Origin of the sequence: Bacillus cereus, from assembly GCF_002567495.1 — a bacterium.
In the GTDB taxonomy this organism is placed as follows: Bacteria; Bacillota; Bacilli; order Bacillales; family Bacillaceae_G; genus Bacillus_A; species Bacillus_A cereus_AQ.
In genome coordinates, this window is the sequence record NZ_NVAP01000005.1 from 230,687 (window position 1) to 312,624 (window position 81,938).

Here is an 81,938-nt window from a genome sequence, read left to right on the forward strand (position 1 = left end):
GTAAATAAGTGCTCAATATAATCGAGCGTTGTCGGTCGTTCTGCATGACGAGCAATTTGCACACGGTCCCATACTTTCATATTACCGTATATATCTTCCTCTAAATTTTCTAGCTTGTCTTCCAAAATACGAATCTCCTCACTGAAGTCCATCTGGCTGTTTTTCGTATAGTCTTTCAGTTCACGAATCTTATTTCTTAGCTCAACAACTGGTTTCTCAAATTCTAGCTCTGCCATACAGCCATTTCCCCTCCTTGATGAACTTCTAAAATCTTGCGAAGTGATTCTCTCATATCATCACGATGCACCACCGCATCTAATTGACCATGTTCTAGTAAGAATTCTGCCGTTTGGAAATCTTCAGGTAGCTTCTCACGCACTGTTTGTTCAATTACACGTCTACCAGCAAATCCGATAAGTGCTCCTGGTTCTGCAAGATTATAATCACCAAGTGAAGCGAAACTCGCTGAAACCCCGCCCGTCGTTGGGTGAGTCATAACAGAAATAAATAATCCTCCTGCATTACTATGCTTTTTCAAAGCTACGCTTGTTTTTGCCATTTGCATTAAACTTAATATACCTTCTTGCATACGGGCACCACCCGAAGCAGTAAAGATAATAAATGGAACTTGTAAGTCGTATGCCTTTTCAACCGCACGGGCAATTTTTTCTCCTACTACAGAGCCCATGCTCCCCATTCGAAAACGAGAATCCATTACTGCAACAACAACAAGCATGTCATCAATTGTTCCTTCACCAGTTACAACCGCTTCGTTCAATTCAGTCTTCTTACGATCGCTCTCTAGTTTCTCTTCATAACCTGGAAACTCGAGTGGATTTAATGAAACCATTTCTTTGTCATACTCACGGAATGACCCTTCGTCCAATATACTATCAAGACGTTCCCATGCATTCATAGGATGATGATATCCACAATTCACACATACTTTTAAATTTTTTAGAAGTTCTTTCGTATACATGATTTTTTTACATTCCGGACATTTTGTCATAACGCCATCTGGTACATCTCTTCGTACTTGTTCTGAAGGTATTGCAGCGTACTTTTTCTTTTTCACGAATAAATCTCTTAGCACAATTTGACCCCCTTCGTTGAGAGCTAAGGTTAGCGCAAGAAGAAAATGGGGCTAACACCAAAGTTTGATGTTAGCCTTATCTTCTCAATCTGTCTAATAACCTCACTCTTTACGTTTAACTTTAACCGCTAAGCGGTAGAATGTTTGTCATAACGTGTCATGGTCATTTCGACAAATTTTATACATTACGAGTGAAACTGTATATTTTCTACTAATTCATCGTAAATTTTTAGTGCATCATTTTCTTGTTTTTCTTCCAAAGCAACATAAAGTTTTCTATACATATCGATAGAATCTCCTGAAACTTTACAAGAAAGAGTTGCTACGTAATCATTTACGATCATCCAAATGCGATATAGTAAATAATTATCGACTTGTTCAATAAGTGTTTTAAAGAACGTTTGATGAAGCGTTGGAATTGAGCTTTCATTTTCTTCAAGTACTTGATGTAATCTACTCAGTACTTTAGAAAACGTTTCTTTCGGTAAATTACATACAATCCGAATCATATCTTTCTCAAGCAATCGTTTCGTTTGTAATAAATCACGAATTGTTTTCTCATCTTGCAGTAAGAACGGAGCGATCAATTGGACAAGACCGTTATCGTAAAAGTTTCGAATAAACGTCCCTTCACCACGTCTCGTTTCAATCAATCCTACCAGTTCTAAAGCACGCAATGCTTCTCTTACAGAGGAACGTCCTACGTTTAAGCGTGAACTTAACTCACGCTCAGACGGCAAACGATCCCCCGCTACCAATCCATCCTCTTCCATAATGGAACGGATTTTCTTTACAATTTCGAGATATACTTTTGTATTTGATGATGTCAATGGAAATTCCTCGCTTATTCTTTACCAATCAGCGCTAATTGTTTTGTTTTTTCAGCGATCTCATTTGGATCTACTTGACGGCGAGCTACTCCTGTCTCCATTGCTGCTTTCGCAACGTAAGCCGCTACTTGAGGCGCTACACGCGCGTCAAATGGTGCCGGAATGATATAGTCTGCATTTAACTCATCTTCTGCTACAAGCTCAGCAATAGCCTGTACAGCTGCCATCTTCATTTCTTCGTTAATTTGTGTCGCATGTACGTCAAGTGCACCGCGGAAAATACCAGGGAACGCCAGTACATTATTTACTTGGTTCGGGAAGTCAGAACGACCTGTTCCAACAACAGCTGCGCCCGCTGCTTTTGCCAATTCTGGCATAATTTCTGGAACCGGATTCGCCATTGCAAAAATAATCGCAGCGTCATTCATAGTACGAACCATCTCTTCTGTTAATGCACCTTCTGCAGATACACCAATAAATACGTCCGCACCTTGTACAACATCAGCTAAAGAACCTTCTATACGATTCTTATTTGTATATTTTGCAACTTCATCCTTCACCGGATTCATACCCGTAGGACGACCATCATAGATTGCCCCTTTACGGTCACACATAATAATGTCGCGTACACCATAGCGATATAAAAGTTTAATAATTGCAATACCTGCTGCACCTGCGCCATTTGCGACAACTTTAATGTCAGACATTTTCTTTCCAACTAATTTCAGTGCATTTACAAGACCTGCTACTGTTACGATAGCTGTTCCGTGTTGATCATCATGGAAGATAGGAATATTTGTTTCTTTTTTCAAACGCTCTTCAATAATGAAGCAGTTTGGTGCTGCGATATCTTCTAAGTTAACGCCGCCAAAAGTTGGCTCCATTAATTTTACAGTTTCAACAATTTTATCTACATCGTTTGTATTTAAGGCAATCGGGAATGCATCTACACCAGCAAAGCTCTTGAATAATACAGCTTTACCTTCCATTACTGGAAGAGATGCTTCAGGTCCAATGTTACCAAGACCAAGTACAGCTGTTCCGTCTGTCACAACTGCTACCATATTTCCCTTCATTGTATATTCATATACCTTACTTTTATCGTCATAAATTTCTTTACAAGGTTCTGCAACCCCTGGAGAATATGCAAGACTTAAATCTTTTGCATTTTCTACTTTTACTTTTGATACAGTTTCTAATTTTCCTTGATGCACTTTATGCATGTGAAGTGCTTCTTCACGAAGTGTTGACAAACTATCCACTCTCCTCAAATTATTCTAGCTGATATCAATTTCTCCAAGTGGTCTGACCACGAACACTACTACTATAATAATCGAAGTGTAGGGAAATTGTCCATTATATTTTCACAACTACATTTTCTTCCCCGACAATTTCACGAAGTGCTCCTAAACATTCTTCACTTGGATGAATCGATAAACTTCGAGATAATTGTACCATTTTATGTTCCTTTTCATAATAAATTAGTACTTTCGCAAAACCTGAATAGTCGAACAATATTTTTGTAACCTGATTTAAAAGCTTTTTCTCATACTGAGACGGCAATTTCACGTAAACAGATGCGTCTTTCTTTTCTTCATAAACATCCATTTCCTCTAGCGGATATAGTCCATTTACAATCCATTGTAGCTTATGATTTCTTAGCTCAATCGTACCGTCAACTAAAACAATTGCGCCTTCTTGTAACTTATCCGAGAAATGTATATACGTTTCCGGGAAGAGGACCGCTTCCATTTCATCATTTTGATCACAGAATGTAATAAACGCCATCTTTTGAAACTTCTTCGTACGAATCACTCTCACACTTGTTATATACACAATAGCTCTTTGTACTTTTTTCTTATGTCGCATCGCCTGCGCGAGAGATGGAATTTCTAATTCTTTTGCTAACTTCACATACTGCGCTGTCGGATAACTTGATAAATAAAAGCCAAGTGCTTCCTTCTCCTTATTTAGTTGTTCAATAAAAGATAGCTCTTCTCCTTGTACGTATTTTGATTTTGGAACAGCATCTCCTAAATCACGTGCGAGATTTGCGTACTCTAACGCCCCTTTAAGACTTTTCCATAAATTCGTTCTCGAAACACCAAAATCATCAAAACATCCCGACCAGACGAAAGCTTCTAAATTGCGCTCTGTTACAAACTTTGACGGCATACGGAGACAAAATTCAAATAAATCTTCAAACATTTTTTTCTCTCGTTCTTCGAGTAACGCCGTCACTGTAGCCATTCCAATATTTCGAATTGAAAGTAAGCTGTAACGTATCGCATTCCCTTCTATTTGGAAATTGTAACCACTTCTCTGGAGAGACGGCGGCAAAACGTGAAAACCTTTCCGCTTCGTTTCTCGTATATACTGTACAATTTTATCTTCATTTCCAATTGCACTTGATAATAGTGCCGTCATAAATTCCAGCGTATAGTTCGATTTCAAATAGGCAAGCTGATATCCGATCATACTGTAAGCTACAGCGTGACTTCGGTTAAAACCGTAATTCGCAAATCTTACAATTAAATCGTAAATTTTCTCGGCAGATGTCTCATCATAACCATTTTGCAAACACCCTTGTACAAAATGCTTACGTTCCTGATCTAAAATATCACGATTTTTTTTACTCACTGCACGGCGCAGTAAATCTGCTTCTCCGAGCGAAAACCCTGCTAACTTCGATGCAATTTGCATAATTTGTTCTTGGTATACAATTACACCGTATGTTCTTTCTAAAATTGGCTTTAAATCCGGATGTAAATATTCAATTTTTCTTTTTCCATGTTTCGATTCAATAAAGGTCGGTATCTGTTCCATCGGCCCCGGTCTGTATAACGAGTTAACAGCTACAATATCTTCAAACTCATTCGGTTTTAACCCGCGAAGTACATTTCGCATACCACCTGACTCAAGCTGGAATACACCTGTTGTATCCCCTCTCCCTAATAATTGGAACGTCTTTTCATCTTGAAGAGGTAAGTTTCTTATATCGATTTCTTTCCCTGTTTTGTTCGCGATAAATTTTATAATGTTTTCAAGTAACGTTAAATTACGTAATCCTAAAAAGTCCATCTTAAGCAACCCAAGTTCTTCTAATGCATCGGCTGGGTATTGCGTAACATAAACATCGTTATGTCCTTCTTGAATTGCTACACTGCCTGTTAACGGTTCTTGGCTCATAATAACGCCAGCTGCATGAATAGACGTATGACGTGGTAAACCTTCTACACGTTTTGCAATTTCAAACACACGCTCATGCAGAAGATTCCCTTGTATAAACTCACGAAGTGATTGTGATTCTTCATATGCATCTTTTAACGTTATACCGAGCTTCGATGGAATAAGTTTTGAAAATATATCAATGTCTCGCGGCGGAAGCCCCATTACACGAGCAATGTCTCTAATTGCTGCTTTTGCTGCAAGCGTACCAAACGTTACAATTTGTGCAACACGGAGCTGACCATATTTATCTTTCACATAGCGAATCATCTCATCACGTCTTACGTCTGGAAAATCAATATCGATATCGGGAAGCGTCACACGTTCAGGATTTAAAAACCTTTCAAATAATAGATCGTATTCAATCGGATCAATATCTGTAATTTCTAATACGTATGAGACGAGTGAACCAGCTGCCGATCCACGACCTGGTCCTGTTAAAATGTGATTTTCATGTGCATACTTCATAAAATCCCATACGATGAGGAAATAATCACTAAACCCCATACGAGAAATAACATTTAACTCATGATCCAAACGCTTTATATGCACTTCTTTCGGCGCATCATATCGTTTCCGCAAACCTTCTTCACAAACACGACGCAAGTACATATCACTCGTTTCATTAGACGGAACAGGAAACTTCGGAAGTTGATTTACATGGAACGGTATTTCTACTTGGCAACGCTCGGCGATTTTTATTGTATTTTGGATCGCTTCCGGTGCATGGGAAAATAGTGCTTCCATTTCATCCGATGACTTTAAATAATATTGATCTGTTTTCAGCCTCGGCCTATCTGGATCAGTCATTTTCGTTCCACTTTCAACAGATAGTAAACATTCATGAACAAGCGCGTCACTTTGATTGATATAGCGCACATCGTTTGTTGCAACGACTGGAATATTAAACCTACTAATAAATTCAGGTAGTTTCTCTTGTAAAAGCAACTCGTCTTGAATCGCATGATGCTGCAAACTCATATAAAAATGGCCGAACATATTTTGATATGTGCGAGCTACTTCTTCAGCCTGACTCTCTTTGTCTTCTAGTAATAATTGTTCAATTTCGCCATCTTTACCTGGTGAAATAGCAATTAACCCTTTCGCATAATGTGCAAGCCACTTCTTAGGAATACCATCTTTGGACTTTGTCATAATGCTACTAGAAATCTTTAATAAATTTTGGTAGCCTATTTCATTCTCAGCAAGTAATACAAGTGGATAAGACCTTTCCTCTTCTTCACTAAAAATAGAAGCGGTTAATCCAATAATAGGCTGTATACCATATTTCTTACATGCTTTATAAAACGGAATAACTCCATACATAACATTTTCATCCGTAATAGCCAGCGATGAAAAACCGAGTTCTTTCGCCCTGACTACAAGCTCATCAATTTTACAAGCACTTTTTAATAAACTAAAAACGGTTTGACATTGTAAATGCACAAACTTCACTGTTGTACCCTCTCTTTACCTATTTGACTACTTTTATTATAGGTGATGAGGAAAGCGGAAATCAAAACATACTTCTTATACTTTGTCCATATATATGAAGAAGAAAGGGGAATGACGATGGATGTAAGAGAACATACTTTTTTCTCTCTGCTTATTATTAGTTATTTTATTGCCTTTGGGGTTATACTTGGCGGTTCATTAATTGGTGGATTTGGTGCGTTTCTTATTGGAAAACCAGCTCTAACTTACATTAATCAATTCGCTCAAAATTTAAGAATTTGGGCACTCGTTGCAGCAATCGGCGGAACATTCGATACCTTTTATAGCTTTGAAAGAAGTTTCTTTGGCGGAGATATGAAAGATATCGTAAAACAAATTCTCCTTATTTTTTTCGCAACTGGTGGTATGCAAACAGGTCTCATTATTATTAAATGGCTAACACAGGAACATGTATGAGGGTACCAAGTGCCAATACAGCAAAAAGATGGTACTTAGTTTTAGCTGGTGCTGCTGTTGGAGGCGTGTTGAGCTGGTTTATTTTTTTGTACATATACGGTGTTTTTCAACAAGAACAAGCTAGTAAAATAGCACAGCAACGAGAAATTATAGAAAAACAAGAAGCAAAACTCCACGTCCTTCTCGAAGATCAGGAAAAATTAAACACAGAAAATAAAAGACTCTTAACCATTCAAGAAATTAAAATAAAAATTATCAATCGAGATAAATATGATTTAGACAACCTTACACTCGAAAATATGACCACTTCTATTCATAACGACCTCCAGCACCTTTTAACGAAAAACATTCAAAGTATCGCAAAAAATAAAGACCTCCTCAAAAAGGCAATCGAAAACAAAACGTACAAACATTACGATCGTATATATCGTTTTAAAGTCGATACAATTTCTTTTGATACTGTGCTTGAAATTAGTATTGCTATAGAAAAAGAAAAATAAAGAAGGAGGGCTCTAAACGCCACTCCTTCTTTATTTTTAACATATAACCCTTACTTACAAATTTCACGTAAATCAGCAAAAAGACGATCCGCTTCTTCCCAAGAAGATGCCTTCGCACCAGAAGCCATAGGATGTCCTCCGCCATTATATTGCATTGCTAATTTGTTTATAACTGGCCCCTTTGAACGAAGACGAACACGAATTACGTCGTCTTCCTCTAAAAATAGAACCCACGCCTTTAATCCGTCAATATTACCAAGCGCTCCAACAACACCAGATGCTTCAGAAGGAAGTATATCAAACTTTTCTAATACTTCTTTTGTTAATTTAATGTAAGCTGCTCCTTCTTCTACCATCGTAAAATTTTGTAAAATATAACCGTTTAAACGAGCAATTTTTTCTTTCGTCTTATACATTTCATTGTATAAATCCGTGAACTTCACACCCATATCAACAAGCTCACTTACGTAACGAAGTGTTTTTGCTGTTGTATTCGGGAATAAGAAACGACCTGTGTCCCCAACAATTCCAGCTAAAATAAGACGAGCTGCTTCTTTTGTTATTTTTAATCCTTTATCTTTTCCATACGTATAAAACTCATAAATCATTTCACTTGTAGAACTCGCTGTCGTATCTACCCATGTAATATCTCCATATGGATCTTCATTTGGATGATGATCAATTTTAATTAACATCTTCCCTTTTGTATAGCGTTGATCATCAACACGTTCTTGGTTCGCAGTATCACAAACGATAACAAGCGCATTTTCGTATACACTATCTTCAATATCATCCATTACTCGTAAGTACGCTAATGACGGTTCATTGTACCCAACCGTATAAATATTTTTCTCTGGAAACGATTCTTGTAGAATTGTACCAAGGCCACCCTGTGAACCTAATGCATCTGGGTCCGGACGCACATGACGATGAATAATAATTGTATCAAACTCTTTAATTGCTCCTAAAATTTGCTCATGCATATGTATAATCTCCTTTTTAATCAACTTCTCACTTTATCCCGCATTAACGTGCAGTAAAAGCCCGATTGATGAGGGCTAATAATTCTTGTGGGGAAATATCCCCTACACGAATTAAAGTTTCACTTTATCCTCCATTATAACGGAAAGTATTTCATACATGCGAACAATTGCTTTATAATAAAAGTTAGAAAGTTTAGATATTTCTTTTTTCTTGTCTATTATTTTTCACAAAGCGATGGGAGTGTTCATTATGCCAGTATTAGTCTTCTGTATTATCGTCTCATTTATGTTGTACCTCTTTTACAAAACAAAATACTTTCGTACAAACCGCCCAATGGAAAAAGGTTGGCTTTCAGGAAAATCCGCAATGGCACTCGGTTCATTCGTTTTATTTTTCGGGTTAAACCAATTCTTTTTAGATCTTTCAACCGCTCGTATTATTGTTGGTGTTTTATTCGTTCTATTTGGTAGTGCAAGTGTATTTAATGGGTTTCGCCAATACAAACATTTCTTACCATTAGCAGTTAAAGAAGCCGAAGTCTATGAAGCAACATAAAAAAAGCATCAATATTGTGATGCTTTTTTACGTCCCTTAACTTTCAAAATCATATATGCAACAAACGCAGATGGTATATTAAATGGGTTACCTTGTACGTGAAAATGTAATTGTTCTTCTCCAAAAGACATTTTTTCATATAGCTCTCGCTGAGATAATCCTGTCTTTTCCTTTTTTTCATGTAAACCTTGTAAATATAAATATTGGATCGGTATCATTACAAGAAAGTAAAATAGTGCGATACTACCAAAAAAGAGTACTGCCGATGACATAATGCATACCACCTTCCTAGATTCCATTTTATTACAATACAATCATAACATAATATACATCCTAAATGAATTACTATTCTGTCTTTTCTTACATTACTTTCCCACTAGCTTTTCCACGCCATCTAAAATCACGCCTTCCAAATTTAAAGCAACAAAAAAGATGGAACAAATCAAAACGATTTGTTCCATCTTTTTATTTATCGATTAACTGAACCATAAGTAATGCTTTTCCAACGACATTACCATCATGATGCACCTCTACATCGACCTTACCAAATTTACGTCCAATTTCTAATACTTTCGGATGAACGGATACAACATTATCAATTTGAACCGGCTTTACGAAATAAATCGTTAAGTTTTCAACAATTAAATCGCTCTTCTTTTGCGCACGAATGACGCGATTTGTCGCTTCTGTCACAATTGTTGCAAATACACCGTACGATAACGTTCCGATTGAGTTCGTCATTTGCGGCGTCACTGAAAATTGATATAGATGCTCATTCTTCGCTTCTTTTGGCGTCATAAATTGATTCGTTACAATATCATCAATTGTTTCTCCAACTTGTGGTTGACGTTGAATCATTTGCAGTGCCTGAAGTACATCTTGACGGCTAATAATACCTTGCAGTTTATTTCCTTCTTCAACGACAGGAAGTAATTCAATTCCTTCCCACACCATCATACGTGCCGCAGCTGCGACAGAAATTTTACCGTTCACTGTAATTGGGTGTTTTGTCATTACTTTATCAATTGGTGTTTCTTTCGCTACACCGATCATATCTTTTGAAGTTACGATTCCTAGCACTTTTTTATTTTCATCGACAATTGGATATCTTCCGTGCATTGTCTCTTCGTTATATGCATGCCATTGCTGTACTGTATCACTCGGCTTTAAATATAATGTTTCTTCAATTGGCGTTAAAATATCTTCAACAAGTACAATTTCTTTCTTAATCAGTTGGTCATAAATTGCACGGTTAATTAACGTTGCAACCGTAAATGTATCGTAGCTACTTGAAATAATCGGCAGCTTTAATTCGTCTGCTAATTTTTTCACATGATCTTCCGTATCAAATCCGCCCGTAATTAATACAGCGGCTCCAGCTTCTAGCGCTAATTGATGTGCGTTCGTACGGTTACCAATAATGAGTAAATTCCCAGCTTCTGTATAGCGCATCATCGCTTCTAATTTCATAGCTCCGATTACGAATTTATTTAATGTTTTATGTAGTCCTTCTCTGCCCCCAAGTACTTGACCGTCGACAATGTTAACGACTTCTGCATATGTCAGTTTTTCGATATTCTCTTTCTTCTTTTGTTCAATTCGAATTGTTCCGACACGTTCAATTGTACTAACATATCCTTTATTTTCTGCATCTTTAATTGCACGGTAAGCTGTCCCTTCACTTACACTCAAGTCTTTCGCAATTTGTCTTACAGAAATTTTATGGCCTACTGGCAGGCTATTAATATGTTCTAAAATTTGGTTATGCTTGGTAGCCAAATGGTTTCACCATACTTTCTTTTCCCTAAATTCTTCATGTGTTGTACTTCCAGTATACTATATTTTCAAAACTGTTACACTCTCTCTTTGCATACCTGTACTATTTTTTTTATAACAAAATGACTCTTACATTCCACCAGTCATTCTATTACAACAATGTAATGCTTTTGTCATCTCATTCGATAGTTCGTCCACTTGATTCCCTATACAATGAAGACAAGAAATAAAACAAAGGAGCGAACACATGATGAAAAAATTTTTAGAGGTTGTAGGTGCTGTATTTTTAGCTTTCGTGGATGGGAAAAAAGTTGCAATGGAATTGAATGAAACACCTGAACAACCACGTACAAAAAGAAAAGAATCAACAAAACAAATACAAACATTAAAAGCTGTCTTACACACGTAAAAAACCCTTCACTTGTCTTTTCAAATGAAGGGTTCCTTTTCTATAGTGTAATACTTTCTCCAGCTTCTAATACTTTCCCTGTACAATTTTGTAGCTTTTCTACAAATTGATATGGATCTTGCTCAATAACTGGGAACGTATTGTAATGCATCGGTACAACCGTTTTCGCATTAATCCATTTTGCTGCTAATACAGCATCTTCTGGTCCCATTGTGAAATTATCACCAATTGGTAAAAATGCTAGATCCACTTTATTCAATTCCCCAATTAACTTCATATCAGAGAATAGTGCCGTATCTCCTGCGTGGTACACTGTTTTCTCTTCTGCTGTAAATAAAATACCTGCTGGCATACCTGTATATGTAATCGTCTTATTTTCTTCGTCAATATAACTAGAGCCGTGGAATGCTTGTGTAAACTTCACTTTTCCAAAGTCAAATTCATGTGAACCACCAATATGCATCGGATGTGTATTTACACCTTGCCAACTTAAAAATGTTGCTAATTCAAATGGCGCTACAACAACTGCATTATTTTTCTTCGCAAGTTCTACTGTATCTCCAACATGATCACCGTGTCCATGCGATAAAAGAATTGCATCCACTTTTACATCTTCAGCTTTTAAATCTGTTTTCGGATTGCCTGTTAAAAACGGGTCAATTAAAATAACTTTTCCATTCGCCTCAATTTTCACAACTGAATGTCCATGATAAGATACTTTCATTATTACATTCCTCCCCTTATTACATTCACACTTTTTATTCTACATGATTTCTTTATTCCCTGTCTTTTCTAACATCTATTTACTTGTCATAACGCTTTCATCCGATGTAAAGTTATACATGTAATTGAAATCTCGGAGGTGCCAATCGATGAATGCTAGATTAGAAAATTTAATGCAATGGCTAAAAGAAAAAAATGTAGAAGCTGCTTTCTTAACTTCTACACCAAACGTTTTCTACATGACGAACTTCCACTGTGAACCGCATGAAAGATTACTTGGTATGTTTGTATTCCAAGAAAAAGAACCTATTTTAATTTGTCCTAAAATGGAAGAAGGTCAAGCACGTAACGCTGGCTGGGCACATGAAATTATCGGATTCACTGATACTGATCGACCATGGGATATGATTGCAAAAGCAATTAAAGATCGTGGTATTGATGCAAATGCAGTTGCAATTGAAAAAGAACATTTAAACGTAGAGCGCTACGAAGAATTAACGAAATTATTCCCAAATGCAGCTTTCAAATCGGCAGAGGAGAAAGTTCGCGAACTTCGTTTAATTAAAGATGAAAAAGAACTTTCTATTTTACGTGAAGCAGCTAAAATGGCAGACTATGCTGTTGAAGTTGGTGTAAATGCAATTAAAGAAAATCGCAGCGAACTAGAAGTATTAGCAATTATTGAGCATGAATTGAAAACAAAGGGCATCCATAAAATGTCATTCGATACGATGGTATTAGCAGGTGCAAACTCTGCTCTTCCACATGGTATTCCGGGTGCAAACAAAATGAAACGCGGCGATTTCGTACTATTTGATTTAGGTGTAATCATTGAAGGTTATTGCTCTGATATTACACGTACAGTAGCATTCGGTGAAATTTCTGAAGAACAAACTCGCATTTACAACACTGTACTTGCTGGACAACTACAAGCAGTTGAAGCATGTAAACCAGGTGTTACACTTGCTGCAATCGATAACGCTGCTCGTTCTGTTATCGCAGATGCAGGTTACGGAGATTTCTTCCCACACCGCCTTGGTCACGGACTTGGAATTAGCGTACACGAATATCCAGATGTAAAAGCTGGTAACGAGTCTCCATTAAAAGAAGGCATGGTCTTCACAATCGAGCCAGGTATTTACGTACCAAACGTAGGTGGCGTTCGTATTGAAGATGATATTTATATTACAAAAGACGGATCAGAAATTTTAACGAAATTCCCGAAAGAATTACAATTTGTAAAATAATAAAAAGGCAGCGTGATTGCTGCCTTTTTCTATTTCTCTACTATTTCAAATTTCTCTACAATCATTTTTGCTGGATAGCTTTCAAGTATTTGAGAAAACCATACTTTTACTTTATCCCCTGTTTTTAACTGTTTATATGCGTCTTTGTCCTTAAAGCTCAAGACTATATGTGATGGATGCTCTTTATTCATTTGTTGTTCTATATAATGTTGCAACTCTACTTTTGTTTCAAACGTTTTATCGTCGGCAAAAAACACCGTGTCATTTCTTACTATGATATACCCTTCTTTAGGCACTTCTTTTACAGTTACTTGCTCTACTGATTTTGTAGTACACGCTGATAATATGACTAGAAATACACTTAAAAACATAACAATTTTCACATGCCTATTCATTTTTAACTCCTCACTCTAGGCTACTTCAAATTTAACACCATCTTCTCCTCATACTTATCATCCCATTTAATTACAACTTCTATCGGTTCGTCTTTAGATAGAGGTGCACAACTTACACAAGAAGATTTCATTTCAATCTTTGCTCCTTTATGACTTTCTGACGTTTCTGTCATTGCACTAAAGGCTCCATGAATAGCAATCTCTAAGTTTTTAAATTCTGTCTTTCCATCCCCGCCCTTATATTGAAACGTAAACATTCCATCTTCACTGTCATCCTTAATATGCCCTTTATATTGTCCAGTCCAACTTTTGCTCTCACTAGAAAAAGTAACATACGAAATGGAACAGCTTCCTAAAAAGAAAATACTAATGAAAAAGAATAATGCTCTCTTCATAATGCCCCCTCCATTCAAAAGCACTTATTTATCCCGCATTAACGGACAGTAAGATCCCCACATCAAAATTCGGTGAAAGCAAAGAAGTTAGGTGGGGAATACCCCCCACTGATTAAAGTTTCACTTTATTGCCTATTTCTTCCTCTTATTATACTATTAAAATACAGAATTTTCTAAAATAGGAGGATTTATATGTTACAACAACAGTTAGAAGAAATTCGTAATAATAATTACATACTGGATAACACACTTAACATTGATTCTTTAAGTTCCAATATGCTTGAGCAAATTGGCGATACTGATAGCTATTTAAGGGACAAACTTATTTACTCTACTTTTTATCATCTCATCAAGAAGGAATACCTTTCACATACACAATTACAGAAACTATTATTAGAAAGCATCGGTGAAAAATATTTATTGTATAAAATTCATTCAGATGATGAAGATGCTGTATTTACCCGTGCATTTACGACATTATTAATTGCGCTCATTATTGACGCTGATACAAAACATAATTTCTTATCACAGACTGATATTTTAAATGTAAAAGATCAATTAATTCTATATATGAACGACGAGCGTGATTTCCGTGGATATGTTCAAAATTACGGCTGGGCACATAGTATCGCTCATGCTTCCGATACATTTGAGGCGCTTGTTCATAGTCCTAAACTAGAAACTTTACATTACGAAGAGATATTAAAAACTTTATTAAACAAAGTTTGTGTCCATTCTATTTACTACAAATATGAAGAAGACGAGCGTCTCGTTTATCCGATTGTCGCAATGCTGCAAAATGGCCTAAAAGAAGAAATACTCATATTAGCCCTTCGTGACTTAGTAGCTCGATTACCCGTCCAAAAACAAGCACTACCTATTGAATCGTACGAGTTTCTATACGGAAATATAAAATCTTTCTTACGTAGCTTATTTTTCAGACTACGCACACTTTCTATATGTAAAGAAACCGAATTTGAAATTGAAAAATTGCTACAAGAGCTTCCAAAATATTATTAAAAAAGAAGGCCACTCAAAAAGTGCCTTCTTCTATTTCACTAATATTTAATTGAAATTTCACGATCCAAACTGAGAAAAGGTGGACAAGAAGCGCAAACGCCATACATGCTCCACTTAAAAAAGTTAGTATAGGATGCGAATACACGTGCCCCAATCCATAGGATATCGCCACGAAAAACATTGTTATGTAAATATAAATTGCTCCATGTATTTGCCTCATATAGACCTCCTTTTCCCATATTATAACACAAGTTTTCTGATTATTCACATTAATTACTTGTAATCAATATTTCTCAACTGTTACACCTCTTACAGCAGCCTTAATATACGGTGACCCTTGTAAACTTTGTAAATCCTCTGTTTTTCCTGTTACGACTACACCGTATATTGGTAGGTCTTTTGGTTTGGTATTTTTTATTTCTTTATAATATTGTTCAAAATAATCACTTGGTATACCTTCACTATTTTTTGCTAAATACTTCATTTGGTACAGAAACTCTTTTGAGTTTCTTGTTAAATCGTTTTTCACATCTTCTTTTACTTTTGCATAACTTCCTTCAAATCCAAAAACATTTCTAGCCATTTCCGCATTTAATATTGCGCCATTTTTAGGATCTTTTAACCCTACATAAGAATCACTTTTCTTTTCATTATATGTATCTACCCAAAACCAAACTGGCTGTACACTTTTCGGAAGCATCTCAGTAATTTGTTCAGCTGTATACGATTTATCAAAAGATAAGGCTACTTCTGCAACTTTATTTTGCAAATCCCCAATATTTTTCAGGTCATCCACATAATTTTTATAAGTGACGAAAGGTAAATAAAACCTCATTTCCCTTTGCATTGTTTGCACATTATAATCTGGTATCGTAACAACCTCTTCACCTCTTTTTTCCTCATCTAGACTAACAAGTTCACCATTGTAATGCTTCATACTATAACTCCATATACCAGATTCGTATATATCATTTACCCATTTCACTGGTTGACCAGCTATATTTTTATAAGAGTTATATATTACTGTACTTCCTGTCATACCAAGACTTAAATACATGCTTCCACTGAAACGGATATTAGGCCCTTGAACCATATGTAGTGCATTCATTTCTCTTTCCATTTTTCTAAATGTTTGCTGTGAAAAGTAAGCTGCACCCAAAAACAAAGTTACTATAACAATAATGGACGCACAAATAGAAATAAGCCAGTTTCTCCAAAGCTGCTTCCTCTTCGCTCTCTTCATCAAAGTCTTCATCTGCTTATCATTCATATTCAAATCAAAGTCCTTCCGACTCATCTTTTCTCCTCCTATACAGTTTTTTAAATTGATTTCTTGCACGGTACAAGCTTGTTTTTACTGTATCTTCTTTCATACTTAATAAAATGGCAATTTCCTTATAAGATAGTTCATACTCATATTTCAACAGTAAAATATGACGATAATCCTCCGTCATCGTCTCCAATATTTCTTGTACTTCTCCTTGTAACTCACTTGTTAAAAGCACTTCATCTAATGACTTTTGCCCAATAAGAACGACTGATTCAATTGCGATTGGATTTAGTCTTTTTTCTTTCCGATGCAAATCTCGGTGCTGATTGATTGCAACTCTAAATAGCCACGGTGCTAAATGTCCTAACGGTATTTCCTCCATAAGCAATAAAGCTTTATACAACGTATCTTGTACAATATCTTCTGCTTCTTTTCTATCTGCTCCAATCTTAATTAAGTATCCAAACACAGCTTTTGATTTCTCTATTAATAACGATTCAAACGTATCATGACTCATTCGGCTCTCCTCTCTATATACTCAACGTTTGAGAGCGTAAAATGTATACAGCTTTTCTAAAAAAAATCCCATAATAAAAAGCACATCCATTTTGATGCGCTTCTCTCTGAAATACTATTCTATTATTTCATCGCTTCCTTCACAACATCTTGAATCATAACAACTTCTGTTTTCATATCAATAGACTGTGCTTCTTCATCGATACATTCATACCAAAATGCTAAGTGCTTTTTATCAATTTCATGATGCGAATTTTCGACAAAAACACCGCCTTCTCCTTGCACAGAATACCAATATAAGTACTCTTCTCCATCTCTTATTTCCCGGAAAATTGTCTCAACGTACATCTTTTCGTCGTTTAATGTCAAAAGTACTTCTTTCATATTGTCATTAAGAAGCTGCATCCATTCATCTACACGATGACTTTTATCAGGCTTCACTTTAAATCTCGTTAATTCTACATTCATTTTTATTCCCCCGTTTTCTTACGTACAAATAAACTATATTCTATTGGATGATAAAAACTTAATTTACTAGCTAATTTTCGCGAAGGAATATTGTCTATATAACAATCCCAGCTCGGTATAATATCATTTTGCATGCAATGTTCAATGAACCGTGTTGCAACAGCTTGAGCTAATCCTTTCCCTTGATGTGCTTCATGTGTTGCAATATCTATTTCAGCAAAACCATTCCCGCTAAATATTGAGACGCATTCAGCTATAATCATCCCATCTTGTTCTATACAAAATCCGAAACCACCGTTCAAAAATAGTTCTTTTGCCCCCCAATATTCTTTATAATACTTCTCTGTAAATTCACTGCTTCGTTCTATATCTCTTCTATCAATACGCTTAACTTCATATGTATTTTTGTTACAATCTCGTTTTTTCTCTTCAAAAGTTGCTCTTTGAAATTTCATTCGTGGAATTTTTCGAAGTACATTGCTAAAACGCTCTTCAATCATCATTTCCCACTCTTCACTAGAAGTGAACAATGTAAATCGTTTCTCTGTTTTTTCAATGGCTGTTTTCATATACAAAAATAAATCTTCATTATCGTTTTGGTCATGAGTATCACCAAATAAATAGTAAATGCCATTAGCAGTGATGATTAGTCCTGCTGTTAACTGCTCGTTTACAAAAACCTCACCGTCTATCATTTGATCACATACCGCATAAGCAAAAGTTGCTGTTCTTGTATTGCCTGCTAAAATCGAAATAACTTTTCTATACTCGGCTACAGATAATTGTTTCATAATTGCTCCACTATGATCGTATCAGCCTCTATATTTTCAAAACAAAGATTTACCGTTCTCTTTAATGCTCTCGTTCTATGAATCGTACATGCTGGAATTAAAATAGAATCATTTGGCTTTAATACCGCTGTTTCTCCATCTTCAAAATCAATAAGTAATTCTCCCTCTAACACAATAAATAATTCATCCGAATTAGAATGATAGTGCCAATCATATTCACCAGTAAATACAGCGATTCGTAAGCAATGACTATTTACATTTGAAACGACGAAGTTTTTATGTTGATCTTGAATGTCCTTTGTTAATTCTATTAAGTTCACAGTTTCCATCTTTCGTCTCATCCTTTCATTAGTCGTTCTTCTGAAAAATTAACTTAATCTCCACCACCTCCGCAATCTCCTCCACCATCACTTGAGTTACTACAATCACTGCTACTGTAGTCACCGAATCCACTTGATGAGCTTGAATAATAAGACGAATTTCTTTTCTTTCTTTGTCCTTTTTCTCCACCATTCTTATTAGTTGATAGTAATGTTCCAAAAACTAAAACATGTACCAAAATAGCTACCATTAAAAAAATAATAAGTACAAATACATGTAAAGATAAATTTGAAACTTGTAACTTAATTAAGTTAATGAAAATGATACCCATTACAATAAAATACATAACATTCGCCGCATCTATTAAACCACTTTCAATTTTAGACCTAGATCTCTTTTTCGTAACTACTAACTCATGTTTACTCCTTATTACTTCTCTTTGTTTTTTGCGCTTCCTCCGCTTACTTTTTCTTCCCAATTCAATCCTCCTTTTCCGAAATTTATATAATTCTAAATTATCATAATTACCACTTGTTAACAGTAATAAAAAACAATTTTTTACCTTGTAAAAAAAGACCCTCCTCATAAAAAGGAAGGTCTCGAATATATTTCTATTATGATAAAGCAGGAGCTTTTTCAAGAAGCTCTTTCGCATCAGCATATTGTAAGCCGTGCGCTTCTGCAACTGCTTCGAATGTTACATAACCATCTAATGTGTTAATACCTTTTAGTAATGCAGTGTTGCCTAGGCAAGCATCTTTATAGCCTTTGTTCGCAATTTGTACTGCATATGGTACTGTTACGTTTGTTAATGCAAGCGTTGATGTACGTGGAACCGCACCTGGCATATTAGCAACTGCATAATGAACAACGCCATGTTTTTCGTAAGTTGGGTTGTCATGAGTTGTAATACGGTCAGTTGTTTCGAAAATACCACCTTGGTCAATCGCGATATCTACAACGACAGAACCTGGTTCCATTGATTGAATCATTTCTTCAGTTACAAGTTTTGGCGCTTTTGCACCTGGAATTAATACTGCACCAATAACAAGGTCAGATTCTTTAACAGCTTCTGCAATGTTGTATGGGTTAGACATTAATGTTTTTACTTGATTACCGAAAATATCATCTAATTGACGAAGACGTTCTGCACTTAAGTCAATGATTGTTACATCTGCACCTAAACCTACTGCAATCTTAGCTGCGTTTGTACCAGCTTGACCACCACCGATAATTGTTACTTTGCCACGTTTTACCCCTGGAACGCCTGCAAGTAAAATACCTTTACCGCCTTTGTTTTTCTCAAGGAATTGTGCACCGATTTGTGCAGACATACGACCCGCTACTTCACTCATAGGTGCAAGTAATGGTAAAGAACGATTGTCTAATTGTACTGTTTCGTATGCGATTGATGCAACTTTGTTATCGATTAATGCTTTCGTTAATTCTGGTTCTGGAGCTAAGTGTAAGTACGTGAATAAAATTAAACCTTCACGGAAATAGCCGTATTCACTTGCAACTGGCTCTTTTACCTTCATAACCATATCTTGATTCCATGCTTCTTCAGCAGTTTCAACAAGTTTCGCACCAGCTTGTACGTATTCTTCATCTGTAAAGCCAGATCCTAAACCTGCTCCTTTTTGAACAAAAACTTCATGACCATTTTGTACTAAATGTACTGCTCCCGCTGGCGTCATTGCCACACGATTTTCATTGTTTTTAATTTCTGTTGGAATACCGATACGCATGATTAGTTCCCCCTTGAGTTATGAAATGACCCCTGAATCATTTTTTAAAGCGCTTTCTACGCTCTTATATTTTAACATAATATCTCAATATTTGACAAAAAATAATGCAAGTTTTCCGATAGATTTAATTTTATATTAAAGGACAGTATTATCCACACCGCTCAGCACAATGGATAAACTGTCCAATTATTCGAAACTTCACCTTATTTTATTCTATCGATGTCTATGAATAACATCAACTGCACCAGTCACTTCAATAATTGTACCGGTAATCATATCGGAATCGTCCTCACATAAAAACGAAATGGTTCTTGCAATATCTTCACCTGTTCCAGATCTACCAATCGGTGTGTTATGCTCTTTCAGCTGACGTGCTTCTTGAATCGTCGCCTCTTTCATATCACCAATAATATCACCAGGACATACCATATTCGCAGTAATACCATATTCCGCTTCTTCGTAAGCAACTGTTTTCGTTAATGAAACAAGTCCTACTTTCGCTGCCGCAAAAGCTGAGCGATAAATCCATCCCGGCGCACTATCTGCCCCTTGGAATCCGTAATTAATAATACGGCCAAAGTTCTGTTTTCTCATAACCGGAACGACAAGTTTTAATAAATGAAATACCGCTGTTAAATTGCCCTGAATCATTTCATTCCATTCGTCTTCTTCATAATCGACTAACTTTTTTCGTTCAAATACATATGGACCAGCATTATTAATTAAGAAATCAATTTTGCCAAAACGGCTTATCGCTTCTTCTACTATTTTATGTAAATCTTCCTTTTTCGTGACATCGGCTTGCACGAATTGTAGACGCTCTTCCACGTTTTTATATGTTTCTTTCATCGCTTCCATAGCTGCTATATCGCTATGGTATGTTACTGTTACTGAATATCCTTTAGCCAATAACTTTTCTGTTACTTGCTTTCCTAAACCTTTCGTACCGGCTGTAATGAGCGCGTGTCTCACAAACATGCCTCCTTTTAAATTGCTATACTTCATATGTAACAAGTTCTCGCTCCAATTACAACTAAAATGAATTAAAACAGAGTTTTCGAAATTCTGTAACGTTTCCGGCAAGCACATTACCAAAATTTGTTTTATAATAAAGTTGTAAACAGTAATAAAAATGATTGGGAGGAATTTACTATGAATAATACATATACAAATATTTTAATCGCGGTGGATGGTTCTAAAGAAGCAGAAAAAGCCTTTAAAAAAGCAATTCAAGTCGCTAAACGAAACAATGCAACATTAACAATTGCTCATATCGTTGATGTAAAAGCATACTCAGCAGTAGAAGCTTATAGCCGTGCAATTGCTGAACGTGCAAATCTATTTGCAGAAGACTTATTAGAAGACTACAAAAAAACTGCGCTTGAAGCTGGTCTTGAAAATATTGAAACTGTATTAGAGTTTGGTAATCCTAAATCAAAAATTTCAAAAGAAATCGCTCCAAACCATAAAGTAGATTTAATTATGTGTGGTGCGACTGGTTTAAATGCTGTTGAACGTTTCCTAATTGGTAGCGTCTCTGAACATATTATTCGCTACGCGAAATGCGATGTCCTTGTTGTTCGTGGTGATGAGGAGCAAGGTGATCTTTAATTTATAGATAAAACACCAAGTCCACATATTTTACCGAAGGATAAGGAAAATTAAGTTTGAGGCTCGAATGAACAATAAACACATGTTGTTAAACAACGATAAGAAAGTAAAAAAGGAGTGGGAAATCCACTCCTTTCTTCACGACATGCCTTTATTTTTATTCATAGAAATAAATCTTCTCTGTTTTTTCTCTACTCTTGTATGGATTTTAAAATCCTAATTTTTCAATTGATTGTTTAACCAAGTTTAAACTGTATTCTACTTAATTCTTTGAGCAATTGGATGATCATCTTTTAGTTGCAACAAATCCCATAAATTCCCGTATAAATCCTTGAATACTGCAACCATTCCATATTCTTGCTCTTTCGGCTCTCTCACAAATTCTATTCCTCTTGAAATCATTTCATTATAATCTCTCCAAAAATCGTCAGTATTTAAGAAAAGAAAAACTCTACCGCCTGACTGGTTACCGATAAAAGAATCTTGCTCAGGTTTGGATGCTCTAGCCAGTAATATTGTGGTGCCGACTGAACCAGGAGGAGATACCACTACCCATCTTTTATTTTGCTCTGGCTGATATATATCTTGGACTAATGTGAAATTTAGTTTCTTTGTATAGAACTCTATTGCCTCATCATAGTCTTTTACTACTAATGCGATATGAACTATTGATTGAACCATTATTATCCCTCCTATTATTACTGAATAAGCAAATTATAGTATAACATTTCTTGCTTCAATCTATCTGTTAGTTTAATAACACAGGATCTTTTTCTGCTAAGTTATATGCTTTATCATTTTTCATCTTATAACAATAAATGGGTGATAAAAAATAGGCGTATTAAGCAAAATGTTGCTAACCTTGAAACTACATTGTTAAACAACATGCAGTGGCGTGTAATATATCTTATATAGCTTGGCTTATTTTAGATTCAGTATTACATATTGGGCTTGGTGTTTTTCATTTCACATATTTCACTATAAATACAAGACAAGCTACGATAACAACGGTAATTGCCAATACATAAGGCGGAAGAAACTTTAAAGACCATAACGCCATCATGATCGTCGCAACCGTTAAGTACGTTTGTTTTGCATCTTCTGTCATTTTTTTGCGAAGTAAGAAAACGTACAAATAGCCAATTGGTGGCGTAATAAAGCAAAGAACGTATATGATTTTTGATTTTAAATACCATTTTTGTTCTCCAAGTTTCTTTATGTCTTCTTCTATTCTCTTGCTCTCTTGTTCTCTCGCTTCTTCTTCAACCGGATTTTCCTCATCTCCCCGCTTTTCTTTCATATAAGGAAGAAAATGCAGAAAAAAATAACATGCGAATATGATTGCCCAAAATTTAACATCTAATCTTTCTAATGGAATATGCTCACTAAAACAAGCAGCAGCAATCACTAAAGAAAAACAATACGTCGTTATCCAAAATGAACGTTTTCTCTTTTTTCGTTCCATTTCTTTTTTATCTTGCACATCTTTTCTTTTCGAAAGCCATATCGAAATACAGCAATCTACTACAAATAGAGAAAAGATAAATAGCGCAACGTGTATTGTTTCTACATTCCCAAATGAAAATACGTTTGGGAATGCAACATGTAATACAATTAGCGTGTACAAAATTAACCCTACAAAATATATACGTCTCATTTTCCATTCCTTTCTCATTTCCTAACATTACGTTAACATACATTTTTTAGAAATAGACGGACAAAATATATATGTTTAAAAAAGGAGGATACTACATGAATGATTCTGAACGTATTATTTTAGACGTGAACGGAAAAGAAATCGAAATGCTAGATACGATTCGTACTCATTTTAAAGAGAAACATGGTGTGGAACTAAGTAATGGTGCATTGCTGCGAGATTTGATGGATATTGAGTATATTCGAATTACAGAAGATCGACATAAGTATGATTAAAAGAAAACGACTGCAGGCGAATGCCGTCAGTCGTTTTCTTTATTTAAGTTCTTGATGCTTTCCGCCCATACCACCTGGCCGATTGCTATCTTGGTGCACAATTAGTTTATTTGTTTTCGCATCTTTCAAAACTCTATATGTATATGATTCATTTGGTTCATCTTTAAATTGTACATTCATACCGTATGAACCAATTTTGCTATAAAAGGCTGGCTTTATGTATGAAATATCACTTTCTTTATATCCTTTCTCTTGCAAATGCCACATCGTTGCGATAATCGCTTCTTCTCGCTTTTCTTTTTCACCAACAAACATATATTTGTCCAAAAGAAATACTTTCACATTTGCAATTAAGCTAATTAACAGTACAACGATCAATACTATTTTTTTCATAGACTTCCCCTAAATTGTTATTTTTCACTATATTGTAACGTAAATACTAGTAAAAAATAAAGTACGCCAAACTTTAACAGACTGGCGTACTTCCCAATTCAATTCTTAATAACTTCTTTCGTTAATCTCTTCGCCTTCTCCAAAGCTTTTTCAATCTGATCAAATCCTGTTCCACCAGCACTATTACGACGCTTTACAGCCGCATATGGTGAAAGAACTTCATACAAATCTTCTTCAAATAAAGAGCTCATTTCTTTATATGTTTCAAGCGGGACATCTAATAAATAAATTCCTTTTTGTGTGCAATGTAGCACTAACTTCCCAACAATTTCATGAGCTTGACGGAATGGTAGTCCTTTGTTTGCTAAGTAGTCGGCAATTTCTGTTGCGTTGGAGAAATCTTGCGTCACAGCTTGCCCCATCTTTTCTTTGTTTACAGTCATCGTTTCAAGCATGCCTGAAATAATATGAAGGCATCCTTCTACTGTTTTGACTGTATCAAACATTCCTTCTTTATCTTCTTGTAAATCTTTATTGTAAGCGAGCGGTAATCCTTTCATTACTGTAAGTAAACTGAATAAACTACCGTATACTCTGCCTGTTTTACCACGAATTAGTTCCGCCATATCCGGATTTTTCTTTTGCGGCATAATGCTGCTACCTGTCGCATATTGATCGCTCATTTCAATAAATTGAAACTCTTGGCTACTCCATAAAATAAGTTCTTCACAAAAACGTGATAAGTGCATCATGAGCATAGATGAATTACTTAAAAACTCCAGTATGAAATCACGATCACTTACCGCATCTAAACTATTTTCATAGATTCCATTAAATCCAAGAAGTTCCGCACTATATTCTCTGTCGATCGGGAATGTCGTCCCAGCGAGCGCTCCTGCTCCTAATGGGGAGATGTTAATACGCTTTAATGAATCTTCATAACGATTCACATCACGCTCTAACATCCAAAAGTAAGCAAGAATATGATGAGCAAATGAAATTGGCTGGGCACGCTGCAAGTGCGTATAGCCAGGCATAATTGTTTCAATATTATTTTCTGCTTGATGAACAAGGACAGCTTGCAATTGTTTTGTAGCTTTTATAATATGTTCTACCTTTTCTTTTAAATACAAATGCATATCTGTCGCCACTTGATCGTTACGACTTCGGCCTGTATGAAGTTTCCCTCCTACTTCGCCAATTTGTTCAATTAACATCTTTTCGATATTTAAATGAATGTCTTCAGCTTCTACTGAGAATTGTAGCTTATTCTCTTTTGCGTCTTTCAATAAATATTGAAGTCCTATCTTTATTTTCTCTGCCTCTTCTTTCGTAACGATACCTTGCTTTGCTAGCATCGTTACGTGTGCAATACTCCCATTTATATCTTGACCTACTAATTGTTGATCAAAGGCGATGGATGCTCCAAACTCTTCAACCCACGCTTCCGCTTCTTCTGTAAAACGTCCGCCCCAAAGTTTGCTCACGCTTCCACCTTCTTTTGATTCACTTGGCTGTATACTTTCGTCGGTAAACCGAATAATGAAATGAATCCAACTGCTGCATCATGATTAAATTCATCCTGGGCAGTATACGTAGCTAATTTCTCATCGTATAAAGAGTATTCAGATTTACGTCCTTCTACAATCGCATGACCTTTAAATAATTTCACACGCACTGTACCTGTTACATGCTTTTGCGTTTCTTGTAAAAATGCATGAAGCGCTTGTTTTAAAGGAGAGAACCATAAGCCATTATAAATAAGTTCTGTTATTTTCTGTTCGATCACTGGTTTAAAGTGCGCTACTTCTTTTACGTGCGTTAAATCTTCCAACTCTTTATGGGCAGTGATTAACGTCATTGCTGCTGGGCATTCGTATACTTCACGCGATTTAATACCGACAAGACGATTTTCTACGTGATCAATACGTCCAACGCCGTGTTTTCCAGCAAGTGCATTTAACGTTTTAATTAATTCTGAAAGTGAATGTGCAGTGCCATTTAAAGTCGTCGGTACGCCTGCTTCAAATCCGATTTCTACAAACTCTGGTTTATTCGGTGTATCTTCTAACGCTAATGTCATTTCATATGCTTCTTCTGGCGGCGCTGCCCATGGATCTTCTAAAATTCCACATTCGTTGCTACGTCCCCACAAGTTTTGATCAATTGAAAATGGGCTATCTAAATGAATCGGAATCGGTACATCATTTTCTTTGGCATATGCAATTTCCTCTTCACGTGACCACTTCCATTCACGTACAGGCGCAATCACTTCTAAGTAAGGATTTAATGCTTGAATAGAAACTTCAAAACGAACTTGATCATTTCCTTTCCCTGTACATCCATGTGCAACTGCAGTTGCGTCTTCCTGTTCTGCTATTTCTACTAATTTTTTCGCAATAAGCGGACGAGATAATGCCGAAACAAGAGGATATTTCCCTTCGTATAACGTGTGTGCTTGCATTGCCATCAATGCATATTCATTCGCAAATTCTTCTTGAACATCCACCATATAGGATTTAATCGCACCAACTGAAAGTGCCTTTTCTTTCACAAATCCTAAGTCTCTGCCTTCCCCTAAATCTAAACAAAGCGCGATAACATCATAATTCTTCTCTTGTAACCATTTAATTGCAACGGAAGTATCAAGACCTCCGGAATATGCTAATACAACTTTTTTCTTCTCCATTTTGCATCCCCCTAAAGAATAAATATTCATTTTCTTTTATAATAATTCACACTTTAACACCTTTTACAAAATGTATCAAGAGTCATTTTCAAATTTTTTCAAACAATTTCGTCGAACTTCTTTCTATTTTTATGTACAATATAAGCAGGAAAATGGGGGTGAACTCATGGAAAAGTATTTCTTATACAATGAACATCTAGGAATTGAAATTCCAGATTTACAAGGAGACTGGGAAGACATCCCCGAAAAAATGCAACATGCTATTTTACTAAAATGGGAACAAGTTCGCGGGAAAATTCCTGATCGTATAAAAGAACTCGAACACTATATTAATACAAAACAACATCATTTAAATCACGAAGAAGACTTCGAAATTTCTTGTAAACTAAATTCAGAAATTGCCGACCTTGCTTCCATCATTAATGACCTTTGGCTTTGGTATCGACTCACTCAAAATGTATCTGAGGGAAAAGCACACCAATGAAAAAAGCATGCCCCTCAATTACTTTGGGTCATGCTTTTTTGTCGTAACACGATTTACAATATATTTCTCTCGCTGTTTTCGCCAAACACACATCAAACGGGCCAACTAATATACTTCTTTCTTTCGGCAACTTCACAAAAGCAACAAGCTCTTCTTCATATTGAATCTTTTTCTGACATGAAACGCATATTAATTCTTTTCTTTTGAACATGTCTTTTAGCATATCTTTCCCTCCCCTTTATCTATCTATATTAATATACTCTCATAATAGTTAGAACTTGTAAAAAAATGACACATTCCGAATCGAATGATTCATATACTATGTACAAAAGGAGGTCTCAAACCTATGCGCGCTTTTGTTATTATCGCTTTAACTTTTTTAAGTGTGATTAGCTGGGATGCATTTTTTAAAGATAAAGGTGATGAGAAGAATACAACTAAATAAAAACTCTTCTTTTCTTACTTATTGGACAAACTAAAAAAACTGTCCGACTTAGCGAAATAACTTAGGCTTTTCTACAAAAATATTTAAACATAACAATTTTTGTAGATTCCCTCCGTTTATTGTCGGTTTCCATCCGCATACATTTTTTGAAAGTATGATATAATAATATAAATCTTGAAGGAAGGGATTTTGATATCATGATCGCTCGAAGGAGCATGTGGCATCGTATTGACGAATCATACACGTAGCGTATTTTTCAGCTCAGATACTTTAGTCTAGCGAAAAAAATACGAGAGTGGGGAAATTATGATTGCCCGAAGGATAATTTGGCAAAAAAAAGACTCTTCTTACACATAGCGTTTTGTTTAGGACTTAATTGTTACTAGCTAAACAAAACAAAGAAGAGCAGGATTGCTAAATAACGAATCCTACTCCACGTTTTGTTTAGTCGTTTTAAGACTTAAACTAAAACGAAGGTAGGGAGAATTGATGGACGAGAGGATTATTCGTTATTTCTTCAGCGACATATAGCGTAGTTAGTTTTTTCGTAAACTAACTGAAAGCTACATGTGAGCTCGTAGTTAGTTTACAACACAAAAAGGACTACTAACTACGGAAAGAAGGAATAACGATGAGGAACATCCAAAGTCGGCAAATTATTAAAGAAATTTTTATGGTTTTAATCGGTTCATTTATTTTAGCAGCAGCGCTATATCACATTCACTTCCAAAACCACTTAACAGAAGGTGGCTTTGTAGGGATTGCACTATTCATTCAAAATTTTTATGATATTTCACCATCTATTTCAACTGTATTAATGGATATCCCAATTATTTTACTGTGCGCTTCATTTTTAGGTAGAAAAATGGTTGGCTATTCATTCCTAGGTTCTATTTCATTCGGAGTATTTTATTCCTTAATGGAAAATTATTCTCCATTTACGGTAGATTTATCAAATAATTTATTTATAGCTGCAATAGTTGGCGGTGCGTTAGCTGGTATTGGACTCGGTTTTATATTGCGATTTGGCGGTGCAACCGGTGGAGACGATATTTTAACAATTGTATTAAGTAAACGAACTCGTTTTACAATTGGGCAAATTTTCTTCGTCTTTGACGCGATTGTTCTTGCGCTTTCATTATATTATTTAAATTGGACAGAAATTGCTTTTACTATTCTTTCTATTGCCGTACAGGCAAAAACATTGGATTTAATTTATTATCCAAAAACAGAAAAAACAGCAGAAAAGCAGCCAGTATCTGTTCCAATGTCCAAAAAACATGCAACAAATTAAAAAAGCGAAAGGCTTCGGCCTCTCGCTTTTTTTACGCTCTTTTTTCTCTCTCAACTATATGGCGCACTTGATAAAATCTATTTGCAAATTCAGTAACATTTCTTGTTAAACGATAGTTCACTGTAGATCCAATTGCCATCCCAATCACCGGAATACCTTGGAATAATTTACGACGAAGAGCATAAATCGAAAATGTTTTCAAAATTTGTTTTAACACAACCTCAGTAGAAGCTGTTTGTAACACTGCTTCGTCTCCTTCATAGAAGAATGAATCTTCTTGCTCCAGCTCTTGCAGTAAATTGTACCATGCGTATTGCTGAAGTCTTCCTGGTAGTAATGACGCATGAAATACCTTTAACGCAAGCATCATTTCATAAGGCTTGTTCACATCATGCCCAAATGATGTTGCAATAAGTTGAACAGCCTTCACATTTAACGCGATCATAACTGGAAAATCAGCCGTTAATAATAATAAACCTCCAGCACCTGTCGCCCCGCCTTGTACAAATGAATATAAACGATGACGAGCTGTTTGCTGCTCTGCTATGTATGTTAACTGGTCAATAGATAATGCTTTCAAATCTTCAAGCTGCTCAATCGATTCATCAAATAATCTCGATGTTCCTAAAATCCGATTACGTGCATCTAACTGTGCTTGTGAACTTTGAATAAATGCATGCAAATGAAAGAGCCATCCATCTGCTTTCGTAAAGAATTCTTTTCGCTTTTTTTCAGGTAATTTCGCAACTGTAGTATGTAACCATTTATCAAACACTTTTTGAAAATCGGTCGCTTCTTGCTCAACTAATTGCGCTTCCCATTCTTTTATATTGTCTAAAATGGCTTGTTCTCGCTTCGATCGCATCGTAACAACCACCTCGTTCGATTTTTTTCTATTGTAACATATTTCTGCTTATTGTTTACAAATATGCTTGTATATCGCTTTTCACATACCCTTTATGAGTGACATAACATAATAGCAAAAAGGATGAGATGCATCACATGAATCTATCCAATCTAAAACAAAATTATAACGCAGTATTCAGCTTAGGACAAAACTGCTGGCCTGCTTGGGCATTATACCAATTAGAATTATCACCATTTTTTGGTGTTATCGATTTTATGCTAAGCCCTTCATTAGAAAAAGTGAATGTATTATTACAAAATCGCTTTGACCGTTTTTTACATTTCGAAAACTTATCCTTCATCTCATTTTGGGATGATGATGCAAAATTAAGATTAAGGGACAACCTTTATGAAATCGACTCCTGTCATGACTTTAAAACAGATGTAAACACACCAACATCTTGGCCTTCTTATACAGAAATTAAGCTAAACTATGAGCATCGAATTAACCGTTTTCTAACTACAATTGAAACGGCAGAATCCATATTGTTTATTCGAACTGGAGGAACATACGAAGAAGCATGTTCCCTAGAACAAATTTTATCTCAAATAGTTACACATAAATTCTCTGTTCTGTTACTAATTCCTACCGATATACCAACTATCACCGAAGTAGATTGGGGATTACAACATATTTGCGTTATGAAATGCCCGATTATGGATGTATACCAATACAATGAAGCATTTTGGAAAGACTTATTTGATGGGATTACAATTAGACCGCACGCTTAAATACAGGATACTTTTATCACACTATACATTATAATCGTCCTTATACAAAAAAATAAGGAGTGATTCTATATGTATCCACGTGCAAAAGCTTTCGGTCTTGCTGTACATCAAGATTACCTTCTCGTACAAGAATATCATACAGAAGGCGAAACATATTATCGTCCTCTTGGCGGTTCAATTGAACTTGGTGAGAAATCCGCAGATACTGTTATTCGGGAGTTTAAAGAAGAACTTCATACGGAGATAGAAATCACCAATTATTTAGGTTGCTTAGAAAATGTCTTTCATCTAGATGGGGACGTTGGTCATGAAATCATTCAACTATATTCTTTACGTTTATTAGACACATCACTATATGAAATGGAAATACTAAATATACAAGATGAGCAAGCAGTAGCGTATGCGAAATGGATTCCTATTACGGCATTCATTCAAAAGGAAAAAGTATTATATCCAAATGGAATTTTAAAATATATAAAAAGAAAGACGAAATCCTATAGGATCTCGTCTTTCTTTTTATATATTAACCAATATCTCCAAGACGTAGTACGTCACGAGCGATCATAACTTCTTCGTCAGTTGGAATTACGATAATTTTTACTGGAGAGTGTGGGAAGCTGATGAATGCTTCTTCACCGAATACGTTATTACGTTTTACGTCGAAGTATACGCCCATGTACTCAAGGCCTTCTAATACGCGCTCACGAATAATTGCACTGTTTTCACCTACACCAGCTGTGAAGATGATTGCGTCTACACCTTTCATACGAGCAGTGTAAGAACCGATGTATTTGTGGATACGGCTTACGAATACATCAAGTGCTACTTTCGCACGGTGGTCGCCTTCTTCTTCTTTCGCAATGATGTCACGTAGGTCACTAGAGTAACCAGTAAGACCTAACATACCACTCTTCTTGTTTAATACGTTAACTACTTCTTCTACTGTTTGGCCTGTTTTTTCCATGATGTATGGAATTAACGCAGGGTCAAGGTTACCAGAACGTGTACCCATTGTTACACCAGCGAGTGGAGTGAAGCCCATAGAAGTATCGATAGATTTACCGCCTTCTACTGCTGCGATACTTGCACCGTTACCTAAGTGACAAGAAAGTAAGCTTAAGCTTTCAAGTGGACGACCTAGTAATTCAGCCGCACGCTCAGTTACGTATTTATGAGAAGTTCCGTGGAAACCGTATTTACGGATGCCAAATTTCTCGTAGTACTCATATGGTAGGCTGTATAGGAATGCAGATTCCGGCATTGTTTGGTGGAATGCTGTATCGAATACTGCTACTGCTGGTACGTTTGGTAATACTTCTTGGAATGCTTTAATACCAACAATGTTTGCTGGGTTGTGAAGTGGTGCTAAATCGCTTAATTCTTCGATATCAGCTAATACTTCATCAGTAATTAGAACAGAGTCAGCAAATTTTTCGCCGCCGTGAACAACACGGTGACCGATACCGCCAATCTCATTTAGAGACTTAACGATTCCGTTTTCAGTTAATTTTTTTAGAAGCATATTAACTGCTACTGCGTGATCTGGAATGTTTGTAATTTCTTTTTGTTTTTCGCCATCTACAGTAATAGTGAAGATACTATCTTCTAAACCGATACGTTCTACTAAACCTTTTGTTAATACTGTTTCACTTGGCATTTCAAATAATTGGAACTTTAAGGAAGAGCTTCCTGCGTTAATCGCGATGATTTTTGACATCTAGTCTTTCGCCCCTTTTTCTCTTGGTAGTTGTGTGGATGTTTCCACAAACCGCTCGATTTTATCTGATCAAATTTACTAAATATGAAAACGTTTCATCATTAGCAAATTTTATACTCACGATTTTAATTTAAACATCGTCCGACATATATTTCAAGTGAAAAAATTGTAACACCAAGAAAAAATATATATTACAGATTTCAAAAAAATTCAGTTAAATCTTGTATATATTTAAAAATATGACATATCATATAAAACTGTACTACATAAATTACTAACCCTGTTACATATATCCTGCTTTATTTATGGGTTGCAAACCAAGTATTTAATTGATCCATAATGTTCTCCATCGCCTTCATGTTAGAGAATTTAGGCAACTCCACTAATAACGCCTGTTTTGGCATTGTTACATTAGAGCCCTTCTTTTGGAGAACAAATATACTTTTTGCATTTTTCTCGTTTTTAAACATGGAAACAGGAAGCTGTAATAACCCTTGAATAAAGCATGTTTCTTTAATAAATGCATGTAATTTTGGCGCCTGATCACTTTCAAAAATGAAGTTTGGTACTAAGAAGAATAAGTACCCGCCTTCTTTCGTATGTTTCACACTTTGTTCAATAAATAAGTGATGGGCATACGACATTCCTTCATCTGCTTTTAATTTATATTCACTTGCACCGATTTCGTTTGGATAGTAACCAATCGGTAAGTCTGAAACGACTGCATCAACTGGATCGATATAAAGTGGTGCTAGTCCATCTTGATGGAAGAATTCGATTGCATGCTTTTGTAAATTTGCATTTACTAAAGCAAGTTTAATTAGCACTTCATCCACTTCTACACCAAATCCACTCATTGTTAGTCCTTCTTTGGCGCTATTAAACACTGTAGTCATTAAGTTGCCTGTTCCAATTGCAGGATCTAAAACTGTAATCTCGTTTTGACCTTGCATAAATTTATGGAATAAATAACTCATGAACATCCCAACTGCATCAGGCGTCATTTCATGATTCGCTTGTACGCCTTCTTTCATTCCTTTTAAGATGGCTAACTGAAATGCTTTACGAATTTCTTCACCTTTATATGTTTCTTCATTAAACGTACTATATTCACGATTCAGCCTTTCAATTGCTGATTCAGATAATTCCTCTTGTAAAATCGCTCCTTCAAACAAGTTATCACCTGTTTCTACAAGCGCCTCTAAATATGTTACATCTAATTCCTTACGTAAAACTACCGCAGAAGAATCAAAAATAGAAAATAATGTTTCCACTGTCTGACTCACGTACATTCCTCCTTCTCTCTTTTACACATAACTTATATCATACCACAAAGTGATTTTTTCCAAAAAGAAAAAGCGACCTCCTGTAAAGAGCTCCCTTTCAAGTTATATATGATATAACGTTTTTTCTCATATATTGATACCATTACGCAACAATATATGAGAAAAAACGACCTCTTTATAAGAGGTCATTTCCTTCATATTACTTTGCAGATTTAGCTGCTTCTAATGCTGCTTCATAGTTTGGATGGCTTGTACCTTCGTTTACGTATTCTACGTAAACGACTTTGTCATTGCTATCTACTACGAATACTGCACGAGCAAGTAAACGAAGTTCTTTCATTACTAAGCCGTAAGCTTCACCGAATGAAAGGTCACGGTGGTCAGAAAGTGTAACAACATTTTCTAAACCGTTTGCTGCACACCAGCGTTTTTGAGCGAATGGTAAATCAGCGCTAATTGTTAATACTTTCGCGTTTTCAATACCTGCTGCATCTTGGTTAAAACGACGTGTTTGTGCATCACACACACCTGTGTCGATTGAAGGTACAACACTAATTAATTTCACTTCACCTTTGTATGTTTCTAAACTTACTGGAGATAAGTCGTTTGCTAATACTTGGAAGTTTGGCGCTTGATCGCCAACTTTAACTTCTGTTCCAACTAAAGTCATTGGATTACCTTTAAAAGTTACGTTTGCCACTTGAAAATCCTCCCTTATTTAAACAAAATATGTACAATGTAAATGATAGTTTGTCCCTATCGATAATGCAAATAAAATCGCTTTATTTACAAAAAAATAAAAGAAGCTAACCTATTGATTAGCTTCTTTATTCGTTAAATTTGAAATTCAGGATCATCTTCTTTTCGTTTATCCATCATTTCTTTCACTTTATCAACAGCTTGTGGCGCTAATTCAATTATTTTATCGATGACATGCGTTTGCTTATCTAAATGTAATACTTTCACACCATCTCCATTTATAACAAGAAAAGCAACAGGATTAATAGAAACTCCTCCACCACTTCCCCCGCCAAATGGATGACGGCCTGAATGTTCTACCTTACCAAATTCACTTCCACCAGCAGCAAATCCGAAACTTACTTTCGAAACTGTAAGAATTACGCTTCCATCTGCCGCTTTAATTGGGTCACCAACAATTGTATTTACATCAGTCATTTGTTTTAAATGCTGCATTGCCGTTGTCATTAAACCTTGAATTGGATGGTCCATTCTATATCCCCCCTATGCTTGAACAGATTTTTCTGTCATACCAGATCTTTGCTTCCTCATAAACACGAGTAATTTCACCGCTGTTTTTACAGTACGGAATATACGAAAAGATGCTGTTAACTCGCATCTCGATGCAAATCCTTTCCCTTGAAAAACAGGAGTAATTTCAAATTCTGGTACGTCGACAATATGCATATATTGTCCGACAACTCCAGCAGCCATTCCTTTTGTCCCCCATGCATATCCAGTGACAATTCCAGTACTAGCTGCGTCGCCTGCTCCAATTTGTGTATGCCATTTCCAACCATTGATTTTCACTCGTTTGAGAAAATCTTTAACGATAGTATGAACGTCTTGAAGCTTTTTTATCAGTTCCCCAATACTGTCAAGTTGCGCCATAATTTTATTATCTAGTCCGCCGTCCTCTTCAGCTTTTTCGATTTTTTGTCCTGTTTTCTTCTGCTGCTTTTCAATTCTTTCCAACACATCAAATGTATATCGAATCATCCATATTTTCACTTGAAATAAACATTGCTTTTCCATTTCTGAATATAAAAATGTCACCTTAAGTGATATTTTCGACAATAGTATAAGCAAAATAAAAAGGAGAAGAATTATTATTCCAATTACGAGCCACTTCATACGTATCATCCTTTCACTCCGTACCCATTATCGACAAGTTTATTCATCATTAAACAGAGTTTCATAAGATTGAATATAAAAATTTTTCTAAAAATAAAAAGGTATTTTGACAATTTGTATCGAAATATATTATTTGAACATATCATCAGGGAACGGACTCTAATGATATGTAGCACGAAAAACAGAAAATTTAACTGCAGTGGAGGGATACATAATGGCAGATCGTCGCAATTTATTTTTCTTTTATGGTGATGACAAAGCAACGCTCGTTGAAAAAATGAAACCAATCTATCGTATTTTAAAAGAGAATGGATTTACCATATTAGATCATTCAAAAAATGCAAACGCTATCGTCAGTGTTGGAGATGATGCAACCTTCTTACAAGCCGTTCGTAAAACTGGTTTTAGAGAAGATTGCTTATACGCAGGGATTTCTACGAAAGATGAAATTTCGTTCTACTGTGATTTCCACATTGATCACATCGATACAGCCCTTCAAGAAATTACAAAAAATGAAATTGAAGTGCGCAAATATCCAACAATTCAGGTAGATGTAGATCACGGTACATCTTTCTATTGTTTAAATGAGTTTTCATTACGTTCTAGCATTATTAAAACATTCGTTGTAGATGTTCACGTTGATGATTTATACTTCGAAACATTTAGAGGGGACGGTTTAGTAGTTTCTACCCCAACAGGAAGTACAGCTTACAACAAATCATTACATGGTGCAGTTGTTGATCCGCTTATCCCGTGCTTCCAAGTAAGCGAACTAGCATCATTAAATAACAACACATACCGTACGCTCGGTTCACCGTTTATTTTAAATCACGAACGTACACTCACTTTAAAACTAAGACCAGACGGTAACGATTATCCTGTTATCGGCATGGATAACGAAGCGCTTAGCATTAAACAAGTGGAAAAAGCTGTTGTACGCTTAAGCGATAAACAAATTAAAACAGTTAAATTAAAAAACAATTCCTTCTGGGAAAAAGTACAAAGAACATTTTTATAGTATTAAAATAACCGTAGAATTATGGGATTCCATAATTCTACGGTTATTTATTTCTCTCGCTATTAGCAGTCATTTTTTTCATTTGTTGTCAGTAAGCCAATATATTTCAAATTACGATCGATATATTCCGAAAATCGCTGATATATTTTCACGCTCCTTTTCTATATACAATTTCCCCATCAATGACGGTCATTTCCGCTTGTACTTCTTTTATTTCTTCTGCCTCAATTTCAAATACATTTCGGTCTAATACTGTAAAGTCTGCTTCATATCCTTTTGTAATTTGCCCCCGCTTCGCTTCTTTTCCAATTGCATAGGCACTTCCTGTTGTAAATACAGAAACAGCCTCATATACCGTTAGCCTTTCCTCAGGCATATAGCATACACCGTCAATAAAACTTCTACGTGTAACAGCGCTATATATGCCTAGAAACGGATTTGCTTGTTCAATAGGAGCATCTGAGCCACCATTACAATGTAGTCCTGCTTCCAGTAATGTCTTCCAAGCATACGCATAACGAAGACGGTGTTCTCCCAGTTTTTCAATGACTGACGGAAAATCTGATGAAAGAAAGACTGGCTGTATATCAATAATGGCTTGCAAGTTTTTCATTCTTTCAATCAACTCTTCACGGGCAAGCTGACAATGAATAATGCGGTCACGTAATCCTTCTGCTGGCGGATATAATTCAAGCGCATCAATGACATATTCAAGCGATAAGTCACCGATAGTATGAATCGCCACTGGCATATGTAAGTCTCGTGCTTTCTTCACTAATTCCGCAAGTTCTTCACGTGAGAAAATTGCAACCCCATTTGTTTCCTTCGCATCTTCATACGGTTCACTTAATAATGCTGTTCTTCCGCCAAAAGAACCGTCCGAAAAAATTTTCATTGCCCCAAATTCAATATAATGCTCATTTTCATATTCTTTTCGTTCATGTGCTACTTCATGGTGAACGAGCAAATGGGCTTTAAATTGCATTTCTTTTATAACGTGAGAAAACGCAGTATACGTTTTTCTAAAACCACCATAGTAATTTAAATCTTCCGTATGCCCGCCAACAAGTCCGTATTGCCAACAATCTTTAATCGCTGTTTGCAAAGCTCTTTGTAAATACGCTTCATCAATTTCAGGCTGAACATGCTTAATTAATTCTTGTCCTTGTTCATATAAAAGCCCTGTTAACTTATTTGATGAATCTCTGCCAATTTTCCCGCCTTTTGGATTTTGCGTCGCTTCTGTTATGCTCGCTTCTTGCAGTATGTATGAATTCACCCATGTAACGTGACGACAAACTCGCTTTAATAAAATGGGATGTTCTTTCGAAATTTCATCTAAATCTTTTACATGAACATCTTTCGTATCTGTAAAGTTATTTTCATTCCATCCTTCTCCAATAATCCAAGATCCCTTTGGAGCTTCTTCCACTCGCCTCTGAACGAGAGTAAGCACTTCTTTGTAAGATGTACAATTTGATAAATCTAGACGGAGTAACCTCTCTCCATGCCCAATAAGATGCATATGGCTATCAACGAGGCCCGGAATCATTGTTTTCCCTTCTAAATCATACAATTTCCCCACCGAATATTGGGCTTCTAACTCTTCCTTACTCCCAATATCAACGATTATGCCGTTTTCAACGTAAATCGCATCCGCTGTTTCAGTTTCTTCCTTCATTGTGTAAATGGTGCCGCCGTACCAAATTTCCCCCATATATTTCATCTCCTTTATTTTATTGTATAGAAAAAAGCACCATTTCAAAACATGGTGCTTTTCTAAAAATTACTTTTGTTCAGTAGTAGACGTTGTAACTTGCCATTCAATATTAAATTTATCTTTTACTTGTCCGTATGCTGGGCTCCAGAACGTTTCTTGAAGTGGCATGATAACCTCTCCACCTTCTTGTAACTTATCGAATACTTCTTTTGCTTTTTCTGCATTACTAATTTGAATTGCGATTGTTACTTGAGATCCGATCGCATGCCCTTGACCTGGGAATGTATCAGAAATCATAAGTTCCGTATTACCAACTTTTAAAGTAGCATGTAAAACGCGCTCTTTCGCTTCAGCTGGAATTGGGTATTCTGGATTTTCAGGCATGTCACCAAAAGTTTGCATGACTTCTACTTTTGCATCTAAAGCCTCTTTATAAAACTGTACAGCTTCTTGCCCACTACCATCTAAAACTAAGTACGGATTAATACCTAAAATCATACGGACACCTCTTTTTTTAGTTTATGAAATCGAACTTATGTTCGTTTTCATACTATCATTGTTTTGCATTTCATTCAACTATTTATTTCACTATTTTCAAAATTATTTTGATGGAATCTCCATCTCTTGTTTTCTAAGTTCAATACGGCGAATTTTTCCAGAAATCGTTTTTGGTAGTTCATCTACAAATTCAATTTTTCGAGGGTATTTATATGGTGCAGTGAGTTCTTTGACGTGTTGTTGGAGTGTTGGAATTAACGTTTCTTCGTTCTTTTCTATATTCTCTCTTAATACGATAAATGCCTTTACGACACTTCCGCGAATTTCATCAGGACTTGCGACAACCGCACATTCTCTTACGTAAGGATGTTTTACAAGTGCATCCTCTACTTCAAACGGCCCGATTGTATAACCAGAGCTAATAATGATATCATCACCGCGTCCTTCAAACCAGAAGTAGCCGTCTTCGTCTTTCTTCGCTTTATCACCTGTAATATAATAATCACCGCGGAATTGCATCGCTGTACGCTCATTGTCTTTATAGTATTGTTTAAAGAGGGCTGGTGTTTCAATATGAACTGCGATATCACCAACTTCTCCTACCTTTACTGGAATACCTTCCTCATTTACGATATCAACATGATTTCCTGGCGTTGGTTTCCCCATTGATCCTGGTCTAATGTCCATCCCTTTCATTACACCAACAAGTAATGTGTTTTCCGTTTGCCCGTAGCCGTCTCTTACTATAATATCAAAGTGCTTTTGGAACGTTTCAATGACTTCTCTATTTAACGGCTCACCTGCGGATACAGCACTATGTAACGCTTCTAAATTGTACTCGCTTAAATCTTCTACCTTTGCCATTAATCTATACTCAGTCGGCGTACAACAAAGCACATTCACCTTATTATCGTCTAATAAATTTAAATACGTTTTCGGTTCAAACTTACCGTTGTATACAAATCCTGTTGCTCCTGAACCTAGAGTTGCTAAAAACGGGCTCCAAATCCATTTTTGCCAGCCTGGACTAGCTGTTGCCCATACAACATCATTCTCTTCAATTCCGAGCCAATTTGGAGCGCTCGTACGTAAATGAGCGTATGCCCACGCATGTGTATGAACGACACCTTTCGGATTTCCTGTCGTCCCTGACGTGTAAGATAAAAAGACCATATCTTCTTTATCTGTTTTCGCCATTTCCAACATGTCACTTTCTGTTTCTAATGCTGTTTTTAAATTGATCCATCCGTCTACTGACTGCTCGCTCAAGACGAATTTTTGAAGAGATTCCATTGCTTCTATATCGTCAAACTGTCCAATGTATGGCTCATAGCTTACTATCGCTTTTACTTCCCCATGTCCAATGCGATATTCGATATCTTTTTTACGCAACATTTCCGAACTCGGAATTACGACAAATCCTGCTTTAATCGCAGCGATATACGTCATGTAAGCTTCAATTAAACGTGGCATCATGATAAGGAGCTTGTCCCCTTTTTGCAAACCACTCTTTATAAAAGCGTTTCCAATTTTATTTGCACCTTGCATTAATTCAACGTATGTAACTTCTCTACGATTCCCTTTATCATCTTGCCAAATTAAGGCTAACTTCTCTTTATCGTCTGTATATTTCTCTATTTCTGAAACTAGATTATAAGATGGTGGCGCCAACAATTCCTCTCTCTTCATAAACATCCTCCTTTTTCTTTATGCCTCCCTTATATAATAAAGAATTTTCAGTAAATTTTGAACCCTCTTCTTTTGACAATTTTTTTATGCTCATGTCGAAATGAATTTATAATGATACGAACAACAAAAAGAAAGAGCGGGGAGAACCCGCTCTTTCTAAGCCATCGTATATGGAATTATTTTTGGAAACCGCCTAATTGTTGCTCAGCTAGTGAAACTAGACGTTTAGTAATTTCGCCACCAACAGAACCGTTAGCGCGAGATGTTGCATCAGCTCCAAGTTGAACACCAAACTCTTGAGCGATTTCGTACTTCATTTGATCTAATGCTGCTTGAGCACCAGACACTGCTAATTTATTTGTGCTTGCCATGTTGTATCACCTCCTTGTGAGTATAGAGTGTGATAAACAACATGACTTCATACATATTTTAGATATGGTAATTTATGGTTTTAGAAAAGTTCTTCGAATTTTTCTTCTTCCGCCACTACTTCAACTGTTTGTAATACCATTGTTTCTTTGTTCGCTACAGCTTCTTCGATTAACGGTGTGAAATCGTATTTCGCTTCAAAACGATTTGCTTTTTCACGCTTCGGCTTCGTTGCTGGGCTAGCTGGTGTGAATACTGTACAACAATCTTCGTATGGACGAATTGAAATATCATACGTGCCGATTTCTTCAGCGATTTTAATAATTTCTAATTTATCCATCGTAATAAGCGGACGAATAACTGGGTAGTTTGTTACTTCGTTAATCGTATGCATGCTATCTAATGTTTGGCTTGCTACTTGTCCAAGACTTTCACCAGTCGTGATTGCAAGTGCATTACGCTCCTCAGCAATACGCTCTGTAATACGCATCATCATACGGCGCATAACCGTCATTGAATAGCTAGATGGGATTTCTTTATTAATCGTTTTTTGCACTTCTGTAAATGGAACAAGGTGCAGCGTTACTCGTTTACAGTATTTCGTTAACTCTTGTGCTAAATCGATTACTTTTTGTTTTGCACGCTCACTTGTGAAAGGTGGGCTATGGAAGTGAACTGCTTCCACAGATACGCCGCGTTTCATCGTTAAGTACGCTGCTACTGGGCTATCAATACCACCAGAAAGAAGTACCATTACTTTTCCGCCAACGCCAACTGGTAAACCGCCAGCTCCCATGTGCTCACCACACATAATATAGCTGTAACCACTGCGAATTTCTACACGCACATTCACATCTGGATTATGGACGTCTACTGTGATATCCTCTGTATTTTCTAAAATGTGCCCACCGATTTCTGGAAGTAACTCCATCGTCTTCATTGGGAAGCGCTTATCAGAACGGTGCACTGTAATTTTAAATGTTTTCACATCATCTTTTACTTGTAAGAAAGCTGCTAATGCACCTTTTTTAATGTCTTCTAATTCTGATGGTACTTTCATCGCTAAGTTAAACTTATGAATACCAAATACGTCTTTCAATCTTTCAGAGATTGCTTCATGATCTTCACCATTTAACTGGATGTACATACGGTCATGCGTTGCATCAATTTTAATATTTGGAAACTTTTTCAGTTTGAACTTCACGTTATCTTTTAATGTGCTTACAAATTTAGAACGGTTTTTACCTTTTGTCGTCATTTCTCCGTAACGCACTAAAATATATTCATATGTCATCATATTTCTTTACCTCATCACTTCATATAATTTTGGCATCGTCTCTTTTACAATACCTTCAAATTGTTTTACTTCTTCCATCGTGTTGTCTGGTGCCAAACTAATACGAATAGCGCTTGCAGCTGCTGCATGCGGCACTCCCATCGACACTAACACTCTGCTTACTTCATTTGCTTTTGAAGAACAAGCTGATTTCGTTGACACATATACACCGTGTTCTTCTAAAGCATGAACGACTACTTCTGGTTTTAAACCAACAAATGATACATTTAAAATGTGCGGTGCTGCATATGCAAGCGATGTATTAATCGTCACATCTTCCATCTCTTTAAAGAAGCTGACAAGCTCTGCTTGTAAACTTTGCAAATGAGCTACCTTTTCTTTCACTTGTTCCATTGTCATGCGAAGTGCTTTCACCATCGCTACAATGCCAGGTAAATTCTCTGTACCAGAGCGATACTTAAGCTCTTGTTGACCACCTGATAAAATCGGATCTAATCTTACGCCATCACGTATATAAAGAAGACCCGTTCCTTTTACACTGTGGAATTTATGTCCAGATATTGAGCAAAGATCAATATGAGAAGCATATAAATCAAGCGGTACTTTTCCTATCCCTTGTACATGATCTACATGGAATCTTATTTTCGGATGATTCGATAATAACGTTCCAATTTCAGCAACGGGCTGAATTGCTCCAGTTTCGTTGTTCACATGAATAATTGATACAAGAATCGTATCTTCACGAAGTGCTCGTTTCACATCTTCTACCGATACAACACCATGCTCGTTAACCGGTAAATATGTTACATCAAATCCGAGTTCTTCTAATTGCTTATATGCCTCAAACACAGACGCGTGTTCAATATTTGTTGTAATGATATGTTTGCCGCGCGAACGATTCCTCATCGCTATCCCTTTAATCGCAAGGTTATTCCCTTCCGTTCCACCTGATGTGAAAATAATCTCAGAAGGTTTAACGTGAAGAAGCTGCGCTGCAATCGTTCTTGATTGTGTTAATAGACGCTCTGCCTCTCCTCCAAGCGAATGAATAGAAGAAGGATTACCAAAATATTTCCCAGCAACCGTCACGTACGATTGAAGAGCTTCTGGATATGGCTTCGTCGTCGCACTATTATCAAAATAGATCATCGTTCTTCCCCTTTCAGCGCTATCACATCATATAATCATATCATACATACGTGTCATTACGCTAAGACTACGCAAAGGTTCCGTTTTATCCCGATTAGTGAATAATAATTAGTGAGATACCCCCACTGATTACAGTTTCACTTTACCCCGCATTAACGGGCAGTAAGACTCTCACCTCAAAGTTCAACTAGAGCAAAGAAGTTAGGTGGGAGATCAACTGCCCGTAAATGCCCGATTGGTTCAACTAGTAATCAGTGGGGATGAATCCCCCCACTGATTACAGTTTCACTTTATTTTGAAACGAATAACCTTACTGTATTCCGCTATTCATTATAGCAACATCGCCTGCAAAATTACACAAAAAAACAAACCCTTTATGAAAGGGTTTGTTCATTGTCTACATATTCAGCTATTTTTTGAACAACGCCAGGCTCAAGTTGCTCTAGTACAGAAGCGGCTTGTTCTAAAGCTGCATCGTATTGATATTCACGGAATAATTTCTCCGCATAATTTAAGCTTTCTGCAAGGCTCTCATCATGACTGCGGTAACGATTACCGTATTGAATTAATTTTTCAACTAAATACGCTTGTCCAATTAACTCTTCTGTCATTTCAGCTACACCGTTTACAGTTGTGTATGCTTCTTCTAAACTGCTATTTACAGCGTTCATATTTAACGGCTTCACTTCTAATTGTTCATATACAGCTTGCATTGCCATTTGCCCTCTTTTTAAATCTTCCATAATACTCTCCGGAAGACCTGGCAAATTCGACTTTTGCATAAAGCGTTTCGTTTCGAAAATGGTATTTCGCATTTCTTGTAACTTCTCACGCGCTTCAAATTCTTCTTTACGCATCGTTTGCAGCATTTCTTTATATTCTGCATGAAGTACTTTTAATGTTTCACATTGCTCATAAACCTCTTCTAGTTCCTCACGAATAATAGAGAAGGCAATATCTTGTTCAGCAACGCGTAATTGTAGCATTTCAAAACGTTTCGTTAAAATGTGCATTTGCTTTTCAATTACTTTTTGGGATTCAATATCCTTATCTTGCAATTGATAGCTTTGTTTCACAAGTTGTGTTTCTGTTTTCGTTTCAATCGTTTCAATACGCATTTCTTCTAAGTCTTCATAAACAGAAAGTGTTTTTTGCTCCACATAATGTCTCGCATGTACCTCTTGCTCAAGTTGATCATAGAAACCATCTAAACGAGTTTTTAAGTCTTCCACTTTTTCAGCCGCTTCTGTTATATGAAGCTCCTGTATATCCATTAAACATGTGTTTAGTTGTGTCGTCATATCGCGAACTTCTTTAGGGATTTCCAAATACTCTAATACATAACCTTGTCTTACCATATCATTATGACCCTGTAATAAATCTTCCAGTTGAACTGGTAGCGTCGCTTGACACTCTACTAATAAATCTGGAATTTGGTGAATAATGATTTCTAAACCTGCTAAACCTTCTTCTAAACTAATAACAATTTCTCTCGCTTTTAAGTAATCACCATTATCTGTTGCTTCTTCAAAGCTTTTAAATTTATTAGATTCAGCGTCTAGCATTTCTTCGATTTTCTGCTCTGCTGCTCCATACATATGTCTATGAGCAAGAACACTCTTTTTCATACTACGATATGTATCACGTAACCCTTCAATTTCCGAGCTATTTTTCTCATGGCTTTCTAACAATTGCTGTAATTCATTTAAAACACCTGTAATACGATTATCAGCATCATCTAAACCACTTATGGATTCATTCATCGCATGCTTTGCTTTTCGGAAGGAGAATTGCGAGGCGAATTTTCGCGCTTGCGCTAAATCTTTGTCAGCTTTCGGAAGGGTTGTTGATACAATTTCATCCCATTCTTCACGCCATTTACCAAACAGTTCTTCTGTTTGACCCGTCATATTTAAATCTTTTACCCGTTTTAGTTCATCTGCCACAGGTTTATCTTTTATCTCTTGTTTCCACTGCTCCAGTGCTTCAATATCTTTATATGAACGATTTCTTATCACAAGCTCTATCATGAGCAGCACTAGAATAGAGCTTACTACAATGATAACGATCGTCAGGATAGAATCCATGCAAAAAAGCCTCCTAGTTATATCTCTTTTTTTGTCCGTTCCGTTTATGAAATGGAAGGCATTATGTATAAAAAGGGAATTCCCCTATATTTAACAACTAACAATGTACTAATCATACCATGTAATGGCTTGTTTTTGACCTAGTTTTTTTTAAAATTTCATGTTTCTTTCAATGCGATTGTAATCTTTCTCAATATTCCGCTTACCTCACTACCTATCCTCAAATGATTGGAATAACAAACAATCTTTCGTATGAGATGCGAAATAAATTTTCCGTATGAGTGGCGGTTCAACAGAAATTACATGTACATTCCCCTGCCTTACAGACTGTTCTACTGCCCTTTCTGGAAGTAACGTAATACCAAGGTCAGCTTTTACCATTGCAAGCATCGGTTCTGCGTAAGATGTTTCCACAGCTATAGTTGGTTTTACACCTATATCATGAAACATGTTCATAATCATTTTCCTTACATCACATATTTCTGGATATACAATTAATTTTTCATTTTGCAACTCTTCTATTTGAATGACCATCTTCTCTTTGTACGGATGATTATTTGAAACGGCACAAACAATTTTCTCTTGTTGCACTTCTTTTATATACGTAGCACCTTCCACTACTGAATCGATGAACATCGCTTCAATCTCCCGCACTTTAAATAACTCTCTTAATACTTCCGTATGCCCGATTTTCCATTCTACTTCGAACTCATCACCTAATATATCTTTACATTCTGATATATAACGCTCCGCTAAACTCGGTAGTATACCAATTGAAAACTTTCGGTTCTCTTGATACCCCCTCATTTCTGTTTTCACTTCATTTATTTGTTCCAAAATCGGTAACATTCTTTTTATAAATAACTCTCCTGCCTCCGTTAACTCCACTCCTTGCGCAGAACGCTTAAGTAAAGTGACCTCTAAATCCGCTTCTAACCTTTGAATTTGTTTACTAAGCGCCGGTTGAGAAATATGTAAAAGCTTACTCGCTTTTGATAAACTTCGCGTATGCTTCACTTCAATAAACGATCGTACTGCCTCCAAATCCATCGTACACACCTCTAACAAAAAGTTATAACCGTTATAAGAAATCGATATTTCCTCCTATAAACAATTACTCTTTATACTTATTTCATCAACTTACTATAACGAAATGCAAAGGGGAAAGATACTCTTGAACAAAAAACAAATGCTACTCGGATCCTTTCTATGCTTACTCGCCGTCACTGCTTGGGGATTTATGTTTCCTGTAATGGCAAATGCCTTGCAATTTATCGATCCGTTCTTCTTCACAACTATCCGATACGGGTCAGCAGCTATTATTTTTCTTATTTTGCTATTAATCACTGAAGGAAAGACTTCGCTCCGCTTAGAAAAAAGAACACTTTCTCTATTCTTTTACGGGACAGTCGGTTTCGCAGGGTATGGTTTTCTTGTTTTCTACGGACAACAACTTGCCGGGCCTTCTGGAGCAATCCATGCAGCGATGATTCAGTCTCTCATGCCACTAATTGCCTTATCATTACAATGGATAACAAAAAACAAGCGCCCACAAAACTACACATTCCTTTGTATGTTCGTTGCATTACTCGGTGTTATGCTTGTCATTTCAAAAGGAAATATTCACTTATTATTTGGAGCTGCAAGTCACTTATCGACAAATATATTAATGCTATGCGGCGTTACTTGCTGGGTCATTTATACAAACGGGGGTGCTCACTTTCAGTCTTGGTCACCACTTCGATATACGACATTAACTTGTCTATTTGGCTCAATTTCACTCATCGTTATTGTCACTTTCTTAACGTACACAAACATAGTTACTATGCCGTCACTGCATACAGTTGTGAGCGTTCGTTTTGAGCTCTTTTATATGTCGATTATCGCAGGTGTTATCGCTGTATTTTGCTGGAATATGGGGAATCGCTATATTTCATCTATTAACGGCATATTATTCATGAATTTAGTTCCTGTCCTTGCACTGATTGGTTCTATCTTTCGAGGTTATACAGTCGATAAAATCGAAATTGCTGGAGCTGCATTAACAATTATCGCGCTATTATGTAACAATTTATGGCAAAGAAAAGCAAACATAAAAATCCCCACCTCAGTTCGTTAGGTGGGGATTCTTCACATATGAACAGCTCTTGGCCATTCATGGTACATATTCGTTTTACATAATGCTTGTTCCATCCATCGCTCAATCTCTTTCGTGTACATTTCTATGAAAAATGTCTCGGATGGGAAAGAATGCAGTACTTCTGATATATATTGTGGATATAAAAACGGCATATTTATCATGCCTTTTAATTGCGTCATAAACATTGTAAATGATACTTTCTGAAACTCTTGTGTCATTTGTCCTTGTCTAATAATTTGCTCTATATAATATCTCTCTTTAGAAAAATAAACGGTCATCACTTCACGAATTAATGTCGTATCAAGCGAAAGCTCTCGGTAGAAGAAACGTGTTAGTTCTCTATTTTCAAATTGATATCGTAAAATCCCGCGCACCATTTGCACCATCACATCTTTAGCCGACAAATACTCTCTCTGTTCAAAGGACGTTTCAATCACATGAATATACCCTTCTAAAAAATCAGTAATAAGCTGCTCTAATAGGCCTTGCTTTCCAGCAAAATAATATGAAATATTCGCTACATTCACATCCGCTCGCTTTGCAATGTCTCGCACCGACGTTCCATCATAACCTTTCGTATTAAACAACGATATTGCCGCATCAATTACTTTTTGTTTCGTCTGTTTCATGCGCTCACTTCCTCTCACTGAACAGCTATAGTTTAAATTTCTTGACTTTTAAGACAAATTCCTTTAATTTTCTATCGACAAAGTCATGTGAAATACACCGTATTTTGCTAATGTTTTACACATCTCGATAAAAAAGGAGCTGTTTCCATGTTTACTAAAGAAAGTTATGCAGGATCTCGCGTGCAGCAATATGAGACAGTAATTAAACAACTGGATGCGTTATTAACTGGCGAATCAAACGTAGTCGCAAACTTATCAAATGCGTCCGCATTATTAAACCAATTTTTAGATCGCGTTAATTGGGTTGGCTTTTACGTAACAGAAGGAAATCAGCTTGTCCTTGGACCGTTCCAAGGAATGCCTGCTTGCGTACGCATTCCATTTGGACGAGGCGTTTGCGGCGTAGCAGCTGAAACGAAAACAACGCAGCTTGTAGCGGACGTTCACCAATTCCCAGGACATATCGCTTGCGATAGTGCTTCTAATTCAGAAATCGTTGTACCGATTGTGAAAGAAGGAGCTGTCATTGGTGTACTTGACATTGATAGTCCTGAAAAGAATCGTTTTGATGAAGTAGATCAGTGCTATTTAGAAAAGTTTGTGGAAACACTCCTAAAACATATGTAAAAGGAAAAGAGCGAGTTATCGATTTAGTACGTCCTGTACAAAACCGATAGCTCACTCTTTTTTTATTGATTAACAGTAGATATTTTCTTTAATGCCTGCTCTAAATCAGAAACGATATCCTCCCACGATTCTAAACCGACCGATAAGCGTATTAAATTATCGAAAATGCCCATTTCTTTTCTTAGTTCAGCCGGAATCGCAGCATGCGTCATCGTTGCTGGATGCTGAATTAACGTTTCTGTATCTCCTAAACTCACCGCAATTGTAATAAAGTGAAGATCATTAATAAACGCTTGCGTCTCTTCTTTTCCACCTTTTACTGAAAAAGAAATAACCCCGCCCCCGCGTTTCATTTGACGAGATGCTAACTCCCCTTCTGGATACCAAACATCTTCTACCACATCATGTTTTCTTAAGAACGATACAATTTTTTCTGCATTATCACAATGACGATCCAGTCTTACTGCTAACGTCTTTAATCCGCGTAATAATAACCACGCATCAAACGGCGCCATAATACCGCCGATATCTTTTCTCATCGGGCGAATTTGTTCAGCTAACGCTTTCGTTTTACAAATCGTTACACCCGCTACAACGTCACCATGGCCACCAATATATTTTGTCGCACTATGCACAACAGCGTCACAGCCAAGCTCAAGCGGTGTTTGTAAATAAGGCGAACAAAACGTATTATCAACGATGACAAGTAAGCCATTTTGCTTCGCAACCTGAATCACTTGTTTTAAATCGATTAATTTCATTGTTGGATTAATCGGTGTTTCAACGAAAATAAGCTTTGTATTCGGACGAATTTTATTTTCAATATCAGCCTCTGTCTCCATGTCACAAAACGAATGCGTAATCATAAATTTTTCTTCTAACACTTCTAAAAAACCGTACGTACACCCATATAATCCATTTGAACAAATAATATGATCTCCAGCCTTTAAAAAACCAATTAAAGTTGCTGAAATAGCTGCCATACCAGATCCGAAGGCAAGTGCTTCTTCTCCTCCTTCTAACACCGCCATACGTTCTTCAAATAATTTCACAGTCGGATTTCCAAGTCGTGAGTAAATATAAGATGGATCCACTCCTGCGAAACTCGCCTCTCCTTGCTGCGCAGTCTCAAATGTAAATGTAGAAGTTTGAAATAAAGGTGGTGTTAAACTTCCTTTATGTTCCTCAGGTGTATAACCGTGATGAATTAACGCTGTCTCCATATGCTTCTTTTTCATAAAAACATCCCCTTTATGTTTTTATCCAGCATATTCACCAGTAAAAACTGATGAACGTTTTTACTACATTTTATGTAAGCGTTTTATTTGTGTTTCTATCTCTTCTTTTATATTGTTTTAAATTCCTTCTTATATTAATTTCCAAAATTTATATGCATAAAACAAAAACGTACTCGCTTGACGAAACTCTGGGTAAAAGATATAATAGCGTTTGTGTAAAATAAAAAGGCAGCCTTGTAATGTGAGTTTATCGTTTGTATTTTGTTCCTCTACGGAGGTGTATCTCGTAACTCCCTGCTGCTGGAGCGAAGGTACATGAAAACAAAATGCCCGTAAATATCGATTACGTCTGTTTTTATTTTACGTAAATAAAAACATTTTTAAAGGAGGAGTCAACTATGGCTCGTTATACAGGTCCAGCTTGGAAACTGTCTCGTCGTCTTGGAATCTCTCTAAGCGGCACAGGAAAAGAATTAGAAAAACGCCCTTACGCACCAGGTCCTCACGGTCCTAACCAACGTAAGAAACTTTCAGAATACGGTTTACAATTACAAGAGAAACAAAAACTTCGTCACATGTACGGCATGACTGAGCGTCAATTCCGTCGCACATTTGACCAAGCAGGTAAAATGCCTGGTAAGCACGGCGAAAACTTCATGATCCTTCTTGAAGCTCGTCTTGACAACTTAGTTTACCGTATGGGCTTAGCTCGCACTCGTCGTGCAGCTCGCCAATTAGTAAACCACGGTCACATCACGGTTGATGGATCTCGCGTAGATATCCCATCTTACCGCGTTAAACCTGGTCAAACTATCAGCGTTCGCGAAAAATCTAACAGCCTTGTTGTTGTTAAAGAAGCGATCGAAGTTAACAACTTCGTACCAGAATACTTAACTTTCGATGCTGATAAGTTAGAAGCTACTTACACTCGTCACGCTGAGCGTTCTGAGTTAGCAGCTGAAATCAACGAAGCATTAATCGTAGAGTTCTACTCTCGTTAATGACAAAAAGCCAATCCTCTGGATTGGCTTTTTTCAATTCCCACCATAATTTTTTTATATCCCACGTAACATAAAGAAACCAATACCCTATACTCCCATCTAAAACAAAAAGAATAACTTCCCTATTTCCATAAAGAACTTCTGTTATATTATGAATTTTCACGGAATAACAATAATATTAAAAACTTTATAACGAGGAGACATTGATATGGAATTCAGAAATGATATAAACAAACTAGCTAACCAAATTTTAGAACGAAAAGAGTACATAACTAATGAAGAAATGACCAAGCAATCATTAATTATTCCTTTTCTTCAAAAGCTAGGTTATGACGTTTTTAACCCTTTAGAAGTTAGACCTGAGTATATTGCAGACTTCGGAACTAAAAAGGGAGAAAAAGTCGATTATGCGGTTTTCAAAAATGGAGTTCCAATTATTTTAATTGAGGCAAAATCTGTAACAGAAAATCTCCTTAAACATGATGCGCAACTATCTAGATATTTCAATGCCTTACCCGATGTCAAAGTAGGGGTACTAACTAATGGTGTAGAATACAAGTTTTATACTGATTTAACAAATGACAATGTGATGGACGAAAAACCTTTCTTCACATTCGGTATGGATAATTTAACTAATGTAGATATTGAAACAATTGAAACTTTCACAAAAGAAAATTTTGAAGCCGAAGGAATCGTAAAATATGCTGAAGAGCTTATTTATATGACCAATTTAAACTCTACAATTAAAGAATTATTTAAAAATCCTTCAGATGACTTCCTTCGTTTTCTAATTAAAGACTTTAGTTCAACTAGAATTACAAATAACGTTTTAGAGCGATTCCGACCAATCGTTAAAAAAGCAATTAATCGAACACTATTAGAAATAATCAGTGATGGTTTAACACCAAAGGAAACAAAAACACCGGAGAAAATAGAAACAAGCCTAGTTGCAGCCGCTTCTACCGAAATATTTGAAGATATTAGCAAAGAAGACAAAACAGATAGAGTTTTTACTACAGAAGATGAACTAACCGCATTTAACATTGTTAAAGAAATTTTAACTGAACATCAAAAAGACATCAGCGACCTTAAATATAAAGATACCATTAGTTATTTTTGTATCATGAATCGCGTGATCACAAAATGGTTTATACGTCTCTTCCTTGATGGAGATGCAAAATCCTTAGTTGTAAGACTCGATCTAGAAGCTACTAAACAGCTATGTCCTAATTTTGTGGTTGAACAAGCTCCAAAATCACAGGGAGTAAGTAGAATTTTTATTGATCATGTTAATGATTTAAAAGATTTGGAACCACTTATTATTTCGTGCTATGATCAAATTTTAGCTAATGTTTAAAAGCGAGAAATGTTCACTCTTTTCCAACAACCTGACAAAAAGCCAATCCAATGGATTGGCTTTTGAAGTTTATATATAAAATAAAGTTATTTATTTTCCTCTTTTTGAACATATACATAAGCATCTTTCTGCTCTTTATGTATATCAACCTTCGAATTCTCTGCAAGCTGACCCGCATTTAGCAAAGAAAAAATAATCAACGCTTCTAGTGACATTTCGTTTTACCACTCCTTTCTAATTGTTATACGTTTATCATACCGCTTACATGTGATTTCCGTATGAACTCGAAAAGGAGATTAAAACAAAAAAGCTTTGAGGAATTTCCTCAAAGCTTTTTATTTATTAGTAACGAATTAAGAAATATTTCTTTTTACCGCGGCGAATGATTGTGAATTTACCTTCGATGCGGTCGTTTTCTGTTACAACGTAGTCTAATGCTTGTGTACGCTCACCGTTTACGTAGATTGCGCCGTTCGTTACATCTTCACGTGCTTGACGTTTTGATGGAGAGATTTTGCTTTCTACAAGTAAGTCGATTAATACTGTATCTTCTGCAGTACGTTCTACAGATGGTACATCTTTGAATCCTTGCTCGATTTCATTTGCAGTAAGTTCTGCAACAGAACCGCTGAATAATGCAGCTGAAATTTTAATTGCTTGCTCTAACGCTTCTTCACCGTGAACAAGTTTTGTCATTTCAGAACCTAATGCTTTTTGTGCTGCACGTTTTTCTGGTGCTTCAGCTACTTGCTTTTCAAGCTCAAGAATTTCTTCATGAGATAAGAATGTGAAGTATTTTAAGTATTTAACAACGTCGCGGTCATCTGTGTTAATCCAGAATTGGTAGAACTCGTAAGGAGTTGTTTTCTCTGGGTCTAACCAAATTGCGCCGCCTTCTGTTTTACCAAATTTCGTACCGTCAGATTTAGTAACAAGTGGAATTGTTAAACCGAATGCTTTCGCATCTTCTTCTGATTTACGGATTAATTCCAGACCAGCTGTAATGTTACCCCATTGGTCACTACCACCGATTTGTAGACGGCAATTATGGTGTTGGTATAAGTTTAAGAAGTCATATGATTGTAAAATCATGTAACTGAACTCAGTGAATGAAATACCAGTCTCTAAACGAGATGCTACTGTATCTTTCGCTAACATATAGTTTAAACCGAAGTTTTTACCGATATCGCGTAAGAATGAAATTACATCTAAGCTACCAAGCCAGTCATAGTTGTTAGCCATCGTTGCTGGGTTGTCCACGTTTTCAAACTCTAAGAAGTTTGAAAGTTGGTTTTTAATGCTTTCTGTATAGTAAGCAACTGTATCTTTCGTATTTAATGTACGCTCTGCTTTTTTACCACTTGGGTCACCGATCATACCAGTACCACCGCCAACAAGTGCGATTGGTTGATGACCAGCTAATTGGAAACGACGTAACATTAATACTGGTAACATATGACCGATGTGCAAGCTATCCGCTGTCGGGTCGAAACCACAGTATAATTTAACGCTTTCTTTTTCTAATAATTGCTCAAGGCCCTCAGCATCTGTTTGCTGATTAATTAGACCGCGAAATTCAAGATCTTGTAAAATACCCATATCCTACATACTCTCCTTTAAGTTCATTACTGGCGTGAAGGTTGAAAACATAAAAAAATCGCCCCTTCAAATAAGGGACGATTTTGATTATCGCGTTACCACCCTAGTTGCAGGCCAAAAAAGCCTACCACCTTATTTACATAACGGCTTAGCACCGTCTTTTCCCTTTTGAATATAATTCAATCGAAAAAAGATGCTCTAGGGGCGTAATTCGCGATCATCTATGTGCTGATTTCCACCGACCATCAGCTCTCTAAAACAGGGAAATGATCACTACTTCTCCCTTTCCACGCTCAATTATTCATATACTTTTCTTTATACCATCATTTATATAGGCGTGTCAAATAGAGGTCGAGTTTCTATTCTTTACAATGTCACAAAGAGTATCGTAATAAGAGAAAGAATTGGAACCCCAACTAATAACGATACGTGAAACACAACCGATAAATCATTCCCAATCGTCGCTTCCACAGGATCTTTCGCCGGGGAACCAAGAAACCCGATTAATCGATCGAATCGACTTACCGTTTTTGGAAAGTCTGGTATTTCTACATGATCACTATCTAAATGTTGCTTTAACTTATATTCACTCTTAAAGGGATTTTCGCTCAATTTCGTCCACCTCCAGCAATTGTTTCAATTTCTTTATTCCATTATGAAGTCTCGATTTCACTGTTCCAATCGGAATGTTTAATATTTCTGCAATTTCTTTTTGCTGCATATCATGATAATAAGAAAGGATTAGGACCGCTCTTTGCTCTTCTGGAACTTTCAAAATTGCTTCTCTTACTGTGAGCCGATCTTCGTGAGAAAATTCTTTTTCCGGAATCGGCAATAAAAATGGCAAAAGCGTACGCCACTTTTTTCTCCTATTTAATTTATTAATCATAAGACGATAACCGATTTGAAATAAATACGTTTTTACTTTACCTTTTTCAGGTTCATACATATGTTTCTTTCGTTCTAAAGTCAAAAACGTATCTTGCACGAGGTCGATACTCAATTGTTCATCTCGATTAAATCGATACAAAAATGTGTATAGCGCTGGTTTGATTAAAACATATAGTTTTTCTCCTGCCTGCTTATCTCCATTTTTGTACGCAAGCATGAGCTCTTCCTCAATCCCAATCTGCGCCATGATTTTTGATCTCCTTTATTCCTTTTAACGTTAATGAAATACGGGAAATTAAATATGCAATCGCAATAAAAATCCACAATTGTGATTGATTTGTAAAAAATTGCACATATGGGTTTTGAATCGTAAATCCCATTGCAACTAAAATATTTAACGCTTGCACACATATGCATGCATACAACGCAAGGCAGACAGAAATAGTATCAAATACATTCCAGCGAAAATACACTTTTGTTTTTGTAAAATCAATTTTATATCCATTTTTCCGTACTATATGTTTTCTATCAAATGGAATAATTATTGAAAACAGAACACCCATTATAACTCCAGCTGTAAGCATTGATACTCTATATCCAATTGGTATCGGTAAGAAAAGACCACAAGAAAATACAACTATAATTCCAATTAAAGCAAAAGCAAGAAGTAATTTATTAGACATATAAAAGCCTCCCTCATCTATTCTTTCATAAATGTATACAGACGAGGAAGGCGCTTCGTTCAAATATTATTTTATTTTTTTAATAATCTTTGCAGGATTCCCGCCAACTACTACATTATCAGGCACATCTTTCGTTACAACGGCGCCAGATGCGATAACCGCATTGTCTCCAATTGTTACACCTGGATTAATAATCGCTCTTCCGCCAATCCATACGTTATCGCCAATTGTAACTGGTTTCCCGTATTCTGATCCGCTTATACGCTCAATTGGATCAAGCGGGTGCGTTGCTGTATAAATGTGAACACCTGGAGCTAACATACAGTTCACTCCGATTGTCACCGGGCATACATCTAAAATCGTACAGTCAAAGTTCGCATAAAAATTTTCGCCGACATGAATGTTATAGCCGTAATCACATCTAAAAGAAGATTCAAGATGAATATTATCTCCTGTCGTTCCGAATAGTTCTTTTACGATTTCGCTACGCTCTTTCAATTGCGCTTCTGGCGTATCATTTAATTTTCTCGTTACTATACGTGCTTGCTCCCTGTCTTGTACTAAAACTGGATCAGCTGGTATGTACATTTCCCCTTCGATCATCTTTTCTTTTTCAGTTTTCATGTTATTACCCCCTTTAACTTATATATACAAGTTCATGATATCATAAAAAAGAAAGGTCTGAACGTTTTTCGTTCAGACCTTTCTTTTTTAATCTTCCATCGTTGATAAGTCACCTGTTGGTAAGTTTAACTCCCATGCTTTTAATACACGGCGCATAATTTTACCACTTCTCGTTTTCGGTAATTTATCTCTAAATTCAATTTGTCTTGGCGCTGCATGAGCTGCTAGGCCTTTCTTTACAAATTGACGAATTTCTTCTTTTAATTCATCAGATGGTTCGTATCCTGCTCGAAGTGCGATAAATGCTTTAATGATTTCGCCGCGCACTGGATCAGGAATACCAATTACACCAGCTTCTGCAACAGCAGCGTGCTCGATTAATTTACTTTCTACTTCAAATGGACCAACGCGCTCACCTGACGTCATAATTACATCATCAATACGTCCTTGGAACCAGAAGTATCCATCTTCGTCCATATATGCAGAGTCACCTGATACGTACCAATCGCCTGGCATGAAGTAAGAATCATATTTTTGCGGGTTATTCCAGATTCTACGCATCATAGCTGGCCAACCTTTACCAATTGCTAAGTTGCCCATTGTGTATGGAGGCACTTCATTTCCTTCATTATCAACAATCGCTGCTTTCACACCTGGAATTGGTTTGCCCATTGAACCTGGACGGATTTCCATACAAGGGTAGTTACAAATAACTTGTCCACCTGTCTCTGTCATCCACCACGTATCATGAATACGAAGTCCAAATGCATTCATACCCCAGCGAATTACTTCTGGATTTAATGGTTCACCAACGCTTAATACGTGGCGCACTTGTGATAAATCATATTTTTTAATTGTGTCTTGCCCAGCTCCCATTAACATACGGAAAGCTGTTGGTGCGCTATACCAAACTGTTACACCGTAATCTTGCAGTGCTTCATACCAAGCTTCTGGACTAAATCGTCCACCTAAAATAACATTTGACGCTCCGACTAACCACGGTGCGAAAATACCGTAAGCAGTTCCAGTTACCCAGCCCGGGTCAGCAGTACACCAATATACATCGTCTTCTTTTAAATCTAATACCCATTTCGCCGTTTGATAGTGCTGAACCATTGCGTTTTGCGCATGAAGCACACCTTTTGGCTTACCAGTAGAACCAGACGTATAGTGAAGAATTAAACCGTCTTCACGGCCTAACCATTCGATATGTAATTCTTTTGAAGCTTGTTCAAATAAAGGATTGAACGCTACCGTTTTACCGCCTTCTTCTACATTATCCCCAACAAGGAAAACTGTTTTTAAAGCAGGTAAATCATTTAATGGTATGCGCTCTAATAACTCAGGCGTTGTAATTAACACCTTTGCTTCACTATCTTCTAAACGATCGCGAACCGCACCTTCCATAAATGCTTCAAATAACGGTCCAACAATTGCTCCTAATTTCACTGCACCTAAAAGTGCGAAATATAATTCTGGAGAACGTGGCATAAAAATAAAAACGCGATCGCCTTTTTCTACATCGCCATAATTTTTTAGGACATTTCCTGCTTTATTAGAAAAATCCTTCATTTCCTTAAATGTATATTTCTCTTTTCGCGATCCATCTTGATAATAAAGGGCTACTTTATTCTTTCGATCGGATTTCGCATGCTTATCAATTGCCTCATACGCCATATTCACTCGGCCTGTTTCATTCCAAGTAAAGTTTTTATTAACCTCTTCCCAGTTAAAATTCGCGTATGCCTCATCATAATTCGGCAAATTATTTTCTCCTTTAATGACAGGAAGCGTTTCTACTTTCATACTTTACATCCCCCTCCTATGTATTCTATTATCTATTATAATGATATTATTTAAAATTTTCAGTATATTTGTTGATTTTTAGACAAATTTTTAATGACAAAATTCGATTCACATCGCATATATTATAAAGTACGATATGAATAGATTCACAAACCCTCAAGGTGGTGAGCAATACATTGATTCATAAAAAAATATACAATGCTAGAAACTTAAAAACAGCGAAAGGCACTTTAATTATTGAAGGCCCTGTCTCTACACATAATCTTGAAATGTATGAATTCCATCCAGATTTAGTTGCGTTTCGTCCTGCTGAACAGCAATATAAAGCAATTGTCGAAATTTCTAAATTACCAGAAGCTCGACTCATTATCGCTAGACATGACCAAATGATTGTTGGATATGTTACATATTTATATCCTGATCCGCTCGAACGATGGTCAGAAGGAAAAATGGAAAATTTAATTGAGCTTGGGGCAATTGAAGTAGTCCCAGCCTTCCGCGGGAGTTCTGTCGGAAAGAACTTACTAGAGGTTTCTATGATGGACGATTATATGGAAGATTACATTATATTGACGACTGAATATTATTGGCACTGGGATTTGAAACAAACAGGATTGAATGTGTGGGAATACCGAAAAGTAATGGAGAAGATGATGAATGCCGGCGGGTTACAATGGATGGCTACAGACGATCCTGAAATTTGTTCACATCCTGCCAACTGTTTAATGGTCCGCATCGGTAAACGCGTGGATACGGATTCTATTCAAGCTTTTGATCGTCTACGTTTTCACAATCGTTTTATGTATTAATAAAGGGGGCAACTGGAATGATTGTAGAAGAAATTATGAATCAAAATGTAGTTACACTACATCCAAACGATACAATCGAAACAGCAATCCGAACGATACGTACGAAAGGCATTCGGCACATTCCAATTGTCGATCAAAATAATCACGTCGTAGGCATTATTTCTGATCGGGATGTAAGAGATGCAAGTCCATCTATTCTAGATGAACAAGTTTCACTCGATATGCTACAGCAACCGCTTGAACTTATTATGAAACATCCTGTTATGACTTGCCATCCTCTCGATTTCGTTGAGGAAATTGCTACTTTATTTTTCGAAAATAAAATTGGCTGTCTTCCTGTTACAAAGGCTGGGAAGTTAGTTGGAATCATCTCTGAATCTACAGTATTACACACGTTAGTAAAATTAACAGGAGCACATCAACCAAGTTCGCAAATTGAAATTCAAGTGAAAAATGAACCTGGTATTCTTGGAAAAGTCGTTGCTATTTTTAGTGATTTACAAATAAATATCGTGAGCGTTCTCGTCTACCCAGCAAAAGATGAGAATGAGAAAGTACTCGTTTTCCGCATTCAAACGATGAATCCTCTAAAAGTGATTGATGCACTTGAAGTAGAAGGCTACCGCGTATTATGGCCGAATATTATGGGGATGCAAGCATGAGTAGCGCGTTTATTTATTCGGATGACTTTCGGGGCTATTCATTTAGCCCTGATCATCCTTTTAACCAACTGCGCGTCACACTTACGTATGATTTATTACAAAAGGGCGGTTTCATCTCTCCTTCCCAAATCATCTCACCACGGATGGCTACAGATGAAGAGATCGCCTACATTCATACAGAGGAGTACATAAATGCGGTAAAACGTGCTGGAGAAGGAAAATTAGAAAAATCAATTGCAATGGCGTATGGACTTGGAACAGAAGATACACCAATGTTTCCAAATATGCACGAAGCAAGCGCATTGCTCGTTGGCGGTACGTTAACAGCTGTCGATGCTGTGCTTTCCGGGAAAGTAAAGCACGCTCTCAATTTAGGCGGCGGCTTACATCATGGCTTTCGCGGCAAAGCATCTGGCTTTTGCATTTATAACGATAGTTCCATCGCAATGAAATATATCCAAAAGAAATACGGTTTACGCGTATTATATATTGATACAGATGCTCATCACGGTGATGGTGTACAATGGTCTTTTTACGACGATCCTAACGTATGCACCATTTCATTACATGAAACGGGACGTTATTTATTCCCTGGAACTGGCGCTGTAAATGAGCGCGGACAAGGTAATGGCTATAGTTATTCTTTTAACGTTCCACTCGATGCTTTTACAGAAGACGAATCGTTCTTAGAGTCATATCGAACTGTTGTAAAAGAAGTTGCAGCATACTTTAAACCGGATATTATTTTAACGCAAAATGGCGCTGACGCACACTATTATGACCCACTTACACACCTTTGTGCGACGATGAATATTTACCGTGAAATACCGAAGCTCGCTCGTGAAATTGCTAATGAATATTGCGACGGTCGCTGGATCGCTGTCGGCGGTGGTGGCTATGATCACTGGCGCGTCGTACCAAGAGCTTGGGCACTCATTTGGCTCGAAATGAACAACATCCAAAACATCTCAGGTTATCTCCCTCCAGAATGGCTTGAAGCTTGGAAAGGACAAGCAGAAACAGAACTTCCCCTCACATGGGAAGATCCAGACAACATGTATAAACCTATCCCCCGAAAACCAGAAATTGAAGAAAAGAACGCATTAACTGTAGCGAAGTCTCTTGAAATTATTCGGAATAATATGACAAAATCTTTGTATTAAACAAAAAGGAGGCTCGTTTTTGAATAGCCTCCTTTTATTTATTCTGTATTAACAGACTGGCCTAACTTTTACGAGAAAAGGTAGTGATATTATGTGGGAACCACAAATGATTCACACAAAGCGTGGCACGTTCGAACTCTTCACAAAAGGAGATGGCGAACCACTTTGCATTACACATCACTATTCACAATTCAATGAATCTGGTGATTACTTTGCAGATGTTTTCACTTCCACACATCGTGTATTCCTCATTAATTTACGAGACGCTGGTAACTCTGTAAAAGCCAAAGTAGAAAACGAATTGAGTATGATCGAAACGATTCACGACTTAGAAGCAATTAAAGAAGCTTTGCAATTTTCTATATGGCATTTCGCCGGCCATTCAACAGGCGGTATGCTTGGACTTTTATACGCGATTACATATCCAAAATCCTTACAATCATTAGTCGTGGCCGGAGCCGCAGCAAGTAACTATATCGAAACACCATTTTGTATTTATCATCCAGCACACCCACAGTTTTATTATATGCAAGAACTTATCCAGAACTTAAACAGCCCCCATCTTACAAATGAAGGACGAAAAGAATTATCTGCTAAACGAACGAAGTTGTCTTTATATAAGCCAGAAAACTATAACTCTTATTTTTGTAAATCCATTGTAAAAATAATGTCCGCTAGCCGGATGAACGCTTTTTCTCATGAATATCCAGCATTTGATTTAAGAGAGTATTTATCTTCTATCAAAACAAAAACACTAATTATGTGCGGAAGACACGATGTTCAGTGTCCGATTCAATATTCTATCGAGATGCATGAGGATATACATAATTCTATTTTTGTGACATTTGAGGAAAGTAACCATTATCCTTTTTTAGAAGAAGCTACTCATTTTACTTCTACTACTCAAACATTTTATAAATCATTACACCAGTACCGTTATTACTAAAGAACTCTAAACAACGACAAGAAGCTCGTAGTCTCTATATGACTATGAGCTTAATTTTCAGAAGAAATATTTCATACTAAAAACAAATAAAAGAATACAAGAAATAACCACTAAACCTACATCAAGTAGTACTGACTTTTTATCTCTATCTTTTAAGCTTACCTTAGAGCTAGAAATACTTTTAATTCCCCAAAAGATTGCTAAAAAGAACCAACCGAAATGATCATTTGTATTATCTTCATCATAAAACATTTGTATCGCACCAATAATTAATAAGATAAGTATGATATTAGTTCCCATCTTTAAAGCCTTGTTTGATTTAATATCTTTTAATGCATCTCCCAAAATGTAGCACGCCCTCTCAAACTCCCCTATGTTTTATTTCTCTTTATATATTAACATAAATTACCTATTTCTCCTTTTTAAATAACATACAAAAAACCTGTCAACACTTTGACAGGTTCCCTACACGTTAAAACGATAACCAGCTCCCCACACTGTTTCAATATATTGTGGGTGTGCAGGATCTCTTTCAATTTTTTCACGTAACTTTCTAATATGAACGACGACAGTAGCTAAATCACCAGCGGAATCTAATCCCCAAATGCGTTCAAATAACTGTTCCTTATTTAATACTTGGTTTGGGTTTGTGACAAAGAATGTTAATAAATCAAATTCCTTTGTGGTAAACGCGACTTCTTCATTGTTTATAAAAACTTTTCTAGCTCGTTGATCGATAGAAATCCCGTGAATATATAACGTATCACGTTGCTTACTTACATTTCCTGATAATCTTTCATAACGGGCAATATGCGCTTTTACTCTTGCGACTAATTCGCTTGGGCTAAACGGTTTTGTTATATAATCATCCGCTCCTAATCCGAGTCCGCGGATTTTATCTATATCTTCTTTTTTTGCTGAAACAAGTAAAATCGGAATATCTTTTACAGCACGTATTTGTTTACAAATTTCGAATCCATTCATTTTCGGAAGCATAATATCTAAAATAATTAAATCATAATCTTCTTGCAAGGCTATTTGTAAACCTATTTCTCCTGAATGCTCTACATCAACTTGAAAATCATTAATTTCTAAATAATCTCGCTGTAATTCTGCAATACTTACTTCATCTTCTATTAGTAAAATTCTTTTCAACTTACTCACCACATTTCTCTACTTTTTCCAATGAGAAGAAAATACTTGTGCCTTTTCCAAGCTCGCTTTCTACCCAAATTTCTCCGCCATGTTCTTCAACAATTTGCTTCGCTATTGCTAAACCAAGTCCACTTCCACCTGTGCTAGAATTCCGTGATTGTTCTGCACGATAAAAGCGTTCAAAGATATATGGTAGCGTATCAGATTCTATACCTGATCCATTGTCCATCACTTTCACAATAACTTTATTGTTTTCACTTGATACTGTTACAGTAATTTTTTTCTCTTCTTTATCCATGTATTTCACACTATTATGAATTAAATTGGATATCACTCTATTTATCTTTTCGCAATCGGCCGTTACATATAATGGCGATGAATGTAACTGTAGACGCACTTCTATACCTTCTTCACTTAAATCCATCTGCATCTCTTCTATTAATTCCTGCATAAACGTATTTAATTCCACCGTTTCAAATTGGAATGGAACTCGATTCAAATCGAGCTTCGAAAACAAAAAGAGTTCATCAATGAGTGTGTCCATATGTTTTGCTTTCGTATGAATTGTCGTTAAATACTTATCCATTTTTTCTGGCGTATTTGCTACCCCGTCCTTTATTCCTTCTACATATCCGATAATAGATGTAATCGGTGTTTTTAAATCATGCGATATGTTTGAAATAAGTTCTTTTCGATTTTCTTCATACTGCGTTTGTACTTCAATCGATTCTTTTAACTTCTTTCTCATTTCCTCAAAGCCTTGATTTAATTGTCCTATTTCATCGTACGATGTAACTGGCATTTGAAATTCTAAATTTCCTTCTTTAATTTTCTCCGTCGCATCTTTCAATACAAAGATTGGTTTTATTATACTTCTTGAAACGAGATAACTTAATAGCCCGATGAGTAAAATGGCCAATAGTAAAAGCGATACGAATAAGATTGGAAATAATTTTTGTGTAAGATCTACAAATGAACTTTGTTTTTTTAGTACAAATATACTCCCTTCTTCTTTTTGTGAAAAATAAAAATCAAATTTTACATATCGATAAAATGTATCGCCTAGTTCCGTTGTACCACGACTATTAATATTTGCTGATTCAAATTTCGGAAGTGCTTCTGTTAAAGTCGAACTTTCAAAACCCTTTGTAGCATAAGAAATGTTTTCTCCCTTTCTTACAATTATTTTTACACCTTCTTTTTCAATTGATGAGACGAACGATTCATCTAATAATTGAGATTGATGTTGCTTTGCCGCTAATTTTAATTCAAGATAGGCGTTCTCTTCTTCTGGTGTAAGCGGCTTTTGAATGTAAGAACTTTTATAGAAATTTTTCACTGCTTCTAAATCACCTGTTATCGAAAATACAATTAAAAATCCCGCGACTAATATGAGCGTAATAGAAACGAGAATTACAGCAATATAAGAAAATAAAAACCTTGTTTTAATAGACATCATCTACACCCTCACTTTACTCTGCCTTCATATTTATAAGCATAAAAATATATGTTCAATTACTCAAGTGATTTTATAGTAATTTTAGCGTCAGTTTATAAAAATTTAATGTTCCTATCTTACAGTTGAAATTAGGAGGTTGAAATTCCATGTTCAAAAAAACATTAAGCATGATATGTTGTGTGATTTTTTTACAAGGATGCTCGCAAAAACAAGAAGTAAAAAAGGAGATGACAAACATGGAGACTGCACTACTAGCAGCTACTGAAAAAAATGAAACGAATACTGTTATATCTTTACTAAAACAAGGTGCAAATATAAATGCGACGGATAATCAAGGACGCACTCCACTTATGATTGCTACATACAAAAATGATGTAAAGACCGCAAGAGCCTTGATCACTGCTGGCGCCGATGTAAATATCCAAGATACTATGAAAAACAATCCGTTTCTATACGCCGGTGCCGAAGGTTACTTAGACATTTTAAAACTAACAATTGATGCTGGTGCAGATCCAGCGATTACAAATCGTTACGGCGGAACAGCTCTTATCCCAGCTTCAGAACATGGCTATATTGACGTTATAAAAGAACTCCTCACTCGAACAAATATTGATGTAAACCATGTGAATAACCTCGGATGGACAGCTTTAATGGAGGCCATCGTACTAAGTAACGGAAACGAAACACAACAACAAGTCATTCGCCTTCTTATTGAACACGGTGCAGATGTAAATATTTCAGACAACGATGGTGTTACCCCGCTAGAGCATGCGCGCGCTCATAACTTTGCAGAGATAGAGAAGATTTTGTTAGAGGGACATAAGTAAAAAGCTAACTTTTGCCTTCCTCCCCCGCCCTATGCTACATTTAACCCGTTACATCAATATTAATAGGGTGGGAATAAACATGAACAAACCTAAAATTGGGATGATTGGACTTGGAAGTATCGCACAAAAAGCCTACCTTCCAACACTTACAAAAGAAACAGATTGGAACTTTATCGGAGCGTTTACACCTAACACAGAAAAAAGGAAACAACTTTGCCAGCAATACCGTATTCAAGACTTCCATTCTATTGGAACATTAGCTTCGGAATGTGATGCAATTTTCGTTCACAGTTCAACTGCTACTCATTATGAAATCGTTGCTGAGCTTTTGAAAAAAGGAATCGACGTTTATGTTGATAAGCCGTTAGCAGCTACTGTGGAACAAGCTGAAAAACTAGTCGAATTAAGCGAAAAGTATAATCGGAAGTTAATGGTCGGATTTAACCGTCGCTTCGTTCCTATGTACGTTGCTGCAAAAGAACAAGCTAATGATATTTCATGGATTCGAATTGAAAAACATCGTACAAATAAAGTGGGGCCATACACATATGACTTTACTATGCTAGATGATTATTTACACATTGTAGATACTGCCCGCTGGTTAGCTAATGATGACCTTAACGTCGTTCACAATATGATGCAAATCAATGAAAAAAATGAACTTCTTTACGGGCATCATACATACACAACTTCAAATGGGCTGTTACTTTCTACAGCGATGCACCGTCATGCTGGTACAAACTTAGAACAAATTGAACTTGTAACGACAGGAAAAATCATTCGAGTAAAAAATATGAATACATTTGAAATCGAACAGGAGAACTCTGTTTCACAAAGCGGTGCTCCATCATGGGATACGACGTTAAAACAGCGCGGTTTTGAAGATGCTGTTCATCATTTTATTGAATGTGTACGCGGAGATACGAAGCCAATTGTAGATGGGTTAGAAGGATTAAAAACGCAGCAAATGCTACAATCTTTACTAGATGATGTAAACAAAAATTAAAACGGATACATTTTTCAGAATTTACTTTCATTCCCATTTCCCCTTTATTTCTCTCGCAAATTTCTATAGAATATGTTGATAGGAATTATAAATTTCATAATGAATCGTGGAAAGGATGGGATTAACACATGTGGAACGAGTTTAAAAAATTCGCATTCAAAGGGAATGTAATCGATTTAGCTGTCGGGGTTGTAATCGGTGCTGCATTCGGTAAAATCGTTAGTTCTTTAGTAAAAGATATTATCACACCATTACTTGGTATGGTATTAGGCGGCGTTAACTTTACAGATTTACATTTTGGATATGGTAAATCTGCTGTTATGTATGGTAACTTCATCCAAACTATTTTTGATTTCTTAATTATTGCAGCTTCTATCTTTATGTTCATTAAAGTATTCAACAAATTAACATCTAAAAGAGAAGAAGAAGAAAAAGAAGAACTTCCAGAACCAACAAAAGAAGAAGAACTTCTTAGCGAAATTCGCGACTTATTAAAACAACAAAACTCTTCTAAAGATAGAGCATAATTGAACGGATAAAAAGGCATGCCCCTCTCGGGACATGCCTTTTTTATATACTATAACGTTTCCGAATTCATATGAATAAACAAAATAATACCAGCAACCATAAGTACCATAATGCTACCTGCAAATAGTGTAACACCGATAAACATTAAACTTGTGCTCATATCCACTGATACACTTTCAATAAAAATAGAAATTACATACGTGATAAGGGCAATTCCTGCAAGAATACTTCCTGGAACAAATCGCTTTAAGCCATTTTGTTTTAAAGTCATATATGCAAAAATAGCAGTCATACAAAGCGTAATTATCCAAAGAACGATCATCTCTTCTCCCCCCTCACAAGCCTTTTCTTTCTATTATACATGACATTGCCCTATAATAGTTAAATTTGCACTTATGTGACATATAACAAGGAATAATACAATCTATAAAGAAGTCTTCCAATAAATAAGCTACATACTAGGGAGGATTTCAATTGGAAGATGATATTGTAGGATTTTTTAAACAAGTAGAGCGATTTGATTATATTACAATTGACTTAGACAGCAAGTTTTTTTATATCGAAGTTGTACAACTAGAAACAAATATAACTTTGCTAAAAGTATCACTTAACTTGGACAAAAATGAGATTATTGTCCATGGCAATGTAAATCAATATGATCCTTCTCGGTTAGATCATCTCATACAAAATTTTAAACGTACTGCACAAACATGCCTTGAACATAATTTACAAAGTCCTGAAGAACTTTTTGCATTTTGGAAAGAGAATTAATACTAGCCGAAAAAATCGGATATTTTTTCTATAAATTGATATAATTATTATATATAAATATTCTTTATAAGGGAGTGTTCATAATGATTTGGATTTCACTAATCTTATTAGCCTATTTCATCATTCTCGTCCCAATACAGTACAACTACATTAAAATGCTCAAAGAAAAGCAGAAAAAAATGAATGTCTCACAAAATAAACTATATGACAACATGTCTTATGAAGAATCCCAAGTACATTACCATTATCAAAGTAACGTATTTACAATACCTGCTTCACTTGTCGCAAGTATTATTTATAAAGTGAAACATGCAGCATAATATGTACGCTGTAAAATTATTATTTGAATCTGTTCATTCTGGTGAGCCTGATCCTAGTAAAACAGATGAACATTACGAAAAGAATCACAATACACTTTTTGAAGAAAGCATCATTCTCGTTAATGCAAACAGTTTAAAAGAAGCTCATGAACTAGGTGAAAAGATAGCTATACAATCGGAGCACACATACGATAATATGCACAATGAGCAAATCACATGGACATTCCGAAAAGTGTTACATGTATTTGAATTAAATGATACTTCATTTGAGACAGGAACAGAATTGTACGCAAGATTTTTACACGTTAAGAAAAATGAAACTGTAGATACAGTAATTGAAAAATATTATCCTGAATATGAATAAAAGCTCACAGCAATCGCTGTGAGCTTTTTTATACTTACTTCGTTGAATCTCTAAATTGGATACGGTGAGGTAAGATAACAGTGTGATCTTCCACTTTTTCTTTGTTCATATACTTTGTTAATAGACGCATTGCTACTGCACCGATATCATACATTGGTTGTACAACTGTTGAAAGCTGCGGACGAACCATTAATGCAAGGCGTGTATTATCGAAACCAAGTACTTCTACATCAGTTGGTACGTTTAATCCAGCATCTTGTGCTGCGTGGATTACACCTAGTGCCATTTCATCAGAAGATACGAAGATTGCTGTTGGCTTTTCATCATTGCTCCAAAGCTTTTCGAATGCTTCGATACCTGAATCATATGTGTAATCTCCATCAATTACAAGATTTTCATCATATGAAATACCTTCTTCTTCTAAAGCTTTTTTATAACCTTGTAACTTCTTCGCGCTTCCTGCTTTATCAATGAATGGACCAGAGACGAAACCGATACGCTTATGTCCTTGCTCAATAAAGTGCTTCATTGCATCGTAAGCTGCTTGTGCATAATCAATATTTACTGATGGCGTTTCATTTTGCTCATCGAATGACGCTGCTAATACAATTGGTACTGGAGATTTTTTAAATTCTTCAATGTGAATGTCTGTAATATCTTCACCCATGAAAACAATTCCGTCCACTTGTTTTCCAAGCATCGTATTTAATAAATGGAACTCTTTCTCTTTGTTTTGATCAGAGTTACTTAAAATGATGTTATATTTGTACATTGTTGCGATATCTTCAATTCCACGAGCAAGTTCTGCATAAAACGTATTTGAGATATCAGGAATAATAACACCTACCGTAGTTGTCTTCTTACTTGCTAGTCCACGTGCTACCGCATTTGGGCGGTACCCTAAACGATCAATTGCTTCTAATACTTTCTTTCTTGTTGTAGGCTTTACATTTGGGTTACCGTTCACAACGCGTGATACGGTAGCCATTGAAACGTTCGCTTCGCGCGCTACATCATAGATTGTTACGTTCATCTCATCGCACACTCCTTCTATTTTTGTTATCTATTTTTATGTATCGGTTACTTGAATGAAAAAAAGACATCAACTCTATTTGCAGATGCCACCAATCGTCCCGAGTTCTTCCTTTTACTAATGATACGATAAAAACGCAGGCTCATACAATATTTTCCCGCAAAAGTTTCGAAAAAATTCGCTTCTTTTCTCGTATTTTCGTATTTTTTATGAAAAAAAGGGCATTTTTTGTAAAAAAATAGATATCTCATAGGTAGAAACCTTATTTTTAAGCAATAAGATGGTAAATGAAATTTATACGAGCGATTTTTCGAATATAAGGAATCTGTTCCAAAACAGCTTTTCGGAACGCCCCTTCAAAAGTTCTTATAATTTACTTCCGAATGCTTTTAATTCGTTCATAAATTCATTGAATTGTGGGATATTCATTTGCTGCGCCGCATCTGATAAAGCTACGGCTGGATCTGGATGTACTTCAGCCATAATTGCATCTGCACCAATTGCCATCGCCGCTTTTGCAGTTGGTAATAGAAGGTCACGTCGCCCTGTAGAATGCGTTACATCGACAACGACAGGTAAATGTGTTTCTTTCTTTAAAATCGGTACAGCGGAAATATCAAGCGTATTACGCGTCGCTCTTTCATACGTACGAATGCCTCGCTCACATAAAATAATGTTTCCATTTCCCTTTGCCATAATATATTCTGCCGCATTAATAAATTCTTCAATCGTTGCTGATAAACCACGCTTTAATAATATTGGTTTATTTACAGCACCCGCTGCCCTTAGCAAGTCAAAGTTTTGCATATTGCGAGCACCAATTTGAATAACATCAACGTAAGCTAATGACATCTCAATATCATTTGGATTTAAAATCTCACTAATAACAGCCAACTCATATTCATCTGCTACCTGGCGTAAAATTTGTAATCCCTCTAATCCAAGACCTTGGAAGTCATACGGCGAAGTACGTGGCTTGAACGCACCACCACGCATTAACTTTAGACCTTGCTCTTTCATTACTTCAGCAACTTGACGTACTTGTTCATAACTTTCCACTGCACATGGCCCCATAATAAAATGCTGATTTCCGTCACCAATTTTTTCGCCATTAACTTCAACAATCGTATCTTCTATTTTTTTCTTACGAGAAACAAGTAATGCTTTACGATGATCATCTTCTTGTAACTCTAAACCAGCTTGAAAAATTTGTTTGAAAATATGTTGTAAAGTCGATGTTTCAAATGGACCATTATTATTCTCCGCAATTAAATCCAGCATATTCCTTTCACGTACAGGATCAAAACGTTTCACGCCTTGTACTTCTTTTAAATTACCAACTTCTTGTACGAGACGACCTCTTTCGTTTAGTAACTCTAATATTTGTAAATTAAGTTGATCAATTTCAGAACGTAAACGACCTAATTGTTGCGATGCCATAAGAAAGCCACCTCTTTCAAATTCCTATATGTTACTTTTTTAAGATAACTTATTATAGCTGATACATATACGATTGTCACACGATATACAGCAATGAATCACCCTCAAAAAACGTTGTACACTTTCATTTAAAATAAAGTGAAACTTTAATCAGTGGGGAAGGTCTATCCCCACTGATTATTAGTTGAACCAATCGGGCGTTTACGGGCAGTTGCCCCCACCTACCATCTTTGCTTTCGCTGAATTTTTGAGGTGGGAGTCTTACTGCCCAGTAAATAGCGGGATAAAAAAAAGACAGTTTAAATACTGTCTTTTTTTACAAGAAGGAAACAAACGGTTTATCACTGTTTTTCTCTTTTATAATAACAGCCTCGATTTTACTCTCGGACTTTATCTGCAGTTGTACTTTCGCATCTTTAGGCAATTTATCTAACATACCTTGAGCAGCTAGTTGAGTAAGAGCCATTAATTCTGTTTTACCGTTATATTTAATAACAATATTCATATTTAATGTATCCATTTGATCTTTCTTATAAGAAACTTTAGCGTTGACTGGAATAAAATCTCCAGTAGAAAAACCCTTTATTTCCTTAGCAAAGTTACTTATTTTTGTATTATCTTCTCCATGTGCTTGTGTAAATTCATCAGAAGGATATGAATACGACTTTTCATCGATTGTATTCCAATTTCCAAGATTCGTATCATTCTTTTGAACGGTAGCACTAGCAATATACGTACCATTTTTTAAAGAACTTGTACTTTCTTGTTTAAAGATAGCAAACGTAATTGGAGACTTGTTATACTTATCATTTTTGTTAATAGCTTCTATAAGTTGTTTAGCAACTTCAGATCCTTTAGACATAGCTTCTTCATTAGATACACTTGAAGACATAGCTAAACCAATCATAACACCAGATAAACTTAATTCATTTGAATTCTGTTTTCCGAAATAGTCTTGTTCTATAATATTCGTCAAAACTGGTGCTTCTACTTTCGCAACTAGTTCATCAATTAGTTTCTCTGGAATATACTGATTTAATTGTAGTACATGACTCTCTGTATCAAATTGCTGCGTTGCAATATTTATTAAACCATTTTCATACTCTGCTAAATCTAATTTAGAATTTGTTTTTATATTAGCTGTATTAATAACCTTTTGTTCTTTTAAAGGAATAACAGTTCTATAATAATCTTTAGAAACAGCAGTTCTCGGAATCATACTTTTTTCTTTTGTATCTTTTTGTATAACTTCATCCTTCTTACTAATCGTATTACTATTACTACTACAAGCTCCCAGTAATAAACTTACGACTGCGAAGGATAATGCCATTTTCTTCATTACTTAAAACCTACTTTCAACAATCTAGTTATTTAGTTTGAACTATTCATAGTGTACCATTAAATATATTTCAACAAAAACAAAAAAAGAAGCAAGCACCTTTCGCTTGCTTCTTTTTACTTTATATTCTCTTCTAAAGCATCTTTTTTAATATTCCAATGAGACGTATTCCATACTACCATCCCATCTTTTATGTATAACACTTGTGGTGATTCATGTCTAATACTGTATTGTTCTGCAACACGATTTGAAACATCTCTCGCATCTTGTACGTATAAGTAATACGCTGGTACTTCTCGTTCTTCACTGCAATACGCTTGAAATTCTGTGTATGCACCGTGACTAATCGGGCATGTCGTACTATGCTTGAAAAGAACATAAGGCTCATTCTTTTCTACTAAGACTTCAAGCTCTTCAATTGTTTCAAGTTTTGTCATATTCATCACGATTCACCTCTCATACGAAGTCTAGAGCGCTTCTCTTTTTTTTCAGCTTTTTTCTCAATTCTTTCTAATTTGCGCTCTTCTTTTTCAACCTTCTTCTCTTGTCTCGACGCACGGTAATGATTGTATACTTCAATCGCTGCACTGCTCCACTGTACAACTTGTGCTACTTTGTCTGCGTTATTTTCAATTTCGTCCGTAACAGAATCTGATACATTACGAAGTTTCGTATTTAAAGAATGGATTGTCGTTCCAATTCCATCTACACCCGATACCACTTTATTTAATGATTGTGATTTCTGTTGAATATCATCAGCTAACGCATTCGTCTTATGTAATAATTGCTCCGTCTCTACGCTAATTCCTTGCATTTGCTTTTCTAAACCTTCTAACGTGCTTGCAACGTTTTCTAACGTCTTCTGAACCGATAACAACGTTCTGCATACATACACTACTAATACTGCGAAAGCAACCGCGATAATAGCCGCACTTACATATAAAAGAACTTGCATTTCATCACTTCCTTTATCTTTTTCATACTTTCCCCTATTATACAATCATTTTCCGTTTCATTCTAATCCCTATCTATTCATTAGAATTTTCATACTTATTCGTTAACTGTAACATAAATCATTCAACAAATTCCACTAAGTAGGTTACAATAGGAGAGGATACATAATTAGTAGGGAGGCTTTACATATGAAAGATCCACGTATTGAAAAGTTAGCATACAATTTAATTAACTACTCTATCCGCTTACAAAAAGGTGAAAAAGTATTAATTGAAAACTTTGGCTTACAAAAAGAACTTGTAACTGCACTTGTAAAAGAAGCATATGCAGCTGGTGGTTTCCCATTCGTCTCTTTAAAAGATCATCAAGTAGATCGCTCTTTATTAATGGGTGCTACTGAAGAACATTTCGAACAAATCGCTGCATATGAAGCAAGCGTAATGAAAGACATGGACGCTTATATCGGTCTTCGTTCTGGCGATAATATTAACGAACAAGCTGACGTTCCAAGTGAGCGTATGAAAGTTCACGGCCAAACAGTTGGTAAAAAAGTTCATAGAGACATTCGTGTTCCAAAAACACGCTGGGTTGTTCTACGCTACCCAAATGCTTCTATGGCACAGCTTGCTAAAATGAGTACAGAAGCTTTTGAAGACTTCTACTTCGAAGTATGTAACTTAGACTACGGTAAAATGGATAAGGCGATGGATAGCCTTGTTACATTAATGAATAAAACAGATAAAGTTCGCTTAACTGGTCCTGGAACTGACTTAACATTCTCTATTAAAGACATTCCAGCTATTAAATGCTCTGGTCATTTAAACATTCCAGACGGTGAAGTATACTCTGCACCAGTTCGTGATTCTGTTAACGGTACAGTTTCTTACAACACACCATCTCCTTACAACGGTTATACATTTGAAAATGTACAACTTAAGTTCGAGAACGGCCAAATCGTTGAAGCAACTGCAAATGATTCAGAACGCATTAACAAAATCTTCGATACAGACGAAGGAGCACGCTACGTTGGTGAATTCGCAATCGGCGTAAACCCATACATCTTACATCCAATGGGAGACATCCTATTCGATGAAAAAATCGATGGTAGCTTCCACTTCACTCCTGGACAAGCTTACGACGATGCATGGAACGGTAACAACTCAAACATTCACTGGGATTTAGTATGCATCCAGCGTCCTGAATACGGCGGCGGCGAAATTTACTTCGACGACGTACTAATCCGTAAAGATGGACGATTCGTTGTACCTGAATTAGAAGCTTTAAACCCAGAGAACTTAAAATAATAAAAAAACGCTCGGAATTGTATCCGAGCGTTTTTTTATTATTCTCACTCTATATCGGGCTACTTTTCTTATTTTTTGTTTGCTGAAAATGGAAATAATATAAAAGCGCCACTGCGATAGTACCTATTAATATTGGTTCATATAAGGGCAGATCCCATTTCATATATACTCTAGTGCAAATAGCAAGCACAAGCAAAATTTCTAAACAAAACAAAGGTTTTACATATTTCATTTCTTCCCTACCATTTCTATTTTCACATTTGGATTTTCTTTTTCTACGAGTGATAAAAACTGTGCCGTATCTTGCGGCATCGCAACCATATGTACTTTATATGCATTCGTCGTAATTTCAAGAGAATTTCCGACCTGACGTATAATTCTCACATCTTTTAATACAATATCGTCATTTAAAACACCGTACTTTAATACGCCATTTTCTACTTTATGTTTTTTAATAAATACTTCCCAAACGAGTGGTACATTTACAATGAAGCATAAACCCATCCCAATTAACACTGACATCCAATGCGCTTTATTAGTGAAAAGCATGACAATTGGATATACAAACATAAAAGCTAACGTAAGACAAACAAAAATGACTACTGACTTACTTCTTTGAATTGGAAAGTTCATACCTACACCCCCTAATCCAAATTATACCACTATTTCCATTTTGGTTCATAGAAAAAGGCCATTTCTAAATGACCTTTTTCACAATGTACCTATAAAATTTCTTATCTACCTGTAACACTGGAAAGTTTTTCGGCAACTCGTCTATACTCACACTTTGAAAACCATTCTTTTCATAAAAGCGATGTGCCGCTAAAAACTTAACTGTCGTTCCTAAATAAATATCTTTCAGCTTTTTATTCTCAGCCCATGAAATTGCTGTTTGAAGCAACATATGTGATGCGCCCCATTCTTTTCCACGGAACTCTTTTTGTACGAACATTTTTCTTAGCGCTACTTGATGATTCTTAATATCTAGTAACGCTACTGTTCCAACTACTTTATCATCATAAGTTGCTACCCAAAAGTTACCGTAATTCCTTTGATAGAACGTTTCTATTTCAAGCAAGTCAGGCTGCTCTTCCTTTGTAATGGGAACATTGTACTCTTTTTGCTGAATATGAACGATAAGGTTTACTACTTCCTCTTGAAATTTACTTTCATACGGAACGATATGAATCTTCTCGTTCATCGAATCTCTTTCCACTCTGAAGCTAGTAAACTATATACAGCGACATCGTGGAAATGATCATATAGCCATTCTTCATCTCTTAAAATACCATCTAATTTAAACCCTAAACGCTCTGGAATAGCGCGGCTTTTCACATTTTCAACACCGCATCTAATTTCCATTTTATTCAGCTTTAAATTTTCAAATGCATAGTGAAGTACAGCCTTCACGCTACGCGTCATAACGCCTTTTCCTCCTGCATCTTCTGCAAGGTAATACCCAAGACTCGCGGCTTTCTTCCCCCAGCTCACTGGATGAATACCTACCATTCCAACAAGCTTTCCTTTGTAGCGTATACCACTCTCAAAACCATCTCCCTCTGCAAACTTCTTTAACCACATCGGAAAAATTTCATCATAAGCATCAGCAGATTTTGTCCCCTCTATCCAAGAAAGCCATCTTCGTAAATGATTACGGTTTTGATCTATTAATTGATATAATTCCTCTTTATGATGCTTTTCTAATAATTGTAGTTCGATTTCGTCATCTACTCGGAGTGTGAACATGTTTTTTAGTCCCCTTTTATTTTTCTTATTATTCTAACATTTTAAAGCGTAAAATGTTAAATGTTCGCACTTTCTTTTGATTTATATAAAAACAATAACTATATATGATTGATATCTAGATATCAATCATATATAGTTAAAGTATGGAAAAAAATGATAATTTTATAATTCAATTACGTAAAGGTGTTTTTGATCTCGCTATTTTGTCTTTAATAAGCAAACAACCTATGTACGGATACGAAATTACAAGTGCATTACAAGATATCCCTGTATTTCATATCCCAAATGGTTCGATTTATCCTATATTAAATCGAATTACAAAAAACAATTGGGCTGTTTCCTATTGGGAAGAGTCCGGTGATGGACCAAAAAGAAAATACTATCGAATTACAGATGAAGGGAGAGAAATTTTATATAGTCGCTTACATGATTATGATGCAGTTTATCATGCTCTAATGTTATTAGCTAAAGGAGAGGATAAAAAATGAACAAGGAACAATTCTTTGCAAATGAACTCATTGCTTCTTTCTTAGATGATCTTCACAAAGGTTTAATGAACTTACCTACGTCAGCAAGAGAACAACACATGTTAGAAATTAAATCCGATTTATATGAAAATGCAGTCAGTAAAGAAAGTGAAGAAATACCATCAGCAATCATCCCTTCACAAGTAATTGAAGAATTTCTTCCTCCAAAAGAATTAGCAAAAGAAATTGCAGTAGAATATACAGAAGTTATTCAAGATGCACAACAATCTACAAATACTTTTATTAAATATTATTCCGGCCTATCTATCGGTCCACTTGGCGCTTTATCAGTGCCTATTATACTCGGTTTTATAAATTTTTCTGCTAATTTACCATTTTTACTAGCCTTTATTGCAAGCAACATTTGGTTTATTTTTAGAGAAAACCATTGGAATATAGATTTATTAAAATACTTTAAAACAATTATTTTCATCAGTTCAAGACTGCTAATTGCTCTCCCATTCAGCTTTTTCGCGATTCGAATTATGATAACAAAACAATTCGATATGTTTTCATTCTATTATTTAATTGGATATGTACTTTTTAGTTCACTATATATCTTCTTATTAAAACAACTATACAAAAAGAATGAACAATACCAACATATCAACGCTTTTTAAAATATATTGAACACAACAAAAAAGACGCATAGCCAAGCTATGCGTCTTTCCTATTACTTCTCTGCAACTTGAACTTCTTTTACGTAAGCTGCTTCGAATTTTTGGATGTCTCCTGCGCCCATGAAAATTAGAACGCCGTTTTTATGTTTCTTTAATACATCCGTTGTTGTATCTGTAATTAGTTCTGCACCGTCAATACGCTTTTGCAGATCTTCGATTGTTAATTCACCTTTTTTTTCGCGTGCTGATCCGAAAATATCACATAAGTATACTTGATCAGCTTTGCTTAAGCTTTCCGCGAACTCATCTAAGAACTTTTCTGTACGTGAGAATGTGTGTGGCTGGAATACAGCGACAATTTCACGCTCTGGATGTTTTTGACGAGCAGCTTCAATCGTTGCATTAATTTCTGTCGGATGGTGTGCGTAGTCATCAATGATAACTTGCTCTCCCATCGGCTTTTCATTAAAGCGACGTTTTACGCCTTCAAAAGTTGTTAATTGATGTTTTACTGCTTCTACATCAACGTTTTCATAGTGGCAAAGCGCAATTACTGCTAACGCATTTAATACGCTGTGATTGCCGTATCCTGTAATTTTGAACGTGTCATAGTACGTATTACGAACGAATACATCGAATATCGTGCCATCTGTTCTCTTTTGGATGTTACGTGCTTGGAAATCATTATCTTCTCCAAATCCATAGAAAATAACAGGTACTTTCGCTTGAATTTTTTGAAGTTCTTCATCATCTCCACATGCAATAATGCCTTTTTTCACTTGCAATGCCATCTCTTGGAATGCATTGAATACATCATTGATGTCTGTAAAATAATCTGGATGATCAAAATCAATATTCGTCATAATTGCATAGTCTGGATTGTAAGACAAGAAATGACGACGATACTCACAAGCTTCAAATACAAAATACTTACTATTTTCTACCCCATGCCCTGTTCCATCTCCAATAAGATAAGATGTCGGGTGTGCACCTTGCATTACATGGGCTAACAAACCTGTCGTTGATGTTTTTCCATGTGCACCAGTTACAGCAACACTTGTATATTGACTCATAAGGTCACCTAAGAAGTGATGGTAGCGATGTACTGGGATGTTTAATTCTTTTGCTGCTACGATTTCTTCATGCGTATCAGGAAACGCATTTCCTGCAATAATCACTTGTCCTTCTTCTACATTATTCTTATCAAAAGGAAGGATCGAGATACTACGCTTTTCTAATGCTGTTTGTGTAAAGAAACGCTTTTCATAATCAGACCCTTGAACAGTATGCTTCATATCATGAAGAATTTGCGCTAATGAACTCATTCCTGTTCCTTTAATTCCTACAAAATGGTAAACTGTCATCTTAAAGAACCTCCAACATTTCGAACTAATACAACGGCCTATCTATAAGACAGTATATGAATCTTTTCTTATTTTGGTAATCATCATACATTTTTGATGTAGTGAAGTTATTCTTTCCCTTCACTTATCCGGATAAACTCGTACGTACTTCTTTATATGTCCATAACAAGTCCATTATAGCAAAAAAGAAGCCGCTATACTATGATAACAGAAAAACTGATAGGGTCAATCACCTATCAGTTTTTCTCTCTTTTACATATCTTCTCTTTTTTCTAATTGAACACGCTCTAAACGTGGGTTTGGACGATATTTACGACCAGCTTTTGCTTCTGGTTTCCCATTTAATTCTACGTTATCACCAGTAAAGCCAATATTCATTTTTAATAAGCTACTTCCTACCCCATATATGTCAACAGGTACCTTTTGAGCTTCAAATTCACGAATACGCTTTTCATCAAATCCACCAGTTACAACGATATCCACATGCTGGAATCCTTCTTCATCCAGCGCCTTGCGAAGTGCAAATACAAGAGATGGATTTACACCACGTGGATCAAATGTTCCAAGTACTTCTGGGTGGCGAATAAAGTATTGATCAATCATTGTGCGAGACGTATCTACACGCACACCTTTTAATGTTGATCCAAATTCACGCGCTACACGAAGTGCATCTGTAATAACATCATTATTGTAATCAATTAGTACAACTAATTCATCTTCTGGGAATTTCTTATGATATGCTTTTGCCGCTTCTACAACATCACCATTAAACATTTGAATTAATGCGTGAGGCATTGTTCCCATACCGCTTCTGCCCCACCATTCATTCATCGCATGCGTCGCTTGTGCGCTCATGCCTCCGGTATATGCTGCATAACCATCACCAGCTTGTTGTGTATAATGATCGTCACGATCTCCCATGAAAATAACTGGTTTTTCTTTATCTACACTACGTGCAGCTTGGACAACATTATATACGTTTGTTGCAACCGATGTACGACGAGCTAAAATCCCATCAATAACACCTTCTAAAAATCCGAAATTTTCATAAGGCCCATGAATTGTTAACACTGTTTCAAACGGACTAATTTTATCGCCATCTTTTAAAGAGTTAATCTCAAGTTCCTCAGGATTTTTAGCGAATGTTTGCAGCAATGCAATCACTTCATCTGTTCCGCAAAGAACTGCATTTTCCTTTTGGAAAAATTGCATCGTTACAACACTTTTTGGGCGAAATTCTTCAATAATGTCTCTAGTTTTTAAAAAGTAAACGGCAGAGAACCAACCTTCTCCAACACGTTCGTCAAATTTAAATGTTTTATTTGTTAGTCGATTTATTTCACCTTTTAATTTTAATTCAATTTCTTTCATGTCGCTTTACTCCCTACTTTACTATCCAACATTTTCTATTAGTATACAGCAAAACCGTGGACTATACATTCGTTTCCTGCATAGCAGCGAATTCATCCTCAGAAATAAGGACATCTCTCGGTTTGGTTCCTCTCGCTTCAGAAATAATCCCTTGCGCCTCCATCTCTTCAATGAGACGTGCCGCACGATTATAACCAATACGGAATTTTCGCTGTACAGAAGATGTGGACGCTCCCCCTTGTTCTACAACAAATTGACATGCATCAAAGAACAATTCATCTTCCGACTCAGCCTGTTCTGTTTTCGCTAATAAATCCTCTTGCTTAAATAAGTAATTCGGCTTCATTTGCTTTCTCACATGATCAACTGTTTTTTCAATCTCATCATCCGATACATATACACCTTGTATACGAACTGGCTTAGATGTACCGTTCCCTAAAAATAACATATCACCACGGCCAAGTAATTTTTCCGCGCCTCCAATATCGATAATCGTACGTGAATCAACTTGAGATGATACAGTAAACGCAATACGCGTTGGAATATTTGATTTAATTAAACCTGTAATAACATCTACAGATGGACGCTGTGTCGCAACTAATAAATGAATACCACAAGCACGTGCTTTTTGCGCAATACGACAAATCGCTTCCTCAACATCACCCGGCGCTACCATCATTAAATCGGCTAACTCATCAATAACGATAACGATATAAGGTAATGTCTCGCCTGGTATTTCTCTCTCACTTACAATTGTATTATAGCGAGTTAAATCACGAGCACCAGCATGCGCAAACAATTCATAACGACGCTCCATCTCTTCAACTGCCCACTTTAACGCAGCTGTCGCTGCTTTTACATCCGTAATAACTGGTGCTACAAGATGCGGAACAGAATTGTATGGTGCAAGCTCAACCATCTTCGGATCAATTAACATTAACTTCACTTCATGTGGTTTCGCTTTATATAAAATACTCGTTAAAATTGCGTTAATACACACACTTTTACCTGAACCCGTTGCACCCGCAATAAGTCCGTGCGGCATTTTTCGAATATCCGTTACAATTGGATCCCCTGAAATATCAAGTCCAAGCGCAACAGTAAGCGGTGATTCACTCTTTGTGAATACAGGACTTCTTAAAATTTCACGAAGAAATACTGGCTTACTTTCTTTATTTGGAACTTCAATCCCAATCGCACTCTTCCCTGGAATCGGCGCTTCAATACGAATATCTTTCGCAGCTAAACTTAACTTAATATCATCACTTAAATTTGTAATTTTATTTACTTTCACGCCTGGGTCTGGTTGCACTTCAAAACGAGTTACTGCTGGTCCTTGCGATACATTAATAACATGTGCTCCAACATGAAAATTATTAAACGTTGTATCTAATAATTCTTTCTGCTCTTCTAACCATTCTGTATTATCTAGCGCTGTTTGCTGCGGAATTGACAACAACGCTAATGGTGGAACAGTATATGTCGGTGGTGTGTGCAATACATTTCGCATATCGTTCTCTCTTTGATTTACAACATATGCCTTCTCTTTTACTTCCGTACTTGAAATTGGCTTTTGTACTTGCTCTACCACTACTTGCTGCATTGGTTGCTCTTCCACTTGTGATTCTACTACCACCTGTTGCATTGGTTGTTCTTTCACTTGTGGTTCTGCTACTACTTGCTGCATTGGTTGCTCTTCCACTTGTGGCTCTACTACCTCTTGTTGCATTGGTTGTTCTTCCACTTGTAGCTCTACTACCTCTTGTTGCATTGGTTGTTCTTTCACTTGTGGCTCTACCACCACCTGTTGCATTGGTTGCTCTTCCACTTGTGGTTCTACTACCTCTTGTTGCACTGGCTTATTCTCTACTCGTACATCAACAGAAGGCTGCATTGCCTTTGTTCTAGCTGCATGCCTTTCCATTAATCGTGTTCTGTCTTGTTTCAACATAACAACATTAAATGGTACATGACGCTTTTTCTCACGTTTTGGTTCTTCTTTTTGTACAACTGGTTGTTCTTCTGCGACTGGTGCTTCTTCTACAACTCGTCTATTTTCCTCTGTTTCTGCAATTAAAACATTCGCGAAACTTTGAACATCTTTCTTCGTTTGTTCATCAGCCTCAGCAACATGTATGAATTCACTCTTTTGTTCAATTACTTCATCTTCCTGCTGAATTTCTTCAAGTGCTACAAATGTCTCTACTACAGGCGCTTCTGTTTCTTCTGCTTCTGTAATTACTTCCACTTCTTCTAACTCTTCTGTT

General features: G+C 36.2%; 95 protein-coding genes and 1 other annotated feature (1 of these 96 cut by a window edge). Of the genes, 30 read left to right on the forward strand and 65 right to left on the reverse strand.

Annotated features, from left to right (window positions below):
* The 5 genes from accA to dnaE all read right to left on the reverse strand — a co-directional run.
* Positions 1–236, reverse strand: the start of a protein-coding gene (accA, locus tag COK05_RS02925) for an acetyl-CoA carboxylase carboxyl transferase subunit alpha (RefSeq protein ID WP_098611385.1). 739 nt of this gene lie to the left of the window's left edge; 236 of the gene's 975 nt are visible here — the first part of the coding sequence; the start codon lies at positions 234–236; its stop codon lies off the left edge, out of view.
* A complete protein-coding gene (accD, locus tag COK05_RS02930; RefSeq protein ID WP_098611386.1) occupies positions 224–1,093 on the reverse strand; it encodes an acetyl-CoA carboxylase, carboxyltransferase subunit beta in 870 nt (289 codons plus the stop codon). The genes accA and accD overlap by 13 nt, the downstream gene beginning before the upstream one ends.
* A gap of 185 nt (positions 1,094–1,278) precedes the next feature.
* Positions 1,279–1,923, reverse strand: a complete 645-nt coding sequence (locus COK05_RS02935) for a FadR/GntR family transcriptional regulator (RefSeq protein ID WP_098611387.1) — start codon at positions 1,921–1,923, stop codon at positions 1,279–1,281.
* A gap of 14 nt (positions 1,924–1,937) precedes the next feature.
* Complete coding sequence (locus COK05_RS02940; protein WP_176539407.1) at positions 1,938–3,146, reverse strand: NAD(P)-dependent malic enzyme; 1,209 nt, start codon at positions 3,144–3,146, stop codon at positions 1,938–1,940.
* Positions 3,147–3,279: 133 nt separating this feature from the next.
* Positions 3,280–6,606 (reverse strand): DNA polymerase III subunit alpha, encoded by a 3,327-nt coding sequence (gene dnaE / locus COK05_RS02945; RefSeq protein WP_098611389.1) that lies wholly within the window; start codon positions 6,604–6,606, stop codon positions 3,280–3,282.
* A 42-nt stretch (positions 6,607–6,648) separates the two neighbouring features.
* On the opposite strand from dnaE, the gene COK05_RS02950 reads away from it, so the two are divergent.
* Both COK05_RS02950 and ytrI read left to right on the forward strand, forming a co-directional pair.
* Positions 6,649–7,062 carry a YtrH family sporulation protein gene (locus COK05_RS02950; protein ID WP_002005839.1) on the forward strand — a complete coding sequence of 138 codons (414 nt, stop codon included), beginning with the start codon at positions 6,649–6,651 and terminating at the stop codon, positions 7,060–7,062.
* Positions 7,059–7,562 carry a sporulation membrane protein YtrI gene (gene ytrI, locus COK05_RS02955; RefSeq protein WP_098611390.1) on the forward strand — a complete coding sequence of 168 codons (504 nt, stop codon included), beginning with the start codon at positions 7,059–7,061 and terminating at the stop codon, positions 7,560–7,562. Before COK05_RS02950 ends, ytrI begins: the two co-directional genes overlap by 4 nt.
* A 50-nt stretch (positions 7,563–7,612) precedes the next feature.
* On the opposite strand, the gene COK05_RS02960 is transcribed toward ytrI, so the two are convergent.
* The gene (locus COK05_RS02960) at positions 7,613–8,545 is read right to left on the reverse strand and encodes a DHH family phosphoesterase (RefSeq protein WP_098611391.1); all 933 of its coding nucleotides are present in this window, start codon (positions 8,543–8,545) and stop codon (positions 7,613–7,615) included.
* A gap of 250 nt (positions 8,546–8,795) precedes the next feature.
* Between COK05_RS02960 and COK05_RS02970 the strand changes: the two genes are divergently transcribed.
* Entirely contained in the window at positions 8,796–9,101 is a 306-nt protein-coding gene (locus COK05_RS02970; RefSeq protein ID WP_098611392.1) for a YtpI family protein, read from the forward strand.
* An 8-nt stretch (positions 9,102–9,109) separates the two neighbouring features.
* On the opposite strand, the gene COK05_RS02975 is transcribed toward COK05_RS02970, so the two are convergent.
* Both COK05_RS02975 and COK05_RS02980 read right to left on the reverse strand, forming a co-directional pair.
* Positions 9,110–9,373: a DUF3949 domain-containing protein gene (locus COK05_RS02975; protein WP_000093045.1), complete on the reverse strand. Its 264-nt coding sequence runs from the start codon at positions 9,371–9,373 to the stop codon at positions 9,110–9,112.
* Positions 9,374–9,566: 193 nt separating this feature from the next.
* The gene (locus tag COK05_RS02980; protein ID WP_098611394.1) at positions 9,567–10,880 is read right to left on the reverse strand and encodes a CBS domain-containing protein; all 1,314 of its coding nucleotides are present in this window, start codon (positions 10,878–10,880) and stop codon (positions 9,567–9,569) included.
* Positions 10,881–11,124: 244 nt separating this feature from the next.
* Between COK05_RS02980 and COK05_RS31240 the strand changes: the two genes are divergently transcribed.
* Positions 11,125–11,286: a hypothetical protein gene (locus COK05_RS31240; RefSeq protein WP_098611395.1), complete on the forward strand. Its 162-nt coding sequence runs from the start codon at positions 11,125–11,127 to the stop codon at positions 11,284–11,286.
* 40 nt (positions 11,287–11,326) lie between these two features.
* Here COK05_RS31240 and COK05_RS02990 read toward each other — a convergent pair whose 3' ends face one another.
* Positions 11,327–12,010, reverse strand: a complete 684-nt coding sequence (locus tag COK05_RS02990) for a metal-dependent hydrolase (protein WP_000868924.1) — start codon at positions 12,008–12,010, stop codon at positions 11,327–11,329.
* 148 nt (positions 12,011–12,158) lie between these two features.
* Here COK05_RS02990 and pepQ point away from each other — a divergent pair, with 148 nt between their 5' ends.
* Positions 12,159–13,256 carry a Xaa-Pro dipeptidase gene (gene pepQ / locus COK05_RS02995; RefSeq protein WP_098611396.1) on the forward strand — a complete coding sequence of 366 codons (1,098 nt, stop codon included), beginning with the start codon at positions 12,159–12,161 and terminating at the stop codon, positions 13,254–13,256.
* A 29-nt stretch (positions 13,257–13,285) separates the two neighbouring features.
* On the opposite strand, the gene COK05_RS03000 is transcribed toward pepQ, so the two are convergent.
* Both COK05_RS03000 and COK05_RS03005 read right to left on the reverse strand, forming a co-directional pair.
* The gene (locus tag COK05_RS03000; RefSeq protein ID WP_098611397.1) at positions 13,286–13,651 is read right to left on the reverse strand and encodes a DUF3221 domain-containing protein; all 366 of its coding nucleotides are present in this window, start codon (positions 13,649–13,651) and stop codon (positions 13,286–13,288) included.
* A 20-nt stretch (positions 13,652–13,671) separates the two neighbouring features.
* Complete coding sequence (locus tag COK05_RS03005; RefSeq protein ID WP_141538871.1) at positions 13,672–14,046, reverse strand: hypothetical protein; 375 nt, start codon at positions 14,044–14,046, stop codon at positions 13,672–13,674.
* Between the two features lie 192 nt (positions 14,047–14,238).
* Between COK05_RS03005 and COK05_RS03010 the strand changes: the two genes are divergently transcribed.
* Complete coding sequence (locus tag COK05_RS03010; protein WP_098611398.1) at positions 14,239–15,066, forward strand: DUF2785 domain-containing protein; 828 nt, start codon at positions 14,239–14,241, stop codon at positions 15,064–15,066.
* A gap of 13 nt (positions 15,067–15,079) precedes the next feature.
* On the opposite strand, the gene COK05_RS03015 is transcribed toward COK05_RS03010, so the two are convergent.
* The 9 genes from COK05_RS03015 to COK05_RS03055 all read right to left on the reverse strand — a co-directional run bounded on the left by COK05_RS03015 (position 15,080) and on the right by COK05_RS03055 (position 21,185).
* On the reverse strand, positions 15,080–15,286 hold the full coding sequence (locus COK05_RS03015) for a hypothetical protein (protein ID WP_001248905.1): 207 nt from the start codon (positions 15,284–15,286) through the stop codon (positions 15,080–15,082).
* Positions 15,287–15,349: 63 nt separating this feature from the next.
* On the reverse strand, positions 15,350–16,363 hold the full coding sequence (locus COK05_RS03020) for an anti sigma factor C-terminal domain-containing protein (RefSeq protein WP_098611399.1): 1,014 nt from the start codon (positions 16,361–16,363) through the stop codon (positions 15,350–15,352).
* Entirely contained in the window at positions 16,344–16,853 is a 510-nt protein-coding gene (locus COK05_RS03025) for an RNA polymerase sigma factor (protein WP_098611400.1), read from the reverse strand. The genes COK05_RS03020 and COK05_RS03025 overlap by 20 nt, the downstream gene beginning before the upstream one ends.
* A 122-nt stretch (positions 16,854–16,975) precedes the next feature.
* The gene (locus tag COK05_RS03030; protein WP_098611401.1) at positions 16,976–17,320 is read right to left on the reverse strand and encodes a DUF6176 family protein; all 345 of its coding nucleotides are present in this window, start codon (positions 17,318–17,320) and stop codon (positions 16,976–16,978) included.
* Positions 17,321–17,322: 2 nt separating this feature from the next.
* The gene (locus COK05_RS03035; protein ID WP_098611402.1) at positions 17,323–18,111 is read right to left on the reverse strand and encodes a GNAT family N-acetyltransferase; all 789 of its coding nucleotides are present in this window, start codon (positions 18,109–18,111) and stop codon (positions 17,323–17,325) included.
* Entirely contained in the window at positions 18,108–18,440 is a 333-nt protein-coding gene (locus tag COK05_RS03040) for a cupin domain-containing protein (RefSeq protein ID WP_000450939.1), read from the reverse strand. The genes COK05_RS03035 and COK05_RS03040 overlap by 4 nt, the downstream gene beginning before the upstream one ends.
* Positions 18,441–18,484: 44 nt before the next feature.
* Positions 18,485–18,910: a hypothetical protein gene (locus COK05_RS03045; protein WP_098611403.1), complete on the reverse strand. Its 426-nt coding sequence runs from the start codon at positions 18,908–18,910 to the stop codon at positions 18,485–18,487.
* 136 nt (positions 18,911–19,046) lie between these two features.
* The gene (ald, locus tag COK05_RS03050) at positions 19,047–20,180 is read right to left on the reverse strand and encodes an alanine dehydrogenase (RefSeq protein ID WP_001219402.1); all 1,134 of its coding nucleotides are present in this window, start codon (positions 20,178–20,180) and stop codon (positions 19,047–19,049) included.
* Positions 20,181–20,393: 213 nt separating this feature from the next.
* Positions 20,394–21,185: an SDR family oxidoreductase gene (locus tag COK05_RS03055; protein ID WP_098611457.1), complete on the reverse strand. Its 792-nt coding sequence runs from the start codon at positions 21,183–21,185 to the stop codon at positions 20,394–20,396.
* 147 nt (positions 21,186–21,332) lie between these two features.
* On the opposite strand from COK05_RS03055, the gene COK05_RS03060 reads away from it, so the two are divergent.
* Entirely contained in the window at positions 21,333–21,791 is a 459-nt protein-coding gene (locus tag COK05_RS03060) for a universal stress protein (protein WP_001066677.1), read from the forward strand.
* A 258-nt stretch (positions 21,792–22,049) separates the two neighbouring features.
* On the opposite strand, the gene COK05_RS03065 is transcribed toward COK05_RS03060, so the two are convergent.
* Together COK05_RS03065 and COK05_RS03070 are read right to left on the reverse strand one after the other, a co-directional pair.
* Positions 22,050–22,472 carry a VOC family protein gene (locus tag COK05_RS03065; RefSeq protein WP_098611404.1) on the reverse strand — a complete coding sequence of 141 codons (423 nt, stop codon included), beginning with the start codon at positions 22,470–22,472 and terminating at the stop codon, positions 22,050–22,052.
* A 280-nt stretch (positions 22,473–22,752) separates the two neighbouring features.
* Complete coding sequence (locus COK05_RS03070; RefSeq protein ID WP_098611405.1) at positions 22,753–23,448, reverse strand: hypothetical protein; 696 nt, start codon at positions 23,446–23,448, stop codon at positions 22,753–22,755.
* 95 nt (positions 23,449–23,543) lie between these two features.
* Between COK05_RS03070 and COK05_RS03075 the strand changes: the two genes are divergently transcribed.
* Entirely contained in the window at positions 23,544–23,723 is a 180-nt protein-coding gene (locus COK05_RS03075) for a ProA domain protein (RefSeq protein ID WP_141538872.1), read from the forward strand.
* A 39-nt stretch (positions 23,724–23,762) separates the two neighbouring features.
* On the opposite strand, the gene COK05_RS03080 is transcribed toward COK05_RS03075, so the two are convergent.
* From COK05_RS03080 to COK05_RS03090, 3 genes are all read right to left on the reverse strand, one after another.
* Positions 23,763–24,116, reverse strand: a complete 354-nt coding sequence (locus COK05_RS03080; RefSeq protein ID WP_098611407.1) for a DUF3139 domain-containing protein — start codon at positions 24,114–24,116, stop codon at positions 23,763–23,765.
* Positions 24,117–24,214: 98 nt separating this feature from the next.
* On the reverse strand, positions 24,215–25,603 hold the full coding sequence (argH, locus tag COK05_RS03085) for an argininosuccinate lyase (protein WP_098611408.1): 1,389 nt from the start codon (positions 25,601–25,603) through the stop codon (positions 24,215–24,217).
* Positions 25,600–26,805, reverse strand: coding sequence for an argininosuccinate synthase (locus COK05_RS03090; RefSeq protein WP_098611409.1), 1,206 nt, complete (start codon positions 26,803–26,805; stop codon positions 25,600–25,602). Before COK05_RS03090 ends, argH begins: the two co-directional genes overlap by 4 nt.
* Positions 26,806–26,971: 166 nt before the next feature.
* Here COK05_RS03090 and COK05_RS03095 point away from each other — a divergent pair, with 166 nt between their 5' ends.
* Positions 26,972–27,289 (forward strand): radical SAM protein, encoded by a 318-nt coding sequence (locus COK05_RS03095; RefSeq protein ID WP_098611410.1) that lies wholly within the window; start codon positions 26,972–26,974, stop codon positions 27,287–27,289.
* Between the two features lie 28 nt (positions 27,290–27,317).
* Here the strand turns inward: COK05_RS03095 and COK05_RS03100 are convergent, their stop codons facing one another.
* Positions 27,318–27,512, reverse strand: coding sequence for a hypothetical protein (locus COK05_RS03100; protein ID WP_141538873.1), 195 nt, complete (start codon positions 27,510–27,512; stop codon positions 27,318–27,320).
* A gap of 853 nt (positions 27,513–28,365) precedes the next feature.
* Here COK05_RS03100 and COK05_RS03115 point away from each other — a divergent pair.
* A complete protein-coding gene (locus COK05_RS03115) occupies positions 28,366–29,028 on the forward strand; it encodes a YitT family protein (protein WP_098611412.1) in 663 nt (220 codons plus the stop codon).
* Positions 29,029–29,059: 31 nt separating this feature from the next.
* Here COK05_RS03115 and COK05_RS03120 read toward each other — a convergent pair whose 3' ends face one another.
* Positions 29,060–29,893, reverse strand: coding sequence for an EcsC family protein (locus COK05_RS03120; protein ID WP_061666056.1), 834 nt, complete (start codon positions 29,891–29,893; stop codon positions 29,060–29,062).
* Between the two features lie 137 nt (positions 29,894–30,030).
* Here COK05_RS03120 and COK05_RS03125 point away from each other — a divergent pair, with 137 nt between their 5' ends.
* Together COK05_RS03125 and COK05_RS03130 are read left to right on the forward strand one after the other, a co-directional pair.
* Positions 30,031–30,666 carry a DUF1796 family putative cysteine peptidase gene (locus COK05_RS03125; protein ID WP_098611413.1) on the forward strand — a complete coding sequence of 212 codons (636 nt, stop codon included), beginning with the start codon at positions 30,031–30,033 and terminating at the stop codon, positions 30,664–30,666.
* Positions 30,667–30,735: 69 nt separating this feature from the next.
* Positions 30,736–31,233 carry an NUDIX hydrolase gene (locus COK05_RS03130; protein WP_098611414.1) on the forward strand — a complete coding sequence of 166 codons (498 nt, stop codon included), beginning with the start codon at positions 30,736–30,738 and terminating at the stop codon, positions 31,231–31,233.
* On the opposite strand, the gene ackA is transcribed toward COK05_RS03130, so the two are convergent.
* From ackA to COK05_RS03155, 5 genes are all read right to left on the reverse strand, one after another.
* Positions 31,190–32,383 carry an acetate kinase gene (gene ackA / locus COK05_RS03135; RefSeq protein WP_098611415.1) on the reverse strand — a complete coding sequence of 398 codons (1,194 nt, stop codon included), beginning with the start codon at positions 32,381–32,383 and terminating at the stop codon, positions 31,190–31,192. The genes COK05_RS03130 and ackA overlap by 44 nt on opposite strands.
* Positions 32,384–32,682: 299 nt before the next feature.
* On the reverse strand, positions 32,683–33,669 hold the full coding sequence (locus COK05_RS03140; RefSeq protein WP_000084365.1) for a class I SAM-dependent methyltransferase: 987 nt from the start codon (positions 33,667–33,669) through the stop codon (positions 32,683–32,685).
* 199 nt (positions 33,670–33,868) lie between these two features.
* Positions 33,869–34,369 carry a thiol peroxidase gene (gene tpx / locus COK05_RS03145; RefSeq protein WP_060632534.1) on the reverse strand — a complete coding sequence of 167 codons (501 nt, stop codon included), beginning with the start codon at positions 34,367–34,369 and terminating at the stop codon, positions 33,869–33,871.
* Between the two features lie 134 nt (positions 34,370–34,503).
* The gene (gene ytfJ, locus COK05_RS03150; RefSeq protein WP_000350003.1) at positions 34,504–34,899 is read right to left on the reverse strand and encodes a GerW family sporulation protein; all 396 of its coding nucleotides are present in this window, start codon (positions 34,897–34,899) and stop codon (positions 34,504–34,506) included.
* Positions 34,900–34,911: 12 nt separating this feature from the next.
* Positions 34,912–35,550: a DUF2953 domain-containing protein gene (locus COK05_RS03155; RefSeq protein WP_098611416.1), complete on the reverse strand. Its 639-nt coding sequence runs from the start codon at positions 35,548–35,550 to the stop codon at positions 34,912–34,914.
* A gap of 205 nt (positions 35,551–35,755) precedes the next feature.
* Between COK05_RS03155 and COK05_RS03160 the strand changes: the two genes are divergently transcribed.
* Positions 35,756–36,559, forward strand: coding sequence for an NAD kinase (locus COK05_RS03160; RefSeq protein ID WP_098611417.1), 804 nt, complete (start codon positions 35,756–35,758; stop codon positions 36,557–36,559).
* Between the two features lie 148 nt (positions 36,560–36,707).
* On the opposite strand, the gene COK05_RS03165 is transcribed toward COK05_RS03160, so the two are convergent.
* From COK05_RS03165 to COK05_RS03200, 8 genes are all read right to left on the reverse strand, one after another.
* Positions 36,708–38,276, reverse strand: a complete 1,569-nt coding sequence (locus COK05_RS03165; protein WP_098611418.1) for an amidohydrolase — start codon at positions 38,274–38,276, stop codon at positions 36,708–36,710.
* Between the two features lie 69 nt (positions 38,277–38,345).
* Positions 38,346–38,777 carry a VOC family protein gene (locus tag COK05_RS03170; RefSeq protein ID WP_016085956.1) on the reverse strand — a complete coding sequence of 144 codons (432 nt, stop codon included), beginning with the start codon at positions 38,775–38,777 and terminating at the stop codon, positions 38,346–38,348.
* Positions 38,778–38,879: 102 nt separating this feature from the next.
* The gene (gene mbcS, locus COK05_RS03175) at positions 38,880–40,466 is read right to left on the reverse strand and encodes an acyl-CoA synthetase MbcS (protein WP_098611419.1); all 1,587 of its coding nucleotides are present in this window, start codon (positions 40,464–40,466) and stop codon (positions 38,880–38,882) included.
* A 176-nt stretch (positions 40,467–40,642) separates the two neighbouring features.
* The gene (locus COK05_RS03180) at positions 40,643–40,837 is read right to left on the reverse strand and encodes an alpha/beta-type small acid-soluble spore protein (protein ID WP_000168890.1); all 195 of its coding nucleotides are present in this window, start codon (positions 40,835–40,837) and stop codon (positions 40,643–40,645) included.
* Between the two features lie 80 nt (positions 40,838–40,917).
* Positions 40,918–42,132 (reverse strand): tRNA uracil 4-sulfurtransferase ThiI, encoded by a 1,215-nt coding sequence (gene thiI / locus COK05_RS03185; protein ID WP_098611420.1) that lies wholly within the window; start codon positions 42,130–42,132, stop codon positions 40,918–40,920.
* 6 nt (positions 42,133–42,138) lie between these two features.
* Positions 42,139–43,281 carry a cysteine desulfurase family protein gene (locus tag COK05_RS03190; RefSeq protein ID WP_000638976.1) on the reverse strand — a complete coding sequence of 381 codons (1,143 nt, stop codon included), beginning with the start codon at positions 43,279–43,281 and terminating at the stop codon, positions 42,139–42,141.
* Between the two features lie 374 nt (positions 43,282–43,655).
* A complete protein-coding gene (gene ezrA, locus COK05_RS03195) occupies positions 43,656–45,368 on the reverse strand; it encodes a septation ring formation regulator EzrA (protein WP_098611421.1) in 1,713 nt (570 codons plus the stop codon).
* Positions 45,369–45,578: 210 nt separating this feature from the next.
* Positions 45,579–46,418: a LysR family transcriptional regulator gene (locus COK05_RS03200; protein WP_098611422.1), complete on the reverse strand. Its 840-nt coding sequence runs from the start codon at positions 46,416–46,418 to the stop codon at positions 45,579–45,581.
* Positions 46,419–46,542: 124 nt separating this feature from the next.
* On the opposite strand from COK05_RS03200, the gene COK05_RS03205 reads away from it, so the two are divergent.
* A complete protein-coding gene (locus COK05_RS03205; RefSeq protein WP_098611423.1) occupies positions 46,543–47,487 on the forward strand; it encodes a DMT family transporter in 945 nt (314 codons plus the stop codon).
* An 11-nt stretch (positions 47,488–47,498) separates the two neighbouring features.
* Here COK05_RS03205 and refZ read toward each other — a convergent pair whose 3' ends face one another.
* Entirely contained in the window at positions 47,499–48,137 is a 639-nt protein-coding gene (gene refZ, locus COK05_RS03210; protein ID WP_098611424.1) for a forespore capture DNA-binding protein RefZ, read from the reverse strand.
* A gap of 147 nt (positions 48,138–48,284) precedes the next feature.
* Between refZ and COK05_RS03215 the strand changes: the two genes are divergently transcribed.
* Positions 48,285–48,764 (forward strand): GAF domain-containing protein, encoded by a 480-nt coding sequence (locus tag COK05_RS03215; protein WP_000494338.1) that lies wholly within the window; start codon positions 48,285–48,287, stop codon positions 48,762–48,764.
* Between the two features lie 62 nt (positions 48,765–48,826).
* Here COK05_RS03215 and megL read toward each other — a convergent pair whose 3' ends face one another.
* Positions 48,827–50,002 (reverse strand): methionine gamma-lyase, encoded by a 1,176-nt coding sequence (gene megL, locus COK05_RS03220; protein WP_098611425.1) that lies wholly within the window; start codon positions 50,000–50,002, stop codon positions 48,827–48,829.
* Positions 50,003–50,400: 398 nt separating this feature from the next.
* Here megL and rpsD point away from each other — a divergent pair, with 398 nt between their 5' ends.
* Positions 50,401–51,003, forward strand: a complete 603-nt coding sequence (gene rpsD, locus COK05_RS03230) for a 30S ribosomal protein S4 (protein WP_000135322.1) — start codon at positions 50,401–50,403, stop codon at positions 51,001–51,003.
* Positions 51,004–51,211: 208 nt separating this feature from the next.
* On the forward strand, positions 51,212–52,360 hold the full coding sequence (locus COK05_RS03235) for a type I restriction endonuclease (protein ID WP_098611426.1): 1,149 nt from the start codon (positions 51,212–51,214) through the stop codon (positions 52,358–52,360).
* An 86-nt stretch (positions 52,361–52,446) separates the two neighbouring features.
* Here COK05_RS03235 and COK05_RS03240 read toward each other — a convergent pair whose 3' ends face one another.
* The 7 genes from COK05_RS03240 to acsA all read right to left on the reverse strand — a co-directional run bounded on the left by COK05_RS03240 (position 52,447) and on the right by acsA (position 57,963).
* Entirely contained in the window at positions 52,447–52,575 is a 129-nt protein-coding gene (locus COK05_RS03240) for a hypothetical protein (protein ID WP_000050940.1), read from the reverse strand.
* Positions 52,576–52,702: 127 nt separating this feature from the next.
* A complete protein-coding gene (gene tyrS / locus COK05_RS03245) occupies positions 52,703–53,959 on the reverse strand; it encodes a tyrosine--tRNA ligase (RefSeq protein WP_098391376.1) in 1,257 nt (418 codons plus the stop codon).
* A gap of 70 nt (positions 53,960–54,029) precedes the next feature.
* Positions 54,030–54,258, reverse strand: a binding site (T-box leader).
* A 67-nt stretch (positions 54,259–54,325) separates the two neighbouring features.
* The gene (locus COK05_RS03250; RefSeq protein WP_001293784.1) at positions 54,326–54,571 is read right to left on the reverse strand and encodes a hypothetical protein; all 246 of its coding nucleotides are present in this window, start codon (positions 54,569–54,571) and stop codon (positions 54,326–54,328) included.
* The gene (locus COK05_RS03255) at positions 54,552–55,097 is read right to left on the reverse strand and encodes an RNA polymerase sigma factor (RefSeq protein WP_098611427.1); all 546 of its coding nucleotides are present in this window, start codon (positions 55,095–55,097) and stop codon (positions 54,552–54,554) included. The genes COK05_RS03250 and COK05_RS03255 overlap by 20 nt, the downstream gene beginning before the upstream one ends.
* Positions 55,078–55,533 carry a hypothetical protein gene (locus COK05_RS03260; protein ID WP_000066428.1) on the reverse strand — a complete coding sequence of 152 codons (456 nt, stop codon included), beginning with the start codon at positions 55,531–55,533 and terminating at the stop codon, positions 55,078–55,080. Before COK05_RS03260 ends, COK05_RS03255 begins: the two co-directional genes overlap by 20 nt.
* A 66-nt stretch (positions 55,534–55,599) precedes the next feature.
* On the reverse strand, positions 55,600–56,157 hold the full coding sequence (locus COK05_RS03265) for a maltose acetyltransferase domain-containing protein (RefSeq protein WP_098611428.1): 558 nt from the start codon (positions 56,155–56,157) through the stop codon (positions 55,600–55,602).
* Between the two features lie 87 nt (positions 56,158–56,244).
* A complete protein-coding gene (gene acsA, locus COK05_RS03270) occupies positions 56,245–57,963 on the reverse strand; it encodes an acetate--CoA ligase (protein ID WP_098611429.1) in 1,719 nt (572 codons plus the stop codon).
* 176 nt (positions 57,964–58,139) lie between these two features.
* On the opposite strand from acsA, the gene acuA reads away from it, so the two are divergent.
* The 4 genes from acuA (at position 58,140) to COK05_RS03290 (ending at position 61,543) form a co-directional block, all read left to right on the forward strand.
* Positions 58,140–58,772 (forward strand): acetoin utilization protein acetyltransferase AcuA, encoded by a 633-nt coding sequence (acuA, locus tag COK05_RS03275; protein ID WP_000581393.1) that lies wholly within the window; start codon positions 58,140–58,142, stop codon positions 58,770–58,772.
* A gap of 17 nt (positions 58,773–58,789) precedes the next feature.
* Entirely contained in the window at positions 58,790–59,434 is a 645-nt protein-coding gene (locus COK05_RS03280) for an acetoin utilization AcuB family protein (RefSeq protein WP_098611430.1), read from the forward strand.
* Positions 59,431–60,597 carry an acetoin utilization protein AcuC gene (gene acuC, locus COK05_RS03285; protein WP_098611431.1) on the forward strand — a complete coding sequence of 389 codons (1,167 nt, stop codon included), beginning with the start codon at positions 59,431–59,433 and terminating at the stop codon, positions 60,595–60,597. Before COK05_RS03280 ends, acuC begins: the two co-directional genes overlap by 4 nt.
* Before the next feature lie 91 nt (positions 60,598–60,688).
* The gene (locus COK05_RS03290) at positions 60,689–61,543 is read left to right on the forward strand and encodes an alpha/beta fold hydrolase (protein ID WP_098611432.1); all 855 of its coding nucleotides are present in this window, start codon (positions 60,689–60,691) and stop codon (positions 61,541–61,543) included.
* A 57-nt stretch (positions 61,544–61,600) separates the two neighbouring features.
* On the opposite strand, the gene COK05_RS03295 is transcribed toward COK05_RS03290, so the two are convergent.
* The 3 genes from COK05_RS03295 to COK05_RS03305 form a co-directional block, all read right to left on the reverse strand.
* Positions 61,601–61,891, reverse strand: a complete 291-nt coding sequence (locus COK05_RS03295) for a hypothetical protein (protein ID WP_098611433.1) — start codon at positions 61,889–61,891, stop codon at positions 61,601–61,603.
* Positions 61,892–62,008: 117 nt separating this feature from the next.
* Positions 62,009–62,698 (reverse strand): response regulator transcription factor, encoded by a 690-nt coding sequence (locus COK05_RS03300; protein ID WP_098611458.1) that lies wholly within the window; start codon positions 62,696–62,698, stop codon positions 62,009–62,011.
* A 1-nt stretch (position 62,699) separates the two neighbouring features.
* Positions 62,700–64,154, reverse strand: coding sequence for a sensor histidine kinase (locus COK05_RS03305; protein WP_098611434.1), 1,455 nt, complete (start codon positions 64,152–64,154; stop codon positions 62,700–62,702).
* A 149-nt stretch (positions 64,155–64,303) separates the two neighbouring features.
* On the opposite strand from COK05_RS03305, the gene COK05_RS03310 reads away from it, so the two are divergent.
* The 3 genes from COK05_RS03310 (at position 64,304) to mscL (ending at position 66,517) form a co-directional block, all read left to right on the forward strand.
* Positions 64,304–64,984, forward strand: coding sequence for an ankyrin repeat domain-containing protein (locus COK05_RS03310; RefSeq protein WP_098611435.1), 681 nt, complete (start codon positions 64,304–64,306; stop codon positions 64,982–64,984).
* Positions 64,985–65,063: 79 nt separating this feature from the next.
* Positions 65,064–65,990, forward strand: coding sequence for a Gfo/Idh/MocA family protein (locus COK05_RS03315; RefSeq protein WP_098611436.1), 927 nt, complete (start codon positions 65,064–65,066; stop codon positions 65,988–65,990).
* Positions 65,991–66,118: 128 nt separating this feature from the next.
* Positions 66,119–66,517 (forward strand): large conductance mechanosensitive channel protein MscL, encoded by a 399-nt coding sequence (gene mscL / locus COK05_RS03320; RefSeq protein WP_098611437.1) that lies wholly within the window; start codon positions 66,119–66,121, stop codon positions 66,515–66,517.
* A 50-nt stretch (positions 66,518–66,567) separates the two neighbouring features.
* Here the strand turns inward: mscL and COK05_RS03325 are convergent, their stop codons facing one another.
* Positions 66,568–66,840 carry a DUF3917 domain-containing protein gene (locus tag COK05_RS03325; protein WP_097961144.1) on the reverse strand — a complete coding sequence of 91 codons (273 nt, stop codon included), beginning with the start codon at positions 66,838–66,840 and terminating at the stop codon, positions 66,568–66,570.
* A 152-nt stretch (positions 66,841–66,992) separates the two neighbouring features.
* On the opposite strand from COK05_RS03325, the gene dhp61 reads away from it, so the two are divergent.
* The 3 genes from dhp61 to COK05_RS03340 all read left to right on the forward strand — a co-directional run bounded on the left by dhp61 (position 66,993) and on the right by COK05_RS03340 (position 67,973).
* Positions 66,993–67,289: a protein Dhp61 gene (dhp61, locus tag COK05_RS03330; protein ID WP_098611438.1), complete on the forward strand. Its 297-nt coding sequence runs from the start codon at positions 66,993–66,995 to the stop codon at positions 67,287–67,289.
* Positions 67,290–67,372: 83 nt separating this feature from the next.
* Positions 67,373–67,609: a DUF3949 domain-containing protein gene (locus COK05_RS03335; protein WP_016123458.1), complete on the forward strand. Its 237-nt coding sequence runs from the start codon at positions 67,373–67,375 to the stop codon at positions 67,607–67,609.
* A gap of 1 nt (position 67,610) precedes the next feature.
* The gene (locus COK05_RS03340; protein WP_141538876.1) at positions 67,611–67,973 is read left to right on the forward strand and encodes a DUF4288 domain-containing protein; all 363 of its coding nucleotides are present in this window, start codon (positions 67,611–67,613) and stop codon (positions 67,971–67,973) included.
* Positions 67,974–68,007: 34 nt separating this feature from the next.
* On the opposite strand, the gene ccpA is transcribed toward COK05_RS03340, so the two are convergent.
* From ccpA to COK05_RS03370, 5 genes are all read right to left on the reverse strand, one after another.
* The gene (ccpA, locus tag COK05_RS03345; RefSeq protein ID WP_098611440.1) at positions 68,008–69,006 is read right to left on the reverse strand and encodes a catabolite control protein A; all 999 of its coding nucleotides are present in this window, start codon (positions 69,004–69,006) and stop codon (positions 68,008–68,010) included.
* Between the two features lie 366 nt (positions 69,007–69,372).
* Positions 69,373–70,446, reverse strand: coding sequence for a bifunctional 3-deoxy-7-phosphoheptulonate synthase/chorismate mutase (locus tag COK05_RS03355; RefSeq protein WP_098611441.1), 1,074 nt, complete (start codon positions 70,444–70,446; stop codon positions 69,373–69,375).
* Between the two features lie 316 nt (positions 70,447–70,762).
* Positions 70,763–71,785, reverse strand: a complete 1,023-nt coding sequence (locus COK05_RS03360; RefSeq protein ID WP_098611442.1) for a CamS family sex pheromone protein — start codon at positions 71,783–71,785, stop codon at positions 70,763–70,765.
* 116 nt (positions 71,786–71,901) lie between these two features.
* Complete coding sequence (gene ytxJ / locus COK05_RS03365) at positions 71,902–72,228, reverse strand: bacillithiol system redox-active protein YtxJ (RefSeq protein ID WP_001057469.1); 327 nt, start codon at positions 72,226–72,228, stop codon at positions 71,902–71,904.
* Positions 72,228–72,740 carry a DUF948 domain-containing protein gene (locus tag COK05_RS03370; RefSeq protein WP_098611443.1) on the reverse strand — a complete coding sequence of 171 codons (513 nt, stop codon included), beginning with the start codon at positions 72,738–72,740 and terminating at the stop codon, positions 72,228–72,230. Before COK05_RS03370 ends, ytxJ begins: the two co-directional genes overlap by 1 nt.
* A 187-nt stretch (positions 72,741–72,927) precedes the next feature.
* Here COK05_RS03370 and COK05_RS03375 point away from each other — a divergent pair, with 187 nt between their 5' ends.
* Positions 72,928–74,043, forward strand: coding sequence for an aminopeptidase (locus COK05_RS03375; RefSeq protein WP_000654729.1), 1,116 nt, complete (start codon positions 72,928–72,930; stop codon positions 74,041–74,043).
* Between the two features lie 49 nt (positions 74,044–74,092).
* Here COK05_RS03375 and COK05_RS31610 read toward each other — a convergent pair whose 3' ends face one another.
* The 4 genes from COK05_RS31610 to COK05_RS03395 all read right to left on the reverse strand — a co-directional run bounded on the left by COK05_RS31610 (position 74,093) and on the right by COK05_RS03395 (position 75,789).
* Entirely contained in the window at positions 74,093–74,275 is a 183-nt protein-coding gene (locus tag COK05_RS31610) for a hypothetical protein (protein ID WP_098611444.1), read from the reverse strand.
* A complete protein-coding gene (locus COK05_RS03385) occupies positions 74,272–74,676 on the reverse strand; it encodes a PH domain-containing protein (protein ID WP_098611445.1) in 405 nt (134 codons plus the stop codon). Before COK05_RS03385 ends, COK05_RS31610 begins: the two co-directional genes overlap by 4 nt.
* A 64-nt stretch (positions 74,677–74,740) precedes the next feature.
* Positions 74,741–75,244 (reverse strand): GNAT family N-acetyltransferase, encoded by a 504-nt coding sequence (locus COK05_RS03390; protein WP_098611446.1) that lies wholly within the window; start codon positions 75,242–75,244, stop codon positions 74,741–74,743.
* On the reverse strand, positions 75,241–75,789 hold the full coding sequence (locus tag COK05_RS03395) for a GNAT family N-acetyltransferase (RefSeq protein WP_098611447.1): 549 nt from the start codon (positions 75,787–75,789) through the stop codon (positions 75,241–75,243). The genes COK05_RS03390 and COK05_RS03395 overlap by 4 nt, the downstream gene beginning before the upstream one ends.
* 143 nt (positions 75,790–75,932) lie before the next feature.
* On the opposite strand from COK05_RS03395, the gene COK05_RS03400 reads away from it, so the two are divergent.
* Both COK05_RS03400 and COK05_RS03405 read left to right on the forward strand, forming a co-directional pair.
* Entirely contained in the window at positions 75,933–76,277 is a 345-nt protein-coding gene (locus COK05_RS03400) for a PadR family transcriptional regulator (protein WP_098611448.1), read from the forward strand.
* Positions 76,274–76,936: an HAAS signaling domain-containing protein gene (locus COK05_RS03405; protein ID WP_098611449.1), complete on the forward strand. Its 663-nt coding sequence runs from the start codon at positions 76,274–76,276 to the stop codon at positions 76,934–76,936. Before COK05_RS03400 ends, COK05_RS03405 begins: the two co-directional genes overlap by 4 nt.
* Positions 76,937–76,989: 53 nt before the next feature.
* Here the strand turns inward: COK05_RS03405 and murC are convergent, their stop codons facing one another.
* From murC to COK05_RS03420, 3 genes are all read right to left on the reverse strand, one after another.
* Positions 76,990–78,300: a UDP-N-acetylmuramate--L-alanine ligase gene (gene murC, locus COK05_RS03410; RefSeq protein WP_098611450.1), complete on the reverse strand. Its 1,311-nt coding sequence runs from the start codon at positions 78,298–78,300 to the stop codon at positions 76,990–76,992.
* A gap of 252 nt (positions 78,301–78,552) precedes the next feature.
* Positions 78,553–79,671, reverse strand: coding sequence for a nicotinate phosphoribosyltransferase (locus COK05_RS03415; RefSeq protein ID WP_098611451.1), 1,119 nt, complete (start codon positions 79,669–79,671; stop codon positions 78,553–78,555).
* 61 nt (positions 79,672–79,732) lie between these two features.
* The coding region (locus COK05_RS03420; protein ID WP_141538875.1) for a DNA translocase FtsK at positions 79,733–81,938 on the reverse strand (2,206 nt) is incomplete at its 5' end.

What these genes read in the sequence shown, in the direction of transcription:
- COK05_RS03400 (WP_098611448.1), top strand. Translation starts at nt 75,933, where the DNA reads ATGGAAAAAAATGATAATTTTATAATTCAATTACGTAAAGGTGTTTTT.
- megL (WP_098611425.1), bottom strand. Translation starts at nt 50,002, where the DNA reads ATGAAAAAGAAGCATATGGAGACAGCGTTAATTCATCACGGTTATACA.
- COK05_RS03090 (WP_098611409.1), bottom strand. Translation starts at nt 26,805, where the DNA reads ATGGAGAAGAAAAAAGTTGTATTAGCATATTCCGGAGGTCTTGATACT.
- COK05_RS03240 (WP_000050940.1), bottom strand. Translation starts at nt 52,575, where the DNA reads ATGTCACTAGAAGCGTTGATTATTTTTTCTTTGCTAAATGCGGGTCAG.
- COK05_RS03010 (WP_098611398.1), top strand. Translation starts at nt 14,239, where the DNA reads ATGTTACAACAACAGTTAGAAGAAATTCGTAATAATAATTACATACTG.
- mbcS (WP_098611419.1), bottom strand. Translation starts at nt 40,466, where the DNA reads ATGAAGAGAGAGGAATTGTTGGCGCCACCATCTTATAATCTAGTTTCA.
- COK05_RS03260 (WP_000066428.1), bottom strand. Translation starts at nt 55,533, where the DNA reads ATGTCTAATAAATTACTTCTTGCTTTTGCTTTAATTGGAATTATAGTT.
- COK05_RS31240 (WP_098611395.1), top strand. Translation starts at nt 11,125, where the DNA reads ATGATGAAAAAATTTTTAGAGGTTGTAGGTGCTGTATTTTTAGCTTTC.
- ytrI (WP_098611390.1), top strand. Translation starts at nt 7,059, where the DNA reads ATGAGGGTACCAAGTGCCAATACAGCAAAAAGATGGTACTTAGTTTTA.
- COK05_RS03310 (WP_098611435.1), top strand. Translation starts at nt 64,304, where the DNA reads ATGTTCAAAAAAACATTAAGCATGATATGTTGTGTGATTTTTTTACAA.
- tyrS (WP_098391376.1), bottom strand. Translation starts at nt 53,959, where the DNA reads ATGGGTATTTTACAAGATCTTGAATTTCGCGGTCTAATTAATCAGCAA.
- ccpA (WP_098611440.1), bottom strand. Translation starts at nt 69,006, where the DNA reads ATGAACGTAACAATCTATGATGTAGCGCGCGAAGCGAACGTTTCAATG.
- COK05_RS03180 (WP_000168890.1), bottom strand. Translation starts at nt 40,837, where the DNA reads ATGGCAAGCACAAATAAATTAGCAGTGTCTGGTGCTCAAGCAGCATTA.
- COK05_RS03235 (WP_098611426.1), top strand. Translation starts at nt 51,212, where the DNA reads ATGGAATTCAGAAATGATATAAACAAACTAGCTAACCAAATTTTAGAA.
- COK05_RS02975 (WP_000093045.1), bottom strand. Translation starts at nt 9,373, where the DNA reads ATGTCATCGGCAGTACTCTTTTTTGGTAGTATCGCACTATTTTACTTT.
- ald (WP_001219402.1), bottom strand. Translation starts at nt 20,180, where the DNA reads ATGCGTATCGGTATTCCAACAGAAATTAAAAACAATGAAAATCGTGTG.
- COK05_RS03415 (WP_098611451.1), bottom strand. Translation starts at nt 79,671, where the DNA reads ATGAAAGAAATTGAATTAAAATTAAAAGGTGAAATAAATCGACTAACA.
- COK05_RS03025 (WP_098611400.1), bottom strand. Translation starts at nt 16,853, where the DNA reads ATGAGTCATGATACGTTTGAATCGTTATTAATAGAGAAATCAAAAGCT.
- COK05_RS03200 (WP_098611422.1), bottom strand. Translation starts at nt 46,418, where the DNA reads ATGGATTTGGAGGCAGTACGATCGTTTATTGAAGTGAAGCATACGCGA.
- refZ (WP_098611424.1), bottom strand. Translation starts at nt 48,137, where the DNA reads ATGAAACAGACGAAACAAAAAGTAATTGATGCGGCAATATCGTTGTTT.
- COK05_RS03070 (WP_098611405.1), bottom strand. Translation starts at nt 23,448, where the DNA reads ATGAGACGTATATATTTTGTAGGGTTAATTTTGTACACGCTAATTGTA.
- COK05_RS03125 (WP_098611413.1), top strand. Translation starts at nt 30,031, where the DNA reads ATGAATCTATCCAATCTAAAACAAAATTATAACGCAGTATTCAGCTTA.
- COK05_RS03055 (WP_098611457.1), bottom strand. Translation starts at nt 21,185, where the DNA reads ATGAAGTATAGCAATTTAAAAGGAGGCATGTTTGTGAGACACGCGCTC.
- pepQ (WP_098611396.1), top strand. Translation starts at nt 12,159, where the DNA reads ATGAATGCTAGATTAGAAAATTTAATGCAATGGCTAAAAGAAAAAAAT.
- COK05_RS03170 (WP_016085956.1), bottom strand. Translation starts at nt 38,777, where the DNA reads ATGATTTTAGGTATTAATCCGTACTTAGTTTTAGATGGTAGTGGGCAA.
- COK05_RS03035 (WP_098611402.1), bottom strand. Translation starts at nt 18,111, where the DNA reads ATGAAACAATTATCTGTAGCCGAGTATAGAAAAGTTATTTCGATTTTA.
- COK05_RS31610 (WP_098611444.1), bottom strand. Translation starts at nt 74,275, where the DNA reads ATGAAATATGTAAAACCTTTGTTTTGTTTAGAAATTTTGCTTGTGCTT.
- acsA (WP_098611429.1), bottom strand. Translation starts at nt 57,963, where the DNA reads ATGAAAGTAGAAACGCTTCCTGTCATTAAAGGAGAAAATAATTTGCCG.
- COK05_RS03020 (WP_098611399.1), bottom strand. Translation starts at nt 16,363, where the DNA reads ATGAGTCGGAAGGACTTTGATTTGAATATGAATGATAAGCAGATGAAG.
- COK05_RS03360 (WP_098611442.1), bottom strand. Translation starts at nt 71,785, where the DNA reads ATGAAGAAAATGGCATTATCCTTCGCAGTCGTAAGTTTATTACTGGGA.
- COK05_RS03315 (WP_098611436.1), top strand. Translation starts at nt 65,064, where the DNA reads ATGAACAAACCTAAAATTGGGATGATTGGACTTGGAAGTATCGCACAA.
- COK05_RS03000 (WP_098611397.1), bottom strand. Translation starts at nt 13,651, where the DNA reads ATGAATAGGCATGTGAAAATTGTTATGTTTTTAAGTGTATTTCTAGTC.
- COK05_RS03405 (WP_098611449.1), top strand. Translation starts at nt 76,274, where the DNA reads ATGAACAAGGAACAATTCTTTGCAAATGAACTCATTGCTTCTTTCTTA.
- COK05_RS03190 (WP_000638976.1), bottom strand. Translation starts at nt 43,281, where the DNA reads ATGATCTATTTTGATAATAGTGCGACGACGAAGCCATATCCAGAAGCT.
- COK05_RS03340 (WP_141538876.1), top strand. Translation starts at nt 67,611, where the DNA reads ATGTACGCTGTAAAATTATTATTTGAATCTGTTCATTCTGGTGAGCCT.
- COK05_RS03280 (WP_098611430.1), top strand. Translation starts at nt 58,790, where the DNA reads ATGATTGTAGAAGAAATTATGAATCAAAATGTAGTTACACTACATCCA.
- COK05_RS03165 (WP_098611418.1), bottom strand. Translation starts at nt 38,276, where the DNA reads ATGGGGGAAATTTGGTACGGCGGCACCATTTACACAATGAAGGAAGAA.
- COK05_RS03030 (WP_098611401.1), bottom strand. Translation starts at nt 17,320, where the DNA reads ATGAATGTAGAATTAACGAGATTTAAAGTGAAGCCTGATAAAAGTCAT.
- ackA (WP_098611415.1), bottom strand. Translation starts at nt 32,383, where the DNA reads ATGTCAAAAATCATCGCGATTAACGCAGGAAGCTCTTCCTTAAAGTTC.
- COK05_RS02960 (WP_098611391.1), bottom strand. Translation starts at nt 8,545, where the DNA reads ATGCATGAGCAAATTTTAGGAGCAATTAAAGAGTTTGATACAATTATT.
- COK05_RS03060 (WP_001066677.1), top strand. Translation starts at nt 21,333, where the DNA reads ATGAATAATACATATACAAATATTTTAATCGCGGTGGATGGTTCTAAA.
- COK05_RS03075 (WP_141538872.1), top strand. Translation starts at nt 23,544, where the DNA reads ATGAATGATTCTGAACGTATTATTTTAGACGTGAACGGAAAAGAAATC.
- COK05_RS03370 (WP_098611443.1), bottom strand. Translation starts at nt 72,740, where the DNA reads ATGCAAGTTCTTTTATATGTAAGTGCGGCTATTATCGCGGTTGCTTTC.
- COK05_RS03080 (WP_098611407.1), bottom strand. Translation starts at nt 24,116, where the DNA reads ATGAAAAAAATAGTATTGATCGTTGTACTGTTAATTAGCTTAATTGCA.
- ezrA (WP_098611421.1), bottom strand. Translation starts at nt 45,368, where the DNA reads ATGGATTCTATCCTGACGATCGTTATCATTGTAGTAAGCTCTATTCTA.
- thiI (WP_098611420.1), bottom strand. Translation starts at nt 42,132, where the DNA reads ATGATGACATATGAATATATTTTAGTGCGTTACGGAGAAATGACGACA.
- COK05_RS03335 (WP_016123458.1), top strand. Translation starts at nt 67,373, where the DNA reads ATGATTTGGATTTCACTAATCTTATTAGCCTATTTCATCATTCTCGTC.
- COK05_RS03390 (WP_098611446.1), bottom strand. Translation starts at nt 75,244, where the DNA reads ATGAACGAGAAGATTCATATCGTTCCGTATGAAAGTAAATTTCAAGAG.
- COK05_RS03375 (WP_000654729.1), top strand. Translation starts at nt 72,928, where the DNA reads ATGAAAGATCCACGTATTGAAAAGTTAGCATACAATTTAATTAACTAC.
- COK05_RS02940 (WP_176539407.1), bottom strand. Translation starts at nt 3,146, where the DNA reads ATGCATAAAGTGCATCAAGGAAAATTAGAAACTGTATCAAAAGTAAAA.
- COK05_RS03325 (WP_097961144.1), bottom strand. Translation starts at nt 66,840, where the DNA reads ATGATCGTTCTTTGGATAATTACGCTTTGTATGACTGCTATTTTTGCA.
- COK05_RS03100 (WP_141538873.1), bottom strand. Translation starts at nt 27,512, where the DNA reads ATGCTAAAAGACATGTTCAAAAGAAAAGAATTAATATGCGTTTCATGT.
- COK05_RS03385 (WP_098611445.1), bottom strand. Translation starts at nt 74,676, where the DNA reads ATGAACTTTCCAATTCAAAGAAGTAAGTCAGTAGTCATTTTTGTTTGT.
- COK05_RS03305 (WP_098611434.1), bottom strand. Translation starts at nt 64,154, where the DNA reads ATGTCTATTAAAACAAGGTTTTTATTTTCTTATATTGCTGTAATTCTC.
- COK05_RS03065 (WP_098611404.1), bottom strand. Translation starts at nt 22,472, where the DNA reads ATGGTTCAATCAATAGTTCATATCGCATTAGTAGTAAAAGACTATGAT.
- COK05_RS03395 (WP_098611447.1), bottom strand. Translation starts at nt 75,789, where the DNA reads ATGTTCACACTCCGAGTAGATGACGAAATCGAACTACAATTATTAGAA.
- COK05_RS03095 (WP_098611410.1), top strand. Translation starts at nt 26,972, where the DNA reads ATGGAAAAGTATTTCTTATACAATGAACATCTAGGAATTGAAATTCCA.
- ytxJ (WP_001057469.1), bottom strand. Translation starts at nt 72,228, where the DNA reads ATGAATATGACAAAACTTGAAACAATTGAAGAGCTTGAAGTCTTAGTA.
- COK05_RS03115 (WP_098611412.1), top strand. Translation starts at nt 28,366, where the DNA reads ATGAGGAACATCCAAAGTCGGCAAATTATTAAAGAAATTTTTATGGTT.
- COK05_RS03255 (WP_098611427.1), bottom strand. Translation starts at nt 55,097, where the DNA reads ATGGCGCAGATTGGGATTGAGGAAGAGCTCATGCTTGCGTACAAAAAT.
- acuC (WP_098611431.1), top strand. Translation starts at nt 59,431, where the DNA reads ATGAGTAGCGCGTTTATTTATTCGGATGACTTTCGGGGCTATTCATTT.
- COK05_RS02990 (WP_000868924.1), bottom strand. Translation starts at nt 12,010, where the DNA reads ATGAAAGTATCTTATCATGGACATTCAGTTGTGAAAATTGAGGCGAAT.
- COK05_RS03215 (WP_000494338.1), top strand. Translation starts at nt 48,285, where the DNA reads ATGTTTACTAAAGAAAGTTATGCAGGATCTCGCGTGCAGCAATATGAG.
- COK05_RS03355 (WP_098611441.1), bottom strand. Translation starts at nt 70,446, where the DNA reads ATGGCATCGCAACAATTAGGTCGTTTACGTTCTGAAATTGATCAACTT.
- COK05_RS02970 (WP_098611392.1), top strand. Translation starts at nt 8,796, where the DNA reads ATGCCAGTATTAGTCTTCTGTATTATCGTCTCATTTATGTTGTACCTC.
- ytfJ (WP_000350003.1), bottom strand. Translation starts at nt 34,899, where the DNA reads ATGGACCATCCAATTCAAGGTTTAATGACAACGGCAATGCAGCATTTA.
- COK05_RS03290 (WP_098611432.1), top strand. Translation starts at nt 60,689, where the DNA reads ATGTGGGAACCACAAATGATTCACACAAAGCGTGGCACGTTCGAACTC.
- COK05_RS03130 (WP_098611414.1), top strand. Translation starts at nt 30,736, where the DNA reads ATGTATCCACGTGCAAAAGCTTTCGGTCTTGCTGTACATCAAGATTAC.
- rpsD (WP_000135322.1), top strand. Translation starts at nt 50,401, where the DNA reads ATGGCTCGTTATACAGGTCCAGCTTGGAAACTGTCTCGTCGTCTTGGA.
- mscL (WP_098611437.1), top strand. Translation starts at nt 66,119, where the DNA reads ATGTGGAACGAGTTTAAAAAATTCGCATTCAAAGGGAATGTAATCGAT.
- murC (WP_098611450.1), bottom strand. Translation starts at nt 78,300, where the DNA reads ATGACAGTTTACCATTTTGTAGGAATTAAAGGAACAGGAATGAGTTCA.
- COK05_RS03005 (WP_141538871.1), bottom strand. Translation starts at nt 14,046, where the DNA reads ATGAAGAGAGCATTATTCTTTTTCATTAGTATTTTCTTTTTAGGAAGC.
- COK05_RS03040 (WP_000450939.1), bottom strand. Translation starts at nt 18,440, where the DNA reads ATGGAAACTGTGAACTTAATAGAATTAACAAAGGACATTCAAGATCAA.
- COK05_RS03015 (WP_001248905.1), bottom strand. Translation starts at nt 15,286, where the DNA reads ATGAGGCAAATACATGGAGCAATTTATATTTACATAACAATGTTTTTC.
- COK05_RS03120 (WP_061666056.1), bottom strand. Translation starts at nt 29,893, where the DNA reads ATGCGATCGAAGCGAGAACAAGCCATTTTAGACAATATAAAAGAATGG.
- COK05_RS03155 (WP_098611416.1), bottom strand. Translation starts at nt 35,550, where the DNA reads ATGATACGTATGAAGTGGCTCGTAATTGGAATAATAATTCTTCTCCTT.
- COK05_RS03160 (WP_098611417.1), top strand. Translation starts at nt 35,756, where the DNA reads ATGGCAGATCGTCGCAATTTATTTTTCTTTTATGGTGATGACAAAGCA.
- COK05_RS03265 (WP_098611428.1), bottom strand. Translation starts at nt 56,157, where the DNA reads ATGAAAACTGAAAAAGAAAAGATGATCGAAGGGGAAATGTACATACCA.